We start from the raw sequence: 111,606 nt of genomic DNA on the forward strand, positions 1-111,606 counted from the left end.
CCTCAACCTCGCCGCCGTCCGCCTATGGCTGAAGTCTTTTGTCAACGCGGCCTAGCTTTCGGCGAGCTTCGGTATATGCGTTTCGAAAATCAACTAAACTCATGTCGGGCCTCCATACGGAAGAGTCCTCCACGCTTTGAATTTCGAGGGCGTGATAACCGTAAGAAACGACGTTGATTAGGCCGCGAGCTTTTCCCGACGACAAATCCTTGAACAGTTCAGGCCAATGCCGATCGACACGCGATTCCTGCCCAGGGGCAACTCGAAGCTCCCCTGGAATGTCACCTGACAGGGGCACAATCTCCGTCCAAAGAGACTCTTCATAAGCGCCATAGGCGCTGTCAGGTGCGGCCCCTGCGATAATCCTCGCTGCGGTGCTCTTGCCAACACCTCCGCTACCAAAAATAGGAATCCTCACGTAACCCTTAGTCATGCGGTGATAGCTTCGTTTCACGAGGCGCATTATACTTGGCGAGGATTTTGCAATCGCTCCCAAAGCGCCAAGAGCCTTTCCCCCGACGATAACCGTCTCGCTTATAGTCACTAAGCCCCCCTCAGACTGTGAAATCACGACATAGCGTAGGGAAATGCATCTGTCATGGTGAGGAGGCAGGCCCTGTCAGGAAAATGCTCCCAATGCTGAGTGGCTCAGTCCGCGAAGCTGAAGTTTAAACCTGTGATCGTAAATTTCCAATTGCGGTCCACTTTAGCCGCACAAGTTCATCATCCGGAAATTTCTCTATTAGGACACTGTAGATTGAGCCAGAAGCTTCTAAGAAGATGGCGTCTCTCACACTTATCCCCCTCAAACCGGCACCGCCGTCTTGTAGACGATCGGCCGTAGCGCGAAGCTCGTCGTCACCTGCGCCACCCCCTCGATGCGGGTGAGCCGTCGCAGCACATCCTCGAAATCGGCGAGTGAGGGGACGAGGACGCGGAGCTGGTAGTCGGCTTCGCCGGTCATCAGGTAACATTCCATCACCTCCGGGAAGGCGGCGACGGCGGTTTCGAAGATGTCGAGGTGCTTTTCGTCCTGCTGATTGAGCCGCACGCGCACGAAGGCGCTGATCGTGAGGCCGACCTGATCGGGGCTGACCAGCGCGACATAGCCGGTGATGATGCCCGCCGCCTCCAGCTGGCGCACGCGGCGCAGGCACGGGCTCGGCGACAGGCCGACCTTCTCCGAAAGCTCCTGATTGGTGATGCGCCCGTCTTCCTGAAGGCATTCGAGGATTTTGACATCAAGCGCGTCGAGCGGTTGGATTGGCATGAAATTGCTTCCTGTCGGTTTCCGGCAATCGTTTCTGCCAAAACGCGCCACCTGTCGAGCCCATTTCGCAAGGACCGCGCGCGCCTACGCGTAATATATGGACGGCTGGCACAGTGCGCGGAGCGACAAGATGACAGTGACGGTTTCCAGCCCCGATACGGTGAGCACGCTCGAAGACCTGGAGACGCGGCTGCGCTGGCTGGCGGCGTGGACGATCCACAACGCGAACCACATCCGCGAGAACGTGGACGGCATCAAGGTGGGCGGGCATCAGGCGAGCTGCGCTTCGATGAGCGCGATCATGGCGGCGCTGTATTTCCACGCGCTGGGGCCGAACGACCGCGTGGCGGTGAAGCCGCACGCCGGGCCGCTGCTCCACGCGATCCACTACATGCTGGGGAACGAGAGCCTGGACAGGCTGAAGGCGTTTCGCGGGCTGGGCGGCGTGCAATCCTACCCTTCGCGCACCAAGGACGTGATCCCGGTGGATTTCTCGACCGGATCGGTGGGGCTCGGCGTCGCGATCACGGCGTTCGCGAGCCTTGTGCAGGACTATATGGTCGCGCACGGGCTGATGGCGGAGGCGGACACGGGCCGCATGATCGCGCTGATGGGCGACGCGGAACTCGACGAGGGCAATATCTATGAATGCCTGATCGAGGCGTACAAGCACGACATCCGCAACTGCTGGTGGATCGTGGATTATAACCGGCAGTCGCTGGACGCGACGACGGCCGACCGGATGTTCCGCCGCTTCGACGACATCTTCGAAACCTGCGGCTGGCGCGTGGTGACGCTGAAGCACGGGCGGCACCAGCGCGCGGCATTCAAGGAGCCGGGCGGGCAGGCGCTCGCGGACTGGATCGACAATTGCCCGAACGCCGAATATGCGGCGCTCACCTACCAGGGCGGGGCGGCGTGGCGCGCGCGGCTGGAGGCGGACATCGGCAGCGTGCGCGGCGTGAAGGCGCTGCTCGGCAAGCGCGACGATGCGGCGCTCGCGGAGTTGATGACGAACCTCGGCGGGCATTGCCTTGAAACGCTGAAAGACGCGTTCGACGGGGCGAAGGACGACCGGCCGACGATTTTCATCGCCTATACGATCAAGGGCTATGGCCTGCCGCTCGCCGGGCACAAGGACAATCATTCCGGGCTGATGACGCCGGCGCAGATCGCGGAGCTGCGCGGGCGGCTCGGCATCGCCGAGGGCGAGGAATGGGAGCCTTGGGCGGGGCTTGGCGGCAACGCTGCGGCGGCGGCGAAGGCGATGCTGGAGGCCGCGCCGATCCGCCAGCAGAAGGACGCGCGGCCGATCGATTCCGTGCCCGTGCCGACGCTGGACGCGCCGCGCGAGGCGGAGCAATCGACGCAGGCAGCGTTCGGGAAGATACTCTTCGAGCTGGCCAAATCGGGCCATCCGCTCGCCGCGCGGATCGTGACGACGTCGCCCGACGTGACGGTCTCCACGAACCTCGGCGGCTGGGTGAACCAGCGCGGGCTGTTCCGGCGGCAGGATCTTGCCGACGTGTTCCAGAAGGCGAAGATTCCTTCGGCGCAGAAATGGTCCGGCGCGCCTGCGGGGCAGCACATCGAACTCGGCATCGCGGAGAACAATCTGTTCCTCGTGCTCGGCGCGCTGGGGCTTGCGGGCGACCTGTTCGGTGAGCAATTGATGCCGGTGGGGACGGTGTATGATCCCTTCATCGCGCGCGGGCTCGATGCGCTGAACTACGCCTGCTATCAGGACGCGCGCTTCATGCTGGTGGCGACGCCTTCGGGCGTGACGCTGGGGCCGGAAGGCGGCGCGCACCAATCGATCAACCCGCCGCTGATCGCGATGGGGCAGCCGGGGCTGACGCACTACGAGCCTGCATTTGCCGACGAACTCGCGCTGATGATGGAACACGGTTTCCGCCACATGCAGGCAGCGGACGGCGGATCGATCTATTTCCGCCTGACCACGCGCACCATCCTGCAGGCGCGGCGCGAGGACGATGCGTGGCAGGCGGATGCGCTGAAGGGCGCATACTGGCTGCGGCAATCGGCGGAAGGCAGCGAGGCTGCGGTCGTGGCGATGGGCGCGGTGATGCCCGATGCGATCGCGGCGTGGGAGCTGCTGGAGGCGGACCTGCCGGGGCTTGGGCTGCTCGCGGTCACTTCGCCGACGCTGCTGCACCGCGACTGGAGCGCGGCGCGCGCGGCGCGCTGGCAGGGGCGCGCGAAAGAGACGTCGCACATCGAAACGCTGCTCGGCACGCTGGCGCCGAACGCGGGTCTGGTGACGGTACTCGACGGGTCTCCGGCGGCGCTGTCGTGGATCGGCGGGGTGCAGGGCCACCGCGTCAGCCCGCTCGGCGTCGACCGCTTCGGGCAGACCGGCAACCTTGCGGACACGTATCGCATCCACCGCCTGAACGCGGATGCGATCGTGGAGGCAGCGGCGGAGCTGTTCCTCTAGGCCGGATCGCTGATGCTGTGACGGCCGGTTTCAATGCGGCCCGCGAAGCGCTGCTCGAAGCCGGGGGCGGTGACGGTGAGGTCGTACCAGCCGTGCGAATCCTTCGCGGACCAGACGTGGGCGGCTTTCAGCGGCTGCGAGATGGCGCCGTAATGCTCGCTGCGCAACGTGGCTTCGCCGCGTGATGTGAGTTTCAGCGCCGGGCCTTTGCGGTCGTAGCGTGCCGTCACGATGGGCGGCGCGGCGTTTTGCGCGAGCGAGCCTTTGATTGCGCGCACGAAGCCGTTCGGGCCGATCAGCCAGAGGTCGAACGCGCCGTCCGCTTCCACCGCCCAGTCGTCGGAAAGGCGCTTGCCGGCTTCCACGGTGTAGCGGCGCGGGATGCGGTCGAGGTTCCGCTTGTCGTAGACGTGGAACACCGCGCCCGCCGTGCCGGTGTTCGCGAAATCGACCGTGACGGCGCGGCGCTTCGCATCGACGCGCATGTCGGCGTGGAGCTCGTAGGGCAGCGCGCGCGAGGGGCGGGTGCCCGCCTCCTGCCAGAGCGGCTGCGGGGTTTCCGGCGGCATGATCTTCGGGCGCTGCATGTGCGCAAGGACGACGCTCGAGGCGCCCGTCACCGGCGGCAGCGGCGGGAAGCTTGGGTCCGACGGCGCGGCGAAATCGAACGCGGAGGTGAGATCGCCGCTCACCGCGCGGTGCCACGGGCTGATCGCGGGGATCGTGATGTCGAAACGCTTTTCGAGGAACTGGCCGATCGAGGTGTGGTCCATCACTTCGGACGTGACCCAGCCGCCGCGGCTCCACGGCGAGACGACGTACATCGGCACGCGCGGCCCCATCGCCCACGGGCGGACCTTGCCGCTGATGTCGTCGGTGGGGTCGGTGTATTTGCCGGCGGTGTCGTTGAAATAATGTCCTGCGATCGGCATCGTCGTCTTGCCGCAGAGATTCCCCTCCACATCGTAGGACGGCGGCGCCGCGGGGGGGACGTGATCGAACTGGCCGTCGTTCTCGTCGAAGGTGAGGAAGAAGGCAGTCTTCGCCCAGACTTCGGGATTCGATGTCAGCGCATCGAGGACCATCGCGGTGAATTCAGCGCCCTGCAGCGGCGTCGAGGCGCTCGGGTGCTCGGACCATTCCTTGGGTGGCAGCACCCACGAGACGGCGGGGAGCGTGCCGTTCTTCACATCGTCCGCGAGCTGGAGCAGCGTGTATTCGCTCATGCCGCGCTTGTAGAGTTCGGACCCCGGCTTCGCCTCGCGGAAGCTCTGCGAGCCGAGGCAGCCGTGCATCGCGCCCGTCCAGTTGTCGTTCGGATCCTGATAGATGCGCCAATCGATGCCCGCATCTTGCAATACGTCGGGGATTGTCGGCCAGGTGAGCGCATTGCCCTGATAGGTGTAGCCCGGCGACGGGAGCGCGCCCTTCACCCAGCAGCGGAGATTGTTCGGCTCCGAATTCACATCGGTGCAATTCTCGCCCTTCGCGACCGCTTGCGGATCGAAGCTGGAGCCGGTCCAGAACACGATGCGGTTGGGATCGGTGCCTGATGTCACCGAGCAGTGATAGGCGTCGCAGATCGTGAAATTCTCGGCGAGCGCGAACTGGAAGGGAATGTCCTCGCGCCGGTAATAGCCCATCGAATAGGGGTTCTTGTAGCGCGGCCATTCGCCGAAGCGGCCCTGGCTCCACGCGGCCTGCGCGTCAGAAAAGCTGTGCGGCGTGCCGGGCACCTTCAGCGCATCGGTGGTCTTCGTGTCGAGATGGTAGGGCGGAAGCTCGCGCTTGCCGTCCGATTGCTGCCAGACGGTGCGGTCGCCGCGCATCGGGATCGGGTGACGATCGCCGAAGCCGCGTACGCCGCGCATCGTGCCGAAATAATGATCGAAGGAGCGATTCTCCTGCATCAGGATGACGATGTGCTGCACGTCCTTGATCGTGCCCGTGACGCGCGCGGGGGCGATCGCCATGGCGCGCGCGATGCTGGCCGGAAGCGCGGAGAGCGCGGCGCCGGCTGCGGCGGTGCGGAGGAAATTGCGGCGGCTGGTGTCGGTCATCGTGCGCCTTTCATTTGAGGGGTCAGAGCGCCGCGCGGCGCAGGTGCGCGGCCGCCCGGTCGAGGAGGAAAACCACGAGGAAAATAACGACGAGGATCGTGCCGACATGGCCGTAGTCGTACATGTCGTAGCGGCCTTTCAGTTCCTGCCCGATGCCGCCCGCGCCGACGATGCCGATGACGGTCGCCATGCGCATGTTGCGGTCGAGGACATAAAGCGCGGCGGCGATGAAGCGCGGCATCGCCTGCGGCAACACCGCCCAGCGAAGCTGCGCGAGCATGGTGGCGCCGCCGGCCGCGAGCGCTTCCTGCGGGCGCGGGTCCAGCCCCTCCATGTCTTCGCCGTAGACCTTGCCGAGATAGCCCGCGCCGTAGAAGGCGAGCGCGAGAATGCCCGCGATCGGCCCGAAGCCATAGGCGATGACGAGGAACAGCGCGCTGATCATCTCGGGGATCGAGCGCAGCAGGCTGATCGCCGCGCCCGCGACGCCGCGCAGCGCGGGCGAATGCGTGATGTTACGCGCTGCGCCGAGCGCGAGCGGAAAGCCGACGAGGATCGCGATCACCGTGCCCCACAGTGCGATCTCGAGCGTTTCCAGCATCTTCGCGGCAACGTGGACGAGATAGCCCACAGGCTCGACGAGAACCGTGGTGCGTTCGGTGTGCGGCTCCATCTCAAGCGTATCGGGATTGAGCGCCTGCGTCGTGGTTTCCGCAGTTTCGATGCGTGCGAAGGGGGGCAGATGCCGGGGATCGAAATTCTCGATCCGGCTCACTTCGGTGCGCGTGGAGATTTGCAGTGGAAACAGCTTACCCGCGACCGCGCCGAAACCGTCGGCGACTTCCGATTCCGGCACGATGCCGACCGCGGCAAGCGCGGCCTCGCCGGTCATCGAAATCATGCGTCCCATTTCGACGCGCTGGCCGGTGATCCAGAGCAATGCGAACGCCATGATGACGATGGCGACCGTGCGGGTTCCGAACGGGGCCGGATAATTCCAGGCAGCGGTGTTCATGCCGCGAGCCCTCCGCTGGCGATGGGGACCGGCCCCGCCTCTCCGTAGATTGCGCGGATCGCGTTGCGGTCGAGTTCGGCGGGGGTGCCGTCGAAGACCAGCCGCCCGTGGCGCAGAGCGACGACGCGGTCCGCGAAGGTGCGCGCGAGTTCGATCTGGTGGAGACTGCACAGCACGGTCGCGCCGCGCACACGCGCCTGATCGCGGATGAGCGCGAGAATATCGCTGCTGATACGCGGATCGAGGCTGGCGACGGGTTCGTCCGCAAGCACGATGGCGGGGTCCAGCATGAACGCGCGCGCGATGCCGACGCGTTGCTGCTGCCCGCCCGAAAGACTGTCCGCCCGGCGGCTCATGTGCGCGGGGTCGAGGCCGACGGAAGCCGCGAGCATACACGCCTTCGTCTTCAGCGCGTCCGGGAAGAGACCGGCGAGTACGCGCGCCGTGCCGAGCGCGGGGAGCGCGCCAGTCATGATGTTCGCCGCGACGCTGAGGCGGCCGACGAGATTGAAGCTCTGATGGATCATGCCGATGCGGCGACGGATGGGCTTCATCGTGCGCGGCGTGAGATCGCGGCCTTCGATGATGACGCGGCCCTCGGTCGGCTCGGCGAGGCGGTTCGCCATGCGCAGCAGCGTCGACTTGCCCGCGCCCGATGGGCCGAGCAGCACGCAGAACTGGCCGCGGGGAACATCGAGCGAGACATCATCGAGCGCGCGCGTGCCGTCCGGGTAGCGCTTGCCGATCTTGCGGAAGCTGATCGCGGGCGCGTCCATTCTCAGCGGTTCGCCGATTTGGTGAGGATACGACTTTTGAGATCATCGTTGACGAGCGCCATGCGCGATGCGGCGACGTTGAACTTCGATGCCGGGAATTTCACGTCGTAGCCGTCAATGCGTTTGCCGCCGTAGCCGCGGATCATCTCGGGTGTCATGCCGGGGGCGTGCGCGATGTCGGCGAAGGCGGCGCGGAGTTTCGCCTGCAGCTTCGGCGCCAGGCGGCTGTTCACAGCGATCGGCGGGTAGGGGATGGGGCTGCTCTTCGCGATCACCTTGAACTTCTTCGGATCGACCGCGCCCTGCCGCACCGCCTTCTCGTAGGAATCGAACGAGAGCGCAGCGGCATCGACCCGGCCCTGCACCAGCGCGGCAAGGCTGTTCACGTGGCTGCCCGCCATGCGGATCTCGCCGAGATCGCGAACGGGATCGAGGCCCGCCTCGATGACCATCGCCATCGGGAACACGAAGGACGAGGCGGAATTCACGTCGCCGAATGCGACGCGCTTGCCGCGCAGATCCTTCACGCTTTTGAAGGGGGCATCCTTGCGCGCGAAGAAACCGGCGTAATAGACGGACTGGCCGTTTTCGACACCGACCGCGAGCAGCTTCGCGCAGCCGCGCTTCTGCGCCTGTAGGTAAGTGACCGGCCCCATGAAGGCGACATCGGCGCGGCCGCCGCACATCGCCTCCACAACGGCGCCGTAGCTTTGCGCGACCTTGAGATCGAATTTGATGCCCGTGCTGCGCGATATGGCGTTGAATACCGGCTGATAGTCCGCGATCGTGCCGCTTTCGGTGCCGCCGTCGGCGGGAATGAGCACGACCGTGAGGGGCTTTGCCGCGGTTTGCGCAAGCGCGGGCGATGCGATGCCGACCAGTGTCGCCAATGCTGCCGTCAGCCAGTGTCTCATCCGAGTCTCCATCGGTGTGTTGAAAACGGAGTCCCTAGAATTCGCGTGTGACAGGTGCGTGATGCGGGCTCATCTCGCTGACCCGGGAAATGAGCCCGCATCCTCCCTCAGAACTTCGTGCTGTAGGAGACGTAGACGCTGCGCGGTTTGCCCTCGAACGGGTAGCCGTAGTAGTATTCGGGGCTGCTCGTCGTGATCTCGCCGCGGACGAAGGCTTCGCTGAAGCGCATGTTGCCGAAGCCGTAACGCTCCGCATAATATTTATCGAAGACGTTGACGACGCGGACCGTGAAGCGGTGGTCGCGCTCCTCGCCGAGCCACACGCCGAGCGAGGCGTTCATCACGAAGTAGTTGCCGAAGTTGTGGCGGAGCGAGCCGCCGACGCCGCCGGTCGCGAATTCCGGCCCCTGATAGCGCGGATAGAGCGTGACGTGGAAACGCTGGCCCGGGCTGTGCCAGGCGACGGTGCCCTGGATCATGTATTCGGGCGTTTCGTTGATCTGCAGCTTCGAGCCATCGAGACGCGCCTGCTGCTTTGTGTAGCTGACGTTCGCAGACCAGCTCTCGCCGAGCGCCAGGTTGAGTTCGGCGTTGAGGCCGCGGATCTCGGTGATGCGGTCGTTGTTGAAATAGGTGTTCGGCGTGAGGCCAGAGGTTGTCTGGATGCGGTTGGTGATGTCCGTGGTGAACCAGCCGAGTTCGGCGCTCACCTGAAAATTGCCGAAGGCGTGACTGTAGCCGGCAGCAGCGTTGTAGGTTTCGGTTTCCTCGGTCTTCAGATCCGGGTTGCCGACGAGCGTGGGGCTTTCGTTAAAGAGCTCCGTATTGCGCGGCGTGCTGTAGGACGTGCCGCCGTTCGCACGGATGTAGAAATCGCCGAACGGCTGACGCACGCCGAACTTCCAGATCGTTTTCGAGCTGAAGGCCTTGGCGAAATCGATGCGCGCGGCGAGCGAAATCTTCGTGTCGGGGCTGAACGGGATCGTCGGGCGCAGGTCCGCATAAACGCCGGTGATCGTGGTGGATGCGTCACCGACCGGGAACACCGGATCGGAGTCGTTCTTGTAGGACACGACCTGCACGCCGCCGACGACCTCGACCACGTCCTTCACCGTGAGCGTGTTGCGGAGATTGACGCCGAGTTCTCGGAAGCCGCCGACTTTCGAATTCTTGCCGAAGCCCTTGTTGGGATAAGGGATCGAGCGGCCGGTCGCCTTGCCGAACGCGATCGCTGCGCCCGTTGCCGGATCGATACAGCCCGTGGGCTGGCGGCATATCTCGGCGTAGGTTTCGGTGTTGTTGAGCTTGGGATTGCTCCAGTAGCCCGAAAATTCGGTGTAGAGCGCGTCAGACCACCGGCGATCGAGCGAGAAATCGACGATCGGATAGCGGACACGGTTCGGCGAATAGGTTTCGTTGTCGGGGAACGCATCCTGGAATTCGATCTGCGTGTACTGTGCGCCGACACGGAATTCCGATTTGTCATCGACCTTCCAGAGATACTTGATGCCGATGTTGCTGCGGTTGAGCGGATACTCCTGGATGCCACCCGCTGCCGCGACGTTGTCGACGTAGGAATCGGGATGGAAGATGCGCGGGCCGTCGGTTTGCACGGTGCCGCCGTAGACCATGATGCTGTGGCGGCCTTCGGAGTCGATCGGGAACGAGGCGTTGCCCCAGATTTCGCGCGTGTTGAACGAGCCGTAATTGGCGCCGAGTTCGAATTTCTTGGTGCCGTCCGGGCGCTTGGTGACGAGGCTGATGACGCCGATGCCGCCATTCGAGCCGAAGAACAGGCTGTTGCCGCCGCGGAACACTTCGGCGCGCTCGATCATGTGCGGGTCGATCGTGGTCGATCCCCAAATGTCTTCGAGCGCGGGGCCGCGATCGTAAAGCGGTACGCCGTCGAGAACGACGAGCGTGTCGCGGTCGCCGCCGCCGTCGAGACGGATCGTGTATTCGCCTTCGTCGGGCGAATAGCCGATGTTGGCGCCCTTGATGAGGAACTGCGCGAGTTCGGCGAAGTTGGTGGCGCCGCTCATCGCGATCTGTTCGGAGGTGACGATCTGCACCGAGTTGCCGAATTCGATGACGCCGGCCGCAAGTTCGCTCGGCTGTTCGATCTGACGGCCGGTGACGACGATCATCTCTGCATTGTCGGCGGCGTCGCCCGGATCGGCGGCGGCCATGTCGGCGGCGGCGAGCGCCGGAAGCGCACAGCCGGTGAGGACGAGGCCTAGAAAAGCACGGGTGAGGGTCGGCGTCACGGAAATTTCCCCTTGTTGAAGCGCGTTGACGCGCGCCTGGGCCCGTGATCAGCGAAGGGCTTGCCTTCATCCGATTCGCGAGGCCCCGGCGGCGCTCGCCACGGGCAATAGGGTCCGCTCATGACAGCTTTGTGAAAAATACTCATTTCTGATCTGAATAAAAAATGAGTGACCGTTTTCAGGGGGTTCGCTGCCATGCTTTTCGAAGCGGCTTTGCTTGACCCTGCGCCGCGGCTGAGCTTTCCTCAGTCGCGGGGGCGGAATCGTTGCAGGCGAAGGGTATTCAATGACGCAGGGCGGCACGCGGGATCAGATGCCGGTGGAAAACGCGCTGTCGCGAATCCGGGTGGCGCGGCCGACGATGCCGAAGGGCGCGGCGCGAATCGCCGACTTCGTGCTCGCCGAGCCGGAACGCGTCGTTCGCATGTCGGTGACGGAGCTTTCGGAAGCCACCGCGGCCAGCGAGGGCAGCGTCATCAATTTCTGCCGCAGCCTCGGTCTCACCGGGTTCCAGCACCTGAAGCTGAGCCTTGCGCAGGAGATCGTGCGGCCTGTCCAGTTCATCCATGAGGATCTGGAGAAGGACGACGATCTGGAGACCGTGTGCCGCAAGGTGTTCCATTCGGGCATTCAGGCGCTGCGCGACACGCATTCGGTGCTCGATCCGAAGGCGCTCGGGCAGGCGGTGGCGGCGATGCGCGCGGCGCGGCGGATCGAAATTTACGGCATCGGTTCGTCAGCCCCGATCGCCGAGGACGCGCACTACCGGATGCTGCGAATCGGCCTCGACGCGCGCGCCATGACGGACAGCCACATCCAGGCGATCAGCGCGTCGCGTACCGGACCCGACGTGGCAGTGCTGACGATCTCGCACACGGGCGCGACGCACGAAACGCTCACCGCAACGCGCCTCGCGCACGAGGCGGGCGCCAAGACCGTGGTGATCACCAACTATGCGCGCTCGCCCATCCAGAGCCACGCCGACATCCTGCTCTACACGATGGCGCGCGAGACGCGCTTCCGCACCGAGGCGATGGCGAGCCGAATCGCGCAGCTCTGCGTGATCGACGCGCTGATCGCGGCGCTTGCGCTCGCGGACTACGACCGGGCGACGGATACGCTGCGGAAGACCTTCGACATCTTGTCGATCAAGCGGTTCTGAGGCTTGCCGCCACCGATTCGAGCGTGCGCCCCGCCGCGCCGCCGATGGTGACGCAGGGCATACCCACCGCGCCTGCGCCCGCGACGTCCGTATCGGGATTGTCGCCGATCATCAGGGCGTCTTCGGGCGGGATATCGAGGAGGTCGCAGGCGCGCATGAAGAGGCGCGGCGAGGGCTTGCCGACGAGCTGGTAATCGAGCGGCCGCTTGCCGGTCGCGGCGAGCAGCGCGGCGAGCAGCGCGCCGGTTTCGGGCACGACCTCACCGCCTGGGCCGGGGTGATTGAGATCGGCGTTCGACACGAGCAGCGCCGCGCCGCGCAGGATCGCATTCGCGGCGCGTTCGAGCTGGCGGAAGGTGAAGCGCGTGTCGCGCAGCAGCACCACCACCTCCGGCGCCTCGCGCGCAACGGAAATGCCGAGCGCGCGGGCGGCGGCGCGCAGGCGCGGATCGCCGAGGATCATCGCGCGGCGCCATGAACTTTCAGCGGCGATCCTGATCGTTTCATAGCCCGCGAGCAGGACGCGATCCGTCGGGATCGGGACGCCCGCATCTTCGAGGATGCGGACGATCTGATGCGGCAGATGCGTGCTGTTGTTCGAGACGATGACCACCCGGTCCTGCCAGCAGGACAGCAGCGTCGCTGCGCCGGGCTGGAGGCGATTGCCGATGGCAAGGCAGCCGTCCCAGTCCACGAGCAGGGCGCGCGGGCGTGTTTCGCCGAAAGTGAGGCTGACAGGGGCGCGGCGGACGCCCAGGCTTGCAACTGACACCCGCCGGTCTCCCCGTGGATTCTCGTTTACGCTTACTCAATATAGAGATCGTCAATAAATGAGCAAGTCTCAATCTGAGTCGAGCGGCGCTCCCGACGTCGATACGCGGATGTCGCCCGGTTTCAGCGATTTGACGAGCGGGACGTAGGCGCGGCAGGCGATGGTTTCTAGCCAGCCCATGCGGTGCCGCCATGGCTTGTCATGGCCCGCGAACATCGTGGTGCCCTCGAGCGAGGCGGAAATGAACAGGGCGACCGTTTCGCGCTCGTCTTCGGGCAGTGCCGGATTGAGTTCGGCGATCAGCTCGTTGAGCACGGCGCGGGCGCGGCGATAGACTTCATCGACGCGTTCGGAAACGAATGCGTCGTGATTGGCGAGCGCCCAGATTTCGGGAAAGAAGCGCGTCGTCTTCTTGGTGGTGATGTCCTCCAGGATCAGCCTGATCAGGCTTTCGAAGCGCTCCTCCACGCTGGTGCCTTCGTCGTGGCTGATCGCGTCGAACGCCTCTTCGTAGCTGCTGATGACGGCATCGAAGAGCGCGCGGACGAGCTCGTCGCGCGTCGGGAAATAATAGGTGATGTTGCCGAGCTTCATGTCGCAGGCCTTGGCGATCGCCCGCATCGTCACGGCGCGATAGCCCTGCTCGACAAGGATATTGAGCGCTGCGCGCAGGATCTGCTCCACGCCATCCTGTCCGCGCGCATAACCGCCCTCGCGGGGGACGACCTTCAGATCCGGGACAATGAACTCAGGCAACAGGGGACTCCTTCGACTCTCGCGGGAGCATCTAGCGCGCTGATATTGAACCGACAAATTAGTACGCTTCACAAAAATTGGACAGAAGACCTAAATCATTTTCGCGCTTGAGGGAAGTGCGACTCGTCGAAAGGCGATGCCGAGGGAGGGGAATGATGTCACGACGCGCCGGGCTTCTGGCCGCCACGCTACTGCTTGCCGCGAGCAGTGCACAGGCTCAGCAGGCGTTCCCGCAGCCGCTTCCCGAAGAACCGATTCCGTCGGTCGCGACGCTGCCCGAGCGATATCCCGACAGCTATGTTTTCGTGCACGACCTGCACTTCAAAAGCATCCTCGACGGGCGCGCTGCTGTCGTCGACGTATCGAGCCCGGTTTCGTCGGTGAAAGGGCAGGTTCCGGTCGCCCAGTTCGGCACGTTGCTGCCTTCGACGGCCGGTAGTGAGATTTATACGGGCGAGACTTTCTTCTCGCGTCTGACGCGCGGCGAACGCACCGATGTGATTTCGATCTGGGACAAGGCGACGCTCGCGCACAAGGGCGAGATCGTGCTGCCGGGCGGCAAGCGCGGCCAATTCGTGACGCTGCGGAACGCGATGCAGTTCACGAACGGCGAGAAATGGATGCTCGTCTTCAATTTCACGCCGGGCGCCTCGGTCACGGTCGTCGATCTCGAGGCGCGCAACACCCTGGGCGATATCGAGCTGCCAGGCTGCTCGCTGATGTATCCGACCGGCGCGCGCGGCTTCACGTCGCTCTGCGCGGACGGCACGATGATGACGGTTCTGCTCGACGAGGCGGGCAAGGCGAAATCGACGACGACCTCCAAGGCCGTCAACGACATCGACAATGATCCCTGGTTCATGACGCCCGCGATGGCGGGGCGGACGGCGTGGTTCGTCAGCTTCAAGGGCAAGCTGCGCGGCTTCGATCTTTCGGGCGACAAGCCGCGCGATCTCGGCGGGTTCGCGATGGTGCCGGGCGATGCCGCGAAGGGCTATCGCCCCGGCGGCTGGCAGGTGACGTCCGCCGATGCGGCGGGGCATGTCTACGTGCTGATGGACCCCAGCGGCACGGACGGCAGCCACAAGAACGGCGGCACCGAAGTGTGGGTCGCGGACACGGCGAAGAAGGTCGTGGCGCGCAAGATCGCGATGAAGAACCACACGCTTTCGATCGAGGTGACGGCGGGTGCGAAACCCTACCTCGTCGCCTCGCGGCCCGACGGCAATCTCGACGTCTACGACGCGAACAGCGGCGATTTTCTGCATACGGTCGCAGAGGTCGTGAACGACCCCATGACCATGACGGCGGCGGGCAAATGAGCTTCGCGGGCGACAGCATCGCGCTGTTCCTCGCGCTCGTGCTGCTGTCGGCAGCCGCCCACAAGGCGTTCCAGCCCGAACGCATGGCGGGCGCGGCGGCGCGGCTTGCAGGCACGAACGCGGGCTTCGGCAAGGCACTGGCCGCGACGGCCGGCGCGACGGAATTCCTCGCAGCCATGGCGCTGCTGTTCGCCGCGACGCGGCCAGCAGGCGCTGCCATCGCCGCGGGGCTCTGGCTTGTTTACGCCGTGCTGCTGGTGCGGCGGCGCGGTGAGGCTTTCGATTGTGGTTGCACCTTTGGCGCGCACACCGCTGCTCCCCGGGTCTTTGCTCCGGCGCGCGCCATCCTTTTTGCAGGCCTTGCCGGGGCGGCGGCGCTGCTCCCCGCAGGTGCGGGATCGCCGGAGCCGCTGTTCGCCGCGCTCGCGCTTTTCAGTCTGCAGTCCGCCGCCGGTGAACTGGCGGCCATCCCTAAACCCCATTGGAGGCACGCATGAGCCTGATCGTCGTCTCGCAGGTGCTGCTCTGGATCACGGTTGCCGTGCTCGGCGTGCTCGTCGCGGCGCTCGCGCGGCAGGTGGGCGTGCTTCACGAACGGATCGCGCCTGCGGGCGCGCTGACCCTGCATCAGGGTGTGAAAACGGGCGACGCCGCGCCGGAAATGCACGTGAAGTCCCTAAGCGGTGACGCCGTCGTGATCGGCGGCGCGCGCGGCCGTAGCCAGCTGATCTTCTTCCTGTCGCCCGATTGCCCCATCTGCAAGACGCTGCTGCCGGTGTTCAAATCCGCTGCCGCTGCTGAGCGTGGCTGGCTGGACGCGATCCTCGCCAGCGACGGCGATGAGGCCGCGCACCGGCGCCTGATGATGGCCGAAGGGCTCGCGGGCTTCCCCTATGTCCTCTCCGAAGATCTCGGGCGCCGCTTCGGCGTGTCGAAGCTGCCCTATGCGGTGCTGATCGGCGAAGACGGAAAGATCGCCTCGCTCGGTCTCGTCAATACGCGTGAACATCTCGAAAGCCTGTTCGAAGCCAAGGAGCGCGGCGTCGCCTCGCTCCAGGACTTCCTGGCGAAGCGATAAGGGGAAGCAGCCATGGCCATGGACAAGATCACCGAAGCGCTCACCCGGCGGGTGGCGAAAACGACCTCGCGCCGCAGCCTGCTGACGCTGATCGGCGGCGCGATCACCGGCGCGGCGGCGTTCCCCGTGCTGCCCGTCTCGCGCGCCTATGCCGCGGCGAACCCTGCGCACGGCGGCGCGGGCGGCGGCATCGCCCCTCAGCCGACCGGCAACCCGCAGGACCCCGGCGATCAGGCGAGCTGCGACTACTGGCGCTACTGCGCGATCGACGGGTTCCTGTGTTCATGCTGCGGCGGCACGGCGAGCACCTGCCCGCCAGGCACGGAAATGTCACCGATCACCTGGATCGGCACTTGCCTCAATCCCGCGGACAATCGCTCCTACATCATCAGCTACAACGACTGCTGCGGCAAATCCTCGTGCGGACGGTGCCTTTGCAACCGCAACGAAGGCGACCGGCCGATGGTGCGGCCGCAGGAAAACAACGACATCAACTGGTGCCTCGGCACGTCGAGCGCGATCTACAATTGCTCGACGGCGGTCATCCTCGGCGTGGCGCTGGAGAAATGACGATGCTGCGGATCGCGGCCGCGATGCTGCTGATGGCGCTGCCCGGGGCGGCGCAGGCCGCGGATGGTCCGGCGCTCTACAAGCGCTGCGCGGCGTGCCATCTCGCGACCGGTGCGGGCGTGCCGGGTGCGTTTCCTTCGCTGAAGGTGGAGCCGGCCGCCCTTGCGGCAAAGCCGGACGGGCGGCGGTTCCTGGTGCTGGCAGTGACGCGCGGCCTTTCCGGGCCGCTCGTTGTCGACGGCAAGACCTATCGCGGGGTCATGCCCGCGCAGGCCGCCATGAAGGACGACGAGGTCGCGGCGGTGCTCAACCACGTGCTCGACACGATCGCGGCGGCCGACAAAAAGGTGAAGCGTTTCAGCGCTGACGAAGTGGGCGGCATCCGCAAGGGCGGTGCGGCGCTGACGCCGCGTCAGGTCGCAGAACTGAAAGCCGCGATCAAGTGATGCTGCGCGGCATCCTCGCGCTCGCAGTTCTCGCCGGTGTGACCGGTGCGGGGCTTGCTGCGCAGGGTGATCTCAGCGAAACCGGCGTTTCAAATCCGGCGCTCGCGCGGCAGAACTGGATGCTGAAATGCCAGGGCTGCCACCGCTCTGACGCCACCGGCACGCCCCAGACGACGCCCGCGATGGCGGGGATCGTGGCGAAGTTCCTGCATGTTCCCGGCGGTCGCGAATATCTCGGGCGCGTGCCGGGCGTTGCGACCGCGCCGATCAGCGACGCGGAACTCGCGGACCTTCTGAACTGGACGCTTTACCGCTTCGACGGCGCACACGTTCCGGCGGATTTCAAACCGTATTCGGCAAGCGAGATCGGCAAGCTGCGCAAGGTGCCGCTGCGCACCGATGCGCCTGCGATGCGGGCGGAACTGGTCGAGAAGATCAATGCTCTTGCGGAGGGCGGCGACACATAATTCGGGGAAACAAAAGGGGAAGGTTTGATTATGAAGATTAAAGGACGCGCGGCGTTTTCCGCCGCCATCGTGCCGCTGCTGCTTACGGGTACGGCGGGCATTGCCAACGCGCAGGAAACCGCGGAGGCTGCGGATACCGAAATCGTCATCACCGCCACCAAGCGCGCCGAACGGCTTCAGGACGTGCCGATTTCGGTCTCCGCGATCGGCGGCGATCAGCTTTCAAAATCGCGCGTCACGAATGCCGATGATCTCGTCACCAAGGTGGCCAACCTGCAGCTCACCAGCATCGTCGGCGACAACACACCGATCTTCGCGCTGCGCGGCGTTTCGATGTCCGATTACAGCCTCAACCAGTCGAGCCCGGTCGCGACCTATTACGACGAGGTTTACAAGGGGAACTTCGCGTTCCTCGGGGTTGCCATGTACGATCTTGAGCGCGTCGAAGTGCTGCGCGGGCCGCAGGGGACGCTTTACGGAAAGAACACCACGGGCGGCGCGGTCAATCTCATCAGCCGCGCGCCGGAACTCGGCGAGACGAGCGGATATCTCAATCTCGGCTACGGCAATTACAACCGCATGGACGCGAACGGCGCGATCAACGTGCCGATGGGCGACAAAGCGGCGGCGCGTGTCGCGTTCAGCTTCGCGCGAGCCGACGGCTGGTTCAAGAACCAGTTGCCGGGTGAGCCCGACCTTGCGGGCGTGCGCGAATATGCGGTGCGTGCCTCGGTCCTGCTGGAACCGTCGGACGGCGTGCGCTTCGTGCTGCGCGGCTCGACGAGCTATCAGAACCCGCGCAACTACGGCATCTACGCGCAGCCTGCGGAGGTGCATCGCGTCGGTCTCGGCAAGCGCGAGATCGAGGCGAACGTCACCGAACGCCGCCGCGCGCGCACCTATTCACTGGCGCTCACCGGCAACATCGACGTGTCGGATACGCTCACCGTCACCAGCATCACCTCGTGGGACAAGGGCAAGCTCTCGTTCTATGAAGATACCGACGGTACGGCGACCGAACTGCTGGAGATTCCGTATTACGACAAGGCGAACCAGTTCGCGCAGGATCTGCGTCTGACGAGTGACACGGGCGGTCCGTTCGATTTCATTCTGGGCGCCTATTACAACCGCGAGAAAGTATTCAACAGCACCACCTTCGAAATCGCGAAGGATGTCGATTCGGATGGCCTTCCCGGCGTGACCGATGCCGATTGCGCGATCGGGCTGCCGCTCGGCTGCCTGTTCGCCAACAGCTTCGACCAGGTGAAGAAGAGCATCGCGATCTACACCGACATGAATTACGATATCAGCGATTCAATCACGCTGCGCGGCGGCCTGCGCTACACGCACGATACGGGGCGACAGACCGATTTCGAATCGAACGCGCTCGGCCCGAACGGCGTGCTGGTGGTGAACCTGATCCCGCCGTCGGACCTGAAATACAGCACCGACAATATTTCGGGAAAGATCGGTCTCGACTACAAGCTCGCTGACGGCAATCTTCTCTATGCGCATTTCAGCCGGGGCTACCGGGCGAGCAGCTTCAATGCGCAGGCGTTCTTCGATCCGTCCGAGCTTTCGATCGCGAAGCCGGAGAAGGTGAACGCTTACGAGATTGGTGCCAAGACGCAGTTCGCGGGCCGCTCTGTGACGCTCAATCTCGCCGGTTTCTATTACGACTATCGCAATCAGCAGTTCATCAACGTCGATCCGGTGACCGCGGCGCAGACGCTGCTCAATATCAATAAATCGCGGATCATGGGCGGCGAGGCCGAACTCAGCGTTCGGGCGAGCGACATGCTGTCACTCCGCGCCGGAGTCGGCCTCCTCGATTCCAAGATCAAGAAGGGTACGGTGAGCGGCGTCGACGTCTCGGGCAACGAGCTGTCGAACGCGCCGTCGCTGACCTTCAACGGCGGCGTCGATCTCACGGTGATGGATTCGGATACCGGCAAGCTCAGTCTGCACGGCGACGTGAGCTATTCGTCGAGCCAGTATTTCGAAGTGCTGAACGTGCCGCGGCTGCAGCAGGGCAGCTATGCGATCCTGGGCGCGCATATCGACTACGAAACCGCGGACGGGCGCTGGAACGCGTCGATCTGGGGCAAGAACCTCGGCAACAAGTTCTACTTCACCTCGCGTGTGGATCTGCTCGCGGGCTTCGGGTTCGATTACAACCATATTTCCGCGCCGCGTACGTACGGTGTAACGGTTGGGTACAAGTTCTAAAGACGACACTGGGGAAGGATCGGTTATGGACGACTATCGGCTGCTGATCGGCGGCGCGCTGGTGCCGGGCGATATGACAATGGATGTCATCAACCCGGCGACGGAAGAGGTGCTCGCCGTGTGTCCGCGTGGATCGGAAGCCCAGCTCGATGCTGCGGTTGCCGCCGCGAAGGCTGCCTTCCCCGCATGGTCGCGGCGTTCCATGCAGGACCGCCGCGATCTCCTTTTGAAACTCGCCGACGCCATTGAAGCGAAGACGGACAGCTTCGCCCGGCTGCTGACGCAGGAGCAGGGTAAGCCGCTTTCCGAATCGACGGCGGAGATCGCCTACACGGCAGCGTTCATGCGTTACCTCGCGTCACTGGAACTCAGCGATCGCATCCTTGAGGATAATGACAACCGCCGTGTCGAGATGCGGCGGCGGCCGCTCGGCGTGGTCGGCGCGATCATCCCGTGGAACTTCCCGGTGCTGATCGTGGCGTTCAAGATGCCGGTGGCGCTGCTCGCGGGCAACACGATCATCCTCAAGCCCGCACCGACGACGCCGCTGACGACTTTGAAGCTTGGCGAGCTTTGTGCAGAGATTTTCCCGGCGGGCGTCATCAATATCATCACCGATCAGAATGACCTCGGCGGCAAGCTGACGACGCACCCGGATGTCGCGAAGATCTCGTTCACCGGCTCGACCGAGACGGGCAAGAAGGTGATGGCGAGCGCGGCGTCCACGATCAAGCGCATCACGCTCGAACTCGGCGGCAACGACGCGGCGATCGTGTTGGCCGACGCCGATCCGAAGGCGATCGCGCCCGGCATCTTCGGTGCCGCGATGATGAATGCGGGGCAGGTGTGTCTCGCAGTGAAGCGCGTCTATGCGCATTCTTCAATCTATGAGGAATTGTGCGCGGAACTTGCGCGGCTGGCGGACGAGGCAATCGTTGACGACGGGCTCGCGCAGGGCGCGCAGATCGGGCCGCTGCAGAACAAGATGCAGTACGAGAAGGTGAAGGGCTTCCTGGATGATGCGCGCGCCGCCGGCACGATCATCGCGGGCGGCGATGTCGTCGATCGGCCCGGCTATTTCATCCGGCCGACGATCGTGCGCGACGTGACGGACGGTACGCGCATCGTTGACGAGGAACAGTTCGGACCCGTGCTGCCGGTGATCCGCTACGACGATGCGGAAGATGCGCTCGCGCGCGCAAACGCCTCGCCGTGGGGGCTTGGCGGATCGGTGTGGGGCAAGGACCGCGACACCGCCTACGACATCGCGACGCGCATGGATTCGGGCACGGTGTGGATCAACAAGCATCTCGATTTCGGGCCGAACATTCCCTTCGGCGGCGCCAAGCAATCCGGTATCGGCGTCGAATTTGCCGAAGAAGGCCTGCACGAATTCACGCAGGTGCAGATCATCAACGAAGCGCGATGACGGAGCAGTCTTTCGAATGGAATCCGCCCGCGCGAACCAATTTCGCGCGGGATCGGATGCAGACGCTTGCGCGTGAGCGCGGGCAGGATCGTGCACTGCTGTGGGTCGATGCGGGCGGGCGTGTGGAGGACATCAGCTTCGCCGCGCTCGACGAACGGGCGGCGAAGGCTGCCGCCGTTCTGAAGGACGCAGGCGTGCAGCGCGGCGATACGGTGCTGATCCTGCTGGCGCGCGAACTGGAGTGGTGGGAGCTGATGCTCGGTTGCCTGCGGCTCGGCGCCATCGCCTCGCCCGGCACCGTGCAGCTGATGCCCAAGGACATCGCCTATCGCCGTGCAGCGGCAAAGGCCGTGTGCGTCGTTGCGGGGGCGGATATCGCGGACCGCGTGGATGCCGCGCTTGGTGACGACAAAATCGCGAAGCTGCATATCGGCGGGCCGCGTTCGGGCTGGGGCGATTATTCGGCGCTTGCGGCGAAGGCGGCGCCGCTTGCTGAGATCGCCGACACCGCGTTCGACGATCCGGCGCTCTGCTATTTCACCAGCGGCACCACGGGCAATCCCAAGATGACGATCCACGGCGCGGGCTATCCGCTCGCGCACGAGATCACGGCGCGCACCTGGCTTGATCTCGGCCCCGGCGACCTGATGTGGAACGTCTCCGACACGGGCTGGGCGAAGGCGGCGTGGTCCAGCCTGTTTGCGCCATGGATGATGGGCGCGGGAATCTTCGCCTATCACGCGCCGGGCTTCGATGCGGAGGCGGTGCTTGGCCTCCTCGGCAAAAATCCGGTGACGACGCTGTGCGCGCCGCCCACCGCGTACCGCATGTTCGTGCGCTCCGATCTCGGTACGCGGCGGTTCGAGACGCTGCGGCGCTGTGTGAGCGCGGGCGAGCCGCTCAATCCCGAAGTGATCGACCTGTGGCGCGCGGCCACCGGTCTTTCGATCCACGACGGCTATGGCCAGACCGAGACGGTGATGCTGTGCTGTAACCGCGCGGGCGCGGAGCGGCAGGGCGCGATGGGCAAGCCCGCGCCCGGCATCGACCTTGCCGTGATCGGCGAAACGGGCGAGCGCCTGCCCCCGGGCGAGGAAGGCGACATCGCGCTGCGCGTGGCGGAAGGGCGCCCGCCAGGGCTGTTTTTGGGCTACCGCGACGATGACGAGCGCACGGCGAGCGTGTTCCGGGACGGCTGGTATCTGACCGGCGACCGTGCCTTCGTGGACGAAGACGGTTTCTTCTGGTTCGTCGGCCGCGCCGACGATGTGATCCTTTCGGCCGGATACCGGATCGGGCCCTTTGAGGTGGAAAGCGCACTCTTCGAGCATCCGGCGGTCGCCGAGAGCGCGGTCGTGGCCAGCCCCGACCCAACGCGCGGCGAGGTGGTGAAGGCGTTCGTGGTGCTCGCCGCCGGGCACGCCGCTTCGGATGCGCTCGTCGAGGAATTGCAAAGCCATGTGAAATCCACGACAGCGCCCTATAAGTATCCGCGCAAGATCGAATTCGTCGCGACGCTGCCGAAGACAGTGAGCGGCAAGATTCGGCGCAAGGAATTGAGGGAGCAGGAATGGTCCGGGGAGAATCGCAAGAGCTGAGCCACGTCGTTGGGGCAAGCGAACCGCCGCTGATCGAGAAGACGATCGGCGCGATGCTGGCCGAGGCGGCGGCGCGCGATCCAGACGGCGAGGCGCTCGTCGTTCGCCATCAGGGCGTGCGGCTGACGTGGGCGGAGCTGAAGCGGCGCAGCGACGCGGTGGCGTGTGGGCTGCTGGCGGCTGGCGTGCGGCCCGGCGACCGTGTCGGCATCTGGGCGCCGAACTGTGCGGAATGGACGATCCTGCAATTCGCGACCGCGACGGCGGGCATGATCCTCGTGACGATCAATCCCGCATACCGGACGAGCGAGGTCGAATACGCGCTGAAGAAGGTGGGATGCCGCGCGCTGGTGACGGCGGTGCGGCACAAGACGAGCGACTATGTTTCCATGCTGCGCGAGGTGATGCCGGAGCTTGCAGCGGCGACGCCCGGCACGCTGCGCGCGCGGGCGCTGCCGGATTTGCGCCTCGTCGCCACGATCGGCGAGGAAGCGCACGCGGGCTGCCTGCGCTTCGGCGATCTGGAGGGCGGGGTGGACGCGGCGCAGCTCGCCGCGATCCCCATCGATGCGCACGATGCCGTGAACATCCAGTTCACCAGCGGCACCACGGGCTTCCCCAAGGGCGCGACGCTGACGCACAGGAACATCCTAAACAACGGCTATTTTGTCGGCGCGGGCATCGGGCTTTCGAAGGCCGACAAGGTGTGTATTCCCGTGCCGCTCTATCACTGCTTCGGCATGGTGATGGGGAACCTCGCCTGCCTGACGCACGGCGCCACGATGGTCTATCCGGCGGAGGCCTTCGATCCGCTCGCGGTGCTGGAAACGGTGGCGGCGGAGCGGTGCACGGCGCTGTACGGCGTGCCCACCATGTTCATCGCCGTGCTCGGACGGCCGGAGTTCGACAGCTTCGACGTGTCGTCGCTGCGCACCGGCATCATGGCGGGTTCGCCGTGCCCGATCGCGACGATGCGCGAGGTGATCGACCGGCTGGGGATGCATCAGGTGACGATCGCCTACGGCATGACCGAAACGAGCCCGGTGAGCTTCCAGAGCGCGATGGACGATCCGATCGAGGAGCGCGTCTCCACGGTGGGCCGCGTGCAGCCGCACCTTGCGGTGAAGATCGTCGGGCCGGACGGTGAGACGCTGCCGCGCGGTGAGCCGGGCGAGCTTTGCACGCGCGGCTATTCGGTGATGCAGGGTTACTGGGACGATGCCGCGCGCACCGCCGAAGCGTTGGACGAAGACGGCTGGATGCACACCGGCGACATCGCGACGATCGACGCCAAGGGCTATTGCCGGATTACCGGCCGTATCAAGGACCTGGTGATCCGCGGCGGCGAGAATATCTACCCGCGCGAGGTCGAGGAGTTCCTGCTGACGCACCCGCACATCGCCGACGCGCAGGTGATCGGCGTGCCCGACGAGCGCTACGGCGAGGAGCTTTGCGCGTGGGTGATGACGCGCGGTGGCGCGGCGCTTTCCGAGGAGGAGGTGCGCGATCACTGCCGCGGCCGCATCGCGCACTACAAGGTACCGCGCTATGTGCGGATCGTCGAAACCTTCCCGATGACGGTGACGGGCAAGGTGCAGAAGTTCGTGATGCGCGAGACGATGATCGCCGAACTGAGGGGGTAAGTCTCAGCCGAACAGCTTCCGCGCCTTCGCCATGCGTTCGAGCGCGGCGTCGATCGTCGCGTCGGTTTTGGCGAAGCAGAATCGGACCACCGATGTGACGGGCGCTTCCGCGTAGAACGCCGAGACGGGAATCGCGACGACATCGCCCTCGCGCGCCAGCCGGTCGCAGAACGCCACGTCATCGAGCGCGATGCCCGAGGCGGCGAGATCGACCGACAGGAAATACGTGCCCGCGCTTGGCAGCGTCTTCCAGCCCGCCGCTTCGAGGCCGCTTGCCAGACGGTCGCGCGAGCGGGCGAAATCGCCGCGCATCGTGGTGAAATAATCGTCGGTCTTGCCGAGGCCGTAAGCGATCGCCGCCTGCAGGTTCGGGGGCGTCGTGAAGGTGAGGAACTGGTGCGCGCGGGCGAGCACTTGGCTGAGCCTGGGCGCGGCACACATCCAGCCGACCTTCCAGCCGGTGAGCGAGAAGATCTTGCCGCCAGAGCCGATCTTCACGGTGCGTTCGCGCGTTCCCGGCTGCGCCATGATGGGCGAATGGGCGCGGCCATCGAACACGACGTGCTCCCACACCTCGTCGCTGATGACGACGGCGTCGTGCGCGACCACGAAACGCGCGAGGAGGGCGAGTTCTTCGTCCGAGAACATCGTCGCGGTGGGATTGAGCGGGTTGTTGAGGAGGACGATGCGCGTGCGCGGGGTGAAGGCCTCCGCGAGTGCCGTTTCGGTCAGCCGCCATTGCGGCGGTTCGAGGCGGATCAGCTTCGGGACGCCGCCTGCCTGGCGCACCATCGGCAGATAGGCATCGTACATCGGCTGGATCATCAGCACCTCGTCGCCCGGGCTGACGAGCGCCATGATCGACGCGGCAAGCGCCTCGGTCGCGCCGGAGGTGACGGTGATTTCGGTCTGCCAATCGAGATCGATGGCCTGATGGCGGCGGTAGTGATCGGCAACCGCCTGCCGCAGCTCCGGGATGCCCGGCATCGGCGGATACTGGTTGTAGCCTTCGGTGAGCGCGCGGGCGCCCGCTTCAAGCACGTCGCGCGGCCAGCCTGCGTCAGGGAAGCCCTGCCCGAGGTTGATGGCGCCCGTTTCACGGGCAAGCGCGGACATCTTCTCGAAGATGGTGGTCGGCAGGTTGGCGTAGAGCGGATTCATGGAGATGTTTCATAGGTGAGCGGAAACCGCTTCGCCAGCACCGCCGTGATGGTTAAGAAAACATCATGGTTGCAAGCACATTCGCCGAGGCCGCGGAGGCCATTGTCGCCGTCGGGCGCGCATTCGACGCGCGCGGCTGGGCGCCTGCGACGAGCGGGAACTATTCGGTGCGGCTTGAGGACGGCAGCTTTGCGGTGACCGTTTCCGGGTGGCACAAGGGGCGGCTGACGCTGGACGGCGTGATGCGCGTCGATGCGGAGGGCGCATCGCTCGACGGCAAGCGGCCAAGCGCGGAGACGGCGCTGCATTTGTCGCTCTACCGCCGCTTCGCGGAGGTGGGTGCGGTGCTGCACAGCCATTCGCCGCAAGCGGTCGCGCTGTCGCGGGTGCTCGGCGGGAACTGGACGATCCGGGGCCATGAGTTGGCGAAGGCGTTTCCGGGTGTGACCACGCACGCGGTGGACGTCATGCTCCCGATCGTTGAAAACAGCCAGGACATGCGCGACATCGAGGCTGCGATTGCGCCGTTTCTCGCCGTGGACACGCCGCCGCCCGCTTACCTTATTCGCGGGCACGGGCTCTACGGCTGGGGCCGCGACATCGCAGAGGCGGAGCGGGTGATCGAAGCGGCGGAATGGCTCGCCGCGTGCGAGGTCGCCGAACGCAGCATGAGGAGGGACGCATGAGTCATCTTGCCGTTTATGCGGAGGACGCGCCCGAGCGCCCGCTTCTGGAAACCGCCGATCCCGACGAAATCGCGAAGACACTGGATGCGATCGGCGTGCGCTTCGAGCGCTGGCCGACGCGGGATGCCGGTGACGATACGCTCGCGGCCTATGCCGAGGAGATCGAGAGGCTGAAGGCGATCGGCGGCTATCAGGCCGTGGACGTGGCAAGCATGGTGCCCGACCATCCCGAACGCGCGGTGTTTCGGCAAAAATTCCTTTCGGAGCACCGCCACATGGAGGACGAGGTGCGCTTCTTCGTGGATGGTGAAGGCCTGTTCACGCTCCACGAGGACGGGCGCGTGTTCAACATGCTGTGCACGAAGGGCGATCTCATCGCCGTGCCCGCCGGAATGCGGCACTGGTTCGACATGGGGCCGACCCCGCGCTTCACGGCGATACGGTTGTTCATCGAGCCCGAAGGCTGGGTGGCGCACTTCACCGGCGACGATATCGCCGACCGCTTCCCGCGCCACGAGCCGGCGCTCGCCTGAATGGTGAAAGCGGTCCTCACCGACATCGAAGGCACGACGAGCAGCATCGCTTTCGTGACCGACACGCTGTTCCCCTATGCGCGGGCACGGCTGGCGGGCTGGATCGCGGCGCACGCCGACGAGGCCGCACCGATCCTGAAGGACGTGCCGGGCGACCCCGTGGAGACGCTGACGCGATGGATCGACGAGGATCGCAAGGAGACCGCGCTCAAGACGCTGCAGGGGCTGATCTGGGCGGAAGGCTATGCGGACGGTACGCTGAAGGGGCACGTCTATCCCGACGCCGCCGAGGCGCTGCGGCGCTGGCACGCTGAGGGGATCGGGCTCTATGTCTATTCGTCGGGATCGGTGGCGGCGCAGAAGCTGATCTTCGGGTACAGCAACGCGGGCGACCTGACGCCGCTGTTTTCCGGCTACTTCGACACCACGAGCGGGCCGAAGAAAGAGGCTGCGTCGTACCGGCGCATCGCTGCCGACATCGGGCTTTCAGTGCAGGATATCCTTTTCCTTTCCGACAGCGTGGCGGAAATCGACGCGGCGCGTGAGGCGGGCCTGAAAACCTGCCTCGTCGACCGGGAAACAGGCGCTGGCGATGTGGCTTCGTTCGCGGAGATTGTACTGTGAGGCTGGAGGGCGAACACTGCCGTTCGATCGCGCGCACCGCGGACGGCAAGGGCGCACGCATCCTCGATCAGCGCCGCCTGCCGTGGGAGGTCGTGTGGGTGGAGCTGCGCTCCGCCGCCGATGCGCAGCGCGCCATTCGCGAAATGTGGACGCGTGGGGCACCGCTGATCGGTGCGACGGCTGCCTATGGTTTCGCGATGGCGCTTGCCGAAGACGGGTCTGATGCGGCGCTGGACGCGGCTTACCACTTGCTTGCTGAAGCGCGGCCTACGGCGGTGAATTTGCGCTGGGCGCTCGATGAGGTGGCGAAGGCGGTGCGCCCGCTTCCGTCGGCGATGCGTGGTGAGGCAGCGTTCGCGCGCGCCGACGCGATGTGCGACGAGGATGTGGCGCTCAACCGGGCGATCGGTACGCACGGGCTCCAATTGCTGCGCGATCTCCATGCGCGGAATCCCGGCCGGACGCTCAATATCCTGACGCACTGCAATCCGGGCTGGCTCGCCACCGTGGACTACGGCACCGCGACCGCGCCGATCTATCTGGCGCAGGACGAAGGGCTGCCGGTGCATGTGTGGGTGGATGAGACGCGGCCGCGCAACCAGGGCGCGCTGCTCACCGCGTTCGAACTTGCCGGGCACGGCGTGCCGCACACGGTGATCGCCGACAATACGGGCGGACTTCTGATGCAGCGCGGCGAGGTCGATCTGGTCGTGGTCGGCACCGACCGCGTCACCGCGAACGGCGACGTGTGCAACAAGATCGGTACCTACCTGAAGGCGCTCGCCGCGCACGACAACGGTGTGCCGTTTTACGTGGCGCTGCCATACACAACGTTCGACCCTGCGACGCCCACCGGGGCGGACGTGCCCATCGAGGAGCGCGATCCCGACGAGCTTGCACTGCTGACCGGGCCCGGTGCGACCGGGCAGACGACCGTACGGGTAACGGCTTCGCCGGCCTACAACCCGGCGTTCGACGTGACGCCCGCACGCCTTGTCACAGGCTTTATCACCGAACGGGGGCTGATCGCTCCGAGCGCACTTTCGTCCTGACGCATCTGAGGGAACGCCTTCTGCAGGAGAGCGTTTTCACATTGAGCATCCGCGAATGGAGGACCAGTGCCATGTATGGAACAGCAGTGCGCGAAAACGCGCGAAACAATGCAGGGCTGATCGGGATTGCCGCGGGCCTCGGCGCCGCAGCGGCCTTCGCCGGTTGGAAGTTGCTGCGCGGCAGGAAATCGTCCGAGAGCGCGCCCGCCTTTGCGAAGGGAGAGGCCGAACCGGAAAACACGAATCCGACGCGTTCAGCCGGCCATGAGTCTATGCGCGACAAACCCACTGACAAATGGGACAAGGTCGATCAGGCGGTCGACGAGTCCTTCCCGGCGAGTGACCCGCCCGCTTATTGATTGATCTCGTAACGCTTTACGCGTTGTGTTCGCCATGCTCTATCGGCGGCGGGCGCAACGCGGGAGCGGGGAATGGTTTCAAGTTTCAACCGGCGTGAATTGCTCGCGGTCGGTAGCGCGGGCGCTGCACTCTTCGCGGCCGGCCCGATCTTTGCGGCGGAAAAGGGGGTGCGCTCCAACACCATCGTGGTGAATGCGCTTGGCGGCCTTTACAATCCGAATGTCGAACCAGCGGAGAAAACCGAAGCCTCCGGATGGACATCCACCGATGCCGTGATCGATCGGCGCGTGATCGTTGATGCGCGCGCCTCCGGCCTCACCGCTGTCAATCTCACCCTTGGGCATGTGTTCGGCCCGAAGGAGCCTTTCGAGCAGACGGTGCGCGAGATCGCGCACTGGGACGCGGTGGCGCGCCGCTATCCGAACGATCTCCTGAAGATCGAAAGTGCGGACGACATTCTGCGCGCCAAACGCGAAAACCGCATCGGGCTCATCTACGGTTTCCAGAACACGACGATGCTGGGCAGCGATGCGAGCCGCGCCGACGTGTTTGCCGATCTCGGCGTCAGGATCATTCAGCTTACCTATAATCCGGCAAATGCAGTGGGCGACGGCTCCATGGCGCCGGAAAACCGGGGGCTGACGCCATTCGGGCGCGAGGTCGTGGAGCGGTTGAATGCGAACCGCGTGATGGTCGATCTGTCGCACAGCGGGGAAAGAACCTGCCTCGAAGCCGCGCGTGTTTCGAAGCAGCCGATTTCGATCAACCACACGGGATGCCGTGCGCTCACCGACATGCCGCGCAACAAGACCGATGCGGAGCTTCGTCTGGTCGCGGAACGGGGCGGGTTCGTTGGCATCTATTTCATGCCGTTCCTCAATCCGACGAGCAAGGCGACCGCCGATGATGTGGTGGCGCATATCGAGCACGCTGTGAATGTGTGCGGCGAGGACCATGTCGGCATCGGCACCGATGGCGGCATCACCATGATCGACGATCTGGGTGCCTACAAGGCGAAAATCGCAAAGGAAATCGCAGACCGGCGCGCGGCGGGCATCGGCGCGAAGGGAGAGAACCCCGACACGCTGCCCTTCGTGATCGACCTGCGCGGACCTTCGCAGTTCCACGATCTCGCGGACCGCCTGCGGCGGCGCGGACATTCAGAAGCCCGCATCGAGAAGATCCTCGGCGCGAATTTCGTCGCCTATGCAAAGCGCGTGTGGGGCGCATAGAGAGACGCCGGGGGAAATTCCATGTCTGACGCGATGATCGCTTTCATCAACACGACCTTCGTGCCCGTGGGGTTGATGCTCATCATGTTCAGCATGGGGCTGACCTTGCGGCTCGGCGATTTCGGGCAGGTGTTCCGGGATGGCCGCGCGCCGCTTGCCGGGCTCGCCGGCCAGCTTCTGGCAATGCCGCTGCTCGGCCTTGCCATCGGAATCCTGTTTGGCCTGCCGCCGGAACTGGCGCTCGGCGTCTTCATTCTCGGCATCTGCCCGGCGGGCACGACATCCAACGCGCTGACCTTCATTGCGCGCGGAAACGTGGCGCTGGCGGTCGTGCTGACGGCGTTGTCGAGCATCGTGACCGTATTTTCGATTCCCGTGTTGCTGCAATGGGGGCTGCGCCACTTCGGGCTCGAGGGCACCGTGCCCGCGCTTTCCGTGGTGGACACGATGCTGCAGCTGGCGCGGATCACGGTGCTGCCCGTGGCCGTCGGGATGCTCGTTTGCCGGTTTGCGCCGGCCGCCGCGCGGAAGATGAGCGGCTGGCTGCGGCCCGTTTCGATGATCGTGCTGTTCGGCGTTATTGCCTTTGCCGTCGGTGTCAGCGCCGAGATGGTGCTCGCGAACCTGCTGAGCGCCGGCCCCGCCGTCTGGACGATGAACATCGCCGCGATGGCGGTGGGTCTTGGCATCGGCCGTGCGTGCGGCGTCGGTAGCCGGGATGCCATGACGCTGGCCATCGAGGTCGGCGTGCAAAACGTAACGCTCGCCACCTTCCTCACCCTCACTGTGCTCGGCAGCCTGCCGCTTGCCGTCACCCAGAATATCTACGGAGTCGCCATGATCCTGAACGCTGTGCTTCTCGTCCGCTGGTTTCGCGTGCGTCTCGCCGGAGACGCCGCATGAGCGCGCCGCTGATGATCGTCGGCGCCGCCGACACCGAGCGCCTGCTCGGCTATGAAGACTGCATCCGGCTGGTGCGCGAGGCGATGGCGGCGCTTTCGCGGGGCGAGACGCGGCAGCCGCTCCGCAACATCGTTGACCTCGATGGCGGAAACGCCTTCGGCGTGATGCCGGGCGCAATGCTGGGCGGCACGTTCGGCGCCAAGATCGTGAGCGTCTATCCGGGCAATTTTGCGCTCGGCAAGCACTCGCACCAAGGCATCGTCGTGCTGTTCGAGCCCGATGGCGGCGCGCCGGTCGCGATCATCGACGGCAGTATCGTCACGGCGATCCGCACGGCGGCTGCGTCTGCTGCGGCAACCGATGCGCTTGCGCGGCCGGGCCCGTCGCGGCTCGCGATTCTCGGGTACGGCGAGCAGGCATGGCGGCACGCCGCGGCGGTGCGCTGCGTGCGGCCGATCACCGGTGTCAGCGTGTGGGGGCGCTCCGCGGAGCAGGCGGATCGGTTCGCGCTGCGCGTGCGGGAGACGCTTGGCCTTGATGCGCAGGCGGCGCCCGATGTGGCGAGCGCCGTTCGCGATGCGGACATCATCTGCACGACGACGGCGGCGGCTGAGCCAATCCTTGCGCTTGCCGATGTGAAGCCGGGCACGCACATCAACGTCGTCGGATCGAGCCGCGCCGGGCCGGCCGAGATCGCGAACGACCTCGTCGCGGCGTCGCGCTTCATCGCCGACTACCGGCCGGGCGTGCTCGCGCAGGGCGCCGAGTTCCTGAACGCGAAGGCGGCGGGCGTTGTGGACGATGCGCATGTCGTCGGCGAAATCGGCGAGGTGTTCGGCGGGACGCTCGCGGGACGTACAGGCGGCGATGAAATCACGATCTACAAGTCGCTTGGCCACATCGTGCAGGATCTCGTGGCGGGCTGGCACGTCTTCGAGCAGGCGAAAAAGCTCGGCCTCGGGACCACGGCGGCGCTCTAGCGGGCGTCTGCGCGCTTGGTGCGGAGCGTCGGCGCGGCGGCGGCCGGGTCGTCCGGCCACGGGTGCCGGGGATAGCGTCCGCGCATTTCCTTGGCGACCGCCGCCCAGCTTCCCGACCAGAAACCGGGCAGGTCTTTCGTCGTCTGGATCGGGCGGCCTGCGGGTGAGGTGAGGCGCAGCACGAGCGGTACGGTCCCCGCGATCACGGGGTGCGCGGCGAGGCCGAAGAGCGCCTGCACGCGAAGTTCGACCGCCGGGCCACCTTCCGCCGCATAGTCGATGGCGTGGTGGCTGCCGAGCGGTGAGACGAAGGCTTCGGGGGCGAGGCGGTCGACGGCGGTCTTGCCGGCCCAGCCGAGGCGGGCCTCCAGCATGTGGGTGAGCGCGGACACGCTGACGGCGGCGAGTGCGCGTTTGCCTTCGAGGAGCAGCGGGAGCCAGTCGTCGATGTCCGCGGCAAGCGCGTCGTCGCTGATGTCCGCGATCGAAGGATCGACGCGGCGCGCGAACGTTGTGCGGCGTTGCAGTGCGCGAGCATGCTCCGAAAAGGGCAATGCCGCGACGCCGGCCTTGCGCGCGGCGTCCAGAAGCGCGGCGGTGACGGCGGCGGGATCGGGGCTGTCGTCCTGCCCGGACGACAAAGCGAGGCTGCCGAGGCGGCGGTCGCGCGTCGCGAGGATGCCGCCCGCGCCGTCGGCGCGGACGCGGCGGACGGTTTCGATGCGGTCCGCGAACAGCGATTCGATGAGATCGGGCGCAATGGCGGACGCGGCGAGGATGCGGGCACCCGAGGCCGCGCCCTGCACGTCGGCGATGGCGAGGTAGGTCTGCGCGGCAAGCGGCGAGGCTGGATCGAGCCGGAATCCGCGCCCGCCGGACGAGGCCCAGTCCTCGCCGCTGCTGCCGCGCCGCTTCGCGATGCGGTCGGGGAAGGCGAGCGCGATGCACGCGGCGACGGGGCCTTCACTGTCCTTGGCGCCGTCACCCCCCGCCATGCGCTGCCAGCGTCCGGCAAGGCCGCGTGCAGCGTCGGCGCGGGTGCCGCGCTCGCGGCGCCAGCGGGCAAGGCGGTTTTCGATATCCACATCGTTCCCGCCGAGACCGCGCTCCGACAGAAGTACCGCAACCTCGGCAGCGGTCTTGCCCCAGCCGCGCTGGGCGGCGGCGAGCATCATGTGTGCGAGGCGCGGGGGCAGCGGCAGTTCGGCGATGCGGCGGCCGTGCGGTGTCGGGCGGTTCTCCGTGTCGAGCGCGTCCAGCAGTCGCAGGCGTTCGCGGGCTTCGGCAACGGCTGCTGCGGGCGGAGGGTCGAGCCACCGCAGCGATGCCGGATCGGCGGCGCCCCAGATCGCGCAGTCGAGAACGAGCGCGGAGAGATCGGCTTCGAGGATTTCGGGCGGGTCGAACGCCGGCATTCCCGCCGTCGCAGCCTCTTCCCACAGACGGTAGCACACGCCCGGCGCCTGTCGCGCGGCGCGGCCCGCGCGCTGCGTGACGGCGGCCTGGCTGGCACGTTCGGTGACGAGGCGCGTCATGCCGCCGCCGCGATCGTAGCGGGCGCGGCGGGCGAGCCCCGAATCGACGACGATACGGACGCCGTCGATGGTGAGGCTGGTTTCGGCGATGCTGGTTGCGAGCACCACCTTGCGTGACCCCGCGCCCTTGCGGATCGCGGCGCGCTGCGCGGCGGGATCGAGGCTGCCGTGCAGGCGGTGGAGCGTGATGCCGGGGAGCCCCTCCAGCCGCTCGGCGGTGCGCACGATCTCCGCGACACCGGGCAGGAAGGCGAGGAGGTCGCCGTCCGCCTCCGCGAGCGCGCGGCGAATGGCCGGGGCCATCGCATCCTCGATGCGCTGCTCGGCGCTGCGGCCGAGATAGCGGATATCGAGCGCATGGCTGCGGCCTTCGCTTTCGATGACGGGGGCGCCGTCCAGCAGTTTAGAAAAGCGCGCGCCGTCGAGCGTTGCCGACATGGGCAGGATGCGAAGGTCGGGGCGAAGCGCGCCCTGTGCGTCGAGCGCGAGCGCGAGGCCGAAATCGCTATCGAGGCTGCGCTCGTGGATTTCGTCGAACAGCACGGCGGAGATGCCCGCGAGTTCGGGATCGGCCTGGATGCGGTTGCGGAAGATACCCTCGGTGAGAACGAGGATGCGCGTGTCCTTGCCGTGCTTGCTGTCGAGCCGTGTTGCATAGCCGATCGTCTTGCCGACGGGTTCGCCCGCGACCTCCGCCATGCGTTCGGCGGCGGCGCGCGCGGCGAGACGGCGCGGGGAGAGCAGGAAAATCTGACCCGTGCACCACGGCTCGCCGATAAGCGCGGGCGCCACTGCCGTGGTCTTGCCCGCGCCCGGCGGCGCGACGAGCACAGCGGACGCACGCGCACGCAGTGCCGCGAGCAGTGCGGGGAGAACGGCGTGGATGGGCAGGCTGTCGCTCACGCCTGCCCTTTAAGAGTCAGACGAGCGCCGCGTCGAGCGTGATCTCGGCGTTCATCAGTTTCGAGACCGGGCAGTTCGCCTTGGCCTTGGCGGCAAGCTCCTGAAACGCCGCGTCGTCCGTGCCGGGGATCTTCGCCTCCAGCTTCAGGTGAACGGCGGTGATCGTAAAGCCGCTGTCCAGCTTTTCGAGCGTCACCGTGGCTGTCGTGTCCATGCTCTCAGCCGTCAGCTCCGCCTCTCCGAGGATCAGCGACAGCGCCATTGTGAAGCAGCCCGCGTGCGCCGCGCCAATCAGCTCTTCAGGGTTCGTGCCGGGCACGCCTTCGAAGCGCATCGCGAAGCCGTAGGGGCGCTTGTCGAGTGCGCCGCTCTGTGTGGAGATGCTGCCGCGGCCATCCTTGAGGCCGCCTTCCCAATGCGCGGAACCCTTGCGATCGATCTTCATGGCCTGCTCCTGCTGATGGAAGGCCGGGAGGCTATGGAGTTTCGGGCGGTGAGTCCACCGGGGCTAATCGCGGAAAACCACCGTGGTGGCTCCGTTCAGCAGCACGCGGTCCTGCAGATGGTAGCGGACGGCGCGGGCGAGCACGCGGCGCTCTATGTCGCGGCCCTTGCGAACGAGATCGTCGGGCGTGTCCGTGTGGCTGATGTGCTCGACGTCCTGCGCGATGATCGGGCCTTCGTCGAGATCGGCGGTGACGTAGTGCGCGGTCGCGCCGATGATCTTCACGCCGCGTGCATGCGCCTGATGATAGGGCTTGGCCCCTTTGAAGCCGGGCAGGAAGCTGTGGTGGATGTTGATGCAGCGCCCGGCGAGGAACGCTGCGAGATCGTCCGAGAGGATCTGCATGTAGCGGGCGAGCACGATGAGTTCAGCGCCGCTCTCCTCCACGATCCGCTTGATCGCGGCTTCCTGGCTGGCCTTCGTGTCCTTCGTAATCGGAAGATGATGGAAGGGGATGTCGCCGTTGAGGCTCAGCGATATCGCTTCCTTCGGGTGGTTGGAGACGACGCCGACGACATTCATGTCCAGCTCGCCGATCCGCGTGCGATAGAGAAGATCGCCGAGACAGTGATCGAACTTCGAGACGAGCAGCAGCACGCGCATCTTGTCGGCTGCAGCGCGGACGCGCCAGTTCATGGCGTGCGCCTCGGCGAGTGCGGCGAAGCGCGCCTTGAAGGCATCCTTGCTGGAGACGGCAGGATCGAGATCGAACACCACGCGCATGAAGAAGCGGTCGGTGAGCTGGTCGTTAAACTGCTGCGCATCAAGGATATTGCCGCCGCTGTCGGCGAGCAGCGTGGCGACCGCCGCGACAAGGCCGGGCTTGTCGGCGCACGACAGTGTCAGCGTGCAGATGTTGCTGGAATCCATCGACATATCCCCTGAGACCCGAGCGCTACATGACGCGCAAGAGTGAATCTTCCCTTGCGAGCACGTGAAGCGCGAGGCCGGCCGCTTTCGCACGATCGATCGCGAGCGTTGTCGGCGCCGAGATCGTGGCGAGAGCGCGGCCGCCCGCGACGACGGTTTTCTCGACGAGTTCGTAGCTGCAGCGCGCGGTGAGCAGGAAGAAACCTTCCGCTGCCGGGGTTCCCGCGCGGGCGAGCGCGCCGATCAGCTTGTCGAGCGCATTGTGGCGGCCGACGTCCTCGCGCGATTCCAATATGCGGCCGGCGATGTCGCAGAAGGCGGCGGCGTGGACGGCGGCGGTACGGCGGCCGAGGTGCTGCTGTGCGCGGAGTGCGCCGAGCGCGGCGAAGATCGCCTGCGGGTCGATGTCCAGCGGATTGGCGATGCGCGGTAGGGGCCGGGCGATCTGTTCCAGATTCTCGATGCCGCAGAGACCGCAGCTGCTTTCGGAAACGCGGCGGCGCGCGCGTTCCAGAACCGGCGCGGCGGCGCGCGGCGCGAGCACGGCGCGGACGATCCAGCCCTTGTCGGTCTCGGCGATGTCGATGTCCTCGATCTCGTCGGCGTGCCGCACGAGCTGCTCGGTGATCGCGAAGCCGGTGACGAAATCGGGGAGGTCGGCGGGCGTCGCCATCATCACTGCGTAGGCGATGCCGTTGAATTCGAGCGCGACGGGCACTTCCACCGTAATTTCGCGGGTGATCGCGGCGCTGCTGCCCTTCGCAAAGATTTCGGTGAACGGCGCTCCTCGCGCGCTGTTGTCAGGCATGAGCGGCGGCGCGGACCTTGCCGAGCGCTGCGCGTGCGGCGGGGGAGAGGCCTTCGCCGCCCGCATCGAGATGGCTGAGGATCATGATCTTCATGCGCGGATCCCAGAAGGCGACGATGTGCGCGGCGGCGGTGTCCGCTGCCTTCTCGCCCTCGGTTTCCAGATTCCGCGCGATCTGGTTCGCCATGTAAACGAGCTTTTCGAGACTGTTCATTCGGCGGCGATGCCTTCGATGCGGCGGGCGCGGTCGCTGTGGCGCGAATAATCCTCCTGCCAGTCCGTAGGACCGTTCGAGGCGCTGATCTGCACGGCGGTGACCTTGTATTCGGGGCAGTTGGTGGCCCAGTCCGAATAATCGGTGGTGACGACGTTCGCCTGCGTCGCGGGGTGGTGGAAGGTCGTGTAGACGACGCCCGGCGCGACGCGGTCTGTCACCAGCGCGCGCAGTGCTGTCTCGCCCGAACGGCTGGCGAGCTTCACCCAGTCGCCGTCCTTGAGGCCGCGATTTTCCGCGTCGGAGGGATGGATTTCGAGGAGGTCTTCGGGGTGCCACGCGACGTTCGCGGTGCGCCGCGTTTGCGCGCCGACGTTATAGTGGCTAAGGATGCGGCCCGTGGTGAGCAGCAGCGGGAAGCGCGGGCCTGTCTTCTCGTCGGTCGGTACATAATCGGTGACGACGAACTTGCCGCGCCCGCGCACGAAGCCGTCGATGTGCATCACCGGCGTGCCGTTCGGCGCGGCATCGTTCACCGGCCATTGCATCGAGCCTTCCGCGTCCAGCCGATCGAAGCTGACGCCCGCGAAGCTCGGCGTCAGGCGCGCGATCTCGTCCATGATCTGCGACGGGTGCGTGTAGTTCCAGTCGAGCCCCATCGCCTGCGCGAGACGCTGCGTCACTTCCCAATCCGACAGGCCGTTCAGCGGCGACATCACCTTGCGCACCGGCTGGATGCGGCGCTCGGCGTTGGTGAAGGTGCCGTCCTTCTCAAGGAAGGTGGAGCCGGGGAGGAAGATGTGCGCGTAGTTTGCGGTTTCGTTGAGGAACAGGTCGTGGACGATCACGCATTCCATCGCGGCGAGACCGGCGGCCACGTGTTTCGTGTCCGGGTCCGACTGGAGGATATCCTCGCCCTGCACGTAGAGCGCCTTGAACACGCCGTCGACGGCGGCGTCGAGCATGTTGGGAATACGCAGGCCGGGTTCGGGATCGAGGCTGACGCCCCAGTCATCCTCGAAGAGTTTGCGGGCACTCGCGTCCGAGATGTGACGATAGCCGGAAAGCTCGTGCGGGAAGCTGCCCATGTCGCAGGCGCCCTGCACGTTGTTCTGGCCGCGCAGGGGATTCACGCCGACACCCGGCCGCCCGATGTTGCCGGTCGCCATCGCGAGGTTGGCGATCGCCATGACGGTGGATGAGCCCTGGCTGTGCTCGGTGACGCCGAGGCCATAATAGATCGCAGCGTTGCCGCCGGTCGCATAGAGGCGCGCGGCGGCGCGAAGTTCGGCGGGGTCTACGCCCGTGACGGGCGCGAGCGTTTCGGGCGAATTCTTCGCGTCGGACACGAACGCCGCCCAGTCCTGATACTCATCCCAGTCGCAGCGCTCGCGGATGAACGCCTCGTCGGCGAGGCGTTCGGTGACGATGGTGTGCGCCATCGCGGTCAGCACCGCGACGTTGGTGCCGGGGCGCAGCGGCAGGTGATACTCCGCCTCGATATGCGGCGAGCGGACGAGATCGGTGCGGCGCGGATCGATTACGATCAGCTTCGCGCCCTGCCGCAGCCGCTGCTTCATGCGGCTGGCGAAAACCGGGTGGCCGTCCGTGGGGTTGGCGCCGATGACGAGCATCACGTCGCTCTGTTCGACGCTGTCGAAATCCTGCGTGCCCGCCGAGGTGCCGAAGGTGGTCTTCAGGCCATAGCCGGTGGGCGAGTGGCAGACGCGCGCACACGTATCCACGTTGTTGTTGCCGAAGCCGGCGCGGACCAGCTTCTGGACGAGGAAGGTTTCCTCGTTGGTGCAGCGCGACGAGGTGATACCGCCAAGCGCGTTTCGCCCGTATTTCGCGGCGATACGCTTCAGTTCGGATGCGGCGTAGGCGAAGGCTTCGTCCCATTCCACCTCGCGCCAGGGATCGTTGATCGAGGCGCGGATCATCGGCTTCAGGATGCGGTCGGCGTGCTGGGCATAGCCCCACGCGAAGCGGCCCTTCACGCAGCTGTGGCCGCGATTGGCCTTGCCATCCTTCCACGGCACCATGCGGACGAGTTGCTCGCCGCGCATCTCGGCGCGGAACGTGCAGCCGACGCCGCAATAGGCGCAGGTGGTGACGACGCTGCGGTCGGGAAGGCCGATTTCCTTGACCGATTTTTCCTGCAGTGTCGCGGTCGGGCAGGCTTGCACGCAGGCACCGCACGAGACGCATTCGGAACCGAGGAAATCGTCCGAGCCGAGACCCGCCGAGACCTTCGATTCAAAGCCGCGCCCCTCGATGGTCAGCGCGAACGTGCCCTGCACCTCGTCGCAAGCGCGCACGCAGCGCGAGCAGGCGATGCACTTCGAAGGGTCGAAATCGAAATAGGGGTTCGACGTATCGAGATCGAGCGCGAGATGGTTCTCGCCTCCATAGCCGTAGCGCACGTCGCGCAGGCCCACGGCGGCGGCCTGATCCTGAAGCTCGCAATCGTTGTTCGCAGAGCAGGTGAGGCAGTCGAGCGGGTGATCGGAGATGTAAAGCTCCATCACCCCCCGCCGCAGCTTCTGGAGGCGAGGCGTTTCGGTGTGCACGATCATGCCGCTCGCCACCGGCGTGGTGCACGAGGCGGGCGTGCCGCGCGCGCCGTTGATCTCGACCAGGCAGAGCCGACAGGAGCCGAACGACTTGAGGTTGTCGCTCGCGCAGAGCTTGGGGATCGCGGTGCCGATCTCGGCGGCGGCGCGCATCACGGTCGTACCCTGCGGCACGGTCACGTCGCGCCCGTCGATGGTGAGCGTGACGGTCTCTTCGGCGGACACTGCGGGCGTGCCGAAATCGTTCTGGCGAACGTAGGTCATGATGCGGACTCTACCACAAAATCCTCCGGGAAGTGATTGAGCGCCGAAAGCACGGGGTAGGGTGTGAAGCCACCGAGCGCGCAGAGCGAGCCGAACTTCATGGTTTCGCAGAGGTCGCGGAGCAGCGCGATCTCGTCCTCGGTGCTGCGCGCGCGGCGGGGCGCGTTGTGGATCTGCGGCAGGGTTTCGACCCCGTCCGCGCGGCGACCGCCCGCGAGGATGCGGTCGATTGTCTCCACCCCGCGCACCGCGCCGATCCGGCAGGGCGTGCACTTGCCGCAGCTTTCCACCGCGCAAAACTGCATCGCGAAGCGCGCCTGCCGCGCCATGTCCACGCTGTCGTCGAACACCACGATGCCGCCGTGGCCGATCAGGCCGTCCGCTGCCGCGAAGGCTTCGTAATCGAACGGCAGGTCGAACTGATGGGGCGGGATATAGGCGCCGAGCGGCCCGCCGACCTGCACGGCGCGTACCGGACGGCCGCTCGCAGTGCCGCCGCCGATCTCGTTCACGAGTTGGCCGAGCGTGATGCCGAACGCGGTTTCATAGAGGCCGGCGTGCTTGATGTTTCCGGCAAGCTGCACCGGCATCGTGCCGCGCGATCGGCCCATGCCATAGTCGGCGTAGGCCTTCGCGCCCTCGGCAAGCACAAACGGCACGGCGGCGAGCGTCAGCACGTTGTTGATGACCGTGGGACAGCCGAAAAGGCCTTCGTGCGCGGGCAGTGGCGGCTTGGCGCGGACCTCGCCGCGCTTGCCTTCAAGGCTGTTCAGCAGCGAGGTTTCCTCGCCGCACACGTAGGCGCCCGCGCCGGTGCGGATTTCAACCTCGAACGGGGCGATGATCGGCGCGGCCAGCGTCGCTGCGACCCCCATCTTCGCGATGGCGTGCGGATACTCGCTGCGGATGTAGACGTAGGCCTTGCCCGCGCCCACGGCGAAGCCCGCGATGGCGAGCCCCTCGATGAGCATGAAGGGGTCGCCCTCCATCACCATGCGGTCGGCGAAGGTGCCGCTGTCGCCTTCGTCGGCGTTGCAGACGATGAACTTGCGCCCGCCTGGCGCGTCGGCGACCGTGCGCCACTTGATGCCCGCCGGGAACCCCGCGCCGCCGCGCCCGCGAAGGCCTGAGGCGAGCACTTCGGCGATGGTGTCGTCCGGCCCCAGCGCGCGGGCGCGCTCCAGCCCCTTCCAGCCGCCGGTCGCAGCGTAGTCGTCGAGGCTCAGCGGGCGCGTCTTGCCGAAGCGCCCGAAGGTGAGGCGCTGCTGGCCCTTGATGAACGGATGTTCGGCAACCGCGCCGATGCGGAGGTCGTCGGCTTTCCCGGCAAGGATGTCGTCGACGCGGTCCGGCGTCACCGGGCCGTAGCCGATGCCGTCCACCTCGACGAGCGGTTCCAGCCAGTGCATCCCCCAGCTCGATACGCGCTCCGGCGTCTGGCCTGCCTTCACGAAGGCTTCGGCGACCATATCGGCCCCGCAGGCAAGCGCCGCCGCATCGTCGGAAATGCGAATCTGCATGGCCTAAAGCGCCTCGATCAGGGCGGCGAGGCGATTGCCATCAAGACGGGCATGGACGCTGCCATTCGCCATCGCGGCCGGGCCAACCGAGCAGAGCCCGAGGCAATAGACGGTTTCGACGTGCACGCGCTCTCCTGCGGCCTTTTCAGCGCCCGCGACCAGCGCCTCGACACCGCGCGCCTGGCAGGCTTCGGCGCGGCATAGCTTGAGCACGGGGCGCGGATCGGCCTTCGCCTTGTAGTCGTGATAGAAGCTGACGACGCCGTGCACCTCGGCGCGGCTGAGATTGAGTGCTGCAGCAATGCTGCGCATCGCATCCTCGTCAACGCAGCCGAATGCGGCTTGCACGTCGTTCAATATCGGCAGCAGCGCGCCTTCGCGGTGGCTGTGCGCTGCGATGATCTCGGTCAGTCGGTCTTCCCTCATGCCGGGCGGTGTAGCGCTGCGCGGCTTTATGAACAATTTCAATTCCGCCTTCGCCCACGCCCTGCAACTTCAGCCGCTGCAATTGACCTGCGTCAATGAAGCCTGTTGCAAAAGCCGCGAAACGAGAACCATGTGGAGGTATCATCCCGACCTGCTGAACAGCGCCGTGCCGCGCTATACGAGCTATCCGACCGCGGCGGAGTTTCGCCCGGTGGATGCTGACTTCCATGCGGAAGGGTTTGGAGGAATCGCGGCGGAAACCGCACTCTCGCTCTATCTCCATATCCCCTATTGCGACGCCATTTGCTGGTATTGCGGCTGCAACACGGGCGCGGCGGGGCATCGCCAGCGACTCGGCGCCTACATGCAGGCGCTGGACCGCGAGATCAACACGGTGGCGCGGACACTTCAGGGGCGCGGCCGTGTGCGCAGCATCGCGTTTGGTGGCGGCAGCCCGAATGCGGTGCCGCCGATCGCGTTCGTGCGCCTGCTGGAGCGGCTGACATTGGCCTTCCGCGCGCTCGACGCCGATATGGCGATCGAGCTCGATCCGCGCAGCTACACACACGAATGGGAGCGGATCGTCGCAATGGCGCCGTTTCACCGCGTCAGCCTGGGTGTGCAGACGTTCGCGCCGCACGTGCAGGCGGCGATCGGCCGCGTGCAGCCGCTGGATGAGATAAAGCGTACCGTGGAGTCGCTTCGCGGCGCGGGTGTCCTCTCGCTGAACTTCGATTTGATGTACGGGCTGCCCGAACAGACCGACGATGATCTCGCCGCGACGCTGGAGGATGCGATCCGGCTCGCCCCCGATCGAATCGCGCTGTTCGGCTATGCGCATTTGCCTTCGCGCATCCCGCGCCAGCGGCGCATCGACGGCACGCATCTGCCCGGCGCCGAGGCGCGCTTCCGCATGGCGGAGCGGGGGTATGAAATGCTTGTCGCCGCTGGATACCAGCCGATCGGCTTCGATCATTTCGCGCTGCCGGACGATAGCATGGCGCGCGCAGCGTCGAGCGGTCGGCTGAGGCGGAATTTCCAGGGCTTCACCGATGATGAAAGCGACGTTCTGCTTGGCTTCGGCGCCACCGCGATCAGCAGCTTTCCCGATCGTTTCGTGCAGAACGAGAAGAACGTCGGCCGTTATCGCGGGCTTGCGGGAGACGGGAAGCTCACCGGTGCGCTCGGCGTTTGCCGCAGCGAAGACGACAGGCGGCGCGGCGCGATCATCGAGGCGATCCTGTGCGGCGGCTGGGCGTCCTTCGAAGGACATCCGCCGGATGCCGAGACGTGCCATCGCCTGCAGCCTTTCGTGGACCGGGGGCTTTGCAGCGTGGGCGAAAACGCGATTTCGCTGAAGGACGGTGCGCTGCCCTACGCGCGCGCCATCGCATCATGCTTCGATATTTACCGCCATCCGGACGCGCAGCGGTTCAGTAGCGCAATATAACCACATCGGTTCTGGAAATCACCCGTGTTTGCGGCAGATCAAAGTGATGGATCACAAGGGGCGTATCGCCGAGAGGTCAAACACGTTGAAGGGTATTTCAGATGACCCGTATCAAGGCCGCCATGCTGATGGGCATTGCCGTAGCGGCCACAATTTCGCCGAATTTGGCTCACGCCGCGGCGGGTGACTTTCTAGTGCGCCTGCGCGGGATTGTCGTTGCGCCGAACGAGAAGAGCGGCAGCGTTCTGCCCGCCTTCCCGGGTGAGAAAGTCAGCCTCGATAACGCCATCGCGCCTGAGGTGGATTTCACCTATATGGCGACAAACAATATCGGTTTCGAATTGATCGCCGCCACGACCAAGCACACGGCGAGCGGCAGGACGGGCACGACCGGCACCATCGGCAAGCTCGCCTCCACGTGGGTGCTGCCGCCGACGCTGACGGCGCAGTATCACTTCATGCCCGAAGGCAAGGTGCGGCCGTATGTCGGTGCGGGCGTCAACTACACGATGTTCTACAACGACAAGGCTTCCAGCGCGCTTGAAGCGGCGGTGGGCGACACGAAAGTGCGGCTGAAGGACAGCTTCGGCTGGGCCGTGCAGGCGGGTCTCGACATCGATCTCAATGAAAAGATGTTCCTGAACCTCGATGTCAAATACATCGACATGGATACCACCGCGCGTCTCGACACGACCGCGGCGGGAACCCAGCGCGTGAAGATCAACATCGATCCGATCGTGGTAGGTGCAGGCGTCGGCTTCCGCTTCTGATCCGCCTGACAGGTGCGAAAACCCCTTCCCGGTATCACGCCGGGGAGGGGTTTTGTTTTGCGTTCAGCGCCGGGCGAGCAGTCTATCGACGAAAACCATGATCTGCCCCGCGATAACGAAGGCTGCGCCGATCGCTGCCGCGTTGATCACAGCCTGCATCCAGCCGATCGCACCCACATCGATGAACGGATAGGCAAAGCGTCCCTCTGATAGCCCGCGCGCGAGCGCATAGCCGAGGTAGGCGATCGGGTAGAGCGCCCACAGCAGCGGATCGCGCCACGACAGCGCGCCCTTGCGCGTAAACAGCAGCCAGTAAAGCGGGACTGCCACGGGCGTGAACCTGTGCAGCAGGAAGTCCGACACGGCGACGGAGCCGCCGAGCGGCCGTGTCCCTTCAAGCAGCAAAGCGAATACGACGCCGACGAGCGCAATCGCGGCGGCGATGCCGGCAACGGTTCGTGGTCTTTGCGTCCGGCCCGCCGCGGCGGCGATCGTGCCGAACAGGACGGCCACGATCGCATTGGTCAGGATCGTGAAATAACCCGCGAGGGACCAGGTCGCACCGACAAGCGACCGGCCCTTGCCGAGGAGGTTCTGGAATTCGATGCCGATGCCCACACAGGCGGCGAGGCAGATCACGAGAGCAAGCAGGCGTGCGACCGGCATTCGACCTCGCTGTCATGATGGATGCGAACGGCGGAGGTACGATAGTGTCGTGGGCCGCCGTGTGCCACCGGCAATCAGCGCTGCCCGAAGAGCTTTCGCTGGCAGGCGGCGTGACAGGCCTTGCGGTCGCAATGCGGCGTATCCTGCGGCGCTGAGGGATCGCCTTCGACGACGATGACCTTGCGCTGGCCGTTGCTGCTGCAGATTTCCATCATCCGCTGCGAGCCGAGTGCTGCATCAGGAACGGCCATCGTGAACGCGGCGAGCAGCATGGGAACAAGGCCGCGCATCACTCGGCTTCCTCCTCGTCGTCGTCGTCGAGCAGTACGCGCACAGCGGCACCGTCCAGATCCTCGAACTGGCCCGAGCGCACCGACCAGAAGAAGGCGGCGAGTCCGGCAAGCCCGAGCCCGAGCGCGACTGGAATGAGGACGACGAGGCCGTTCATTCCGCCGCATTCCGAAGCCTGAGTGCATTGGCGATAACGATGACCGACGACCCTGACATGGCGAGCGCGGCGATGAGCGGCGTGACCTGCCCCATCACCGCGAGCGGCACGGCGATGACATTGTAGCCGATCGCGAGCGCGAAATTCTGCCGAACCACTGCCATCGTCCGCCGCGCGGCGCGGATCGCGGCGGCGACGGGTGCGAGGCTGTCGCCCATGAACACGGCATCGGCTGCGCTCTGACCGACGTCGCTGGCCGAGGCCGGTGCCATCGAGACATGACCGGCGGCGAGCGCGGGGCCGTCATTAAGACCGTCGCCGACCATCAGGACCTTGTCGCCTTCCGCCGCCATCGCGCGGACGAGGCCGAGCTTGCCTGCGGGTGTCAGCGCCGCCACGGCGCCGATCCCGATCGCCGCTGCCGTGTTCGCGACCGCCTCGGTACGGTCGCCCGAAAGGATTGAGGACTCGATGCCGAGTGCAGCGAGTTCATGGATCGTGCTGCGTGCATTCGGCCGCAGCGCATCCTCGAAGCGCAGCAGCACATCCGTGCCGGTCCCAATGGCGAAACGGCTCGCCATGCCGGTGTCGCTGGAGGCCGAAGGGCGAACCAGCCGGACGCCATGCCCACGATAGCGGCCGGTGACGCCTTCGCCCGGCGTTTCGGTGACATCGGTGAGAATGGCTGGAACGATGCCGGTTCCCTCGAAGTGCCTGCGGACGGCCTCGGCGAGCGGGTGGCGACTTGCCGAAGCGAGCGCCAGCAGAACGGGCGCGTCGGTTTCGCGCACGACCTCCGGGTTGACCAGCACCGGGCGGCCGAGCGTGAGCGTACCCGTCTTGTCGAAGGCGGCGGCGGTGACTTCGGAGAGGCGTTCGAGCGCGCTGCCGTCCTTCACCAGCACACCGCGGCGCATCAGCGAGCCGGATGCCACGATCTGCGCGGCGGGCACGGCAAGGCCGAGCGCGCAGGGGCAGGTGATGATGAGCACGGCAACGGCGATAACGAGCGAATGATGCCAGCCCGCGCCCGCGAGCATCCAGCCCGCGAAGGAGAGCGCGGCGAGCGTGTGGACGGCGGGCGCATACCAGCGGGCGGCACGGTCCGCGACGCGAACGTAGCGCGATTTGGACTGGCCCGCGCTTTCCATCAGCCGCGCGATGTCTGCGATGGCGGTGTCGGCGCCGACGGCGCTCGCACGCACCACGACCGGCGCGCCGAGATTGAGTGTGCCCGCGAGTACGGTGTCGCCGGGAGCGCGGGGTTGCGGGGCGCTTTCGCCGGTGAGCAGCGAGAGGTCGAACGCGCTGGTGCCATCTTCAATGATGCCGTCGGCGGCGAGGCGTTCGCCGGCGGCGACGTGCATCCGCATTCCGGGCGCGAGCGCGCGTGCCTCGCACCAACGCTCGCGTCCGTCCTCGCCGATCACATAGGCGCCGCGCGCCGTCTGGCGGAGAAGCTGAGTGACGCCGCCGCGCGCGCGGTCGCGCATCACGCTGTCGAGCCAGCGGCCGGTCAGCAGGAAGAACAGCAGCATCACCGCGCCGTCGAAATAGGCGTGCGGGCCGCTGATGGCGGTTTCGAACAGGCTGAGGCCGGTGGCGAGCAGAACGCCGATCGAGATCGGCACGTCCATGTTGGTCCGGCCCCGCCGAAGTGCGCCGAGTGCCGAGCGGAAGAAGGGGCGTCCCGAATAGGCGATCGTGGGGATCGCGATCAACGCCGACAGCCAGTGGAACATGTCGCGCGTCGGCCCTTCGGCGCCCGACCACACCGAAACCGACAGCAGCATGATGTTCATCGCTGCAAAGCCCGCGACCGCCATCGCGCGCAGCAACATGCGGCTTTCGCCATCGGTGTTTTCGACGAGATCGTTGGGCAGCGGCTCGGCATCGAAGCCGACCTTGCCGATCACGGCTTTGAGCGCCGGTTCGTCGAACGCCGGATCGTGCGTGAGCGTGACGCGCTTCGCGCCGAAATTGACCCGCGCCGCGGCAATGCCCTCGACGCCCGAAAGTCCCTTTTCCAGCTTCGAGATGCAGCCCGCGCAGCGCATCCCCGGCACCGCGAAGACCGAGGTCTTCATCTGCATCGCTGCACCGGCGGCCGGAACGGGCATGTCGTGTTTCATGAAAGGCCGGCGATCCGGCGCAGCACGGCGCCATCGCGCGCGGCTTCCATGTGGATGTTCCAGCGCCCGGCGGGGAGCGGTTGCATCGCACGGAATTGCCCGGGTGCCACTTCCATGAAGGTGAGCGCGATATCGGGTGAGCGGCCCACGGGGTGCTTCGCGGTTGCGGTGACGACGGCGCCGGCGAGCGGGGTCTCGCCTGCGGCGGCCGCGATCATCGGACGGCGGTCTTCGCCCAGCGTCAGCCCCAGCGACCAGCCGAGTGCGTCCTGATCGCGCGCTTCCTTGAGCCAGCCGTTGAACTTCTGGCTGGCGACATAGGAGTTATCGACGACCGTGCCACCGAAAGTGCGCGTCGCGAACATCGCCATCGTCACGTTCACCGCGATCACGGTGCCGAAGAAGGCGACCATCACGATCAGCATGTGGCGCCCGGTGAAACGGCGGGTCATTTGGCGCTCTCCCGATCGAAATACACGTTGTCGCGGTCGGTGCCACCCGTTGCGTCGAGGCCGCGCACGGTGAAGAAGATTTCCTGGCGCGGTTCGCCGTCGGCGGGCGTGGCCACGAAGATGCGGGTCTTGGCGACGGCGTCCGCCGGTGTTTCGATCGTCACGGTACGGCCACCGGTATCGCGTGTGCCTTCGGCGGTCCACATGATGGCATCGGGCAGGCCCTCGATGCCGATCTCGACCGCGCGCGGGCGGTTTTCCATGTTGCGGACCTTCACCGTGTAGCTGTTGCGGATGTGGCCGTCGGAGAGGCGGACGAACTGCGGGTTACGGTCCTGCAGCGCGCTGATGTCGATGCGCGTGCGTTGGCCGAGCACGAACAGCATGGCAAGGCCGATGCTGCCCCACAGCATGAAATAGGCGATCGTGCGCGGCCGGAGCAGCGTGCGGATCACGGGCTTCGGAGGCTGCCCCGTCTTTTCAAGTTCGGCGCTTTCCTCGGTCACATAGTCGATGAGGCCGCGCGGCCGGCCGATCTGCGTCATGACCTTGTCGCACGCATCGATGCAGAGCGCGCAGGTGATGCAACCGATCTGCGGCCCTTCGCGGATGTCGATGCCGGTGGGGCACACGGCAACGCACTGGTCGCAATCGATGCAATCACCGACCTTGTCGAAATCGGCAATCTCGGCCTGCGCTTTCTTGATGCCATGCGTGCGCGGCTCGCCGCGCCAGTCCTTGTAGGTGACGGTGAGTGATTTCTCGTCCATCAGCGCGGTCTGGATGCGCGGCCACGGGCACATGTAGATGCACACCTGCTCGCGCATGAAGCCGCCGAAGATGAAGGTGGTGGCTGTAAGGACGCCGACGGTCGCATAGGCGACGAACGGCGCTTCGCCGGTGAAGAGTTCACGCAGCAGCGTCGGGGCGTCAGCGAAATAGAAGATCCACGCGCCGCCGGTCGCCATCGCGATCGCCAGCCAGATCGCGTATTTCGTGGTGCGCTTGCCGAGCTTGGTTGCGCCCATCGGCGCCTTCTTCAGGCGAATCTGCGCGTTGCGGTCGCCGTCGATGAAGCGTTCGACGTGGAGGAAAAGATCGGTCCACACGGTCTGCGGGCAGGCATAGCCGCACCATGCGCGGCCGACCGTCGAGGTGACGAGAAACAGGCCGATGCCGGCCATGATGAGCAGGCCCGCGACGTAGTAGAATTCGTGCGGCCAAATCTCGATCGAGAACATGTAGAAGCGGCGGTGCGCGAGATCGACGAGCACGGCCTGATCGGGGGCGTAGGGCCCCCGGTCCCAGCGGATCCACGGCGTTACGTAATAGATCGTGAGCGTGATCGCCATGATCGCCCATTTGAGGCGCCGGAAGGTGCCGTCTACCGCTTTCGGGTAAACGCCCTTCCGGGCCTCGTAGAGCGAGGGCTTGAGGCCCTTCAGTTCTTCAGGGTGTGACATCGCCGCTTCCGTCCGCTGCCGCGGTGACGACAGGCGCCTCACCGCCGCCCAGTGAATGCACGTAGGTGGCGAGCATCTTCACGGTTGCCGGGTCGAGGCGATTGCCCCAGCGCGGCATCACGCCCTGGCGGCTATTGGTGACGGTCGCGACGAGCGTGTCGCGGTCGCTGCCGTAGAGCCAGATTCCGTCGGTGAGGTCAGGCGCGCCCTGCGTGCGGTCGCCCTTGCCTTCGGTGCCGTGGCAGCTGACGCAGTTCTCGGCATAGATTTGCGCGCCGCGCGCGGTCGCCTTCGATGCCTTGCCCTGCCCGGAGATAAGCTGAACGTAGCTGACGACGTTGTCGATCTGCGCGGGCGTCAGGATGCCGTCGCGTCCGAACGCGGGCATCATCGACAGGCGGGTCTCGTCATGGTCCGGGTTCCGGATGCCGTGCTCAATCGTGTAGTGGATGGCATTGATGTCGCCGCCCCACAGCCAGTCGTCGTCGTTGAGGTTCGGATAGCCTTTCGCGCCTGCCGCGCCGGAACCGTGGCACTGCACGCAGTAGACCTTGAAGGTCGATTGCCCGCCCGCGACGGCCGCCCGCAGCAGCTCGGGGTCATTCGGAATATTCTCCACCGGCGTGCGGCCGATCGCTTCGCGGATCGGCAGCAGCTTCGCGTCGGCGGCGGCGAGCTGCGCGTCGAGCTCGCCGTGGCTCGACCAGCCGAGCACGCCCGCCGTTGCGCGTTCCACCATCGGCCAGGCCGGGAACAGGATCGTGTAGATCAGTGCCCACACGATCGTGATGTAGAAGGTCCACAGCCACCAGCGGGGAAGCGGCGTATCGAGTTCCTCGATGCCGTCCCATTCGTGGCCAACGGTTTCGGTGCCGGTCGGCTCGTCGATGCGCTTGTTTTCAGCCATTGTGGTCGTCCTGATCGAAAATCATGTTGGCGGCGCGCTTGTGATCGTCCCGCGCCTTCGGGCGGAATGTCCAGCCGACAAGGACGAGGAACGTCACGCCCATGAAGACGAGGCCCCAGCTGTCGGCCATATGGCGCAGCGTTTCGTAGCTCATCGCGGCTGCTCCTGCGGTGCAGCGGCCTGGAAGTCGACGAGCGTGCCGAGCATCTGGAGATAGGCGACAAGCGCGTCCATCTCGGTGATCTGCTTGGGATTGCCGTCGAAGTCGCGGACCTGCGCCTTGGGGTAGCGTTTCTGGAAGACCTCGAGATCGCCGAACTCGTCCGTCTGGAGCTTGAGATCGTCGTTCGCCGCCTTGATCGCGGCGGCGTCGTAGGGAACGCCGACGCGGCTGAGCGCGGTGAGGTGCTTCGTCATGTCGCCGGCCTTCAGCGGGCGCTCCTTAAGGAACGCATAGGGCGGCATGATCGATTCCGGCACCACCGAGCGCGGATCGGTGAGGTGCTGGACGTGCCACTCGTCCGAATAGCGGCCGCCGACACGCGCGAGATCCGGCCCCGTGCGCTTGGAGCCCCACTGGAACGGATGATCGTACATGCTTTCCGCCGCGAGGCTGTAGTGGCCGTAGCGTTCCACCTCGTCGCGGAACGGGCGCACCATCTGGCTGTGGCAGTTGTAGCAGCCCTCGCGCATGTAGATGTTGCGGCCTGCGAGCTCGAGCGGCGTGTAGGGACGCACGCCCTCCACCTTCTCGATCGTGGAGTCGATCCAGAAGAGCGGCGCAATCTCGACGATGCCGCCGATGGCGACGACGACGAGCGCGGCGACGCCGAGCAGGGTGACGTTCTTTTCGAGACGTTTGTGATCGAAGAAACGGGATGCCATTGCGCGCGTCCTTACTCTGCGGGCTGCGGGGCGAGCGGACGGTCCGCTGCGGCGTCATGCGGGGTTTCGGTCATCGGCTTCTCCTCGCGGAGCTTGCCGGCGATGGTCAGCCATACGTTCCAGACCATCACGAGGGCACCGGCGAGGTAGAGGACGCCGCCGGCGGCGCGGATCAGGTACATCGGCAGCATCGCCGCGGTGACCTCGGAGAAGGCGTACACGAGGTAGCCGTCCTCCCCGTATTCGCGCCACATCAGGCCCTGCATGATGCCGGCGACCCACATGGACGAGGCGTAGAGCACGATGCCCACCGTCGCGAGCCAGAAGTGCCAGTTCACCATGCGCAGCGAGTAAAGCCGCTGGCGGTTCCACAGGCGCGGCGTCAGGTAGTAGATCGCCGCGAAGGTGATCATGCCGTTCCAGCCCAAAGCGCCCGAGTGAACGTGTCCGATGGTCCAGTCGGTGTAGTGGGAGAGGCTGTTCACCGCCTTGATCGACAGCATGGGCCCTTCGAAGGTGCTCATGCCGTAGAAGGCGAGCGCCATCACCATCATGCGGATAATCGGGTCGGTGCGGATCTTGTCCCAGGCGCCGTTCAGCGTCATCAGGCCGTTGATCATACCGCCCCAGCTCGGCATCCACAGCATGATCGAGAAGACCATGCCCAGCGTCTGCGCCCAGTCGGGCAGCGCCGTGTAGTGCAGGTGGTGTGGACCCGCCCAGATGTAGAGGAAAATCAGCGACCAGAAGTGGATGATGGAAAGCCGGTAGGAATAGACCGGCCGCTCCGCCTGCTTCGGCACGAAGTAATACATCATCGCGAGGAAGCCGGCGGTGAGGAAGAAGCCGACGGCATTGTGGCCGTACCACCACTGGGTCAGCGCATCCTGCACGCCCGCGAAGGCGCTGTAGCTCTTGGAACCGAGCAGGCTGACCGGCATCGACAGGTTGTTGACGATGTGCAGCATCGCGATCGTCAGGATGAACGACAGGTAGAACCAGTTCGCCACGTAGATATGCGGCTCGCGGCGTTTCAGGAGCGTTCCGACGAAGACCGCGAGATAGGCGACCCAGACGATGGTGAGCCACAGGTCGACGTACCATTCGGGCTCGGCATATTCACGCGCCTCGGTGATGCCCAGTACGTAGCCGGTGGCGGCCAGCACGATGAAGAGCTGGTAGCCCCAGAACACGAAGCGGGCGAGACCCGGCAGCGCAAGGCGGGCGCGGCAGGTGCGCTGCACGACGTAGAAGCTCGTCGCGATGAGCGCGTTGCCGCCGAACGCGAAGATTACCGCCGACGTGTGCAGCGGCCGCAGCCGGCCGAACGTGGTGTATTCAAAGCCCAGATTGAGGACCGGGAAGGCCAGCTGGAGCGCGATGAAGAGACCGGCGAGGAAGCCGACCACGCCCCAGAACACCGTCGCGATCACGCCCCAGCGGACGGGATCGTCGTCGTACCGGCCGGTATCGACCGGCGCCTTGAGGATGCCGCGAGCGATGGTGTAGTCCGCGCCCGAGAGCGTCGCCGCAAGCGCCAGCAGCGCAGCCACCGCGACGATCGCCATGTGGATCGCAAATCCCTGATCGGCCGAAAGCGCGATTGCGATGATCGCGATGAGCGCTGCGCCCAGCCAGCCGAAGGCCTTGATTGTAAGTGATTCCATAACCGGTCCCCGCCGTTTTGTCGGCATGAATGCCACAGTTCTGAGGCTGACATGGCCTTGTCGCCGCGGCAAGACCTTGACCTGCGTCAAATAACCGGAGACGCCCCGAAAGATGACGAACGCCGCACAGCGCCTGGGCAAGAACCGATCGGCCTTCGCCGTGCTCGGCTTCCTTGCGGGCGGGCCGCGCTCGGGCTACGACATCAAGAAGGCGATCGGGCGCAGCACCAGCTATTTCTGGAATGAAAGTTTCGGCCAGATATACCCGATCCTGCAGAAGCTGGAGGCCGAGGGGCTGGTGGAATGCGTGGGCGCGGAAGGCCGCGGACGTCGCCAGAGCCGCAAGTACGCGATCACCGAAACCGGTCGGGACGCCTTGAGGGATTGGCTCGCGGCGCCTGTTTCCAGCGCGGGGATCCGCAACGAATATCTGCTGAAGCTGTTCTTCGGCCGCCACGTCGCGCCCGAAGTGAGCATTGCGCACCTTGCGGACTACCGGCGCCAGCTCGCGCACGAGCTGGCCACGTTCGAGGCGTTTCGCGCGGGCTACGACGACGCGATCCGCGCTGGGCGGACGAGCAAGACGCTGATCTACCTGCTTGCGCCCCTCGATTTCGGTATTCGCGGCGCCCGCACGCAGATCGAATGGTGCGACGAGACTATTCGCGCGCTGGAGACTCTGCTGGAAAGCTGAGGCAGGGCTCAGCTCGCCATGCGGCGCAGCGTTTCGATTTGGTCGGCCTCGGCGGCGGGCTTGTCGGTGCGGATGCGGCTGATGCGCGGAAAACGCATCGCGAGGCCGGACTTGTGGCGTTTCGAGGCGTGGACCGAATCGAACGCAACCTCCAGAACCAGCGTCTTTTCCACCTCGCGTACAGGGCCGAAGCGGGCAATGGTGTGGTTCCGCACGAAGCGGTCCAGCATCATCAGTTCCTCGTCGGTGAAGCCGGAATAGGCTTTGCCGACGGGGAGCAGCTCGCCGTTCTCGGTCCAGCACCCGAACGTGTAGTCGGAATAATAGCTCGATCGCTTTCCGTGCCCGCGCTGCGCGTACATCATCACGCAGTCCGCGACGAGCGGATCACGCTTCCATTTGTACCAGAGCCCGACGCGGCGACCGGAGATATAAGGGCTGTCGCGCCGCTTCAGCATCAGGCCTTCGATCGCGACATCACGGGCGCCGAGCCGGAGCTCTTCGAGCGCCGCGAAATCGCGTACGTCGACAAGTGGGGACAGATCGAAACGGTCGCGATCCAGCCGCGACATGAAGGTTTCCAGCCGAATGCGCCGTTCCGTCCATGGCTGCGGGCGCAGGTCTTCGGGGCCGTCGAAGAGGATGTCGTAAAGCCGGACGAAGGCGGGGAAGTCCCTGAGCATCGCTGACGAGACGGTCTTGCGGCCCAGTCTTTGCTGCAGCGCGTTGAAGCTCGCGGCCTCGCCGCCCTGGACGTCTCCACGCACGAGCAGTTCGCCATCGAGAACGCCCGGTGTCTGGTAGATCTCCGCGACATCAGGGAAGCTTCGCGTGATATCGTCGCCGGCCCGGCTGTAGAGCCGCGTTTCGCCGCCGACGTGTACGAGTTGCACGCGGATGCCGTCCCACTTCCATTCGGCGGCATAGTCCAAGAGGTCGATATCCCGGTCTTCGAGCGGGTGGGCGAGCATGAACGGACGGAACACCGGCGCGTCTTCGGGCGTGGGGCGCGGGCCTTTGCCTTCCGCCCAGGCGAACAGTTCTGTGTAGGGCGGCGCAACTGCGTGCCACACCTCTTCGACATCGTCGGCATCGAGCCTGAAGGCTTCAGCAAACGCAGTCTTGGCAAGTCGTGCCGAGACGCCCACGCGCATTCCACCGGTCGCGAGTTTGAGCAGCGCGAAACGGGCGTTCGCATCGAGACGATCAAGCAGCCGCGTCATCACCGCCGGCGCCTGCGCGCGCGTTAGAAGCTGCAGCTCGTTCACAACCTCGGCAAGCCGTGGCGGAGTGGTGCCTAGAATATCCGCACCCGGCCAGATGAGCGCCACGGTTTCCGCAAGGTCACCAACGTAATCGTAGCTGAGCCCGAAGAGCACCGGATCGACGCGCTCGGAGACCAGCGAGCGAATGATGCTCGGCTGGACGGCGGGGAGCGAGAGATCGCCCGTGAGCGCGGCGAGCGCCCAGCCGCGATCCGGGTCCGGTGCCGTCTTGAGATAGGCGCCGATCAGATCGAGCTTGGCGTTTCGCGACCGTGTGTAGATCAGGCTATCGAGGAGTTGCGAGAACGCCTGCATCAGTCGTCTTCATCCTCGCGGCCGACGAGCGCGAGTTCGCGCGCTGTGATTTGGTGTTCGCGGCACCAGTGGACGAGCGCATCCTCGCGGCCGTGAGTCACCCAAACCTCACCGGGCGCGATTTCGCGGATCGTCGCGGTCAGTTCGTCCCAGTCGGCATGGTCGGAAATCACGAGCGGCATTTCGACGCCGCGCTGGCGCGCGCGCTGACGCACGCGCATCCAGCCGCTCGCCATGGCCGTGATGGGATCGGGCAGCCGCCGCGACCAGCGGTCGTTCAGCGCCGAGGGCGGCGCAAGAACGATCTCGCCGGCAAGCGCTGCGGGCTTCAGGTCGGAAATGGGAAGAAGCTCGCCGAGCGCGACGCCAAGTTCCTGGTAGAGGTCGCACAGGCGCTGGAGCGCGCCGTGGATGAAGAGCGGGCGATCATGGCCATGGCGCCTCAGTTCGGCAATCACGCGCTGAGCCTTGCCGAGCGCGTAGGCACCGATCAGGATCGCCCGGTCCGGCTGCGCCTGCTGCGCTGCGAGCAGCCTGCCGATCTCGCCGCTGATCGGCGGATGCCGGAAGACGGGCAAGGCGAAGGTCGCCTCGGTGACGAACACATCGCAAGGCACCGGCTCGAAAGGCGCGCATGTGGGGTCCGGGCGGCGCTTGTAGTCGCCGGAAACAACCACGCGTTCCCCGCGGCGTTCCAGCACCGCCTGCGCGGATCCGAGCACGTGTCCGGCAGGTACGAGCCGCAGGTCGACGTCGCCGATGCGAATGACTTCACCATAGCCGAGCGCCTGGCCCGTTTGCGGGCCATAGCGACATTCCATGATGGCGAGCGTTTCGCGTGTCGCGAGCACCGCGCGGTGACCGCCGCGCGCGTGATCCGAATGGCCGTGGGTTATGATCGCCCGATCGACCGGGACGGCGGGATCGATCCATGCATCAGCCGACGGAAGGTATATCCCCGTCGGACGGGCTTCGATCCATGAAGAGTGGAACGCCATTCCCGCCATATGGGTGAAGGCGTCGGAAAGTTCCCGCCCGCCTCAGAGTTTGTGGATGCCGCCCGGTTCCTCGCCGTGCAGGCTCATCAGCGAATCCATGAGGTCGCCTTCTGCCGCTGAACAGACGCCGATGGTCAGCGCCTCGTCGTAGCCTTCGCCGACGACATAGGCGTGACCCATGCTCGAATCGAGGTAGATCGATTCGCCGGCCTCGATCACGATCGGATCGTAATATTCGGTGTGGACGACCATGCGGCCTTCGATGACGTAGACGAACTCCTCGCCGGGGTGCCGTACCAGCTCGCCGAACTCCTTGACGGACTTCGCGCGGATACGCGTCACCAGCGGGATCATCCGTTTCCGCCTGAGCTCAGTGCACAGGTAGAAATAGTCGTAGTTGTCCGTCTTGACGCGGATCGCGCGGTCCTGGCTGCCGATGCTGCGCCGCCCGGTGACAGCGGCCGCCTCCTGCGGGTCTTCCTCGGCAAACAGTTCCGACATGCGGATGTTGAGGCGTTGGCTGAGCTGCAGCAGCTTGTCGTAGGTGAGCGTCAGGCGGTCGTGCTCGACCTTGGAGAGCGTGGAGACAGGGATGCCGCTCCGTTCGCTCATCTCCTTCAGCGTCCAGTCGTTGCGGGTGCGAAGGCCGCGCAGCAGCGTTCCGAGGGTTGGTTTATCCGATTTCACGCCTGTCCCCCGGGGCTCTGCAGTGGTTCCTCTGACATCATGCTGTTTGACAATTCTCTAAATAGGATCATTATTGCCTGCATGGGACAAAACAATGTATTCACGCGCACGGTATCTCGTCCGCGTTGAACACGCAATCCAACATGCTGCCCTGCGGCAAGATGAGTTTTGGAGGGGGAATATGCGAGGTTCACTGAAATCTCTGTTTATGGGCGCGGTCGCCCTGATCGCTCAGCCTGCGCTGGCGCAACCCGCGCCTGCACCCGTACCTGTCAATCCCGTGCCGGTGACGGCTGCAGCGCCCGCCGTGCCGATCCCGGTGCCCGGCGCGCCGACGCTGACCAAGGCCGATGTCGATGCGTGGCTCGACGGCTACTTGCCCTATGCGCTCGCGCGCGGTGCGGTGGCGGGTGCCGTCGTCGTCGTCGTGAAGGACGGCCAGGTGCTGACGCAGCGCGGCTACGGCTATTCGGACGTCGAGAAGCTTACCCCGGTCGATCCAGAAAAAACGCTGTTCCGTCCGGGCTCGGTATCGAAGCTGTTCACGTGGACGGCGGTGATGCAGCTTGTCCAGGAGGGCAAGCTCGACCTCGACACCGACGTCAACACCTACCTCGATTTCAAGATCCCGCCGCGCGATGGCAAACCGGTCACGCTGCGCAACATCATGACGCACACCGCCGGCTTCGAGGAGCAGATTCGCGGTCTCATCTCCAAGGGTAAGCCGGAGGCGCCGCTCGGCGACCTCCTGAAGCGCTGGGTGCCGCACCGAATCTTCGCGCCGGGCACGACGCCCGCCTATTCGAACTACGCCACTGCGCTTGCGGGCCACATCGTCGAGCGGGTGTCGGGTAAGTCGTTCGAAGATTATATCGACCAGCATATTTTTGCTCCGCTCGGCATGAACCATTCGAGCTTCCGCCAGCCGCTGCCTGAGCGGCTGCAGCCGCTGATGTCGAAGGGCTATGCGACCGCGTCCGGCGAGCCGAAGCCTTATGAGGTTATCGGCCTCGCGCCCGCAGGCAGCCTTGCCTCGACCGGTGCGGACATGGGCAAGTTCATGATCGCGCACCTCGCGAACGGCGGACCGCTGCTCTCGCCCGAAACCGCGAATATGATGCACACGACGACGCTCTCCATCCTGCCGCCGCTCAACCGTATGGCCCTCGGCTTCTATGAACAGCGGATCAACGGCCAAACGGCGATCGGTCACGGCGGCGATACGCAGTGGTTCCATTCCGATCTGATGCTGTTCCCCAAGGAGAACGTCGGCATCTACATTTCGATGAACAGCTCGGGCAAGGAAGGCGTGACGGGCGCAATCCGCAGCACGCTGGTCGAAAGTTTCGCCGATCGGTATTTCCCGATGGAGCGCACGATCAAGGCTGGCGTCGACGAAAAGACCACGGCCGAGCACGCCAAGATGCTGGCAGGTACTTACATCAGCTCGCGGCGGCCGGAATCGAGCTTCATGAAGGCGCTCGACCTCGCGGGTGGCATGAAGATCGCGGTCGACGACAAGGGTAATCTCGTCCTGCCGTTCAAGAACACCGGCGGCGAAGATTCCAAGTGGGTGGAAACCGCACCCTTCGTCTGGGAAGAGGTCGGTGGCCACGGCCGCCTCGCCGCCAAGCTCAAGGACGGCAAGGTCGACTGGGTCAGCATCGATGCCATCTCGCCGATCATGATGCTTCAGCGTCCGGCGTGGTACGCCTCCCCCGGCTGGCTGTCGCCCGGCGTGATCGCGGGTCTCGCGATCCTCGGCCTTACCGCGCTGTCATGGCCGATCGGCGCCATCGCCCGCCGCCGTTATGGTGCGAAGCTGGCTCTTGCCGGCAAGGAGCTCAAAGCCTTCCGTCTCGTTCGCGGCTTCGCGGCGGTGGTGACGCTGGTGCTCATCGGCTGGGTCGCGACGCTCGCCTCGATGATGTCGGACTTCCACCTGCTCGGCGGCGCTATGGACTGGGCCATCTATCTGCTCCAGATCGTCGGCACGATCGCCTTCATCGGCATGGTTGCCGTCGCGGCATGGAACCTGCTCCTCGTCTGGACGGGTCGTCGCGGTTGGTTCTCCAAGCTGTGGAGTATTCTCGTGCTTCTCGCCGCGGTCGTGATCCTGTGGGCCGCGTTCGCCTTCCATCTCATCAGCTTTGGAGTTCAGTTCTAATGTCGGTTGCCGGAAAGCTCTCTCTTGAAGTTACTGTCGAGTCCCTGCCCCTGGCGAAGCCGTTCAGGATCTCGGGGCACGTCTTCACCCACTCCGATCTGGTCGTCGTCACGCTTTCCGACGGCGTCCATTCGGGGCGGGGAGAGGCTTCCGGCGTCTACTATCTGGATGACAATGTGCCTGAGATGCTGCAGGCCATCGAAGCCGTCCGTCCGGAGATCGAGCGCGGCATCGACCGCGCCGGTCTCCAGACGCTCATGCCCGCAGGCGGCGCGCGCAATGCGCTCGATTGCGCGTTCTGGGAACTCGAAGCCAAGCAGACCGGGCGCAGCGTGTGGGACATCGCGGGGTTCGAAACCTCGCGTCCGCTGCTCACCACCATGACGCTGGGCGCGGATTCGCCCGAAGTGATGGCGGAGGGTGCCAAGGTCGGATACGCGCAGGCCCGCGCGCTGAAACTGAAGCTCACCGGCGATCTTGAAGACGATATCGCTCGCGTTCGCGCCGTGCGTGCGGCGCGGCCCGATTGCTGGATCGGCGTCGATGCCAATCAGGGCTACGGCATTGCCGATCTTCCGGCGCTCGTCGAGGTGCTCGTCGAGGCTGATGTGAAGCTGCTCGAGCAGCCGCTGCGCCGCGGCGCGGAGGCCGATCTCGACGGTTTCTCGTGCCCGATCCCGATCGCTGCGGACGAAAGCGTGCTGACGCTCGCCGACGTTCCCGGCCTCGTCGGCCGCTTCAACGTCGTCAACATCAAGCTCGACAAGTGCGGCGGGCTTACCGAAGGGCTGGCGATGGCGCGCAAGGCCCGCGAACTCGGGCTCGGCGTCATGGTCGGCAACATGGTGAGCACCAGCCTCGCGATGGCGCCTGCCTACGTCGTCGGCCAGCTTTGCGATGTGGTCGATCTCGACGGGCCGATCTTCCTTGCGAAGGATCGCGAACCCAGCATCGTTTACGAGGACGGATATGTGCGCTGTCCCGACAACGTCTGGGGCCGGGACGCCTGAACGAAGCCGATTTGAGGGGGAAGATCATGAAGTCTGTTCTTTGCGGGCTGCTGCTTGCAGCCGCGACGGCGCCGGCGTTGGCCGCGGCCGATAGCCCAGCCACCTACATTCAGGCAGGGCGTCTGCTTGCCGATCCCGGCACCGGCCGGGTCGAGACGGCGAAAACCATCGTCGTCAAGGACGGCCGCATCGCCGAAATTCGCGACGGCTATGTGGGCGAGGGCAAGGTCGTTGATCTGCGCGACGCCTTCGTGATGCCGGGCTTCATTGACAGCCATGTCCACATCACGGGCGAATCCAATCCTAACGAGCGTAGCGAAGCGCTCAGCAAATCCGCGACGGATTCGGCATTCGACGGCGTCGTCTTCGCCGGGCGCACGCTGCGCGCCGGGTTCACCACCGTGATCGATCTCGGCGGCGAGCCGCAGGCGATATACGGTCTCCGCGACGCCATCGCGGCGGGCAAGGTCGAAGGGCCGCGCATCATCGCGGCGGGCGGCGTGGCGGCACACGGCGGCCACGGCGACATTCACGGCTACCGTCAGGAAATCCTCGATCTCTACCGCTCGCCGACCTTGTGCTCGGGTGCCGATGACTGCGCGCGCGCGGTGCGTCAGGCGATCCAGAGCGGCGCCGATGTCATCAAGACGGCCTCCACGGGCGGCGTGATGTCGAACACCGCAGCCGGTCTCGGCCAGCAGATGAGCGATGCTGAACTCACCTCGCTCGTGGAAACCGCGCACAGGCTCGGCCGCAAGGTGGCGGCGCACGCGCACGGTACGGACGGTGTCAACGCCGCACTCCGCGCCGGTGTCGATTCGATCGAGCACGGCACCTACCTCGACGCGGAATCGATCAAGCTCTTCAAGGCGAAGGGCAGCTATCTCGTGCCGACGCTGCTTGCCGGCGACACGGTGAAGAAGCGCGCCGAAACGGCGGAATGGATGCCCGCGCCCGTGCGCGCGAAGGCGCGTAAGGTCGGTCCGCTGATGGTCGATGCGCTGCGGCGCGCGCACAAGGCGGGCGTGAAGATCGCGTTCGGCACCGATTCCGGCGTCTCCGCCCACGGCGACAACGCGCAGGAGTTCGCGCTGATGGTTGAAGCGGGAATGACCCCGCTGGAAACGATCCGTGCGGCGACGGTCTCGGCGGCGGACCATGCCGGTCTCACCAGCGAGATCGGCACGCTGGCGCCGGGCAAGGCGGCGGATATTGTCGCTGTGAAAGGTGACCCGCTCACCAATATTCGGGCGCTGGAAACCACAGCGTTTGTGATGAAGGGCGGGGCCGTCGCCAAGCCCGTCCAGTGATGGCCGTGTGATCCCTAATTGACAATTTTCTGATCAGGATTGATAATCCTGATCAGGATATTTCATAAGGCAGGGGGAGAGAGGCGATGGCGTCATTGCCCGGAGTTTCGCGGCGTCAAATAATCGGTGGCGCGGTTGCAGCAGCTGCTGTGACCGGTTTTCCGATGATCAACACGGGCATGTTCCGCGCCCACGCCGCAGCGACGAAGGCCTATTCGAAGCGCGCTGTCGACCTCGTCAAGCAATCGCTCGTCATCGATATGCTTGCACCGCTGAAGATCGATTTCCGGTCCGAATATTACGCCAATCCGCTCAGCGAGAAGGATGCTGCCGATTTCCGCGCGAGCGGCATCACCGGCTTCCACAATGCCGTCGGCATAGGCGGCCCGGATGCCTATGCGGATACGCTGGGCTGGTTCGCTGCGTGGCAAGGCTTCGCCGGCCGCAATGCGCACGTGTTCTCGCTCGTCGGCAAGGCCGAGGATCTTGATCGCGCCAAGCGTGAGGGGAAGTGCGCCGTGATCATGGGCGTCCAGAACTCCGAGCACTTCCGCAAGGTGGAAGACGTGAAGGCGTTCTACGAGATCGGCCAGCGCTGCTCGCAGCTCACCTACAACAGCCAGAACCTCCTCGGATCGGGCAGCACCGAGCGCGTGGATGGCGGCGTCACCGATTTCGGCGCGGCGATCATCGAAGCGATGAACAAGGTCGGGATGCTCGTCGACGTTTCGCACTGTGGCGATCGCACGACGCTCGACGCCATCGCCATTTCACCGAAGCCGATCGCGATCACGCACAGCAATTGCCGCGCGCTCGTCAACCACCCGCGCGTCAAGACCGATGAAGCGATCAAGGCGCTCGGCGCGAAGGGCGGCGTGATGGGTATCACCGGCGTGCGCATGTTCGTCAGCGAGAAGGAGCCGACGACAATCGCAAATGTCGTCGATCACATCGATCATGCCGTGAAGCTGATCGGCGTCGATCACGTCGGCATCGGTTCGGATGCCGATCTCAACGGTTACGACGACATGCCCGCCGATCAGTACAAGATGCTGAAGGCCGGCTACAAATCGAGCTACGCATTCCGAGACAAGATCGATACGGATGGTTTCGATCATCCGATGAAGACTTACGACCTCGTTGAGGAACTTATTCGCCGCAAATATTCGAACGAAAACATCACCGCCATTCTGGGGGGGAACTTCAGGCGGTTGTTGGGAGCGACCTGGGCATAAAGCCTAGGCGACAAACCGGGGGGGGCAGGTTCGAAATGGTAGCAACTCATATTCACGGCGCGCTGTTGGCGGCCGCATTCAATCTTTCATTCTAGCTAAGAGAACAGACTGGTCCCCATGCACATGTCGTCTTTCCCCGGTAATGCCCAGCTTCGGCTTCCGACCCCGTATTTGCTGTTTCTGGGGGACATTGTAGAAAGTGGTTACGCGAAAACCGCCTTTGGTCTTCGTGACTGGGCGGGCGACAAGTGCGTGGGGGAGTACCGGCTTGCGGCGGGAACGGTAACGGCGGGTCTGGCTGAGCTGAGGCCTGCAGACGCTTATGCGCGGGGCGCGCGGTCGATGGTGATCGGCGTTGCGCCCGGCGGCGGCGGCATTTCGCCGTCGTGGGTGCCGGCACTTGTCGAAGCGCTTGAGGCTGGCCTCGATCTCGTCAGCGGTATGCACGTTCGGCTCGGCGATGTCCCCGAGCTTGCGGAAGCGGCGGCGAAGCACGGCCGGCGCCTTATCGATGTGCGCATACCGCCGGAGGGCCTGCCGGTGGGCACCGGCCGCAAGCGGACCGGCAAGCGCCTGCTGACGGTGGGAACGGACTGCGCGCTCGGGAAGAAATATACGGCGCTTTCTCTGGCAAATGCCTTTGCGGAGCGCGGCGTTGACGCCGATTTCCGCGCCACCGGGCAGACCGGTATCATGATCGCGGGCGGCGGCATCCCGATGGATGCGGTGGTGTCGGACTTCGAGGCCGGCGCTGCCGAGGTGCTGAGCCCGGACGCGGCGCCCGACCATTGGGACGTGATCGAGGGGCAGGGCTCGCTGTTTCACCCAGCGTATGCAGCCGTATCTCTCGGTCTTCTGCACGGCAGCCAGCCCGACGTGATCGTCGTGTGCCACCAGCCGGGCCGCGCAGAGATCATCGGTGCGCCGGGCTATGCGATCCCGAGCCTTGAAGAGACCATCGAGCTCAACCTTCTGCTGGGCCGCCGTACCAATCCGGCGATCCGCTGCGCGGGTATCGCGTTCAACACCAGCGGCATGGACGCAGCCGCAGCCGAAGCCCTCATGGAAGCGGAAAGCAAGCGCCTTGGCCTCCCGGTTGCGGACCCGATCCGCGGCGGCGCGGCTTTCCAGAAACTCGTCGACAACTGCCTGGGATAATATTGATGACAGCCACGACAACCACACGATCGTCGTGGTTCCAGCGTTTCCTGTTACCGGGTCTCATCTTCAAAGGCGTCGTGATCGGCGGCGGCTATGCAACGGGCCGCGAGCTTGCCGAATTCTTTCTCGGCAGCGGGCCGTTCGGTGGGCTCATGGGCATTCTGCTTGCCATGCTCGTCTGGAGTGCCGTCTGCGCGGTGACGTTCCTGTTTTCGTATCGATTTTCGCTCTACAACTACCGCGACTTCTTCAAGGGCTTGCTTGGGCCGGGCTGGGTGGTGTTCGAAATCGCCTACCTGGCATTGCTGGTGCTCATTCTGGCGGTCGTTGCGGCGGCCGCGGGCACGATTGGCGCGGAGGTGTTCGGCCTGCCGCAGATTGTCGGCACGCTCTTCCTCGTCTTCGCGATCGCCGCGACGGCAAGTTTCGGCAATGCGGGCGTGGAGCACGTCTTCAAATATGCCTCGAGCTTCATTTATTTGACCTATGCGGTGTTCCTCGTGCTCGCGCTGTCGACGTTCGGAGACAGGATCGCGCCGTCTCTGGCGCTCGATGTTCCCACGACAGGCTGGGTTATGGGCGGCCTGACGTACGCCAGCTACAACGTGGTCGGCGCGATTGCCGTGCTTTCGTTCGTGACGAACTTCACACGGCCGCGTGATGCGGTGATCGCGGGGGTCGTCGCCGGTCCGCTCGCGATGATTCCGGCGATCGTCTTCTTCCTCTGCATGGTCGCGTTCTATCCGGAAATCGCGAATGTCGCGTTGCCGTCCGATTTCCTGCTGCGCCGGATGGAAGCGCCATGGCTTCAGATCGTTTTTCAGCTGATGATCTTCTGCGCGCTGCTTGAAACGGGCGTGGGCATCATCACCTCGCTCAACGAGCGCATTGCCGGTGTCGCGGAAACGCGCGGCAAGCACTTTACGCCGCTTGCCCGTCTTGGGGTTTCGGCGGTGGTTCTGCTCGTCTGCGGCTTCGTCGCCGCACGGGTCGGCCTCATCGATCTCATCGCATCGGGCTACGGCGCATTCGGTTACATCATGCTCGCGGTGTTCGTCGTGCCGCTGCTTACACTCGGCGTTGCGAAGATCGTCAGGAGCCGAGCAGCGGTCGCATAAGTGCTATATTCATCGCGATCGCCGAGAGCGATACCCTTGGCTGTCCCAGGGCCTCGGGCTTCGAAGCTCGGCGAGCGTGCGCCGGTCGATCCGGGACGATGGTATCGGATCAGATCGACCGGCAAGCCTTTCGCGGTGATGAAAAAAGGAGATTTGAAATGAAGCGTGTTCTTGCCTCCGTCCTCCTTGCTGCCGCCTTTCCGGCTTCCGCAGAAACGCTGCACCAGCGCACGCTGACGCTCGATACGCACCTCGATACGCCGATGCATTTCGCGCGCCAGGGCTGGAGCTTCGGCGACAAGCACAGCTACGATACCGATCTCGTGCAGGTCGACATGGGCCGCATGGACGAAGGCGATCTCGATGGCGGCTTCTTCGTCATTTACACCGAACAGGGCCCGGTGACGGCGGAGGGTTTTGCGAAGGCGAAAGCGTTCGCGCTCGGCCGCGCCGATCTCATCCGCACGACGCTGGCGAAGTTCCCGGATCGCATCGCGCTCATCTCGACCGCAGCCGATGCGAAGCGCATGGACGTCGCCGGCAAACGCTTCGGCTGGCTCAGCATCGAAAACTCCTACCCGCTCGGCGAAGACCTTTCGCTGCTGAAGACGTTCTACGATCTCGGCGTGCGTCTGGCGGGGCCGGTGCACGGCAAGAACAACCAGTTCGCCGATTCTTCGACCGACACGCCGCAGTGGAACGGTCTCAGTCCGCTCGGACGCCAGTGGGTCGCGGAGATGAACCGACTCGGCATCGTGATCGACGGCAGCCATTCGTCTGACGCCGCGTTCGATCAGATGCTGGCGCTGTCGAAGACGCCGCTGATCCTGTCGCATTCGGGTTCGAAGACGATCTCGGACCAGCCCCGCAATCTCGACGACGCGCGCATCCGCAAGCTTGCCGAGGCGGGCGGCGTGATTTGCGTCACCACGGTGTTTCTCGCGCCGATGAACTTCACGCCTGAACGCAACGCGCTCTTCGGGCAGCTCGAAAACATCGGCACGATGACGCCGGAGGAGCAGGCCAAGCTGACGCGCGAAACGCGTGCGCTCGATGCCGTGATGCCAATCCAGAACACCGATTTCGAAGCCTTCATGAAAAGCCTGCTGCACATCATCAAGGTCGCGGGCGTCGACCATGTCGGCATTGGCGCGGACTGGGACGGCGGCGGCGGCGTCAAGGGCCTCGAGGATATCGGCGGCCTCCCCAAGGTGACCGAGCGCCTGCGCGCCGAGGGCTTCTCGGACGCGGACATCGAGAAGATCTGGAGCGGCAATGTGCTGCGCGTCCTGCGCCTCGCCGAGGAAAACGCCGCGCAGCATTGATCCGCTTTTCTGTTATGAGCGAGCGATGTCGAATATGTCGCCACGCCGCTTCGCCCCTGCAACCGCCCGCAATCGGGATCCGATTCTAGGCGTACTGGGGCCGCTGTTACCCGAATCGGGGTTGGTGCTCGAAGTTGCGAGCGGAACCGGCGAGCACGTCGTGCACTTCGCGCGGGCGCGGCCGGATCTCGTCTGGCAACCGAGCGACCCGTCGCCCGAGGCGCGCGAATCAATCGCAGCGTGGGTGGCGGCAGAGGGCTTGTCGAATGTGCGTACCCCGCTTGCGCTCGACGCGGCGGCGGCAGACTGGCCGGTGGCGCATGTCGATGCCGCGGTCTGCATCAACATGCTGCATATCAGCCCGTGGGCAGCCACAGAGGGCCTGATGAAGGGTGTCGGCAAGCGCCTCCCCGTCGGCGGGCTTCTCTACATCTACGGCCCGTTCTGCCGCGCAGACACGCCGACTGCACCCAGCAACGAAGCCTTCGATGCCGATCTTAAAGGCCGCGACGCGCGCTGGGGTCTCAGAAGGCTGGAGGACGTGCGGGCCGAGGCCGAAGTGAATGGCCTTGGTTTCGAAGGGTTCGTGGAAATGCCCGCGAACAACCTGTCGCTGATCTTCCGCAAGCGTTGATCACAAAGAAAGAGCGGCGCGGGTTGCCCCGCGCCGCTCCTTTTTTCGTCACGAAGCCTGTTGTCAGGCGTTCGCTTCGCCTTCGGCTTCCGCTTCGGCCTCAACCTCGGCTTCAGCAGCGAATTCGCCCGGCTCAAGGTTCGGGTCGCGCTCTTCGGTGAAGCCGCTCACGTCCTTTTCGAACATGTCGGCGAGCACGTCGACGCCCTGCGCCTGCAGATCGGCCTCGTCGCTCGAGCGGGCGACGTTCGCCTCGATCTCGATGCTGACTTCCGGGTGCAGCGCCACGCGGACCTTGTGAATGCCGAGCGCCTTGATCGGCGTGTTCAGCACCACCTGGTTCTTGTGGACGGCGATGCCGTTCGCTTCGGTCAACGCCTCGGCGATATCGCGCGCGGCGACGGAGCCGTAGAGGTGGCCGGCGTCGGAAGCCGCGCGGATCAGCACGACCTTCGCGCCATTCAGCTTCTTGGAGTCGACTTCAGCGCCGGAGCGCTTCTCGGCATTTTCCTTTTCGATGCGCTCACGGTTTGCCTCGAACTTCGCCTTGTTGGCGTCGTTGGCGCGAAGCGCCTTGCCGCGTGGCAGCAGGAAGTTGCGGGCGTAGCCGGGTTTCACCGAAACCACGTCGCCGATGCCGCCGAGGTTCTCGACGCGTTCAAGCAGGATGATGTCCATAGCCATGGGTCTTATCCTTCCTTAGCGAACGAGGAACGGCAGCAGGCCGAGGTGGCGGGCGCGCTTGATCGCCTTGGCCAGCTCACGCTGCTTCTTGGCCGAAACCGCGGTGATGCGGCTCGGCACGATCTTGCCGCGCTCGGAGACGAAGCCCTGAAGCAGGCGCACGTCCTTGTAATCGATCTTCGGCGCATCGGCCCGGCTGAACGGGCAGGTCTTGCGGCGGCGGAAAAACGGGCGTGCCATCGTTATTCTCCTTCACGCTCGCGGCGCGGGCCGCGGTCACGATCGCCACCGCGATCTCCACGGTCGCCGCGCGGTCCGCGCGAATCGCGGTCGCCGCGATCGCTCTTGCGCATCATCGCCGAGGGCTCTTTTTCAAGCTCGTCGACGCGAATCGTCTGATAGCGAATCACATCTTCGTTGATCGCAATGTTGCGTTCCATCTCGTGGACCGCCGGGGCCGGAGCCTCGATGTTGAGCAGCACGTAGTGCGCTTTGCGATTCTTCTTGATGCGGTAGGCGAGGCTCTTGAGGCCCCAATATTCGGTCTTTGCAACCTTGCCTGCACCGTCCTCGATGATCTTCGTGAACGTTTCGGCAAGGCTATCCACCTGCGCGGTGGACAGATCCTGGCGCGCCAGGAAAACATGCTCGTAAGAGGGCATGGTCCTATCTTCTCCTCAAATACCGATCGCTGACGACGGGCAATCCGCCGCCCCTCCGGCTGGCTACGGGATACAAAAACAAGCGGCGGGAAGGCTGGCTCCCCGCCGCTGATGACGGCCCTATGGCGCAAAAGCGCCGGAAAGGCAAGCGCGGTTAGGCGGCGCTCGTCGAGGTGTAGAGCGACCAGAGGCCGGCGACGCCGCTATAGGCGCTTGCCTCCGGAATGCTCTTGAACGTTGCCGTGGCAGCCGTGCGGTTGCCCGCACGCAGCTGGCTGATGCCGGCAAGGATCTTGGCCTGGTCCGCCGTGGCGCCGCCCGCCTTTGCAGCGGCGCTGTAAAGCGCGGCGGCCTTGGCATAATCGCCCGCGCCGAACGCGACATGCGCGGCCTGCAACTGGCCCGCGCCCGTCTTCGGCAGCTTGCCGACGCCAGCCGAGGCGGCGGCGGCGCGCTTCGCGGCGGCTTCGAGAAGCCGCGCGTTCATCGCGTCGCTTGCGGGGATCACGCCCGACTTCATGCCGTTTTCCAGCGAGCGCTTGGCGATCGCGGGCTGGTTCGCGACGATCGCGAGCTTAGCGTATTCCTGGTAATCCTCGGGCTTCGTGATGTTGCCCGTCTGCTCCATCAGCTCGAAGAGCGCGAGCTTCGCTTCACGCGGCATCTGCCCGTTCTTCATGTCGATGAGCAGCGCGCGCCAGCGCGCCGGCGACGGATCGATCTTGATGAGCCGCTCGGTCGTGGCGAGGTAGCCCTTCTTGTCGTCCATCTTGTACTGGGCGTTGGCGAGGCTCTGCAGCCAGCCCTCGCGCGCGCCATGCTGCTTGATGAGGTTCTCGTAGACGCCCGCGGCGCCCTTGAAATTGCCCTGACGGAAGTAGGACTGGGCGACGATCGTCTGGCCCTGCACGCCGCCGGTCTTCTTGCCGAGCGCGATCGCCTTGTCGAGCTGACCGGCGCGGTAATACAGCGGTGCGAGCTGCGAGGCGGGTGCCCCGATGCTTTCGAGCTCCTGCGCGGCAGCGGCCCAGCGGCCACCCTTGGTGTGCACGAAGGCGGCCATTTCGGCGACCTTGCGGCGTTCGATCGCAGTGCTCGCGGCGCTACGGGCGGCGTTTACGCGCGCCGTGGCAGCGGCATTATTGCCCGCGTTCGCGAGCTTGGAGGCTTCCTGCAGCGGTTTGCCGACGCCCGGCGAGAGCGCCTGTGCCACGGCCGGGGCCGAAAGGGCTGCGGGAACCGCGAGCGCCAACGCGGCAGCCATCGTCAAGCGGGAAACAAACGTCATCGTAATCCTTCCACTCCCAGTTTTGGGTCCAGCGTGCCGAACCTCGGCACATTAACGCTTGAAGAGGCCCTCCGCTCCAAGCCTTTGACCATGCTTTATTACACGGCAATGATGGCCCGCTGCTGAACGGGCCGTTCATCACGGCGAATGAAAACCGCGCGAACCTTAACGATTCGGAGCCGAATCGCAACATTCCTCTGTCGCTTGCGCGCGCGCGCGGACATCACTAAGCGCCTGCCCAAGGCATCGTAACCAACGAAGAAGGGGCGGCCCCTATGGCACGCGCATTCATTTTTCCGGGGCAGGGCAGCCAGGCGGTCGGCATGGGGCAGGCGCTCAGCCTCGCGAGTGCGGCAGCGCGCGAGGTGTTTCAGGAGGTCGACGAGGCGCTCGGGCAGAACCTCTCGAAGCTGATGTTCGAAGGCCCGGAGGCCGATCTGACCCTCACCGAGAACGCTCAGCCCGCGATCATGGCGAACGCGATCGCGGCGCTCCGCGTGCTCGAAAAGGAAGGCGGATTGCTGCTCGCCGACAAGGCCGCTTACGTGGGGGGCCACAGTCTCGGCGAATACACGGCGCTCTGCGCCGCCGGAAGCATCGGTCTTGCTGAAACGGCGCGGCTCCTCAAGCTGCGCGGGCAGGCGATGCAGGCGGCGGTACCGGTGGGCGAGGGCGCGATGGCCGCTCTGCTTGGTCTCGACTTCGAAGCTGCCGTGAAGGCCGCGGCGGAAGGCGCTCAGGGCGAAGTCTGCCAGGCCGCGAACGACAACGCGCCGGGGCAGGTCGTCATCTCCGGCCACAAGGCCGCAGTCGAGCGCGCCATCGAGATCGCCAAGGGGCTCGGCGCGAAGCGTGGTATGTTGCTACCGGTTTCCGCGCCCTTCCACTGTTCGCTGATGGCGCCTGCCGCCGAAAAGATGGCTGAAGCGCTGGCGGGCGCCAACATCGCCGCGCCGTTTGTTCCCGTGGTCGCCAACGTCACCGCCGCGCCCGTCGCCGATCCGGCGGACATTCGCCGGCTTCTGGTCGAGCAGGTCACCGGCACCGTGCGCTGGCGCGAAAGCGTTCTTGCAATGGCCGATCTTGGGGTCGACAGCTTCGTTGAGTTCGGCGGCAAGGTGCTCGGTCCGATGATCAAGCGCATCGCCCCCGATGCGGCAACGCTCAGCCTGGTTTCGATGGACGACATCGAAGCGGCGGCGAAGACACTTTAAGGGAAGGCAAGGCATGTTCGATCTCACCGGGATGAAGGCGCTCGTCACGGGCGCCAGCGGCGGCATCGGCTCGGCGATCGCGAAAGCGCTCGCGGCGCAGGGCGCGACCGTCGCGCTGTCCGGCACCCGCGAGGACGCTCTGAAGGCGGTCGCGGCCGAAATCGGCGGCACCACGCACATCCTCCCCTGCAACCTTTCGGACAGCGCGGCGGTTGACGCGCTCGTCGGGCAGGCGGTCGAGGCGATGGGCGGCATCGACATCCTCGTCAACAATGCGGGCGTCACCCGCGACAACCTCGCGATGCGCATGAAGGACGAGGAGTGGACGGACGTGATCCGCATCAACCTCGAAGCCGCCTTCCGCCTGTCGCGCGCGGCGCTCAAGCCCATGATGAAGGCGCGTTTCGGGCGCATCATTTCGATCACATCCGTGGTGGGCGCCACCGGAAACCCCGGCCAGATGAACTACGCGGCCTCGAAGGCCGGCCTCGTCGGCATGTCGAAGGCGCTCGCGCAGGAAGTGGCCAGCCGGAACATCACCGTGAACTGCGTCGCGCCCGGCTTCATCGTCTCGGCGATGACCGATGCGCTCCCCGATGCCCAGAAAGAGGCGCTTACGGGCCGGATTCCTGCGGGCCGTCTCGGCGAAGGGAGCGACGTGGCGGGTGCGGTCGTCTATCTCGCCAGCCGTGAAGCAGCCTACGTTACCGGCCAGACGCTTCATGTGAATGGCGGAATGGCGATGATCTAAGCGACACGGGGACTTGCAAGGCCACGGCCACCCGGTTACTGCCAATTTCAAACACAGTCTGTTCTTCTAGGGGACCATTTATATGAGCGATGTCGCAGAACGCGTGAAGAAGATCGTCGTCGAGCACCTCGGCGTCGAGCCGGACAAGGTGACCGAGGACGCGAGCTTCATCGACGATCTCGGCGCGGACAGCCTCGACACCGTCGAGCTGGTGATGGCGTTCGAGGAAGAGTTCGGGGTCGAGATTCCCGATGATGCCGCCGAGAAGATCCTCACCGTGAAGGACGCGATCGGCTACATCGAGGAAAACAGCGCCGCCTGACACGGGGACGCTTGCCGGATCAAACGGCACGGAATCACGAGCGGCTCCCCGGAAAAGGCCGGAGGGCCGCTCGCTTGTTATCAGGACACGGGAGAACCGAATGCGCCGCGTCGTCGTCACCGGACTGGGTCTTGTCACACCGCTCGGCGGGGACGTTGAATCCAGCTGGCGCAATATCCTTGCCTCGAAGTCGGGCGCCGCGCGCATCACCCGGTTCGATCCGTCCGATCAGGCCTGCACGATTGCCTGCGAAGTGAAGATGGATGGCCGCGAAGATGGCTGGGACGTCTCGAAGCGCGTCGATCACAAGATCCAGCGCCAGGTCGACCTGTTCATCCAGTTCGGTATCGACGCCGCCGGTCAGGCGATCGAGGACGCAGGCCTCGCCCACCTCACCGACGAGCAGAAGCTCCGCGCGGGCTGCTCGATCGGCTCAGGCATCGGCGGTCTGCCGGGCATCGAATCCGAATCGATCGTGCTCCACGAAAAGGGCCCGCGCCGCGTCAGCCCGCACTTTGTGCACGGCCGCCTCATCAACCTCGTGTCGGGCCAGGTCTCGATCAAGTACGGCCTGATGGGCCCGAATCACGCCGTCGTCACCGCCTGCTCCACGGGCGCGCACTCGATCGGCGATGCGGCGCGCATGATCGCGCTTGATGATGCCGACATCATGCTCGCGGGCGGCGCAGAAAGCGCGATCTGCCCGCTCGGCATCGCCGGTTTCGCGCAGGCCCGCGCGCTTTCCACGGCGTTCAACGACGAGCCGGAACGCGCCAGCCGCCCCTACGACAAGGACCGCGATGGTTTCGTGATGGGTGAAGGCGCGGGTGTCGTCGTGCTCGAGGAGTATGAGCACGCGAAGGCCCGCGGCGCGAAGATCTACGGCGAAGTCGTCGGCTACGGTCTCACCGGCGACGCCTACCACGTCACCGCGCCGCACCCGGAAGGCTTCGGCGGCTTCCGCGCGATGCAGATGGCGCTGAAGAAGGCGGGCATGAACCCCTCCGACATCGACTACATCAACGCCCACGGCACCTCGACGCCGCTCGGCGACGAGATCGAGCTTGGCGCCGTCCGTCGCCTGTTCGGCAGCGCGATGGACACGGTGTCGATGTCGTCGACGAAGAGTGCGATCGGGCATCTTCTGGGCGGTGCGGGTGCGGTGGAGACGATCTTCTGCCTGCTCGCCATCCGCGACCAGATCGCACCGCCAACGATCAACCTCGAAAACCCGAGCGACGGCTGCGTGGGGGTCGATCTCGTGCCGCTCGTCGCGCGCGAGCGGAAGATCAAGGCGGCGCTCAACAACAGCTTCGGCTTCGGCGGCACCAACGCCTCGCTGATCGTCAAGGCGCTCTGACTTTATGAAAAAGCTGCTGGTCGCCATCGTCGTCGCGGCGCTGGCGGCTGCTGCCGTGCTTGCTTTCCAGTGGACCACCACCGGCCCGCTCGCGAAGGACACGGACATCATCGTGCCGCGCGGCGCGTCGCTCGCCGCTACCGCTGTTCAGCTCGAAAAGGCAGGCGCGATCCGCTCGTCGGACGCGTTCCGGTTGATGTCGCGCGTGCTGGGCACCGGCGCGCCGATCAAGGCCGGCGAATTCCGCATCCCGGCAGGGAGCAGCGCGGCGGCGATCCTGCGCATCCTCCAGTACGGCGAGCCGCTCCAGCGGCTCATCGTCGTGCCCGAAGGCCTGCCGTCGATCCTTGTGCATGAAAGGCTGATGGCGGAAGACCTGCTCACGGGTGAGGTCGATGTGCCAGCGGAAGGGTCGGTGCTGCCCGGGGGCTACAGCTTCGAACGCGGTGAGCCGCGCGCCGCCGTGCTCAAGCGGATGCAGGATGCGATGGCGAAGACGCTCGCCGAACTCTGGCCCGCGCGCAAATCCTCGTCGGTCGTCAAGACGCCCGAGGAGGCCGTGAACCTCGCCGCAATCGTCGAGAAGGAAACCGCGAAGGCGGAGGAGCGCCGCACGATCGCGGGCGTGTATTCAAACCGGCTGCGCATCGGCATGATGCTGCAGGCCGATCCCACGGTCATTTACCCAATCACCAAGGGCAAGCCGCTCGGCCGCCGCATCCGCCAGTCGGAACTGCGTGCTGACAACGGCTATAACACCTACGCGAAGGCGGGCTTGCCCACGGGGCCGATCGCCAATCCGGGGCGCGCTTCGATCGAAGCCGTGCTCGATCCGGAAACCACCGACGCGCTGTATTTCGTGGCGGACGGCACCGGCGGCCACGTGTTCGCGCGCACGCTCGATGAGCACAACGCCAATGTCGTGAAGTGGCGGGCGATCCGCCGGGAACGCGGCGAGCTATAGGCGGCGAACTGCCGTCACAGGCGCGTCGTACTGCGGCAGCAGGCGGCCCACGACATCGTCGAGTGGCTCGATCACCGTCGACATGAAGAAGGCGTTGGCGTGGAGCAGCCGCGTCTCGTCGAACATGAAGCCGACATGGCCGGGGAAGAACACGAGGTCACCGCGCCGGTAGCGCCGATCCTCGACCTCCTGCCCGAGCGCGGCCTGCATGTCGCTGTCGCGGGGACAATCGATGCCGCAGGCGCCGAGCGCAATCTGGACGAGGCCCGAGCAGTCGATCCCACCGCGCGTGCGGCCGCCCCACTTGTAAGGCGTGCCGAGGAACAGTTCGGCCGTTGCGACAGGGTCGGCGGCATATTCATCGATCACGGCGATGTGACGCCGGTGAACATAGCCTCCAGCGGCCGACACGAACTTCTCGTCATGTGCCGCAGCGGCAGTCAGCGCCCCCATCGGCAGCGCGCCGATTACGGTGGACTTGATGTCGGGCTTCGTAAAGACGAGCGCGGTCGGCGCGGCGATCCGGTGCGTTAGCGCCCCGGCGCCTTCGGAAAGCAGTGCAGCGTCGACATAGCCGACATAATGGTCGTGAGCGCTGTATCCCCAAGCGACACCGCCGGACACATCGAGCACGTCGAAGGCTTCACCTGAGAGAAGCTCGCTCACGGCGACGGCATCCGCTTCCGGCGCCTTGCGGATAGGCGCCTGCTGTACCGCCAGCCGATGGCGAATCGGCGCGGCAAAGCACGGTACCTCGACGAGCCCCTCGAGGGCCACATCGGCAAGATCATTCCGCCACGCGTTTATGCGTGGGTCCGGGCGTTCGGCGCTAGAGGTAAGCGCGCTCCTCGCGTGCGTTGCTGCGTTCGGCATGGCCCTGTGTCGCCTCGATCATTCCTGCGAAGGTTTCGAGGAATTCGTGGCCCTGCGCCGTCCGCTCGACGAAGATGTTGCGCAGGTCACTCTCGTCCTTCTGGCGGCGGATATAGCCGAAGGCGCCGAGCGTGTTGAGTGCCCGCGTGATGACCGGCTTCGAAACCCTCAGCTTGGCGGCAAGGCCGCGCACAGTGTGTGGTCCTTGCGTCAGGTAGACGACCAGCAGCAGTGCCATCTGCCGGTTGGTAAGATCCGGACGGTTCGATTGCACATAGGCAATGACCGTCTGCATCCAGGGGCTGAGGAGCGCATCGATCCGGTCGTCTAGGCCTGAGAGGGACATGGTTTTTTCACCCGTTATCTCGTTTCGGGTCACCATATTTTAACGGGAGTTAATGATGTGTTGATATTTTAGGTTAACCCGTTGAACCGTTCATTCGCCGCGATGGTTGCCGTAACGTCTCTCGATATACGCCCAAAACGCCCTGAGACCTAGCGCTTCGCCGCCTTTCGGGCGCCCCGGCTTCGCTGCCGGCATCCATGCGAACGTATCAAGATGCGCCCAAGGTGTTTTCGGATCGACGAATTTTTCGAGATAGAGTGCGGCGGTGATCGCCCCGGCGAATGCGCCCGAAGCGCTGTTGTTGATGTCCGCCACGTCGGACTTCAGCATCTCCGCATAGGGCTTCCACAGCGGCATCCGCCACAGCGGGTCGCCGCTTGCCCCCGCGCCTTCGAGCAGCCCTTCGGCAAGGGTCTCGTCGTTGGCGAAAAGTGCGGGGAGGTCAGGGCCGAGCGCCACGCGCGCCGCACCGGTCAACGTCGCGAAGTCGAGGATCATCTCGGGGCTGTCCTCGTCCGCGAGCGCGAGCGCGTCGCAGAGCACGAGCCGCCCTTCTGCATCGGTGTTGCCGATCTCCACGGTCGTGCCCTTGCGCGTCTTGATGATGTCGCCGGGGCGGAATGCGCCGCCGTCTATGGCGTTCTCGAGCGCCGGGATCAGCAGGCGCAGCCGCACGCGCAACTTCGCACCCATCACGAGACCCGCGAGCGCAAGCGCGTGCGCCGCGCCGCCCATGTCCTTCTTCATCAGCAGCATGTTGCCCGCTGTTTTGATGTCGAGCCCGCCCGAATCGAAGCACACGCCCTTGCCGATGATCGTCAGTTTCGGATCGCCCTTGCGGCCCCAGCCCATGTCGATCAGCCGGGGTTCGCGGCCGGCGGCGGCGGCGCGGCCCACGGCGTGGATCGTGGGGAAGTTTGCTGCCAGCAGCTCGTCACCGACGGTGACCTTCACCTCGGCGCCGTGGTGGCGTGCAACGTCGCGCACGGCGGCCTCCAGCGCTTCCGGCCCCATGTCCTCAGCGGGCGTGTTCACGAGATCGCGCACCAGCACCTGCGCGTCCGCAAGCCGGCGGAGCGCCGCGATATCGACCGATTTCGGCACCAGCAGCGTGCGCGGCTCAACAGGCTTGGATTCGGAGAGGTAACGCGTGAACGTGTAGTGCGCGAGCATCCAGCCGAGCGCTGCGGCGCCCGGTTCACGGCCCGCCAGCTTGTAACGCCCGGCAGGCAGGGCTTTCACCACCCCGGCAAGATCCCAGGGTCCGAGCGCGGCGGGCGCGCCGAAGGCGGCGCTCCAGTTTTCCGCTTCGCTCCCCGGAAGGATCACCCGCGTGCCCGCCGCGCCCTTGAACTGCGCGGCGTCCACGGCGGCGCGCGCCCGCGCCGGCAGCGCGTCCCGCCACGCTTCGAAGCCGGCGGGGTCGACCAGCGCGATCTCGCGGGCGTCCTGCCCCGTGTCATGTTCGATAAGGCTCGCAGATTCCATCGTGTTCGCGCTTTTCCGTTCCCGCTCTTCGCTTGCCGCGAAGCGGCAGACCGCCTAAACGATCCGCCAATTTTAAACTCCGTATCCGCGCCTGAAGGAACACAATGGCCACCAATCCGCAAGCCGCCCAGTTGCCGCCGCTCTACAACGCGCTCGCGCCGCTCTCCTCGTCGGTACATCAGACGCTCGGGCTGAAATCCCGGACGGGAGCGCCGTTCGCACGCACCTTGCACGCGATCCCGATCACGGTCGACGAGTTCCACCTCGTGCAGCGCCACTACCCGATCGTTTTCGCGGCGGGCCAGACGCCGGTGCCGCTCGCGCTCACCTCGCTCAGCGAAGGCCAGAACCTGTTCGTCGACGAAGCGGGCAACTGGCGCGCCGGCACCTATGTGCCCGCCTATGTACGCCGCTATCCGTTCCTCCTCGCGCGGATCAATCCGCAGTCCGAGGAGCTGACGCTCTGTTTCGACGAGACCTCCGAGGATCTCGGCGCCGACGAAGGCGAGCCGCTGTTCAAGGATGGCGAGGCGACCGATGTCGTGAAGAACGTTCTCGAGTTCTGCGAGCAGTTCGAAAACTCGATGCGCAAGACGCAGGCGTTCGTGCAGGAGCTCGAAAAGGGTGAGTTCCTGATGGACGGCGAGGTTTCCATCCAGATGGACGGCATGGCGCAGCCCGCGATCTACCGCGGCTTCAAGATGATCTCGCAGGACAAGATCCGTGATCTGCGCGGTGATCAGGCGCGCAAGCTCATTCAGAACGGCATGTTGCCGCTGATGTATGCGCACCTCTTCTCGCTGTCCTACGTCACCGACCTGTTCTCGCAGGGCGCGGCGAAGGCCACGCCAGAAAAAACGGACGCCTGACACCCCGTCCCGGCTCGTCTTGCCTTGCGGAGGATTCCGCATAGACTTCGCGACCTTGCGGAGCGTGGGCAGGAGGAGCTCTTATGGCGGTGGGACACAGCAGCTATTCGAAAACGGCGATCACGCTTCACTGGCTGATCGCCGTTCTCGTTCTCGGCAATATCGTCGGCGCGGTCTATGCCGAAGGGCTCCCGGATGCCGAGCGTGGGGCCATCATGGGCATCCATAAGTCGGTCGGCATCACTGTCCTTGCGCTCACGCTGTGGCGGCTCGTGCTGCGTCTGAAGGCGGGCTTCCTCGTGCTGCCCGCGCACATGAAGGGGTGGGAGATCGTGCTCGCACGCGCCACCCACATCGGCTTCTACGTGTTGCTACTCGCGATACCGCTGAGCGGTTGGGCGTTCGCCGCCAGTCCCGAGCGGCCGCTGATCTGGTTCGATCTCGTCCCGCTTCCCGATTCGCCGTTGGGGAAGGCGGGTCGCGGCGTCTTCCATGCGGTGCATGGTCCTGCGGCATTTCTGGCACTTGTACTTGTAATTCTGCACATTCTGGGCGCTTTGAAGCATCATTTTCTCGATCGCGACGATGTTCTGGCGAGAATGTTGCCTTTTTTGCGAAAAAATCGGGCAGACGCTTGAAAACTTAACAATTCCGGCCCATCTTGATTTCAGGCGGCGCTGCGTTCCCCCCCTTTTGCGCGGCACGCCCGCGTAGCATCATCTGACGAGGATGATGCCACGTCCTCCCTGAACCCTGGTCACTTCGACATTGTCGAAGTGACCTTTTTTCTTTCAGGCTGCTTTATTCGGCCGCGATGGCCTGCGGTTTTCCGAACGTTTGCGGAAGCCAGCCCAGAAGCTCCGCCACCAGGTTTTTCAACGTTTCCGCGACCTCATTGAAGCCGGCGTGCCGTTCCAGCGTATCCGGGTCCATGTAGAGCGTGCGGTCGATCTCGATCTGGATCGCGAATCGCCCGCGTGCGGGCGCGGCGTGGAAGCGCGTCGTATACCCGCCCGCGTAGGGCGTGTTGCGCGCGACGCGCAGGCCTGCCCGGCGGAAGTGGGCCTCCACATAACGCACGACTGATTCGGGGGCCGACGTGCCGCCCGCATCGCCGATCACGATCTCCGGCCGCTGGCGCGCCGGCAGCGAAAGCGGCGGCATCGAGTGGCCATCGATCAGCAGCGCATAGCCGTGACACGCGGCGGCGTCTTCGATCAGCGAGGCAAGCCGCTGATGATAGGGGGCGTGAACCGCCGCGATTCGCTGCAGCACCGCTGCGCTGGTGATCCGGTCGCGATAGATGTGAAGCCCCGGCCCGGTGAGGCGCGGCAACACGCCGAGCCCGGACCGGACGCGTTCGGTGGTTTTCACCGGCCCCAGCGCCGCCGGGTCGCTCAGCATCGAAAGGTCGATCTCCAGCGGATCCCGATTGAGATCGACGTAGGCGCGCGCCCAGCGCGCGGTAATCAGGGGCGCTCCCGATGCAGCCGCGGGCGCCAACAGCTCATCGACATAGGCATCCTCGGCGCGGCGCAACCCATCCATGTCGAGCGCGGCGGCAGAGAGGAATCCCGGCGGCAGCGCACGGCCGCTGTGCGGCGACGCGAGCACCAACGGCGCGGGGGTGCCACGCGGGCCGGAAACGAAGTGGCCGGGCGTCAATGCGGAGACGGAGGTCTCGGCGCTCAACGGCGGGGATTATCCGAGTGTGGCATGGGAATAGCCTAGCGCGGGCGGAACGAAAGCAAAAGAGCGCCTTGTCCGGTTTCGGGCTGGCAAGCCCACGACAGGAAATGTTAAGTCCTCCGCCGTAAGAAGCGGCGGATAAGACCATGACGACACAACCCGAAGGCCGCATCACGGGCCGCATCCTGCTCGCCGAAGACGACGACTCGATGCGCCTCTTCCTGGAACGCGCGATTACGCGCGCGGGCTATGAAGTCGTCGCCGTTGATCGCGGCACGGCGGCGCTGCCGCACATCGCGACGGGAAGCTTCGGGCTGCTGCTCACCGACATCGTCATGCCGGAAATGGACGGCATCGAGCTTGCCCAGCGCGCCGCGCAGCTTGCGCCCACGATGCGCGTCATGTTCATCACCGGCTTCGCCGCTGTGGCGCTCAGCCGCGGCTCGGGCGCGCCGAGCGACGCGAAGGTGCTCTCCAAGCCGTTCCACCTGCGCGATCTGGTCGCTGAAATCGACCGGATCTTCGAAGGCGAATAAGCGGCTTGCGCCGCGCCCGGCGCTCGCCTAGAAGGCACGCCGCGTGGGCGCGTAGCTCAGTGGTAGAGCACTGTGTTGACATCGCAGGGGTCGCAAGTTCAATCCTTGCCGCGCCCACCATCTTCCCCGCTATTTTCCCTGCGTCTTCAGCAGAAATGCGCCCATCTCAGGCTGCGTGAGATAACGGCCGTAGCCGAATTTGCGGCCCTGCTTGTCGGTATATTCGTCGATCTGGTCGGCTTCGGCCTTCAGCAGCTCCGCGCCCTTGCCGCGCGCGAAGAAGGGGACGAGCTGGTTGGAGTGCGAGTTCCACGCCCATGAATAGCCGGGCAGCTTGCCCGCGCCCTTGTTGGTCACGCGCTGAAACGGCACGTCGAGGTTCGGGCCATAGAGCAGATGGTCGTGGTCGGCGGTGACGATGAGCAGCGTGTCGTCCCAGCTCGCGGCGCTTTCGGGGCTGTCGACCCACGCGACCACCGCGCGCACGGCATCGTCGAAGGCCATATATTCTTCGATCATGCGCGGGAAATCATTGGCGTGCATCGCCCAGTCGACCGCGCCGCCCTCGATCATCATGAAGAAGCCGTCGGGGTCGGTGCCGACATGCTTCAGCGCTGCGATCGCCATCTCGTCGAGCTTCACCATGCCGGGTGTGAGCGGCACCGCGCCGGGGTCTGCCGTGCCGCGCGCGACGTTCGTCGGATAGCTGCGCTGCGCCTGCAAGGTCGGGTTCACCGCCGCGATCATGGCGAGAGGCTTCGTCGACGTCGTCTTGCCCTCCGCGAGGTCGCGGATGTCGCCGGCCGTCTCGACAAGGTTCCAGCGTGAATTCGCGCCTTTCAGTTCGGCCCAAAGCTCGGGCGGCAAAAACTTGAAACGGATTTCGGCGTGCTCGTCGGTGATCGGCTTGCCGTCCTGGTCATAGTCCGGGTTGCCGCCGCCGCCGAGAACATCGAGCGATCCTGAAAACATTTCGCGCGCGAGGCCGTGATAATCGTCGCGGTCGGGATTGTGGGCGCCGCCGCCGGCTGCGGGCGTCGCGTGGTTGAACGGCACGCTCGACAGGCTGCCGGTCATCTTGCCTGCCGCCTTCGCGGCCTCGGCGACCGACTGCACGGGCTTTTCCGCGCCGTCCACGTCGATCGCGCCGTCGAAGGTGCGCACGCCGGTCATCATTGCGGACATGGTGTTGGCGCTGTCGGGCGCGATGCGGCGGTGCCACTGGTAGCCGGCGAACAGCGCCGGATAGGTGCTGCCTTTTTCCGCCATGCCCTTCACGGGGCGCGTGTCCCACGCCTTCGCGGGGTCGTAGACGGCGTCAGGATCCTGCGCGTAGGGGTCGCCGCCTTCGGGCACCTTGCGCTGCATCCGAAGCCCGTAAGTTGCCATCGAGGCGCGCACCCAAGGGCCCGTGTCCATGGTGAGCGGCCGCCCGGTCCAGAAACGCGTTGCCGCGAGCGTATTGTGGCCGGAGCCGTCGGCGATCATCACGATCACGTTTTTCGGCATGTCCGCGGCGATCGCGGGCGTGGCGGTGGCAAGCAGCAAAGCGGTGATGAACGCGCGCATGGTATCCCCTCAAGAAGTCGCGGGCACCATTGTCCCGCATATGTGACAGCGGGAAGTCAAGGCGCGCGATTTGTCAGAACTGGCGGCGCGCGCGAAGCATCCACACACGCGGCGTGTTCAGCCACGAAACGTTGCCGAGCGAGGCATCGACCGTCGTCTCATTCAGGCAATTCTCGCACTCAAGGCTCACGCGCCAGAAATTGTCGTCGGTGCGCAGCGCGATTCCCGCATTCACCAGAAGCTGCGATTTGGACTGCGATCCGGTGAGGAAGCCGCCGCCATAAGGGTTGGCGGGGTAGACGGTGGTGCTGACGCCGGTCACGCTGCCGGTGTAGAGCGAGGCATTCGCGCCGCCCGTCTCCATCGCCGAACGGTATGTCACGTCCACCGACGGCGTGACGATCGAACCTGAAACCGGCGGCAGCCAAATGTCCCACGCCGCGCCCGCCGAGAAGGTCCATTTGGGCGCGCGGACAGGATCGGCGATATCTCCGGCGGCGGTGACGATGCCGGTGCCGCACGAGGGCGCGTTGTCCAGGCCCGCTGCGCCGGCGATCAACCCTGCGGCGAGTTCCGCACCGCAAGCCGCCTGCTGCGCACGAACCGCACTGCCCGCTTTGTATTTCGCGTCCTGCCAGCCGGCGGCGGCGCGAACCGTGACATTGGTGAGCGGCACGGCCGCGATTTCCAGCTCGATGCCCTTGTTGCGGAAGCCTGCGGTGCCGACATAATCGAAACCGCCATCCACGATCTGCGCGTCGCTGCCGTCCGCGTAAAAGCCGGTGAGGTCGATGGCGAGGCGGCGTTCGAACCACGTGGATTTCAGGCCTGCCTCATAGCTCCAGATCGTTTCCGCAGCGTAGGGACGGATCGTAGCTGCGGTCGTCGCGCGATCGTTCCAGCCTGCCGAGCGGTAGCCGCGCGTCGCGGACACGAAGAGCGTGGCGTTTTCGTTCGGCTTGAAGCTGGCGGCGAAGCGCGGCGACCAGAAGCTGTCGCTCATCTTCGCGGGCACACCCGCCGTGACGAGCGCGTCATCCAGACAGCCGCCCGGAAGCACGGCGCAGCCCGCGCGATTGTCGGTCAGGCCGAAACGCAAGTCCTCGTCGCTGTAGCGCACCCCGCCGGTCAGCGTCAGCGCATCGGTGACGTTCACGTCCACCTGCGCATAGGTGGACTTCGATTTCGTCTCGGTCGTCACGCGGCGGTCGGCGACAAGGCTCGCGATGCCGGTGCTCGGCGTCAGGATGTCGGCAAGGTCGCTATCGCCGTCTTCCTCGGCATACGAAAGTCCCGCGACATAATTCACGAAGCCGCCCGCCAGCGCGCCGCTCAGGCGTAGTTCCTGCGAGAACTGCTTGTGGTGCGTATCGCCGAGGATCGTGTAGCCACCGTAAACATCGCCGCGCGCGGCGGGTACGGGGTCCGCGATTGTCGGCGCGTCACGCCCGTCACGAAGGTCGATGCCGTATTGCCGCTTGGTATCGACATAGCCGGTGATCGCCTCGAAGGTGACCGCTTCGCTCGGCGTCCACGCGATGCGCGAGGTCGCGAGATAGGTCTTGGCCGAATTGCCAAAGCCGAAGCTCGCCTTGCGTCCGTTCACGCCAAGCGGTCCGAAATGGTTCGGGCCGACCGTCTCGGCATAGCCGGTCGAAGCGAAGCGGCCCTTGCAGTCGGCGGGGGCGGCGGGATCGCATTCGAAATCGGGCGCGTAGAGCGCTGTGCTTTCCATGCGCGCGATCGATCCCGTCCACGTCAGCGTGTCGGAGAGTTTCGCGTGCGCGGCGGCGCGCAGGCCCCAGCCGTCGTCTTCGTTCAGCCGGTCGCCGGTGGTCGTATTCCGCACATAGCCGTTCGATTTGCGCCAATAGCCGGAGAGGCCGAGCGAGAAACGCTCGCCGATCGGCACGTCGAGCCCGGCGCGGAACTGGTAGGTGCCGAACCGCCCGTAGGCGCCGTCGAGGTAGCCGCTCGTTCGGTCGCCGGGCGTGCGGTTCACGATGTGGAGCACGCCGCCGCTCGTGTCGCGGCCGTAAAGCGGCCCCTGCGGTCCGCGCAGCAGCTCGATGCGGTCGATATCGAAGAACCCGTAGTTGGTCGCCGCGCCGCGCCCGACGTAAACGCCGTCGATCACCGTGGCGACGCCGCTGCGTCCACGGATCACATAGTCGTTGTCGCTGCCGAAGCCGGGTACATGCGCCGCGACCGTGTTGGGAACGCCGCGAAGGGCATCCAGCGGCTCGTCGATACCGCGCGCCTCGATCTCGCCGGAAAGCAGCGCGGTGAGGGCGATGGGCACCGTTTCAATGGGCTGAGGGCGAAGCTGCGCGCTGACGACGATTTCGGGGAGCGCGGGCCTCGCCGCGCCGTCCTCTGCCATCGCAGGCATGGCTGCCACGGCGATTGCGGCGACGGCACAGCTTCCGTGCAACAGCGAACGTCCGGACATACGCGACCTTTCCTGAAAACAAGCGCTTGCCTCTTGCCTTCCCGCGCGGCGGTTCGCAAGCGATGTGCGATGGGGTTTCGACGCTAGTCGATGATATTGACTGCACGCAGCACTGTCTTCGCGGTGCCGACAAGGTCGATGCCCTTGGTGCAGCCGGTGAAGCCACCCGGCCCCACGGCAGAGCAGCTCATGATGCCGCCAGCATCAACCGCACGTCCGCGCAGTTTTTCCCGCTCCGCTGGAACATTCGCGGCGCGCGCGGCGCGGCTGCCGGGATCGGCATCACGAAACGGCACGCGATAGACGCTGCCGCGCCGCGCACACACGACGATCTCGCCGCGCGCGGCCGCTTCGCGGCACGGGCGTTCGGCGCGCGTGGCGTCGCGGTAGGTCGCCATCGGGTCGGGCGTTTCGGCGGCGGCCGCGAGAAGGAGCAGGGAGGCCAGCATCACGCGTCGGTCCGGCCATCGGTCAGAAGTTCGGTCGTGCGCTTGCGGAAGACGCCGGCGATCTTCTCGCCGAACATGCCGAGCAGGCCGGGGAGGGCAAGCTCGATGCTTACCCGGTCTTCGGCCACGTCGAGGTTCGCGGTCGTCACCTGCCCCAGCGCCGTCACCTCGATCACCAGCCGGTCGCCCTGCCATGTCTTGCCGATGCGTGAGGCGAACGGCATCGCGCGGTCAAGATCGCCGAGCCCCTTGTCCATGCGGCGGCGGGCCTCGTCCCGGCCGAGGCGGTGCGGAATGTCGAAGCGGACCGGCTGTGCCATGCGCCAAGTCTAGCGCACTGTCTTGATCGTGCAAGACAGTCAGGTGGTGCGGCGAATTCTGTAGACGCTCGCGGGCGGCAGATTGCGCCACACGCGGCCCGCAGGCTCGGCGATAAGGCCGAGCGCGGCGAGGCTGCCACGGCCCAGCGGCGCCCGGGGGCCGTAGGTGAACTGATAGAGCGCGCCGTCCTCCGCGAGCCGGGCGAAGATCGCCTCAAGGATGCGCCGCCTCAGCGCGGGCGGGAAGTTGAGCAGCGGCAGGCCGCTGACGGCGTCGGCATAGCGCCGGTCGGCAAGCGGGCCGCCGTCGCCAAGCACATCCTCCGCGCGGCCCTCCACGATTTCGACGTTCGGAAACCGCGCCCGCAGCAGCGCCGCGAACACCGGATCGGCCTCCACGGCGGTCAGCGCCTCGGCCGGCACCCCGCGTGCGATGAGCGCGGCGGTGAACACGCCGGTCCCTGCGCCGACCTCCAGCACTGCGCCGCGCGCCGGATCGATGCCCGAAACGATGCGCCGCGCGAGTGCGGGTCCGCTCGGCGCGACCGCGCCCACCATGCGGGCGTTGCGCAGGCGGCCCAGGAAGCGCAGCGCGTCTTCGGATTCGCTCTGTATCCGGCGCCGGGACCGGCGGATGCGTTCGACGACCGAAGGCTCGGAATCCATCAGAAGCCGCCGCCGACTTCGATCAGTTCGATCAATTCGCCCGCAGCGCCGCGTGTGCAGGCGGTGCGGCGCCCGGCATAGAGCGCTCCGTCCAGCGTCTCCGGGGGTGCGATCAGCGGCGCGCGGATTGCGTCGAGCGAACGCACGGCGAAGCTCACCATGGCGTTGCCCGGCGGCAGGTAGCCGAGCAGCTGCTTGCGCTCCGTCGTTCCGGGCGGGAACTGGTCGATCTCGCACACCGGCATCCGTCCCACGCTGATCACGGTCGCCTCGCTCTCCGTCTCGGGCGGAAGCCCGAAGGCGGTGTTGATGATGGGATAGGGTAGCCGGAATGTGCCGCCTTCCGAAAACCCCAATGCGTCGACATGAAAGCGCACGGCGGCGGCGCGGTCGGCGGCTGCGAGCATGGCGACCATGATGCGGTCGACATCGGCGACCGCGCGCGGGAACTCGAGGTCGCGGAGCGTGTCGGTCACGGCGTTGAAGAACAACACCTCGCCGGCACGTCCGGTCGCTTCGATCGGCGTCCACCCGTTGCCGTCCGGTGCGCGCTCGGGCGGGGTCAGGATGCGGATGCTGCTGCCGCGCAGCCGGTCGTGGAGCGAGGGCACGTCGCGGACGGTGAGTTCATAGCCGACCCAGCCGTAAGTTCGCATCGGCAGGTAAGCGAGCACGGCAGGCTGCTCGACGAGCCGGATGAAGGCGGTGTCCCCACCGCCGGGCGGGGCGAGCAGCGCCGTGCGCGCGCCGAGCGTCTTAATGGCGCCCCAGCCGTTCGCCAGCTCAATCGGCACCTTGCCCGTTTCGATACATTGATAGCCGAGAAGGTTCGTCCAGTCCGCAAGCGAACCCTGGAAATCGGGCACGGAAAGCGTGCCGCACTTGATGCGGCCGTGCGTATCGAACATGTCACCCCGACGTTTGCCGACCTGCTGCCGGCTTTTTTCTGCTTTTGACCCCTGCACGTTCCCGTGCAAGCTTTGTTTTTACAATCATCTGGCTTGATTCGCGCGCGGCATGAACGCTTGCCCCCAATATGGATTTTTTCGCGATTCGGTCCGCGCGCCGCTGGTCGCCGGTTTCGCTGTGTGGTGGGGCTGGCTTGCCGTCGCGCCGAGCTACCGGGAAGACTGGCTGCTCGAAAACCTGCTGGTCTTCGCGGGCGTGCCGATCTTCGTGTGGCTCGACCGCCGCGTCGGCTTCTCGCGCCTCTCGACGCTGGCGGTGTTCCTGTTCCTGGCCGCGCATGTTTACGGCGCGCACTACACCTATTCCGAAGCGCCCTTCGGCTTCTGGCTGAAAGAGGTCGGCGGCACCGTCCGCAATCCTTATGACCGGCTCGTGCATTTCCTGTTCGGGCTCTTGCTCGCTTTGCCGATGCGCGAAACGCTGGCGCGCTATGGTTCGGCGGGCCGGGGTTGGACGCACGTCTCGGCGTGGATCTGGATCGCGGCGCTTTCGACGTTCTACGAACTTCTGGAATGGGGAGCGATGCTCGTCGTCGCGCCTGATCTCGGCATCGCCTATCTCGGCACGCAGGGCGATGTCTTCGATGCGCACAAGGACAGCGCGCTCGCCATCGCGGGCGCCGCCGTCACGCTCGCCGCGCACTTTCTTTTCGGGAGACGGACATGAGAAGGCTTGCAGCCCTGCTGCTTCTAGCTGCCACGCCGGCGTTTGCAGGTGTGGAGGGCGTCTATCGGCTCGAAGGCGTTCGCGAGGCCGCATCGGGCCTTGAACTCACCGCGGACGGGCATTTCCGCTACGGCCTCACCTATGGCGCGCTTGATGAGGTGGGCGAGGGGCGCTGGGTCCGAGACGGCAACCGCATCCTGCTCACCACCGAGCCAGCATGGACCGCGCCGGTGTTCGAGGCGGTTTCGGCGGAGCGCAGCGCTGAGTTTCCGCTGCGCGTGCAGGTGACGGGCCCCGACGGTTCGCCGATGAGCTGGCCCGTGGACGTCATCCTGACGCTCGCGGAAGGCCACGAGGTTCAAGGCCACACGCAGTCTTACGGCTATATGCCGAGCCTCGGCGAAGGGATTCGCGTCACGTCGCTCCGGCTCGGGCTCGGCGTTTTCGATTTCCTGTCAGCGCCGTTTCCGGTCGATCTCGCGCGCGCCAACGATCTCACCTTCCGCCTCGTCCCGAACAGCCTCGGCCAGCCGCCGTTCAAGGGCCAGCCGCTCCTCATTGAAGGCGATGATCTCGTGATGCTGCGCGGCGGCGACCGCCTCACGTACCGCAAACAGTCCGAATAGCGGCCTATTCGCTGTCCATGATGGCCTTGAGCGCGGCCGGCTTCAGGATGCGGAGGCCGCGGCGGCCTTCGGTGGCGATAACGCCTGCGTCCTTCAGCTTGCCGAGTTCGCGGCTCACCGTCTCGATGGTGAGGCCGAGCACATCCGCCATCTCGGTACGGGTCAACGGCAGCTGGATCAGCTGGCCGACGCCGAGGTCCGCGCCGCAGCCCGTTTGCGCCATGCGCCGGTCGATATCGATGAGCAGCCCCGCGAGCCGCGCGCTCGCGCTCTTGCGGCCCAGGAACAGCAGCCAGCGGCGGCTGCGTTCCAGCTCGCTCAGCGTGCGTTCGAGCAGCTGACGCTCAAGCTGTATGTTCTCAGCCATCATGCGCTCGAACGGCGCGCGCGCGAAAATGCACACCTCGGCTTCGGTCAGCGCGGTGATGTCGTGGTCCACCGTGTCGGCATAAGGCCGTCCGATGAAGTCTGCCGGATAGAGCAGCCCCACGGTCTGCGCGTCGCCCGAAGGGGTGAGGGAGCTGAGCTTCAGCACGCCGCCCAGCACGTTCGCGCAGAGGATATTGTCGTCCCCCTCGAACTGCAGCGACTCGCCGGCGGCGAGCTTGCGCCTGCGCCCCAGGCGCGACATTTCGGTCAGGGCGTCATCGTCTAGCGTGCCGCAAAGCGACCTGTCGCGAACAACGCAATCCTCGCAAACTTTGGTCAACCGCCGCTCCATTTGACGGACTTGATTCTGGTCAATGTCCGCTTCCGATTACATCTTTAGCATTATTTGCTCGCAGACTTCCACCATTGCGGATCGCCTGCGACCGATTGACCGAACGGACATGTTATTCTCGTAGGGCTGGCTCAGGGCCGGGCGCGTGCCCGCTGCGGGACGCGCACATTGCAGATATCGATGAATCCCGCCTCGTGCACGAACCAGCCGTCGCGCGTGCGGTGCGCGCGGGCGTCCACATAGTCGCGGAACGATGCGCTGTCGGTGCGCATGATCTCGATGGGCAGGCGCTGGTCCGCAGGCACGTCGCTGCCCAGCCGGATGCGCGTGATCGGTACACGCTCGGCCGCCGTTTCATAAAAGCCGAGCGCCCCGGTGCCGCGTTTCAGGCTTGAAAGCGTCTCGGTGCCCGAAATCACACGGCCCGCGATCGTGACGTTGCGGTCGAGGTGGCGCGGTGCGTGGCCGATCACCACGTAAAGCTCGCTGCCGTTGCCGCTGTCCGCAGCCTCCGCGCGCCCGACGCCGAGCGCGCCGTAGCAGTGCGTCGCCCAGACCGCGCCGTCCTTCCGCGTCGCTGCGAAGCCGTTCACGAATCCGGGCTCTCCGAACCCGTCCGGGCCGGGAATCGGCGTGAAGGCTGTGCCCGCCGCCGGGATGCCGAATTCAGGTGCAAGCGTGGCAGGGATACCTTGTTTGCGCATCTTCGCGGGGTCTTCCGCATCTGGGTCACCCCACTGCACGACGTAGTTGTCCTGCACGCGGTTGATGCTGAGCCCGTCGAAGAAGCCCTCGCGTACCAGCGTGCGGATGTTGCGGACGGTGTTAGGCGCCAGCTCGGGCGCCAGCTCGAACACCACCGTGCTCTCGCCCACGTCCATATAGAGCGTGTTTTCAGGGACAAGCGGCCGCCATGCCTCCGGCGGCGCCGCATCGATCACCCCCTGCGACGAGAGCGGCGCGAAGCCCGCAAGCAGGCAGGCGAGGGGAATGAAAGCCTTCATGTTCGTCCTTCCGGGTGCAGGGCGAGCAGCGCGAAGCTGCACAGCCAGTGGGATCCCATATAGTCGTCCTCGATGTGCGGCAGGCTCACGGCGAGGTGCCGCGCAGCGGCATCGGCATCGCCGAGTTCGCGCCAGCCCCACGCGCGCGCGAAGTTGAAGCCGTCGAGGTGGACGAGCTTTCCGTCGCTGCGGTCGAGCACGGCGGCGGGGCGGCGCAGCGTCGCCGGTTCGCCCTTGCCAAGGCGCGGCAGGAAAGCCACGAGCCAGCGTTCAAACGCGTCGCCGGGGAGCACGCGCTTCATGCACATCACCTCCACCATCGTCGAAGAGAGGAATTCGTCTCCGCCCGGCTCCCACGCCGGGCAATCGCGATCCGCCCCGAAATAGGTCTCCGCCCGCTCACGGATCAGCGCCGCCATCGCCGCGTCGTGCGTGTTCGCCCAGTCCAGCGAAAGGATGAAGGCAAACGCCGTGTTCGCGTGCGCGCCGCTGCGGATGGGATAGAGCTGCTTCGGGAAATAGCTCTTGAAACGCGATGCGAATGCCTCGGCGAGCGGCGCCAGCGCCGCGCCCCAGCGCCTGTCCGCATGGCGCGCGGCCTCGCCGTGCAGCGCGAACAGCCACGCCCAGCCGTACGGCCGCTCGAAGCCCGCCGACGAAGGCCGCGCAAGATACGCGATCTCACCCGCGACGTTCGCCGCTGTCAGCACCGTGTCCGCCAGCGCGGCGATCTCGCGGCTCTCCGGCAGATCGGGGAACAGCCGCCGGATCGTCATCAGCAGCCACCAGCTGTGCACGCAGCTATGCCAGTCGTAGCTGCCGTAGAAGATCGGGTGCAGCGCGCGCGGCCCCAGCGCGTCGGCGGGGCCGTCCAGCACATGGTCCATCTTGTTCGGATACTCTTGCCCCACGTGGCCAAGCGCGATGCGCGCGAAGCGGGCGGCGAGAGGAGGGTCAAGTTTCATCGGAACGCGAACACATAGATGATGACGAGGTTCACTGCGAGCAGCGGCAGCGCCGTCGCGATCTGCGCGCGGATCACGCCGTTCCGGTTTTTGAGTTCCAGAAGCGCGGCAGGCACGATGTTGAAGTTCGCCGCCATCGGCGTCATCAGCGTGCCGCAGAACCCCGCGAGCATCCCCACCGCGCCGATCACCGCGGGGTTGCCGCCCATGCCGTGGATCAGCACCGGCACGCCGATCGCCGCCGCCATCACGGGGAAGGCGGCGAAGGCATTGCCCATGATCATCGTGAACCCCGCCATGCCGAGCGTGAACACCACGATCGCTGCAAACCGGCTGCCGTCCGGGATCAGCGCGCCCGCGATATCGCCCACCACCTCGCCGACGCCCGACAGCGCGAACACGGCGCCGAGCGCCGCAAGCATCTGCGGCAGCACCGCCGCCCAGCCCACCGAATCGATCAGGCGCCGTCCTTCCTCCAGCGGCGCGCGCAGCGGCGGCCTCAGCCAGAGTATCGACACGGCAAGCGCGAGCACGACGCCGATGCCGAGCGACAGCAGCGTCACCTGCTTCGGGTCGAACAGCGGTTCGCCGCCCACGCTGATCGCCTTGAACGCCGCGGTGCCGACGAGCGCCGTGACCGGAATGACGAGCGCAGGAAGGAACAGCCGGTTGCCGAGCCGTGCCGAAAGCGCTGTCCGCTCTTCCGGGCTCGTCGTCTTCGCCGAACCGATGCCGAGCGCGCCCGCACCCGCGAGCGCGACGAGGCCGAGCACCAGGACGCCGTTGCCGAGATCGCCGATCCGGTCGCCTGCAAGGAAGCTGAGCGACAGCAGGCCCCAGAACGCCGCGTTCCCCAGCCGCCTGGCATTGCTGCGGTCGCGGAGGCTGCCGAGCGCGAACGCGCCGAACACAAGTCCGGCGAACGTATAGAGTGCAGGAAGTCCGATCATCGTGCGCCCAGCCGCCGGTCGAGCAGCATCAGCCGCGCGCCGTGGATGAGGAGCGCCGCGATCGCGGTCGGGATCGCCCACACCGAAAGTTCGAGCGGCGTGAGGATGATGCCATAGGTTTCGAACGTGCCCTTGATGAGCAGGATCGAGGCGATCGCGATGAAGATGTCCTCGCCGAAGAAGAGCCCGACATTGTCGGTCGCCGCCGCCATCGCCTTTACCTCTTCGCGCGTCTCTTCATCGCCCCCGCCCTGCGCTTCGGCCGCCGCCTCCGCCATCGGCGCGACGAGCGGCCGCACGGTCTGCGCGTGCCCGGCGATCGAGGTGAGGCCGAGCGCGGCGGCGATCTGGCGAATGATCAGATAGATGATCAGCAGGCGGCCCACGGTCGCGCCCTTCAGGCCCGCGATCACTGTCCGCGCGCGCTGCTGCAGTCCGTAGCGCTCAAGCAGCCCGATCACCGGCAGCACGATCCACACGACGCTCACATAGCGATTGTCGTTGAACGCCTTGCCGAACGCGGAAACCACCGCGACCGGATCGAGCCCGGCGGCGATGCCCGTCGCGAGCGCCGCGATCGTCACGACGAGCAGCGGATTGAGCCGGGCCATGAAGCCGAGCACGATGATGGCGATTCCAGACAGAACGAGCACGACGCAAGACCCCCACTCAAAGCGTCTTTACATCGTGCCTTGCGAGTTTAGCATCGGAAAAAACGACCTGTGGGGAAGAGTTTAATGGCGCTTCATCTCGCGATCGTCGGTTCGGGTCCGGCGGGTTACTACACAGCGGAAGCCGCCCAGAAGCTGAACGGCGGCGATGTGCGCATCGACATCATCGACCGGCTGCCCACGCCCTTCGGCCTCATCCGGGCGGGCGTCGCGCCCGATCACCAGTCGATCAAGGCGGTGTCGCGCCGCTACGAGAAGACGGCGCTGTCCGACAATGTCCGCTTCGTCGGCAATGTGCCGGTGGGCGATGGCGGCATCTCCGTCGATGAACTCCTCGGGCTCTACGATGCTGTGGTGCTGGCGACCGGCGCGCCGACCGATCGCCCGCTCGGCATCCCGGGCGAGGATCTGCCGGGCGTGCTCGGCTCTGCCGCATTCGTCGGCTGGTACAACGGGCACCCCGATTTCGTGGATCTCGCGCCGCCGCTCGAAAGCGAGGCGGTCGTCGTCATCGGCAACGGCAATGTCGCGATCGATTGCGCGCGCATTCTTGCGAAGCTGCCGGAGGAATTCGAAGGCGCGGACATCGTCCAGCACGCCGTCGATGCGCTCGGCACGTCGCAGGTTAAGCTGATCCGCATCGTCGGCCGCCGCGGCCCGCATCAGGTGAGCTTCACGCCCAAGGAGATCGGCGAGATGGGCGAGCTTGCCCGTGCCTCCCCGGTCGTCGATCCGGCGGCATTCCCGCCCGTCGAGGAAGACGAAGCGCTGGAACCCGGCCTCCGCAAAGTAGTCGCCACCCTGCGCGCCTTCGCCGCCACCGCCCCGGACCCGGACAAGCCCGTCCGCGTCTACTTCGACTACTTCCTCCGTCCGGTCGAGGTGCTGGGCGAAGGCAGGGTGGAAGCGCTCCGCCTCGAACGCACCCGCCTCGTCGAAGGCCGCGCCGAAGGCACCGGAGAGATGATCGACATCTCCTGCGGCATGGTGGTCAGCTGCATCGGCTACCGCACGCTTCCGATCTCGGGCGTGCCCTATGATGATCGCGGCGGCCGCTTCGTGAACGACGAAGGCCGCATATCGCCCGGCCTCTACTGCGTCGGCTGGGCGCGGCGCGGGCCGACGGGCACGATCGGCACGAACCGGCCCGATGGCTACGCCATCGCCGACCTGATCGCGGCGGAGGTGACGGCCTCGGACAAGATCGGCCGCGCGGGCCTCGATGCGCTCGCTGCCAAAAAGGGCATCGACGTCGTCACGTTCCGGGATTGGCAGAAGATCGACGCCGCCGAGGTGGCGCGGGCGCGCGGCGGCGCCCCGCGTGAGAAATTCGTGGCAGTGGACGATATGATGTCGGCGGCACGAAGCTGAGGCTTGCGGGGGGCAAACCTCGTCGCTATAAGCCGCCGTCCGCTGTCCCGAGGGCTTCCGCCCACAGCGGTCATCGTTTGCGCGTCGGGGAGTAGCTCAGCCTGGTAGAGCACTGTCTTCGGGAGGCAGGGGCCGGAGGTTCGAATCCTCTCTCCCCGACCACGCGCAGTCCATCAGATCAGACGGAATTGTTGCCTGGTTGCAATCCTTGGAGCAGCCGGTAGCGTCCGCGCGCCGCTCGTGGTCCGGCAGGTTGGGAGAGTACGCATGGCCGATATCCGCATCACCGCCGGCGACCTCGTCTTTCTCGCCCGTCTCGAACACGAACGCGCGCCGGAGACATGCCGGTACTTCCTCTCCCTGCTGCCGTACAAAACGCAGTTCGTGCATGTCCGCTGGAGCGGTGAAGGCTGCTGGGTGCCGCTCGGCGAAGCATCCGTTCCCTTCACCTTCGAGAACGCGACCAGCTATCCGGCGCCCGGTCAGATGATCTTCTATCCGGGTGGTTACAGCGAGACGGAGATCCTGCTGGCCTATGGTGCGGTGTGTTTCGCCAGCAAGCTCGGCCAACTTGCGGGCAATCATTTCCTCAGCATCGTCGAAGGGCTCGACCAGTTGCCCACGCTCGGCAAGCGCGCGCTCTGGCAAGGCGCGCAGGATGTTTTGATCGAGAGCCTCGCCTGAACGCTCAGCCGCCGCGCGGCATCCCGTTACGCGCCCGTCCGGCTTATCTCGCCAACGAAAAAGGGCGACCCCTGAAAGGGTCGCCCTGATGTTCGCCCGTCTGGCGCCGAGTATCAGCGGCGGCGGCGCAACGCTCCGATGCCGACGAGGCCGAGGCCGAGCAGGCCGAGCATTCCCGGTTCCGGAACGGCGGTGTCCTCAAGCAGGATCGTCGTGTCGACGCGGAAGTTCGATTCCGACGTGTGGCGTTCCGCAAAGAACAGCTTGAAAGCATAGTCTTCGCCCACCGTCAGGCCGAGCGAGTCGAGGCTGCAGGAGCCCGACGCCGCGCCGTGCACGCCGCCAAGGTCCATGCAGAGCTGGCCATCGATATAGACCCAGAGGTCGTCGTCGCCCGTGAAGTTGAACACTTCGCCGCCTTGGTAGGTGAAGCTCGTCTCAAGCTCGAGCGTGAAGTGGTAGTTGTGGGGACGGCCTTCGGTGTCAGTCGCGACGCCGTCGATCGGGAAGAAGGACGAGTTGGCGTAGCTGAAGATGCCCGAGCCCGGCGCTGTTTCATTGAGCGTCAGGTTGAGCGTGTAGGCCGTGTTCGTACCCGGCACATCCTTGTACCACTGGTCGAACGACGCTGCGCTCGAAATGGCCCCGGCACCGGGCGCGCCGATGAAGTCCGGATTGCCTTCGGCGTTGAGTGTGCTGCTGACGAGTCCGGGAACGAGGCCGCTGATGCCGTCCTCGAAGTCCGGATGCGCGGCCGAGAAGTCGCGCACCGTCGCCGAAAGCGAGATCGAAGCAGCGTCAGCCGGCATACTGGCGAGAAGTGCGACGGCCGTTGCGGCGCTGCCCAGAATGCGAATGTTCATGTCATCCTCCACTGTCCGGGCGCTTTTCATCCTCCGGCGCCCCGTTGAGGCTCCTTAAGCAACGCCTGTGCCAGTCGAGAGGAATCCACGGGAATCCGAGCGAGTCCCCTCGGTGCTTTCGAAAGCAAGTTTTCAGTATGTAAATTATACCGGCACCAGAACGATGCCGGGGCTCAGCCTTGCGGGAACTGCGTTTCCACCATCGACGAGCGCGAAGCCCATTCGTCGTGGAGCTTGGTAAGCTCGGGCCGCGTCCGCTTCCAGTCGAGCACGGGATGCCGGAAATCGATATACTCGAGCGCGATCACCGAGAGCATTTCGGCGTAGCGGCGATAGCTGGGCGCGGCATCCAGCATGGCGGGGAGCGCGTCGAGCGCGCGCTCGATCTTCCCGCGCCAGCGTCCCTGCCAGAAGATGGAGCGCTCGCCCGGCTGCCGCTGTGTTTCCATGCGCCAGGCGACGGCGGCGTCGAGGATGGCGTCGATGTGCGCGGCGAGCGTCATCGCGGCCCAGCGCTTCGGATCGCCCGGCGCCGGGTAAAGGTCGCCCGGATCCTTGAGGCTTGCGAGATAGGCGAGGATGACACGGCTGTCGTGCACTGACGTTCCGTCGTCGGTGATCAGCGCCGGTATCTTCGAAACAGGGTTCACGGAGACCAGCTCGTCCGGATCCTCCAGCGGATTCACCGGCACCTCGTCGACGGCGTCCTCAAGGTCGAGTTCGCGAACGAACACACGCACCTTGCGCGCATAGGGCGAGGTGTAGGACATGTAGAGCTTCATGCATGATTCCCTGAAAAATTTCGCGCACGCTAGCGGTGCGGCGCCGGCAAGGAAAGTCGAACCATTGCGGGGTGCGCCATGAGTCGCGCCGATGATCTCGCCTTCGCGCACCGGCTCGCCGACGCTGCGGGCGAAGCGATCCGGCCGTGGTTCCGTGCGCGTGTCGAGGTGGAGACGAAAGGCGATGCTTCACCCGTCACCGTCGCGGACCGCGCCGCCGAAACCGCGATGCGCGCGCTTATCGAGGCGGAGCGCCCAGCGGAGGGCATCGTCGGCGAGGAATTCGGCATCTCCAATCCCGGCGCCTCCCGCGTATGGGTGCTCGATCCCATCGACGGCACGCGCAGCTTCATCGCCGGGCGCCCGATTTTCGGTACGCTTATCGCGCTCCTCGAAGAGGGCCGCCCCGTGCTCGGCATCATCGATCAGCCGATCGGGCGGGACCGCTGGACGGGTGCCGAGGGCGAGGCGACGACATTGAACGGCGAGAACGTTACCACGCGCCGCTGTCCAGCGCTGTCGATGGCGCTCATCGCATCCACCGGCCCGCAGTATTTTCACGCGCCCGAACGCACGCTGTTCGAAGCGCTCGCCGCCGCGGCGGGCCAGCTCGTCTACGGCGGGGATTGCTACAACTACGGCCTCGTCGCGGCGGGCCATATCGACATCGTCGTCGAGGCGAACCTCAAGCTCCATGATTTCGCCGCGCTCGCCCCCATCGTCATCGGCGCGGGCGGCTCGATGACGGATTGGGAAGGCAAGCCCCTCGACCAGAACAGCAAGGGCAGCGTCATCGCGCTCGGCGACGCCTCGCTGCTCCCTGAAGTCTCGCGTCGCCTCCTGTCCTAGCCGTCGGACTTCTTCTTTTCGGCGGCCTTGTCCGCCGCCCGTACTGCCGCGCCGCTCGCCCCCGCGAGCACCGGCGCGCAGTTCGTGTCCTCCTCGTCGCCGAGATCGATGAAGGCGATCAGCACGGCCAGCGGCGAGATCAGCGCGCCCAGCACGCCGCCCGCCACGGCCCGGCCGGCCAGCTCGCCGGAGATCGGGTCCACCGTCGGCGCCGCGAACCAGCCGCCGACACCGATCGGCGACTGGCCGGAGAACAAGCTTGGGTTCTTCGCGTCGGCCTCCACCGCTAGGTCGAGGCTTTCATCCTTGAAGCTGATGGTGCCCCCGCCCCGGATTACGTTCTTGCGCGTGTCGATAAAGATGGGGTCGGCGCGGCCGATGCCGTCTTTCACTGTGAAGGCGATCAGCCCGCACCGGATGCGTGCCGGCTCCTTCAGCTTGTCGCCGAGCGCGGCCTCCACGAAGTCGCCGATGTCGAGCTCAAGAAGCTCGGCGTTGCGGATCCAGAAATCGCCCTGCGGCAAGATCACGGCGATGCGCCCGTTCGCAGAGCCCAGCGATTCGCGCACGTCGTTGCCGTACCCCGTGAGCTTCAGCCGGCCTTTCAGAACGCCCTTCGTCCCGGTGCCGTCTATATCGAAGCCGCTTAACAGTTCAGAGATGCGCACCGGGCTCAGGTTCACGTCATAGTGCGTCACCACGGGCGTGCGCCGGGCATTCAGATCGATGTTCCCGGTCAGCGTGCCGCCCGCGAAATCGAAGCGCACGGGCTTCAGCGTCAGCAGCCGGTTATCGAGCCCCAGCGTCACCTGCAGGTTCTGAAGCGGGATCGTGCCGGTGCGAACCGCGGCGGCACGATAGGCGATCCGCGCATCGAACCGGCTCAGCCCTTCGGCGTTCAGCGGCGCGTTCGGCAGCACGCGCGGCCGCCCGCCTTCGCTGGTGATCGCGCCTTTGCCGCCCATGCGCTCCAGCCGTTCGGGCGGTATGCCGATCCACGGCCCGGCATCCAAAATGTCGAGCGCGCGGCTGGCGAGGTCCGCCGCGATGAACAGGCGCTCGCCACCGGTGCGCACGGTCATGCTGCCGGAAAGATCGCTGTCGCCGAACGTCCCGGCGATCTTGGTCATGCGCCATTCGTTTCCCACCGGGCGAAGTTCGCCGCCAAGGTCGAAGCGCCGGGTTTCGGGCACGGCGACGCCGAGCAGCAGAAAGGGTGTCGCCAGGTTTCCGCCCTCGGCATGGAGATTCAGCAGCGCGCCGTCGAGTTCGGTAACGCCGGGCAGGGTTCCGGCCACATCGATGCGACTGTCGCCGACTTCGATGCGGGCCGTCATGTCGTTTCTGCCCCCGGCTGCGGTTGCATCTGGGCTTTCCAGGCGGCCGCTCACGCGGAAAGGTTCGCGCATGGAGGTGCCGCGCCCCTGAAAGCCGATCGATTGGCCGAAGCGGTTGGAGCGCGCGGAAATGGGCGCGAAGCTGAGATCGGCGAAAAGCTGGCGCGGTGGATCGCGGTAGGCGAGCGAGGTGCCCGCGATCGCCGCCTCGCGGATTTTCGGCAGCCGGAAGGGCTCGCCGCGTGCCTCGCCGAAGGTCCAGCTGTTGTGAACGCCCGCCTCGTCCCACTCCAAGGCGAAATGCGTATCTTTCAGCGTCGCGCGCCGGAACAGAATATCGCCGAAGATCAGGCGCAGAATGTCGATGCGAAGATCGATCAGGTCCGAATCGATGAACTTCTCGCCTTCGGCCCACGCGGGGTTGGCGACGACGAGCTTTTCGGCGCGAAATTTGATGTGCGGGTTCGAATACAGCTGGAAATCGCCGCCGACGCTCACCTCCCGGCCTACGATATTGGTCGCGATCCGCTCGAAGGGCCGCTCAAGAAAGCGTCCCTTGGTGATAAACAGGATCAGCCACAGCAGGAAAAGCACGCCCACCACCCAAAGCAAGGCTTTGAGCGCAAGCTTCGCTGGGTTCGGCAACCGATCCCAGGTGTCGCGGCCGGATTGGCCCCATTCCCGACCCCATTCGCGGATGGACGGCGTCTGCATGGGGGGATTAACGTGCGGCGATGCTTCAGCGTTCCCCCAAACACACGCTCGCCGCCGCGCGAATCGGTACGCCCACCGGCGACATGCTCTGTGTCTGGGGTGCGGACGACCGCGTTCGGGCGCTCGAATGGGCCGACAAGGACGACCGATTCCATACGCTTCTCGCGCGGTATCAAGGGCCGGATACCGCGCTCGAAATGCAGGAAGCGGCGCCCGCGACTGTTTCCCGTGCGCTTGCAGCTTATTTTGAAGGCGATTTCGCCGCGACGGCGGCGATCGAGGTCGATCCCGGCGGCACTGCGTTCCAGAAAGAGGCGTGGGCGGCGCTGCGGCGCATCCCGCCCGGCGAGACGCGGACCTATGCGGAGCAGGCGGCCATCATCGGTCGCCCCGCCGCCGTTCGCGCCGTGGGCGCGGCGAACGGTGCAAATCCCGTGGCCATCATCGTGCCCTGCCACCGCGTGATCGGTGCGGACGGTTCGCTCACCGGCTTCGGCGGCGGCATCGAACGCAAGCGCTGGCTGCTCGCGCACGAGCGCGCGCCCGTCGCTGCGGTCCAGCCGGGGCTTTTCGGCTAGTTCAGCTTCAGCCCTGCCGGGAAAGTGCGAGTTTGAGGCCGAACGCGATGAAGACGCCGCCGGTCAGCCTGTCCATCGTCTTCACGACGCGCGGCCGCGCAAGGAATCGGCCGAGCGGGATGGTCGCGGCGATCAGCACAGCGAACCACAACGTGCCGAGCACGACATGCACGCCCGCAAGAATGAAGGAAAACCCGGCCGGATCGACCCCGGTGGGGATGAACTGCGGCAGGAACGTGATGTAGAACACCCCAATCTTCGGGTTCAGCAGGTTGGTCACAAGCCCCCGCGTGAAAGCCTCGCGCGCGCTGCCGCCCGTTGCGCCGCTGTCCACGGCAAGCGCGGCGCGCGGTTTCAGGAGCAGACAGACGCCCAAATAAAGCAGATAGGCGGCGCCCGCCCATTTCACGATCGTAAAGGCCATTTCCGAGGCCGCAAGAAGTGCCCCGAGCCCAAGCGAGACGGCCCCGCCCCAGATCAGGCAGCCAAGCCCGATGCCGATCGCCGCGAATGTCGCGCTGCGCGGGCCGGTGGCGGCGCTCCGCAGCACCATTGCCGTATCGACGCCGGGTGTCAGCGTCAGCACCGTCGCGGCGGCGGTGAAGGCGATCAGGGATTGGGTGATGGTCATGTCCGGCTTCTAGAACAGGTGATAAGTCCCGTACAGCACCGCCCGCGTGCGCTGCCGGGCTTGCTCTTCGCGCGTCGCCCCGCTATAGCGCGCGCTTCGAAAACGTGACCGCCCGGCCAGTGTGGGCTGCCGAGGCGGTCTTATAGCGTTTCAAGGAGACGGAAATGCCCAAGCTCAAGACGAAGAGCGGCGTCAAGAAGCGGTTCAAGATCACCGCGACTGGCAAGCTCAAGCATGGTGTCGCCGGAAAGCGCCACCGGCTCATCAGCCACAATTCCAAGTATATCCGCCAAAACCGCGGCACCGAGGTGCTGGCCGACTGCGAGACCAAGAAGGTCTTGAAGCAGTGGGCGCCTTACGGCCTGAAATAGGAGGATAACTTATGGCACGTGTCAAACGCGGCGTAACCACGCACGCCAAGCACAAGAAGATCCTGAAGGCAGCCAAAGGCTATTTCGGCCGCCGGAAGAACACCATCCGCATCGCGCGTCAGGCGGTCGAAAAGGCCGGCCAGTACGCCTATCGCGACCGGAAGGTTAAGAAGCGGAATTTCCGCGCACTCTGGATTCAGCGCATCAACGCCGCTGTCCGCGAAGAAGGCCTCACCTATGGCCGGTTCATGCACGGCCTGAAGCTGGCCGGCGTCGAGCTGGACCGCAAGGTGCTCGCCGATCTCGCCGTCCACGAGGGCGACGCGTTTAAGGTCATCGTCAAGCAGGCAGAAGCTGCGCTCGCGAAGGCCGCGTAACAAACGCGAACCAAAGCAATGGTAAGGCGCGGCGCTGCTTACGGCAGCGGCCGCGCCTTTTTTTTGAAAACCGGGGTTCAATGATGTCCGACCTTTCCGCCGAGCAGGGCGAGTGGCTCGCCAAAATCGCCGCTGCACCCGATGCCGCCGCCGTCGAGGCGCTGCGCGTCGCTGCGCTCGGCAAATCAGGGGCCATCACGCAGAAGCTGAAGGCGCTCGGCGGCATGGATCCGGAAGCCCGCAAAACAGCGGGCGCGGCGCTGAACGTGCTGCGCGAGGCGGTGTCGGATGCGCTTTCCGCGCGGAAGGCCGCGCTTGAGGCAGCCGAGCTTGATGCGAAGCTTGCTGCCGAGGCGGTGGACGTCACGCTTCCCGTCGAGCCCGCACGACTCGGCACCGTGCACCCCGTGTCGCAGGTTATGGACGAGCTTGCCGAAATCTTCGCCGACCTCGGCTTCGCGGTCGCGACCGGCCCGGAGATCGAGGACGATTGGCACAATTTCACCGCGCTCAACATCCCGGAATCGCACCCGGCGCGCGCGATGCACGACACCTTCTATTTCCCCGAGCAGCTCGCGAAGGAAGGCCGCCGTTTCCTGCTGCGTACGCATACCTCGCCCGTGCAGATCCGCACGATGCTGAGCCAGCAGCCGCCGATTCGTATCATTGCGCCGGGCCGCGTTTATCGTTCGGATTCGGACGCGACGCACACGCCGATGTTCCACCAGCTCGAAGGTCTCGTCATCGATCGGGGCATCCACATGGGGCACCTCAAGTGGACGCTGGAAACATTCATCAAGGCCTTCTTCGAGGTCGATGATGTGACGCTGCGCTTCCGCCCCAGCTACTTCCCGTTCACCGAACCCTCGGCGGAGGTCGATGTCGGCTGCTCATGGGAAGGCGGCACACTGAAGATCGGGGGCGAGGCGTCGTGGCTCGAAATCCTCGGCTCGGGCATGGTGCATCCGCGCGTCATCGCGGCGTGCGGTCTCGATCCCGCCGAATGGCAGGGTTTCGCGTTCGGCGCCGGCATCGACCGGCTGGCGATGCTCAAATACGGCATGACCGATCTTCGCGCCTTCTTCGACGGTGATGTGCGCTGGCTGAAGCACTACGGCTTCTCGCCGCTCGCCGTACCCACGCTTTCGGGAGGAGTCGGCGCATGAAGTTCACGCTTTCGTGGCTGAAGGACCACCTCGACACTACAGCTTCGCTTGAAGAGATCGTGCTTGGCCTCACCCGTGTCGGGCTTGAGGTCGAGGGCGTCGATAACCCTGCCGATCGTCTCGCACCGTTCCGCGTGGCGAAGATTCTGGAGGCTGCGCCGCATCCGCAGGCGGACAAGCTCCAGGTCTTGAAGGTGGATACCGGCACCGGTGAGCCCCTGCAGGTAGTCTGCGGCGCCCCCAATGCGCGCACGGGCCTTTACGGCGTGTTCGCTGCGCCCGGAACCTATGTGCCCGGAATCGACGTGACCTTGAAGGTCGCGGCGATCCGCGGTGTCGAATCGCACGGCATGATGTGTTCGGAGCGCGAACTTGAGCTGTCTGACGCGCACACTGGCATCATCGATCTTGCCGGCGAACCCGCCGTTGGCACGCCGTTCGCGGAGGTGCTCGGTCTCGACGATCCCGTCATCGAGGTTGCGGTGACGCCGAACCGCCAGGATTGCATGGGCGTGCGCGGCATCGCGCGCGATCTCGCCGCGCTCGGCCTCGGCACGCTGACGGCGGGCACGATCGAAGCGATCGAAGGTGGCTACGATTGCCCGATCGAAATCCGCACCGACGACCCCGAAGGCTGCCCCGCCTTCTTCGGCCGCGTGGTACGCGGCGTAAAGAACGGTCCGTCTCCCACCTGGCTCCAGCAGCGCCTCACGGCCATAGGCCTGCGTCCGATCTCTGCGCTCGTCGACATCACCAACTTCATCACCTTCGATCGCGGACGGCCCTTGCACGTCTACGATCTTGCGAAGCTCTCCGGCGCCGTCGTCGCCCGCCGCGCGGCCGACGGTGAGAGCGTCGTTGCGCTCAACGGTAAGACCTACGCGCTCGATCCCGAAATGACCGTCATCGCCGACGCTCGCGAGGTTCATGACATCGCCGGCATCATGGGTGGCGAGCATTCGGGCGTCGAGGCCGAGACGACAGATATCCTCATCGAGTGCGCGTACTTCACCCCGCACCGTATCGGTCGTACCGGTCGCGCCCTCGGCCTCACCTCCGACGCCCGCGCCCGCTTCGAACGCGGTGTCGATCCGGCTTTCCTCGAAGGCGGGCTCCAGCTCGCCACCCGCATGGTCCGCGAGTTCTGCGGCGGCGACCCCAGCCGTGAACTCCGCGCCGGCCAGCCCCCCAAGATCGCCCCGCAGGTCGATTACACGCCCGACCTCACCCAGCGTCTCACTGGCGTTACCGTCGATCCGGCGAAGCAGGCCGAAATCCTCGCCGCACTCGGCTTCATGGTCGAGACGGGCGACACGTGGCGCATCACCGCCCCGTCGTGGCGCCGCGACGTCGATGGTGCCGCCGACATCGTCGAGGAGGTCGTCCGCATCTCCGGCTTCGACGCGATCCCCTCCACCCCGCTCGCCCGCGCTGAGGGTGTCGCGAAGCCCACCGCCACGCCCGTCCAGCTCACCGAACGCACCTTGCGCCGCGCCGCAGCGGCACGTGGTCTGGACGAGGCTGTCACATGGAGCTTCATCGCGCCGCAGGATGCCGAGAGCTTCGGAGGCGGGGTGTTCGCGCTCGAAAACCCGATCTCCGCCGACCTCGCCGTCATGCGCCCGTCGCTCCTCCCTGGCCTTGTTGCCGCAGCGCAGCGCAACAGCGACCGCGGCGCGGCCTCGATCCGCCTGTTCGAACTCGGACGCCGCTATCTCGGCGAGGGCGAGCGGCTGACGCTAGGCCTCGTTCTTGCCGGAGCGCGTCAGGAAAAGGACTGGCGCGACGGTGCGGCCAAGGGCTTCGACGTGTTCGACGCGAAGGCAGAAGTGCTGGCGCTGCTCGCAGCTGCCGGTGCTCCCGTGGAGCGCGCCCAGGCCTTCAAGGGGGCGAGCGAATGGTATCATCCGGGTCGTTCAGCGAAGCTCGGCCTTGGCCCCAAGACGATCCTGGCCGAGTTCGGCGAGCTTCACCCCCGCCTCGCGCGCGCATTCGATCTTCAGGGTCGGGTCGCGGTCGCAGAGATTTTCCTCGACGCGATCCCCGCGCCCCGCGGCAAGCGCGGTCGGGCTGTCTATTCGCCTCCGGCGCTACAGGCGGTGACGCGCGATTTCGCCTTCGTTGCCGACAAGGCGCTGGCGGCAGACACGCTGCTCCGCGCGGTGCAGAAAGCAGAGCCGAAGCGCATCACGGCGGTTCGGCTCTTCGACCTGTTCGAGGGCGCGGGCATCGAGCCGGGCAAGCGCTCGCTTGCTATACGCGCGACGCTACAGCCCGACGAGCGCAGCTTCACCGAAGAGGAACTCTCCGCGATTGCCGGAAAGATCGTCGAGGCCGCGCGTGCGGTCGGTGGAGAGCTGCGCGAATAGAGGATTTCGTTTCGTCGCAAGCACGGATTGTTAACCATCGGGGTCTGTTATAGCGTTTCGGCCTCGGCAGTTCCGCCGCCCGGAGTTCAACGTATGCCGCTTCTGCATTTTCTGGAAGGCGGCGGAAAGATGGGCGACGCCATCCGGGCATTCGATTGGTCGATAACACCTCTCGGACCTGCGAAGGACTGGTCTCCCACGCTGAAGTCGGCTGTTGCTCTGGTGCTGAGTTCGCGTTTTCCAAAGTGCCTCGTCTGGGGCGCCGAACTTATCTGTATCTACAACGACGCCTTCGAGCCCATTCTTGGCAGCAAGCCGGCAGCACTGGGGAGGCCGTTCAACGAGGTCTGGTCGGAAGTCTGGAGCGAGATCGGACCAATTGTGAAGCGCGCCTTTGAAGGCGAGGCCACATTCATTGAGGATTTCGCTGTCACGCTAAACCGCCACGGCTATCCTGAGCAGGCGTGGTTTACATTCTGCTACAGCCCAGTGCGAGATGAGTCGGGCAATGTTGTCGGCATGATAGATACGGTCATTGAGACAACGGCCATGATCGAAGCGCAGCGCCACGCCATGCTTCTCAATCAGGAACTCGCGCATCGCATGAAGAATATGTTCGCGGTCGTTTCTGCCGTGATCGATCAGACGTTTCGCACATCCTCCCCTGAAGATTCACGGAAGCTCATTGCACAACGTTTGCAGGCGCTGGGACATGCGCACGACATATTGACCCGGTCCCGCTGGAGCGATGCGCCGCTCAAGGACATCGTGGAGCAAGCGCTCCGACCCCATGGGAACGCTGAGGCTATCCGTCTGAGTGGGCCGTCGATTTATCTCTCCGCCGACCAGTCGCTATCCATGGCGCTTGCTGTGCATGAACTTGCGACAAACGCCACAAAATATGGCGCACTTTCAGTGCCCTCCGGGAAAATTGACATTCGATGGCAAGCAGGCAGAGCCGGTACGGACGATCCATTTGCGTTTGAATGGGTAGAGGTAGATGGCCCTCCCGTCGCTTTGCCGAAACGCCGGGGGTTCGGATCACGCCTTCTAAACCGGGCGCTCGCGCCGCAGTTTGGTGGAGCCGTCGGTGTGATGTACCGCCCCGAAGGCCTGCACTTTACGCTTCAAACGACCATGAAGCGGCTAAGGACGGAGACTTCTGCGGCCGCATAGTGGAAGGCGGATTTGTGGGGTTTTTTCGCACCTCCGCGGGCCGCCTGATAATTTTTCTTAAGGTTCGGTCGGTAACCATGTGACCATGCCTTTGTCCCGCGCTCTCGAGCCGCTCACGGTGCTTGCGCAAAAGCGCAAGCCTTTGCTGTGGTTGATGCTCGTGTCAGGGCTCATGGGGATTGCCGCGTTCATGGAGCCGGTGGACCTTGCGCTTCTCACGCTACGGAACAAGATCCGCGCCCAGCCGGTGAGCGGCGAGGTGGTCGTGGTTGGTGTTGACGATGAGGCGATCGCGACCACTGGCCCTTGGCCCTGGAACCGTGCGCGCCTCGCTGCGCTCACCGATCGGCTTTTTGAGTCCGGTGCCGACCGGGTATTCTTCGATCTCTATCTGCCACCACTCGAACCCCAGGGAGACCGTGCGTTTGCAGAGGTCATAGACCGGCATCCGGGTGCTGTGTTCCTGGCCAGCACGAACGATTACGCCGCCGATGGCAAGGCGCGCGTCCTTGAACCGTCCAGCCTCGGGGACACCGCCGAGGTGGTCTCGACGATGAAGTTCCTGCGTTACTGGAACGGAGTACCGGATCTTGCGTATCGGCAGGTTATCGGAGACCGAGTGCGCAGATCGATGGAGACGGCGATCGCCGGAATTGACGGTCGGCTCGGCGAGAAATTCCCAATCGACTATTCTTATACGCTGGCATCGATTCCCTATGCGAGTGCGGCCGATGTGATCACCGGGCGATCAGAACTCGACGTCAAGGGGCGTACGGTCGTGGTGGGGCTCAACTCGAAAACGCTTTCGACACGACTTGCTGTGCCCGGGCAGGGGCACGCGACGAGCGTTTTTGTTACTGTTCTTGGGGCGGAAACGCTGAAGGCGGGCCGACCTGCCGTGCTTGGCTGGTGGCCGCTTTGGATGTTGGCTGTCGCTGTATCCACGGCGCTGCTATACGGCAGCAATCGGCTTAAATGGATGCTCGGTGTTCCCGGCCTCTCCATGCTTGTGGTGCTGCCGCTGGTCCTTGAACACGCCCATGTGTTCGTGGAAGTGGCACCCGCACTGCTTCTGGCTGTCGGCTCGCTCGTCGTATTTGCATGGCAGCAGGTGCTCGAACGCCGGCGAGAGCTTGGTCTCGTGCATCCCGTTTCGGGTCTCCCAACTGTCAACGCGATGCTTCGCCGCGAAGATCTCATCTCGTCGGAGCTCTTGATCGCCGCGCGTGTGCGCCGCTTTGCGGATATCGTCAGCACGCTGCCCCCTGATTTCGAGCACGAACTCACCAAGCTCATCGCGGCGCGCCTGTCGATCGGTACGACCGGCGCGCAGCTCTGGCACGGCGACGACGGCAATTTCGTCTGGCTGACCAACGCTGCGGAACTTGAACTGGTCGTGGACCAGTTCAAGGCCATGCAACTGATCTTCCGCAGCCCCATCAAGGTTGCCGAGCGCAGCTATGATGTGGACGTTGCCTTTGGGATTGATCGCGAAACCGCCTTGCCGATGTCGCACCGCCTGGCCAGCGCCCTTGCGGCCGCTCACGCAGCGAGCGAGGAAGGCGTCTGCTGGATGGTGCACGACCCAGCGACGGCGAAGGCCAAGGAATGGAAGCTGTCGCTGCTCGGTGAACTCGATGATGCGTTGGAAGCGGGTCACATCTGGGTTGCCTATCAGCCGCAGCTCGATCTCAGAACGGCGGTGATCAGCGGCGCAGAAGCGCTGGTACGCTGGACGCATCCTGTGCGCGGTCCCATCAGCCCGATGGATTTCGTGGAGATCGCCGAGCGCAACGGCCGAATCGGGAAGGTCACCGCCTTCGTTCTCGATCGCGCCGGTGCCGTGACGCGCGATGTTCTTCGTCGCAATCCGGCATTCCGAATGTCGGTCAACCTATCGCCGAGCGAACTCTCGTCCCGCATAATCGTGGATGTCGTGCGGTCCGTACTCGCACGCTATCAAATCCCTGCGGATGCTCTCGTTCTGGAAATTACGGAGACGGCCGCAATCGCCGAGGGGGAAGCTGCGCTTGCGACCCTCAACGAGCTTCGTATGCTCGGCGTCGGCATCGCCATTGATGATTATGGCACAGGCATGTCGACGCTGGAGTATCTGCGCAAGATCCCGGCGACAGAACTCAAGATCGATCGCCGTTTCACCAACGCACTTCTAGATGGGCCTGCAGACCGCGCAGTCATGGTGTCGACCATAGAGCTTGCGCATATCCTGGGGCTGGAGGTCGTCGCGGAAGGGATCGAAACGCCCGAGCAGCTGTTCGCGCTCGCGCAGATTCGCTGCGATCGCGGCCAAGGCTACCACATCGCGAGACCCATGGAGGATTCCGACCTCAAGGAGATGATCGCCTATCCTGCCAAAGTTAAAGCAAATGGTTAACTTTGACGGTTAATGCTTGTAAACCATATTTGTTAAGCATAAATACCAGTATGGCAGCTTGCCATAACTGTGATGCTGGGGAACAAATATGCGTACGAATACGACTCGTAAGCCGGCTCAGCCTGCGAAGGGTTTTTGGGATTGGCTGTTTGGCGGCAGCTACCTCTAGGCGCTGTGGTCGCGGAGTGGCATTGCTGCCGCTCTCAACACAAAAAGCCCCCGACTCGGGGGCTTTTTTATTGCCGGTGATCCGCTTGGCTCTGTCTGAGGGCGTATGCGTTGCAGACAAGCAGGCAGAGGGATAGGTTGCGGACATGACAGACGCAGAACCGCCGCCGGCGCGCCGCCGTGCGATGAAGCCGCAGTCGCTGGAGCTTGGCGGGCGTCGACTTCACCCCTCTACGCTCATGATGGGCTACGGCTATGATCCGACGCTGTCTGAGGGTGCGCTGAAGCCGCCGATCTTCCTCACCTCCACCTATGTTTTCGAAAGCGCAGCGGACGGCAAGCGCTTCTTCGAAGGCATCATCGGGCGGCGTCCCGGTGGTGCAGAGGGCTTGGTCTACGGCCGGTTCAATGGTCCCGATCAGGAGATTCTGGAGGACCGGCTGGCGCTGTGGGAGGGCGCCGAGGACGCGCTCGTTTTCTCGACCGGCATGTCAGCCATTACCACGGCGCTGATGGCCTATGTGCGGCCGGGCGACATCATCGTGCACTCCGCGCCGCTCTATGCCGCGACCGAGAAGTTGATCGATGCCGTGATCGGCAAGTTCTCGGTCGGCTGGATGGACTTTCGTGCGTCGGCCAGCCACGAGGCGATTGAGGAGACGCTGCGCGCGGCGAAGGCCAAGGGGCGCGTCTCGGTGATCTATCTCGAAAGCCCAGCGAACCCGACCAATGATCTCGTCGATATCGAGGCGGTGGCGGCGGCGCGCGATGCGGTGTTCGCGGAGGGCGAGACGCCGGTCATCATGTGTGACAACACCTTCCTCGGTCCTGTCTTTCAGGCACCGACGCGGCATGGGGCGGACATCTCGCTTTATTCTCTCACCAAGTATGTGGGCGGGCATTCCGATCTGGTGGGCGGGGCGTGTATCGGGACCAAGGCTGCGCTCGCGCCGATCCTGGCGCTGCGCAATACCATCGGGACGATCACGGATCCGCACACGTCGTGGATGTTGCTGCGCAGCCTTGAGACGGTGCAGCTTCGGATGGAGCGGGCGGAGGCGAATGCGCGGACGCTTTGCGCCTTCTTGCGCGATCATCCGAAGATCGAGCGGGTGGGGTATCTCGGGTTCCTGGAACCGGGGAGTGCGCAGCGGGACATATACGACCGACACTGTACGGGGTCGGGTTCGACCTTCTCTGTGATCGTGAAGGGCGGGGAGGCGGAGGCGTTTCGGCTGCTCGACAATCTGACGCTGGTGAAGCTGGCCGTCTCGCTCGGCGGGACGGAGAGCCTGGCGAGTCACCCGGCGGCGATGACGCATCTATCGGTGCCGGACGCGCGGAAGGCGGAGCTTGGGATCAGCGACAATCTGGTTCGGGTGTCGATCGGGGTTGAGCATGTAGACGATCTAGTCGCGGACTTCAGGCAAGCGCTGGAGGCTGTTTGAGCGACCTAATACAGTATTCCGTTTTCGACATGGACAGGACGATCACGCGGGGCGGTTCCTATTCGCCTTGGCTGATCTACTGGGCGTGGCACGAAGCGCCGTGGCGGCTGCTTTTGCTGCCGCTGTCGCTGCTGGCGGGCGGGGCCTATGTCGCGGGTTTCGTCAGCCGGGGACGGCTGAAGGAGATCAACCACCGGCTGCTGATGGGCCGGCGCGTGCCGATGGACCGGATCGCGCCGCGCGCCGAAGGCTTCGCGCGCTGGATGGTGCCGGGGCGCACGTTCCGCGGCGCGCAGGCGCGGATCGACGCGGAGAAGGCGGAAGGCCGCACCGTGGTGATCGCGACGGCATCCTACACGTTCTATGTACACGCCATCGCGGCGCGGCTGGGCGTGGAGCACGTGGTGGGCACGAAATCGCACCGCGACGCTTCGGGCGCGGTGCTGGCGAAACTGGACGGCGAGAACTGCTACGACGGCGCGAAACGCGACATGGTGACGGCGGCGCTGCCGCCGCGCGAGACGCTGCACGTGCGCTTCTTTTCAGACCACCACAGCGACGCGCCGATGTTCGAATGGGCCGACGAAGGCTTTGCGATTAACCCGACACCGAAGCTGCGCGCGCTTGCGGAGGCGCGCGGCTGGCAGGTTATCGAATGGGAGTAGGGCGGGCCTGAAACCCGCCCTCTCGTATCCTCAGGCGGCGAGGTTGCGCAGCACGTAGTGCAGGATGCCGCCGCTGCGGAAATATTCCAGCTCGTTGTTCGTATCGATGCGGCAGCGCGCGACGAACGAACCCGTGGTGCCGTCGGCACGCGTGAAGTTCACCGTGACCTCCTGACGCGGCTTCAGGTCCGCGACGCCATCGATGCTGAACAGCTCGTCGCCGGTGAGGCCGAGCGTTTCGGCGCTGTCACTCCCCTGGAACTGGAGCGGCAGCACGCCCATGCCGACGAGGTTCGAGCGGTGAATACGCTCGTAGCTTTCCGCGATGACACAGCGCACGCCAAGCAGCGTGGTGCCCTTCGCGGCCCAATCGCGCGAGGAACCGGTGCCGTATTCCTTGCCCGCAAGGACGACGAGCGGCGTGCCTTCATCCTTGTAGCGCATCGCCGCGTCGTAAATCGCAAGCTGTTCGCCCGACGGCACATGGCGGGTGACACCGCCCTCGATGCCCGGCGTCATCTTGTTGCGGATGCGGATATTCGCGAACGTGCCGCGCATCATGACTTCGTGGTTGCCGCGGCGCGAGCCGTAGGAGTTGAAGTCGGCGCGGCTCACCTGATGCTCGGTGAGGTAGTTGCCGGCCGGGGAATCGGCCTTGATCGAGCCCGCGGGCGAGATGTGATCGGTGGTGATCGAGTCGCCGAACACGGCGAGCGCGCGTGCGCTCACGATGTTCGTGAGCGGCTTCGGCGTCATCGTGAGGCCTTCGAAGTACGGCGGGTTCTGCACGTAGGTCGAGACCGACGAGAAGCTGTAGGTGCGTCCGCCCGTCACATCGATCGCCTGCCACTGCGCATCGCCCTTGAAGACGTGCGCGTAGCGGGCCTTGAACATGTCCGCATCGAGCGAGGCTTCCACCGTGGCGCGGACTTCCTGATTGGTCGGCCAGATGTCCTTCAGGAACACCGGCGCGCCGTCCGAACCCGTGCCGATCGGCTCCACCGCGAGGTTCTTCCGCACCGTGCCCGCGAGCGCATAAGCGACGACGAGCGGCGGCGAGGCGAGATAGTTGGCGCGCACATCCTGCGAGACGCGGCCTTCGAAGTTGCGGTTGCCCGAAAGGACGGACGCGGCGACGATGTCGCCGTCGTTCACCGCCTTCGAGATCGGCGCCGGCAGCGGTCCCGAGTTGCCGATGCAGGTGGTGCAGCCATAGCCGACGAGATCGAAGCCGATGGCATCGAGATCGGCCTGCAGCCCGGCCTTTTCGAGATAATCGGTGACGACCTGCGAGCCGGGCGCAAGCGAGGTCTTCACCCACGGCTTGCGATCGAGGCCCTTCGCGCGCGCCTTCCGCGCCACGAGACCGGCGGCGACGAGCACGTCCGGGTTCGAGGTGTTGGTGCAGCTGGTGATCGCGGCGATCACGACGTCGCCGTGGCCGATATCGTGGTTCGCGCCATCAACCGAAACGCGCTTCTTCGGGTCCGCCACCTTGAAGCTGCCCGTAAGCTCGGCTTCGAAACCGGCGGCGAGGTCTTCCAGCAGCACGCGGTCCTGCGGGCGGCGCGGGCCGGCGAGGCTGGGGCGCACTTCGGAAAGATCGAGGCCGAGCGTGTCGGTGAACACAGGGTCCGGCGTCGATGCATCGCGCCACATGCCCTGCGCCTTCGCATAGGCTTCCACCATTTCGCAGCGCCAGTCTTCACGGCCGGTGAAGCGCATGTAGCGGATGGTTTCGGCGTCGATCGGGAAGAAGCCGCAGGTGGCGCCGTATTCAGGCGCCATGTTGGCGATGGTGGCGCGGTCGGCGAGGCTGAGCGCATCGAGGCCGGGGCCGTAGAATTCGACGAAGCGGCCGACAACGCCCTTCTTGCGGAGCATCTGCGTGACGGTGAGCACGAGATCGGTGGCGGTGATGCCTTCGGCCATGCGGCCGGTGAGCTTGAAGCCGACGACTTCGGGGATGAGCATGGAAACGGGCTGGCCGAGCATCGCGGCTTCCGCCTCGATCCCGCCGACGCCCCAGCCGAGCACGCCGAGGCCGTTCACCATCGTGGTGTGCGAGTCGGTGCCGACGAGCGTATCCGGGTAAGCCACCGTGGCGCCGCTCGCGTCTTCGGAGGTCCACACCGCCTGCGCCAGATATTCCAGGTTCACCTGGTGGCAGATGCCCGTTCCCGGCGGCACGACGCGGAAGTTACGAAACGCCTGCGCGCCCCACTTCAGGAACTTGTAGCGTTCCATGTTGCGCTCGTACTCAAGCGCGACGTTCTGGCCGAAGGCCTTGGGCGTGCCGAACTCGTCCACCATCACCGAGTGATCGATGACGAGATCGACGGGGACGAGCGGATTGATCTTTTCCGCGTCCGCGCCGAGCTTCGCCATCGCATCGCGCATCGCGGCGAGATCGACGACGGCCGGAACGCCGGTGAAATCCTGCAT

General features: G+C 65.5%; 107 protein-coding genes and 2 tRNA genes (1 of these 109 only partly in view). 55 read left to right on the plus strand and 54 right to left on the minus strand.

The features are described from left to right. Positions 1-805: 805 nt before the first annotated feature. The gene (locus AAC014_RS13450; RefSeq protein ID WP_339709298.1) at positions 806-1,270 is read right to left on the minus strand and encodes an Lrp/AsnC family transcriptional regulator; all 465 of its coding nucleotides are present in this window, start codon (positions 1,268-1,270) and stop codon (positions 806-808) included. A gap of 130 nt (positions 1,271-1,400) precedes the next feature. Here AAC014_RS13450 and AAC014_RS13455 point away from each other — a divergent pair, with 130 nt between their 5' ends. Then, entirely contained in the window at positions 1,401-3,728 is a 2,328-nt protein-coding gene (locus tag AAC014_RS13455) for a transketolase (RefSeq protein ID WP_339709779.1), read from the plus strand. Here the strand turns inward: AAC014_RS13455 and AAC014_RS13460 are convergent. The 5 genes from AAC014_RS13460 to AAC014_RS13480 all read right to left on the minus strand — a co-directional run bounded on the left by AAC014_RS13460 (position 3,725) and on the right by AAC014_RS13480 (position 10,760). After that, positions 3,725-5,788, minus strand: coding sequence for a phospholipase C, phosphocholine-specific (locus AAC014_RS13460; protein ID WP_339709300.1), 2,064 nt, complete (start codon positions 5,786-5,788; stop codon positions 3,725-3,727). The genes AAC014_RS13455 and AAC014_RS13460 overlap by 4 nt on opposite strands. A gap of 22 nt (positions 5,789-5,810) precedes the next feature. Beyond that, positions 5,811-6,803: a phosphonate ABC transporter, permease protein PhnE gene (gene phnE, locus AAC014_RS13465; RefSeq protein ID WP_339709302.1), complete on the minus strand. Its 993-nt coding sequence runs from the start codon at positions 6,801-6,803 to the stop codon at positions 5,811-5,813. Further along, positions 6,800-7,579 carry a phosphonate ABC transporter ATP-binding protein gene (locus AAC014_RS13470; protein WP_339709304.1) on the minus strand — a complete coding sequence of 260 codons (780 nt, stop codon included), beginning with the start codon at positions 7,577-7,579 and terminating at the stop codon, positions 6,800-6,802. The genes phnE and AAC014_RS13470 overlap by 4 nt, the downstream gene beginning before the upstream one ends. A 2-nt stretch (positions 7,580-7,581) precedes the next feature. After that, complete coding sequence (locus AAC014_RS13475) at positions 7,582-8,493, minus strand: phosphate/phosphite/phosphonate ABC transporter substrate-binding protein (RefSeq protein ID WP_339709306.1); 912 nt, start codon at positions 8,491-8,493, stop codon at positions 7,582-7,584. Between the two features lie 107 nt (positions 8,494-8,600). Then, complete coding sequence (locus AAC014_RS13480; RefSeq protein WP_339709308.1) at positions 8,601-10,760, minus strand: TonB-dependent receptor; 2,160 nt, start codon at positions 10,758-10,760, stop codon at positions 8,601-8,603. A 286-nt stretch (positions 10,761-11,046) separates the two neighbouring features. Here AAC014_RS13480 and AAC014_RS13485 point away from each other — a divergent pair, with 286 nt between their 5' ends. Next, positions 11,047-11,922 carry a MurR/RpiR family transcriptional regulator gene (locus AAC014_RS13485; protein WP_339709310.1) on the plus strand — a complete coding sequence of 292 codons (876 nt, stop codon included), beginning with the start codon at positions 11,047-11,049 and terminating at the stop codon, positions 11,920-11,922. Here the strand turns inward: AAC014_RS13485 and AAC014_RS13490 are convergent. Both AAC014_RS13490 and AAC014_RS13495 read right to left on the minus strand, forming a co-directional pair. After that, on the minus strand, positions 11,909-12,694 hold the full coding sequence (locus AAC014_RS13490) for an HAD family hydrolase (protein WP_339709312.1): 786 nt from the start codon (positions 12,692-12,694) through the stop codon (positions 11,909-11,911). The two genes, AAC014_RS13485 and AAC014_RS13490, sit on opposite strands and share 14 nt — an antisense overlap. A gap of 69 nt (positions 12,695-12,763) precedes the next feature. Then, on the minus strand, positions 12,764-13,450 hold the full coding sequence (locus tag AAC014_RS13495) for a TetR/AcrR family transcriptional regulator (protein ID WP_339709314.1): 687 nt from the start codon (positions 13,448-13,450) through the stop codon (positions 12,764-12,766). A gap of 155 nt (positions 13,451-13,605) precedes the next feature. Between AAC014_RS13495 and AAC014_RS13500 the strand changes: the two genes are divergently transcribed. Genes AAC014_RS13500 through AAC014_RS13545 form a run of 10 tightly spaced genes read left to right on the plus strand, consistent with a single transcriptional unit; the run spans position 13,606 to position 24,232 of the window. Then, positions 13,606-14,772, plus strand: coding sequence for an amine dehydrogenase large subunit (locus AAC014_RS13500; protein WP_339709316.1), 1,167 nt, complete (start codon positions 13,606-13,608; stop codon positions 14,770-14,772). Then, positions 14,769-15,269 (plus strand): MauE/DoxX family redox-associated membrane protein, encoded by a 501-nt coding sequence (locus AAC014_RS13505; protein ID WP_339709317.1) that lies wholly within the window; start codon positions 14,769-14,771, stop codon positions 15,267-15,269. Before AAC014_RS13500 ends, AAC014_RS13505 begins: the two co-directional genes overlap by 4 nt. Beyond that, positions 15,266-15,850: a redoxin family protein gene (locus AAC014_RS13510; protein ID WP_339709318.1), complete on the plus strand. Its 585-nt coding sequence runs from the start codon at positions 15,266-15,268 to the stop codon at positions 15,848-15,850. The genes AAC014_RS13505 and AAC014_RS13510 overlap by 4 nt, the downstream gene beginning before the upstream one ends. Positions 15,851-15,862: 12 nt before the next feature. Continuing rightward, positions 15,863-16,420 (plus strand): methylamine dehydrogenase light chain, encoded by a 558-nt coding sequence (locus AAC014_RS13515; protein WP_339709319.1) that lies wholly within the window; start codon positions 15,863-15,865, stop codon positions 16,418-16,420. Continuing rightward, a complete protein-coding gene (locus tag AAC014_RS13520) occupies positions 16,417-16,866 on the plus strand; it encodes a cytochrome c (RefSeq protein WP_339709321.1) in 450 nt (149 codons plus the stop codon). Before AAC014_RS13515 ends, AAC014_RS13520 begins: the two co-directional genes overlap by 4 nt. Continuing rightward, positions 16,866-17,333 carry a cytochrome C gene (locus AAC014_RS13525; protein WP_339709323.1) on the plus strand — a complete coding sequence of 156 codons (468 nt, stop codon included), beginning with the start codon at positions 16,866-16,868 and terminating at the stop codon, positions 17,331-17,333. Before AAC014_RS13520 ends, AAC014_RS13525 begins: the two co-directional genes overlap by 1 nt. A 30-nt stretch (positions 17,334-17,363) precedes the next feature. Next, positions 17,364-19,562 (plus strand): TonB-dependent receptor, encoded by a 2,199-nt coding sequence (locus AAC014_RS13530; RefSeq protein ID WP_339709325.1) that lies wholly within the window; start codon positions 17,364-17,366, stop codon positions 19,560-19,562. Between the two features lie 25 nt (positions 19,563-19,587). Further along, the gene (locus tag AAC014_RS13535) at positions 19,588-20,991 is read left to right on the plus strand and encodes an aldehyde dehydrogenase family protein (RefSeq protein WP_339709327.1); all 1,404 of its coding nucleotides are present in this window, start codon (positions 19,588-19,590) and stop codon (positions 20,989-20,991) included. Further along, on the plus strand, positions 20,988-22,589 hold the full coding sequence (locus tag AAC014_RS13540; RefSeq protein ID WP_339709329.1) for an AMP-binding protein: 1,602 nt from the start codon (positions 20,988-20,990) through the stop codon (positions 22,587-22,589). The genes AAC014_RS13535 and AAC014_RS13540 overlap by 4 nt, the downstream gene beginning before the upstream one ends. Beyond that, on the plus strand, positions 22,562-24,232 hold the full coding sequence (locus AAC014_RS13545; RefSeq protein ID WP_339709331.1) for an AMP-binding protein: 1,671 nt from the start codon (positions 22,562-22,564) through the stop codon (positions 24,230-24,232). Before AAC014_RS13540 ends, AAC014_RS13545 begins: the two co-directional genes overlap by 28 nt. Positions 24,233-24,235: 3 nt before the next feature. On the opposite strand, the gene AAC014_RS13550 is transcribed toward AAC014_RS13545, so the two are convergent. Next, a complete protein-coding gene (locus AAC014_RS13550; protein ID WP_339709333.1) occupies positions 24,236-25,393 on the minus strand; it encodes an aminotransferase in 1,158 nt (385 codons plus the stop codon). 65 nt (positions 25,394-25,458) lie between these two features. Here AAC014_RS13550 and mtnB point away from each other — a divergent pair, with 65 nt between their 5' ends. From mtnB to AAC014_RS13590, 8 genes are all read left to right on the plus strand, one after another. After that, positions 25,459-26,079 (plus strand): methylthioribulose 1-phosphate dehydratase, encoded by a 621-nt coding sequence (gene mtnB, locus AAC014_RS13555; protein ID WP_339709334.1) that lies wholly within the window; start codon positions 25,459-25,461, stop codon positions 26,077-26,079. Further along, positions 26,076-26,612 carry a cupin gene (locus AAC014_RS13560; RefSeq protein ID WP_339709335.1) on the plus strand — a complete coding sequence of 179 codons (537 nt, stop codon included), beginning with the start codon at positions 26,076-26,078 and terminating at the stop codon, positions 26,610-26,612. Before mtnB ends, AAC014_RS13560 begins: the two co-directional genes overlap by 4 nt. Continuing rightward, positions 26,613-27,236 (plus strand): acireductone synthase, encoded by a 624-nt coding sequence (mtnC, locus tag AAC014_RS13565; protein WP_339709337.1) that lies wholly within the window; start codon positions 26,613-26,615, stop codon positions 27,234-27,236. It abuts the gene before it with no gap. Next, positions 27,233-28,288, plus strand: a complete 1,056-nt coding sequence (mtnA, locus tag AAC014_RS13570) for an S-methyl-5-thioribose-1-phosphate isomerase (RefSeq protein WP_339709339.1) — start codon at positions 27,233-27,235, stop codon at positions 28,286-28,288. The genes mtnC and mtnA overlap by 4 nt, the downstream gene beginning before the upstream one ends. Before the next feature lie 41 nt (positions 28,289-28,329). Further along, entirely contained in the window at positions 28,330-28,647 is a 318-nt protein-coding gene (locus tag AAC014_RS13575) for a hypothetical protein (RefSeq protein ID WP_339709341.1), read from the plus strand. 72 nt (positions 28,648-28,719) lie between these two features. After that, positions 28,720-29,880 (plus strand): membrane dipeptidase, encoded by a 1,161-nt coding sequence (locus tag AAC014_RS13580; RefSeq protein WP_339709343.1) that lies wholly within the window; start codon positions 28,720-28,722, stop codon positions 29,878-29,880. A 21-nt stretch (positions 29,881-29,901) separates the two neighbouring features. Continuing rightward, entirely contained in the window at positions 29,902-30,783 is an 882-nt protein-coding gene (locus tag AAC014_RS13585) for a bile acid:sodium symporter family protein (RefSeq protein WP_339709345.1), read from the plus strand. Continuing rightward, a complete protein-coding gene (locus AAC014_RS13590) occupies positions 30,780-31,763 on the plus strand; it encodes an ornithine cyclodeaminase family protein (RefSeq protein WP_339709347.1) in 984 nt (327 codons plus the stop codon). The genes AAC014_RS13585 and AAC014_RS13590 overlap by 4 nt, the downstream gene beginning before the upstream one ends. On the opposite strand, the gene hrpB is transcribed toward AAC014_RS13590, so the two are convergent. The 8 genes from hrpB to AAC014_RS13630 all read right to left on the minus strand — a co-directional run bounded on the left by hrpB (position 31,760) and on the right by AAC014_RS13630 (position 41,384). Then, a complete protein-coding gene (gene hrpB, locus AAC014_RS13595) occupies positions 31,760-34,201 on the minus strand; it encodes an ATP-dependent helicase HrpB (protein ID WP_339709349.1) in 2,442 nt (813 codons plus the stop codon). The genes AAC014_RS13590 and hrpB overlap by 4 nt on opposite strands. Positions 34,202-34,217: 16 nt before the next feature. Beyond that, a complete protein-coding gene (locus AAC014_RS13600; protein ID WP_121051548.1) occupies positions 34,218-34,646 on the minus strand; it encodes an OsmC family protein in 429 nt (142 codons plus the stop codon). Positions 34,647-34,709: 63 nt separating this feature from the next. Then, on the minus strand, positions 34,710-35,576 hold the full coding sequence (gene purU / locus AAC014_RS13605; RefSeq protein ID WP_339709351.1) for a formyltetrahydrofolate deformylase: 867 nt from the start codon (positions 35,574-35,576) through the stop codon (positions 34,710-34,712). A gap of 25 nt (positions 35,577-35,601) precedes the next feature. Further along, the gene (gene fdhD, locus AAC014_RS13610; RefSeq protein WP_339709353.1) at positions 35,602-36,384 is read right to left on the minus strand and encodes a formate dehydrogenase accessory sulfurtransferase FdhD; all 783 of its coding nucleotides are present in this window, start codon (positions 36,382-36,384) and stop codon (positions 35,602-35,604) included. After that, a complete protein-coding gene (locus AAC014_RS13615; RefSeq protein ID WP_339709355.1) occupies positions 36,377-36,598 on the minus strand; it encodes a formate dehydrogenase subunit delta in 222 nt (73 codons plus the stop codon). Before AAC014_RS13615 ends, fdhD begins: the two co-directional genes overlap by 8 nt. Further along, entirely contained in the window at positions 36,595-39,438 is a 2,844-nt protein-coding gene (fdhF, locus tag AAC014_RS13620; protein WP_339709357.1) for a formate dehydrogenase subunit alpha, read from the minus strand. The genes AAC014_RS13615 and fdhF overlap by 4 nt, the downstream gene beginning before the upstream one ends. Beyond that, positions 39,435-40,958: an NADH-ubiquinone oxidoreductase-F iron-sulfur binding region domain-containing protein gene (locus tag AAC014_RS13625; RefSeq protein ID WP_339709359.1), complete on the minus strand. Its 1,524-nt coding sequence runs from the start codon at positions 40,956-40,958 to the stop codon at positions 39,435-39,437. The genes fdhF and AAC014_RS13625 overlap by 4 nt, the downstream gene beginning before the upstream one ends. A 3-nt stretch (positions 40,959-40,961) precedes the next feature. Further along, a complete protein-coding gene (locus AAC014_RS13630) occupies positions 40,962-41,384 on the minus strand; it encodes an NAD(P)H-dependent oxidoreductase subunit E (RefSeq protein WP_339709361.1) in 423 nt (140 codons plus the stop codon). Between the two features lie 130 nt (positions 41,385-41,514). On the opposite strand from AAC014_RS13630, the gene AAC014_RS13635 reads away from it, so the two are divergent. Together AAC014_RS13635 and AAC014_RS13640 are read left to right on the plus strand one after the other, a co-directional pair. Further along, positions 41,515-42,834 (plus strand): radical SAM protein, encoded by a 1,320-nt coding sequence (locus AAC014_RS13635; protein ID WP_339709363.1) that lies wholly within the window; start codon positions 41,515-41,517, stop codon positions 42,832-42,834. A gap of 122 nt (positions 42,835-42,956) precedes the next feature. After that, on the plus strand, positions 42,957-43,604 hold the full coding sequence (locus AAC014_RS13640) for an OmpW family outer membrane protein (RefSeq protein ID WP_339709781.1): 648 nt from the start codon (positions 42,957-42,959) through the stop codon (positions 43,602-43,604). Between the two features lie 63 nt (positions 43,605-43,667). On the opposite strand, the gene AAC014_RS13645 is transcribed toward AAC014_RS13640, so the two are convergent. From AAC014_RS13645 to ccoN, 10 genes are all read right to left on the minus strand, one after another. Continuing rightward, positions 43,668-44,270 (minus strand): Pr6Pr family membrane protein, encoded by a 603-nt coding sequence (locus AAC014_RS13645; protein ID WP_339709365.1) that lies wholly within the window; start codon positions 44,268-44,270, stop codon positions 43,668-43,670. A 74-nt stretch (positions 44,271-44,344) separates the two neighbouring features. Next, positions 44,345-44,560 carry a hypothetical protein gene (locus AAC014_RS13650; RefSeq protein ID WP_339709367.1) on the minus strand — a complete coding sequence of 72 codons (216 nt, stop codon included), beginning with the start codon at positions 44,558-44,560 and terminating at the stop codon, positions 44,345-44,347. Then, on the minus strand, positions 44,560-44,718 hold the full coding sequence (ccoS, locus tag AAC014_RS13655) for a cbb3-type cytochrome oxidase assembly protein CcoS (protein WP_339709369.1): 159 nt from the start codon (positions 44,716-44,718) through the stop codon (positions 44,560-44,562). Before ccoS ends, AAC014_RS13650 begins: the two co-directional genes overlap by 1 nt. Further along, positions 44,715-46,850 carry a heavy metal translocating P-type ATPase gene (locus tag AAC014_RS13660; RefSeq protein ID WP_339709371.1) on the minus strand — a complete coding sequence of 712 codons (2,136 nt, stop codon included), beginning with the start codon at positions 46,848-46,850 and terminating at the stop codon, positions 44,715-44,717. Before AAC014_RS13660 ends, ccoS begins: the two co-directional genes overlap by 4 nt. Next, positions 46,847-47,302 carry a FixH family protein gene (locus AAC014_RS13665; RefSeq protein ID WP_339709373.1) on the minus strand — a complete coding sequence of 152 codons (456 nt, stop codon included), beginning with the start codon at positions 47,300-47,302 and terminating at the stop codon, positions 46,847-46,849. Before AAC014_RS13665 ends, AAC014_RS13660 begins: the two co-directional genes overlap by 4 nt. After that, positions 47,299-48,765 carry a cytochrome c oxidase accessory protein CcoG gene (ccoG, locus tag AAC014_RS13670; RefSeq protein ID WP_339709375.1) on the minus strand — a complete coding sequence of 489 codons (1,467 nt, stop codon included), beginning with the start codon at positions 48,763-48,765 and terminating at the stop codon, positions 47,299-47,301. The genes AAC014_RS13665 and ccoG overlap by 4 nt, the downstream gene beginning before the upstream one ends. Then, positions 48,752-49,672: a cytochrome-c oxidase, cbb3-type subunit III gene (gene ccoP, locus AAC014_RS13675; RefSeq protein ID WP_339709377.1), complete on the minus strand. Its 921-nt coding sequence runs from the start codon at positions 49,670-49,672 to the stop codon at positions 48,752-48,754. Before ccoP ends, ccoG begins: the two co-directional genes overlap by 14 nt. Further along, on the minus strand, positions 49,665-49,826 hold the full coding sequence (locus AAC014_RS13680) for a cbb3-type cytochrome c oxidase subunit 3 (RefSeq protein ID WP_339709379.1): 162 nt from the start codon (positions 49,824-49,826) through the stop codon (positions 49,665-49,667). Before AAC014_RS13680 ends, ccoP begins: the two co-directional genes overlap by 8 nt. Then, a complete protein-coding gene (gene ccoO, locus AAC014_RS13685) occupies positions 49,823-50,557 on the minus strand; it encodes a cytochrome-c oxidase, cbb3-type subunit II (RefSeq protein ID WP_339709381.1) in 735 nt (244 codons plus the stop codon). Before ccoO ends, AAC014_RS13680 begins: the two co-directional genes overlap by 4 nt. An 11-nt stretch (positions 50,558-50,568) precedes the next feature. Further along, complete coding sequence (gene ccoN, locus AAC014_RS13690) at positions 50,569-52,224, minus strand: cytochrome-c oxidase, cbb3-type subunit I (protein ID WP_339709383.1); 1,656 nt, start codon at positions 52,222-52,224, stop codon at positions 50,569-50,571. Between the two features lie 112 nt (positions 52,225-52,336). On the opposite strand from ccoN, the gene AAC014_RS13695 reads away from it, so the two are divergent. Beyond that, positions 52,337-52,918, plus strand: a complete 582-nt coding sequence (locus AAC014_RS13695) for a PadR family transcriptional regulator (RefSeq protein WP_339709385.1) — start codon at positions 52,337-52,339, stop codon at positions 52,916-52,918. 8 nt (positions 52,919-52,926) lie between these two features. Here AAC014_RS13695 and AAC014_RS13700 read toward each other — a convergent pair whose 3' ends face one another. The 3 genes from AAC014_RS13700 to AAC014_RS13710 are packed head-to-tail and all read right to left on the minus strand — an operon-like array spanning position 52,927 to position 56,183. Next, entirely contained in the window at positions 52,927-54,498 is a 1,572-nt protein-coding gene (locus AAC014_RS13700; protein ID WP_339709387.1) for a cisplatin damage response ATP-dependent DNA ligase, read from the minus strand. Further along, on the minus strand, positions 54,498-55,496 hold the full coding sequence (locus tag AAC014_RS13705; RefSeq protein WP_339709783.1) for a ligase-associated DNA damage response exonuclease: 999 nt from the start codon (positions 55,494-55,496) through the stop codon (positions 54,498-54,500). Before AAC014_RS13705 ends, AAC014_RS13700 begins: the two co-directional genes overlap by 1 nt. 42 nt (positions 55,497-55,538) lie before the next feature. Continuing rightward, positions 55,539-56,183, minus strand: a complete 645-nt coding sequence (locus AAC014_RS13710) for an XRE family transcriptional regulator (protein ID WP_339709389.1) — start codon at positions 56,181-56,183, stop codon at positions 55,539-55,541. Positions 56,184-56,364: 181 nt separating this feature from the next. Between AAC014_RS13710 and AAC014_RS13715 the strand changes: the two genes are divergently transcribed. The 8 genes from AAC014_RS13715 (at position 56,365) to AAC014_RS13750 (ending at position 66,143) form a co-directional block, all read left to right on the plus strand. Beyond that, positions 56,365-58,350 (plus strand): serine hydrolase domain-containing protein, encoded by a 1,986-nt coding sequence (locus tag AAC014_RS13715; protein ID WP_339709391.1) that lies wholly within the window; start codon positions 56,365-56,367, stop codon positions 58,348-58,350. Beyond that, positions 58,350-59,360, plus strand: a complete 1,011-nt coding sequence (locus tag AAC014_RS13720; RefSeq protein ID WP_339709393.1) for a dipeptide epimerase — start codon at positions 58,350-58,352, stop codon at positions 59,358-59,360. Before AAC014_RS13715 ends, AAC014_RS13720 begins: the two co-directional genes overlap by 1 nt. Before the next feature lie 26 nt (positions 59,361-59,386). After that, positions 59,387-60,670 (plus strand): amidohydrolase family protein, encoded by a 1,284-nt coding sequence (locus AAC014_RS13725; protein WP_339709395.1) that lies wholly within the window; start codon positions 59,387-59,389, stop codon positions 60,668-60,670. A gap of 149 nt (positions 60,671-60,819) precedes the next feature. Further along, positions 60,820-61,905, plus strand: coding sequence for a membrane dipeptidase (locus AAC014_RS13730; RefSeq protein WP_339709397.1), 1,086 nt, complete (start codon positions 60,820-60,822; stop codon positions 61,903-61,905). Positions 61,906-62,022: 117 nt separating this feature from the next. Continuing rightward, positions 62,023-63,063, plus strand: a complete 1,041-nt coding sequence (locus AAC014_RS13735; RefSeq protein WP_339709399.1) for a DUF1611 domain-containing protein — start codon at positions 62,023-62,025, stop codon at positions 63,061-63,063. A 5-nt stretch (positions 63,064-63,068) separates the two neighbouring features. Next, positions 63,069-64,184 carry a hypothetical protein gene (locus AAC014_RS13740; RefSeq protein ID WP_339709401.1) on the plus strand — a complete coding sequence of 372 codons (1,116 nt, stop codon included), beginning with the start codon at positions 63,069-63,071 and terminating at the stop codon, positions 64,182-64,184. A 158-nt stretch (positions 64,185-64,342) separates the two neighbouring features. Then, a complete protein-coding gene (locus tag AAC014_RS13745; RefSeq protein ID WP_339709403.1) occupies positions 64,343-65,509 on the plus strand; it encodes a dipeptidase in 1,167 nt (388 codons plus the stop codon). Positions 65,510-65,534: 25 nt separating this feature from the next. Further along, positions 65,535-66,143, plus strand: a complete 609-nt coding sequence (locus AAC014_RS13750; protein WP_339709405.1) for a DUF938 domain-containing protein — start codon at positions 65,535-65,537, stop codon at positions 66,141-66,143. Between the two features lie 63 nt (positions 66,144-66,206). Here the strand turns inward: AAC014_RS13750 and rplI are convergent, their stop codons facing one another. The 4 genes from rplI to AAC014_RS13770 form a co-directional block, all read right to left on the minus strand. After that, positions 66,207-66,821, minus strand: coding sequence for a 50S ribosomal protein L9 (rplI, locus tag AAC014_RS13755; RefSeq protein ID WP_339709785.1), 615 nt, complete (start codon positions 66,819-66,821; stop codon positions 66,207-66,209). A 21-nt stretch (positions 66,822-66,842) separates the two neighbouring features. Continuing rightward, positions 66,843-67,067, minus strand: a complete 225-nt coding sequence (gene rpsR / locus AAC014_RS13760; RefSeq protein ID WP_121050826.1) for a 30S ribosomal protein S18 — start codon at positions 67,065-67,067, stop codon at positions 66,843-66,845. Between the two features lie 2 nt (positions 67,068-67,069). Next, positions 67,070-67,489: a 30S ribosomal protein S6 gene (gene rpsF, locus AAC014_RS13765; protein WP_339709408.1), complete on the minus strand. Its 420-nt coding sequence runs from the start codon at positions 67,487-67,489 to the stop codon at positions 67,070-67,072. 154 nt (positions 67,490-67,643) lie between these two features. Beyond that, positions 67,644-68,777, minus strand: a complete 1,134-nt coding sequence (locus AAC014_RS13770; RefSeq protein ID WP_339709410.1) for a tetratricopeptide repeat protein — start codon at positions 68,775-68,777, stop codon at positions 67,644-67,646. 275 nt (positions 68,778-69,052) lie between these two features. Here AAC014_RS13770 and fabD point away from each other — a divergent pair, with 275 nt between their 5' ends. The 5 genes from fabD to mltG all read left to right on the plus strand — a co-directional run bounded on the left by fabD (position 69,053) and on the right by mltG (position 73,388). After that, a complete protein-coding gene (gene fabD / locus AAC014_RS13775; protein WP_339709412.1) occupies positions 69,053-69,991 on the plus strand; it encodes an ACP S-malonyltransferase in 939 nt (312 codons plus the stop codon). Between the two features lie 13 nt (positions 69,992-70,004). After that, positions 70,005-70,742: a 3-oxoacyl-[acyl-carrier-protein] reductase gene (fabG, locus tag AAC014_RS13780; protein ID WP_339709414.1), complete on the plus strand. Its 738-nt coding sequence runs from the start codon at positions 70,005-70,007 to the stop codon at positions 70,740-70,742. Between the two features lie 82 nt (positions 70,743-70,824). Then, the gene (locus tag AAC014_RS13785) at positions 70,825-71,064 is read left to right on the plus strand and encodes an acyl carrier protein (protein WP_121050812.1); all 240 of its coding nucleotides are present in this window, start codon (positions 70,825-70,827) and stop codon (positions 71,062-71,064) included. A gap of 100 nt (positions 71,065-71,164) precedes the next feature. Beyond that, entirely contained in the window at positions 71,165-72,424 is a 1,260-nt protein-coding gene (fabF, locus tag AAC014_RS13790) for a beta-ketoacyl-ACP synthase II (protein ID WP_339709417.1), read from the plus strand. 4 nt (positions 72,425-72,428) lie between these two features. After that, positions 72,429-73,388 (plus strand): endolytic transglycosylase MltG, encoded by a 960-nt coding sequence (mltG, locus tag AAC014_RS13795; protein WP_339709419.1) that lies wholly within the window; start codon positions 72,429-72,431, stop codon positions 73,386-73,388. Here the strand turns inward: mltG and AAC014_RS13800 are convergent. From AAC014_RS13800 to AAC014_RS13810, 3 genes are all read right to left on the minus strand, one after another. Further along, positions 73,383-74,165 carry a C40 family peptidase gene (locus AAC014_RS13800; RefSeq protein WP_339709421.1) on the minus strand — a complete coding sequence of 261 codons (783 nt, stop codon included), beginning with the start codon at positions 74,163-74,165 and terminating at the stop codon, positions 73,383-73,385. The genes mltG and AAC014_RS13800 overlap by 6 nt on opposite strands. A gap of 52 nt (positions 74,166-74,217) precedes the next feature. Then, entirely contained in the window at positions 74,218-74,607 is a 390-nt protein-coding gene (locus AAC014_RS13805; RefSeq protein ID WP_339709423.1) for a MarR family transcriptional regulator, read from the minus strand. A 90-nt stretch (positions 74,608-74,697) separates the two neighbouring features. Then, entirely contained in the window at positions 74,698-76,095 is a 1,398-nt protein-coding gene (locus AAC014_RS13810) for a leucyl aminopeptidase family protein (RefSeq protein WP_339709425.1), read from the minus strand. Positions 76,096-76,199: 104 nt separating this feature from the next. On the opposite strand from AAC014_RS13810, the gene AAC014_RS13815 reads away from it, so the two are divergent. After that, complete coding sequence (locus AAC014_RS13815) at positions 76,200-76,964, plus strand: SapC family protein (RefSeq protein ID WP_339709427.1); 765 nt, start codon at positions 76,200-76,202, stop codon at positions 76,962-76,964. Positions 76,965-77,047: 83 nt separating this feature from the next. Beyond that, positions 77,048-77,602 carry a cytochrome b gene (locus AAC014_RS13820; RefSeq protein WP_339709429.1) on the plus strand — a complete coding sequence of 185 codons (555 nt, stop codon included), beginning with the start codon at positions 77,048-77,050 and terminating at the stop codon, positions 77,600-77,602. Positions 77,603-77,765: 163 nt separating this feature from the next. Here AAC014_RS13820 and AAC014_RS13825 read toward each other — a convergent pair whose 3' ends face one another. Next, positions 77,766-78,656, minus strand: a complete 891-nt coding sequence (locus AAC014_RS13825; protein WP_339709431.1) for an N-formylglutamate amidohydrolase — start codon at positions 78,654-78,656, stop codon at positions 77,766-77,768. A gap of 143 nt (positions 78,657-78,799) precedes the next feature. Between AAC014_RS13825 and AAC014_RS13830 the strand changes: the two genes are divergently transcribed. Next, complete coding sequence (locus AAC014_RS13830; protein ID WP_121050786.1) at positions 78,800-79,189, plus strand: response regulator; 390 nt, start codon at positions 78,800-78,802, stop codon at positions 79,187-79,189. Between the two features lie 45 nt (positions 79,190-79,234). Beyond that, a tRNA-Val gene (locus AAC014_RS13835) sits at positions 79,235-79,309 on the plus strand. A 9-nt stretch (positions 79,310-79,318) separates the two neighbouring features. Here the strand turns inward: AAC014_RS13835 and AAC014_RS13840 are convergent. From AAC014_RS13840 to AAC014_RS13865, 6 genes are all read right to left on the minus strand, one after another. After that, positions 79,319-80,758, minus strand: coding sequence for an alkaline phosphatase (locus tag AAC014_RS13840; protein ID WP_339709434.1), 1,440 nt, complete (start codon positions 80,756-80,758; stop codon positions 79,319-79,321). A 73-nt stretch (positions 80,759-80,831) separates the two neighbouring features. Next, positions 80,832-83,210, minus strand: a complete 2,379-nt coding sequence (locus AAC014_RS13845) for a TonB-dependent receptor (RefSeq protein ID WP_339709436.1) — start codon at positions 83,208-83,210, stop codon at positions 80,832-80,834. An 83-nt stretch (positions 83,211-83,293) separates the two neighbouring features. Then, positions 83,294-83,659, minus strand: coding sequence for a hypothetical protein (locus AAC014_RS13850; RefSeq protein ID WP_339709787.1), 366 nt, complete (start codon positions 83,657-83,659; stop codon positions 83,294-83,296). Continuing rightward, positions 83,659-83,979 (minus strand): polyhydroxyalkanoic acid system family protein, encoded by a 321-nt coding sequence (locus tag AAC014_RS13855; RefSeq protein WP_339709438.1) that lies wholly within the window; start codon positions 83,977-83,979, stop codon positions 83,659-83,661. Before AAC014_RS13855 ends, AAC014_RS13850 begins: the two co-directional genes overlap by 1 nt. Before the next feature lie 39 nt (positions 83,980-84,018). Next, entirely contained in the window at positions 84,019-84,645 is a 627-nt protein-coding gene (locus AAC014_RS13860; RefSeq protein ID WP_339709440.1) for a methyltransferase domain-containing protein, read from the minus strand. Next, positions 84,645-85,553: a hypothetical protein gene (locus tag AAC014_RS13865; protein WP_339709442.1), complete on the minus strand. Its 909-nt coding sequence runs from the start codon at positions 85,551-85,553 to the stop codon at positions 84,645-84,647. Before AAC014_RS13865 ends, AAC014_RS13860 begins: the two co-directional genes overlap by 1 nt. A 109-nt stretch (positions 85,554-85,662) precedes the next feature. On the opposite strand from AAC014_RS13865, the gene AAC014_RS13870 reads away from it, so the two are divergent. Together AAC014_RS13870 and AAC014_RS13875 are read left to right on the plus strand one after the other, a co-directional pair. Continuing rightward, positions 85,663-86,280, plus strand: a complete 618-nt coding sequence (locus tag AAC014_RS13870; RefSeq protein WP_339709444.1) for a DUF2238 domain-containing protein — start codon at positions 85,663-85,665, stop codon at positions 86,278-86,280. Beyond that, complete coding sequence (locus AAC014_RS13875; RefSeq protein ID WP_339709446.1) at positions 86,277-86,906, plus strand: hypothetical protein; 630 nt, start codon at positions 86,277-86,279, stop codon at positions 86,904-86,906. Before AAC014_RS13870 ends, AAC014_RS13875 begins: the two co-directional genes overlap by 4 nt. A 4-nt stretch (positions 86,907-86,910) precedes the next feature. On the opposite strand, the gene AAC014_RS13880 is transcribed toward AAC014_RS13875, so the two are convergent. The 5 genes from AAC014_RS13880 to AAC014_RS13900 all read right to left on the minus strand — a co-directional run bounded on the left by AAC014_RS13880 (position 86,911) and on the right by AAC014_RS13900 (position 91,199). Then, positions 86,911-87,615 carry a Crp/Fnr family transcriptional regulator gene (locus tag AAC014_RS13880; RefSeq protein ID WP_160119045.1) on the minus strand — a complete coding sequence of 235 codons (705 nt, stop codon included), beginning with the start codon at positions 87,613-87,615 and terminating at the stop codon, positions 86,911-86,913. Between the two features lie 143 nt (positions 87,616-87,758). Further along, on the minus strand, positions 87,759-88,631 hold the full coding sequence (locus AAC014_RS13885) for a peptidylprolyl isomerase (protein ID WP_339709448.1): 873 nt from the start codon (positions 88,629-88,631) through the stop codon (positions 87,759-87,761). Then, positions 88,628-89,596 (minus strand): DUF2891 domain-containing protein, encoded by a 969-nt coding sequence (locus AAC014_RS13890; protein WP_339709450.1) that lies wholly within the window; start codon positions 89,594-89,596, stop codon positions 88,628-88,630. Before AAC014_RS13890 ends, AAC014_RS13885 begins: the two co-directional genes overlap by 4 nt. Further along, positions 89,593-90,546, minus strand: a complete 954-nt coding sequence (locus tag AAC014_RS13895; protein ID WP_339709452.1) for a DUF979 domain-containing protein — start codon at positions 90,544-90,546, stop codon at positions 89,593-89,595. The genes AAC014_RS13890 and AAC014_RS13895 overlap by 4 nt, the downstream gene beginning before the upstream one ends. Beyond that, positions 90,543-91,199 (minus strand): DUF969 domain-containing protein, encoded by a 657-nt coding sequence (locus AAC014_RS13900; RefSeq protein ID WP_339709454.1) that lies wholly within the window; start codon positions 91,197-91,199, stop codon positions 90,543-90,545. The genes AAC014_RS13895 and AAC014_RS13900 overlap by 4 nt, the downstream gene beginning before the upstream one ends. Before the next feature lie 84 nt (positions 91,200-91,283). Here AAC014_RS13900 and AAC014_RS13905 point away from each other — a divergent pair, with 84 nt between their 5' ends. From AAC014_RS13905 to AAC014_RS13915, 3 genes are all read left to right on the plus strand, one after another. Continuing rightward, positions 91,284-92,588, plus strand: a complete 1,305-nt coding sequence (locus AAC014_RS13905) for an FAD-dependent oxidoreductase (protein ID WP_339709456.1) — start codon at positions 91,284-91,286, stop codon at positions 92,586-92,588. Positions 92,589-92,673: 85 nt separating this feature from the next. Further along, positions 92,674-92,750 (plus strand) — tRNA-Pro (locus AAC014_RS13910). A gap of 105 nt (positions 92,751-92,855) precedes the next feature. Then, on the plus strand, positions 92,856-93,272 hold the full coding sequence (locus tag AAC014_RS13915; protein ID WP_339709458.1) for a DUF3830 family protein: 417 nt from the start codon (positions 92,856-92,858) through the stop codon (positions 93,270-93,272). Between the two features lie 113 nt (positions 93,273-93,385). Here the strand turns inward: AAC014_RS13915 and AAC014_RS13920 are convergent, their stop codons facing one another. Together AAC014_RS13920 and AAC014_RS13925 are read right to left on the minus strand one after the other, a co-directional pair. Then, entirely contained in the window at positions 93,386-94,135 is a 750-nt protein-coding gene (locus AAC014_RS13920; protein WP_339709460.1) for a fibro-slime domain-containing protein, read from the minus strand. A 173-nt stretch (positions 94,136-94,308) separates the two neighbouring features. Beyond that, the gene (locus tag AAC014_RS13925; RefSeq protein WP_121050736.1) at positions 94,309-94,917 is read right to left on the minus strand and encodes a glutathione S-transferase N-terminal domain-containing protein; all 609 of its coding nucleotides are present in this window, start codon (positions 94,915-94,917) and stop codon (positions 94,309-94,311) included. Positions 94,918-94,995: 78 nt separating this feature from the next. Between AAC014_RS13925 and hisN the strand changes: the two genes are divergently transcribed. After that, positions 94,996-95,766 carry a histidinol-phosphatase gene (hisN, locus tag AAC014_RS13930; protein ID WP_339709463.1) on the plus strand — a complete coding sequence of 257 codons (771 nt, stop codon included), beginning with the start codon at positions 94,996-94,998 and terminating at the stop codon, positions 95,764-95,766. Here the strand turns inward: hisN and AAC014_RS13935 are convergent. Next, the gene (locus AAC014_RS13935; RefSeq protein WP_339709465.1) at positions 95,763-97,817 is read right to left on the minus strand and encodes an AsmA family protein; all 2,055 of its coding nucleotides are present in this window, start codon (positions 97,815-97,817) and stop codon (positions 95,763-95,765) included. The two genes, hisN and AAC014_RS13935, sit on opposite strands and share 4 nt — an antisense overlap. A 20-nt stretch (positions 97,818-97,837) precedes the next feature. On the opposite strand from AAC014_RS13935, the gene AAC014_RS13940 reads away from it, so the two are divergent. Continuing rightward, the gene (locus tag AAC014_RS13940; protein ID WP_339709467.1) at positions 97,838-98,395 is read left to right on the plus strand and encodes a methylated-DNA--[protein]-cysteine S-methyltransferase; all 558 of its coding nucleotides are present in this window, start codon (positions 97,838-97,840) and stop codon (positions 98,393-98,395) included. Positions 98,396-98,402: 7 nt separating this feature from the next. Here the strand turns inward: AAC014_RS13940 and AAC014_RS13945 are convergent, their stop codons facing one another. Continuing rightward, the gene (locus tag AAC014_RS13945) at positions 98,403-99,026 is read right to left on the minus strand and encodes a LysE family translocator (protein WP_339709469.1); all 624 of its coding nucleotides are present in this window, start codon (positions 99,024-99,026) and stop codon (positions 98,403-98,405) included. A gap of 164 nt (positions 99,027-99,190) precedes the next feature. On the opposite strand from AAC014_RS13945, the gene rpmI reads away from it, so the two are divergent. From rpmI to AAC014_RS13985, 8 genes are all read left to right on the plus strand, one after another. Then, a complete protein-coding gene (gene rpmI, locus AAC014_RS13950; RefSeq protein WP_184069050.1) occupies positions 99,191-99,397 on the plus strand; it encodes a 50S ribosomal protein L35 in 207 nt (68 codons plus the stop codon). A gap of 11 nt (positions 99,398-99,408) precedes the next feature. Further along, positions 99,409-99,774: a 50S ribosomal protein L20 gene (rplT, locus tag AAC014_RS13955; protein ID WP_293780343.1), complete on the plus strand. Its 366-nt coding sequence runs from the start codon at positions 99,409-99,411 to the stop codon at positions 99,772-99,774. A gap of 83 nt (positions 99,775-99,857) precedes the next feature. Further along, on the plus strand, positions 99,858-100,940 hold the full coding sequence (pheS, locus tag AAC014_RS13960) for a phenylalanine--tRNA ligase subunit alpha (RefSeq protein ID WP_339709475.1): 1,083 nt from the start codon (positions 99,858-99,860) through the stop codon (positions 100,938-100,940). After that, complete coding sequence (pheT, locus tag AAC014_RS13965; RefSeq protein ID WP_339709476.1) at positions 100,937-103,309, plus strand: phenylalanine--tRNA ligase subunit beta; 2,373 nt, start codon at positions 100,937-100,939, stop codon at positions 103,307-103,309. Before pheS ends, pheT begins: the two co-directional genes overlap by 4 nt. Positions 103,310-103,402: 93 nt before the next feature. Beyond that, positions 103,403-104,485: an HWE histidine kinase domain-containing protein gene (locus AAC014_RS13970; RefSeq protein ID WP_339709477.1), complete on the plus strand. Its 1,083-nt coding sequence runs from the start codon at positions 103,403-103,405 to the stop codon at positions 104,483-104,485. 85 nt (positions 104,486-104,570) lie between these two features. After that, positions 104,571-106,880, plus strand: a complete 2,310-nt coding sequence (locus AAC014_RS13975) for an EAL domain-containing protein (RefSeq protein ID WP_339709478.1) — start codon at positions 104,571-104,573, stop codon at positions 106,878-106,880. Positions 106,881-107,194: 314 nt separating this feature from the next. Beyond that, entirely contained in the window at positions 107,195-108,496 is a 1,302-nt protein-coding gene (locus tag AAC014_RS13980) for a cystathionine gamma-synthase family protein (RefSeq protein WP_339709479.1), read from the plus strand. Further along, entirely contained in the window at positions 108,493-109,161 is a 669-nt protein-coding gene (locus AAC014_RS13985; protein ID WP_339709480.1) for an HAD-IB family phosphatase, read from the plus strand. The genes AAC014_RS13980 and AAC014_RS13985 overlap by 4 nt, the downstream gene beginning before the upstream one ends. A gap of 30 nt (positions 109,162-109,191) precedes the next feature. On the opposite strand, the gene acnA is transcribed toward AAC014_RS13985, so the two are convergent. Next, on the minus strand, positions 109,192-111,606 hold the 3' portion of the coding sequence (gene acnA, locus AAC014_RS13990; RefSeq protein ID WP_339709481.1) for an aconitate hydratase AcnA. It continues 267 nt past the right edge of the window; 2,415 of the gene's 2,682 nt are visible here — the last part of the coding sequence; its start codon lies beyond the right edge, outside the window — the gene reads right to left on this strand; the stop codon is at positions 109,192-109,194.

The sequence above is a fragment of the uncultured Sphingosinicella sp. genome (genome assembly GCF_963974575.1).
In the GTDB taxonomy this organism is placed as follows: domain Bacteria; phylum Pseudomonadota; class Alphaproteobacteria; order Sphingomonadales; family Sphingomonadaceae; genus Sphingosinicella.

What these genes read in the sequence shown, in the direction of transcription:
- AAC014_RS13935 (WP_339709465.1), bottom strand. Translation starts at nt 97,817, where the DNA reads ATGCAGACGCCGTCCATCCGCGAATGGGGTCGGGAATGGGGCCAATCC.
- AAC014_RS13705 (WP_339709783.1), bottom strand. Translation starts at nt 55,496, where the DNA reads ATGGCGTTCCACTCTTCATGGATCGAAGCCCGTCCGACGGGGATATAC.
- AAC014_RS13470 (WP_339709304.1), bottom strand. Translation starts at nt 7,579, where the DNA reads ATGGACGCGCCCGCGATCAGCTTCCGCAAGATCGGCAAGCGCTACCCG.
- mtnC (WP_339709337.1), top strand. Translation starts at nt 26,613, where the DNA reads ATGGTGAAAGCGGTCCTCACCGACATCGAAGGCACGACGAGCAGCATC.
- AAC014_RS13975 (WP_339709478.1), top strand. Translation starts at nt 104,571, where the DNA reads ATGCCTTTGTCCCGCGCTCTCGAGCCGCTCACGGTGCTTGCGCAAAAG.
- rpsF (WP_339709408.1), bottom strand. Translation starts at nt 67,489, where the DNA reads ATGCCCTCTTACGAGCATGTTTTCCTGGCGCGCCAGGATCTGTCCACC.
- AAC014_RS13820 (WP_339709429.1), top strand. Translation starts at nt 77,048, where the DNA reads ATGGCGGTGGGACACAGCAGCTATTCGAAAACGGCGATCACGCTTCAC.
- AAC014_RS13890 (WP_339709450.1), bottom strand. Translation starts at nt 89,596, where the DNA reads ATGAAACTTGACCCTCCTCTCGCCGCCCGCTTCGCGCGCATCGCGCTT.
- AAC014_RS13850 (WP_339709787.1), bottom strand. Translation starts at nt 83,659, where the DNA reads ATGCTGGCCTCCCTGCTCCTTCTCGCGGCCGCCGCCGAAACGCCCGAC.
- AAC014_RS13810 (WP_339709425.1), bottom strand. Translation starts at nt 76,095, where the DNA reads ATGGAATCTGCGAGCCTTATCGAACATGACACGGGGCAGGACGCCCGC.
- AAC014_RS13750 (WP_339709405.1), top strand. Translation starts at nt 65,535, where the DNA reads ATGTCGAATATGTCGCCACGCCGCTTCGCCCCTGCAACCGCCCGCAAT.
- AAC014_RS13455 (WP_339709779.1), top strand. Translation starts at nt 1,401, where the DNA reads ATGACAGTGACGGTTTCCAGCCCCGATACGGTGAGCACGCTCGAAGAC.
- AAC014_RS13735 (WP_339709399.1), top strand. Translation starts at nt 62,023, where the DNA reads ATGCACATGTCGTCTTTCCCCGGTAATGCCCAGCTTCGGCTTCCGACC.
- AAC014_RS13915 (WP_339709458.1), top strand. Translation starts at nt 92,856, where the DNA reads ATGGCCGATATCCGCATCACCGCCGGCGACCTCGTCTTTCTCGCCCGT.
- AAC014_RS13580 (WP_339709343.1), top strand. Translation starts at nt 28,720, where the DNA reads ATGGTTTCAAGTTTCAACCGGCGTGAATTGCTCGCGGTCGGTAGCGCG.
- AAC014_RS13925 (WP_121050736.1), bottom strand. Translation starts at nt 94,917, where the DNA reads ATGAAGCTCTACATGTCCTACACCTCGCCCTATGCGCGCAAGGTGCGT.
- AAC014_RS13485 (WP_339709310.1), top strand. Translation starts at nt 11,047, where the DNA reads ATGACGCAGGGCGGCACGCGGGATCAGATGCCGGTGGAAAACGCGCTG.
- AAC014_RS13875 (WP_339709446.1), top strand. Translation starts at nt 86,277, where the DNA reads ATGAGAAGGCTTGCAGCCCTGCTGCTTCTAGCTGCCACGCCGGCGTTT.
- mtnB (WP_339709334.1), top strand. Translation starts at nt 25,459, where the DNA reads ATGGTTGCAAGCACATTCGCCGAGGCCGCGGAGGCCATTGTCGCCGTC.
- fdhD (WP_339709353.1), bottom strand. Translation starts at nt 36,384, where the DNA reads ATGCCTGACAACAGCGCGCGAGGAGCGCCGTTCACCGAAATCTTTGCG.
- AAC014_RS13830 (WP_121050786.1), top strand. Translation starts at nt 78,800, where the DNA reads ATGACGACACAACCCGAAGGCCGCATCACGGGCCGCATCCTGCTCGCC.
- AAC014_RS13510 (WP_339709318.1), top strand. Translation starts at nt 15,266, where the DNA reads ATGAGCCTGATCGTCGTCTCGCAGGTGCTGCTCTGGATCACGGTTGCC.
- pheS (WP_339709475.1), top strand. Translation starts at nt 99,858, where the DNA reads ATGTCCGACCTTTCCGCCGAGCAGGGCGAGTGGCTCGCCAAAATCGCC.
- AAC014_RS13860 (WP_339709440.1), bottom strand. Translation starts at nt 84,645, where the DNA reads ATGGATTCCGAGCCTTCGGTCGTCGAACGCATCCGCCGGTCCCGGCGC.
- AAC014_RS13535 (WP_339709327.1), top strand. Translation starts at nt 19,588, where the DNA reads ATGGACGACTATCGGCTGCTGATCGGCGGCGCGCTGGTGCCGGGCGAT.
- AAC014_RS13545 (WP_339709331.1), top strand. Translation starts at nt 22,562, where the DNA reads ATGGTCCGGGGAGAATCGCAAGAGCTGAGCCACGTCGTTGGGGCAAGC.
- AAC014_RS13885 (WP_339709448.1), bottom strand. Translation starts at nt 88,631, where the DNA reads ATGAAGGCTTTCATTCCCCTCGCCTGCCTGCTTGCGGGCTTCGCGCCG.
- rpmI (WP_184069050.1), top strand. Translation starts at nt 99,191, where the DNA reads ATGCCCAAGCTCAAGACGAAGAGCGGCGTCAAGAAGCGGTTCAAGATC.
- AAC014_RS13770 (WP_339709410.1), bottom strand. Translation starts at nt 68,777, where the DNA reads ATGACGTTTGTTTCCCGCTTGACGATGGCTGCCGCGTTGGCGCTCGCG.
- AAC014_RS13450 (WP_339709298.1), bottom strand. Translation starts at nt 1,270, where the DNA reads ATGCCAATCCAACCGCTCGACGCGCTTGATGTCAAAATCCTCGAATGC.
- AAC014_RS13720 (WP_339709393.1), top strand. Translation starts at nt 58,350, where the DNA reads ATGTCGGTTGCCGGAAAGCTCTCTCTTGAAGTTACTGTCGAGTCCCTG.
- AAC014_RS13745 (WP_339709403.1), top strand. Translation starts at nt 64,343, where the DNA reads ATGAAGCGTGTTCTTGCCTCCGTCCTCCTTGCTGCCGCCTTTCCGGCT.
- AAC014_RS13740 (WP_339709401.1), top strand. Translation starts at nt 63,069, where the DNA reads ATGACAGCCACGACAACCACACGATCGTCGTGGTTCCAGCGTTTCCTG.
- AAC014_RS13920 (WP_339709460.1), bottom strand. Translation starts at nt 94,135, where the DNA reads ATGAACATTCGCATTCTGGGCAGCGCCGCAACGGCCGTCGCACTTCTC.
- AAC014_RS13640 (WP_339709781.1), top strand. Translation starts at nt 42,957, where the DNA reads ATGCTGATGGGCATTGCCGTAGCGGCCACAATTTCGCCGAATTTGGCT.
- AAC014_RS13590 (WP_339709347.1), top strand. Translation starts at nt 30,780, where the DNA reads ATGAGCGCGCCGCTGATGATCGTCGGCGCCGCCGACACCGAGCGCCTG.
- AAC014_RS13475 (WP_339709306.1), bottom strand. Translation starts at nt 8,493, where the DNA reads ATGAGACACTGGCTGACGGCAGCATTGGCGACACTGGTCGGCATCGCA.
- AAC014_RS13615 (WP_339709355.1), bottom strand. Translation starts at nt 36,598, where the DNA reads ATGAACAGTCTCGAAAAGCTCGTTTACATGGCGAACCAGATCGCGCGG.
- AAC014_RS13870 (WP_339709444.1), top strand. Translation starts at nt 85,663, where the DNA reads ATGAACGCTTGCCCCCAATATGGATTTTTTCGCGATTCGGTCCGCGCG.
- AAC014_RS13635 (WP_339709363.1), top strand. Translation starts at nt 41,515, where the DNA reads ATGTGGAGGTATCATCCCGACCTGCTGAACAGCGCCGTGCCGCGCTAT.
- AAC014_RS13540 (WP_339709329.1), top strand. Translation starts at nt 20,988, where the DNA reads ATGACGGAGCAGTCTTTCGAATGGAATCCGCCCGCGCGAACCAATTTC.
- rpsR (WP_121050826.1), bottom strand. Translation starts at nt 67,067, where the DNA reads ATGGCACGCCCGTTTTTCCGCCGCCGCAAGACCTGCCCGTTCAGCCGG.
- AAC014_RS13645 (WP_339709365.1), bottom strand. Translation starts at nt 44,270, where the DNA reads ATGCCGGTCGCACGCCTGCTTGCTCTCGTGATCTGCCTCGCCGCCTGT.
- AAC014_RS13855 (WP_339709438.1), bottom strand. Translation starts at nt 83,979, where the DNA reads ATGGCACAGCCGGTCCGCTTCGACATTCCGCACCGCCTCGGCCGGGAC.
- AAC014_RS13600 (WP_121051548.1), bottom strand. Translation starts at nt 34,646, where the DNA reads ATGAAGATCGATCGCAAGGGTTCCGCGCATTGGGAAGGCGGCCTCAAG.
- purU (WP_339709351.1), bottom strand. Translation starts at nt 35,576, where the DNA reads ATGGATTCCAGCAACATCTGCACGCTGACACTGTCGTGCGCCGACAAG.
- AAC014_RS13515 (WP_339709319.1), top strand. Translation starts at nt 15,863, where the DNA reads ATGGCCATGGACAAGATCACCGAAGCGCTCACCCGGCGGGTGGCGAAA.
- phnE (WP_339709302.1), bottom strand. Translation starts at nt 6,803, where the DNA reads ATGAACACCGCTGCCTGGAATTATCCGGCCCCGTTCGGAACCCGCACG.
- fabF (WP_339709417.1), top strand. Translation starts at nt 71,165, where the DNA reads ATGCGCCGCGTCGTCGTCACCGGACTGGGTCTTGTCACACCGCTCGGC.
- mltG (WP_339709419.1), top strand. Translation starts at nt 72,429, where the DNA reads ATGAAAAAGCTGCTGGTCGCCATCGTCGTCGCGGCGCTGGCGGCTGCT.
- rplI (WP_339709785.1), bottom strand. Translation starts at nt 66,821, where the DNA reads ATGGACATCATCCTGCTTGAACGCGTCGAGAACCTCGGCGGCATCGGC.
- AAC014_RS13980 (WP_339709479.1), top strand. Translation starts at nt 107,195, where the DNA reads ATGACAGACGCAGAACCGCCGCCGGCGCGCCGCCGTGCGATGAAGCCG.
- AAC014_RS13715 (WP_339709391.1), top strand. Translation starts at nt 56,365, where the DNA reads ATGCGAGGTTCACTGAAATCTCTGTTTATGGGCGCGGTCGCCCTGATC.
- fabG (WP_339709414.1), top strand. Translation starts at nt 70,005, where the DNA reads ATGTTCGATCTCACCGGGATGAAGGCGCTCGTCACGGGCGCCAGCGGC.
- AAC014_RS13695 (WP_339709385.1), top strand. Translation starts at nt 52,337, where the DNA reads ATGACGAACGCCGCACAGCGCCTGGGCAAGAACCGATCGGCCTTCGCC.
- AAC014_RS13785 (WP_121050812.1), top strand. Translation starts at nt 70,825, where the DNA reads ATGAGCGATGTCGCAGAACGCGTGAAGAAGATCGTCGTCGAGCACCTC.
- AAC014_RS13530 (WP_339709325.1), top strand. Translation starts at nt 17,364, where the DNA reads ATGAAGATTAAAGGACGCGCGGCGTTTTCCGCCGCCATCGTGCCGCTG.
- ccoO (WP_339709381.1), bottom strand. Translation starts at nt 50,557, where the DNA reads ATGGCATCCCGTTTCTTCGATCACAAACGTCTCGAAAAGAACGTCACC.
- AAC014_RS13865 (WP_339709442.1), bottom strand. Translation starts at nt 85,553, where the DNA reads ATGTTCGATACGCACGGCCGCATCAAGTGCGGCACGCTTTCCGTGCCC.
- pheT (WP_339709476.1), top strand. Translation starts at nt 100,937, where the DNA reads ATGAAGTTCACGCTTTCGTGGCTGAAGGACCACCTCGACACTACAGCT.
- AAC014_RS13625 (WP_339709359.1), bottom strand. Translation starts at nt 40,958, where the DNA reads ATGCAGATTCGCATTTCCGACGATGCGGCGGCGCTTGCCTGCGGGGCC.
- AAC014_RS13945 (WP_339709469.1), bottom strand. Translation starts at nt 99,026, where the DNA reads ATGACCATCACCCAATCCCTGATCGCCTTCACCGCCGCCGCGACGGTG.
- AAC014_RS13805 (WP_339709423.1), bottom strand. Translation starts at nt 74,607, where the DNA reads ATGTCCCTCTCAGGCCTAGACGACCGGATCGATGCGCTCCTCAGCCCC.
- AAC014_RS13895 (WP_339709452.1), bottom strand. Translation starts at nt 90,546, where the DNA reads ATGATCGGACTTCCTGCACTCTATACGTTCGCCGGACTTGTGTTCGGC.
- AAC014_RS13905 (WP_339709456.1), top strand. Translation starts at nt 91,284, where the DNA reads ATGGCGCTTCATCTCGCGATCGTCGGTTCGGGTCCGGCGGGTTACTAC.
- hisN (WP_339709463.1), top strand. Translation starts at nt 94,996, where the DNA reads ATGAGTCGCGCCGATGATCTCGCCTTCGCGCACCGGCTCGCCGACGCT.
- fabD (WP_339709412.1), top strand. Translation starts at nt 69,053, where the DNA reads ATGGCACGCGCATTCATTTTTCCGGGGCAGGGCAGCCAGGCGGTCGGC.
- fdhF (WP_339709357.1), bottom strand. Translation starts at nt 39,438, where the DNA reads ATGACCTACGTTCGCCAGAACGATTTCGGCACGCCCGCAGTGTCCGCC.
- AAC014_RS13940 (WP_339709467.1), top strand. Translation starts at nt 97,838, where the DNA reads ATGCTTCAGCGTTCCCCCAAACACACGCTCGCCGCCGCGCGAATCGGT.
- AAC014_RS13660 (WP_339709371.1), bottom strand. Translation starts at nt 46,850, where the DNA reads ATGAAACACGACATGCCCGTTCCGGCCGCCGGTGCAGCGATGCAGATG.
- ccoG (WP_339709375.1), bottom strand. Translation starts at nt 48,765, where the DNA reads ATGTCACACCCTGAAGAACTGAAGGGCCTCAAGCCCTCGCTCTACGAG.
- AAC014_RS13840 (WP_339709434.1), bottom strand. Translation starts at nt 80,758, where the DNA reads ATGCGCGCGTTCATCACCGCTTTGCTGCTTGCCACCGCCACGCCCGCG.
- ccoN (WP_339709383.1), bottom strand. Translation starts at nt 52,224, where the DNA reads ATGGAATCACTTACAATCAAGGCCTTCGGCTGGCTGGGCGCAGCGCTC.
- ccoP (WP_339709377.1), bottom strand. Translation starts at nt 49,672, where the DNA reads ATGGCTGAAAACAAGCGCATCGACGAGCCGACCGGCACCGAAACCGTT.
- AAC014_RS13970 (WP_339709477.1), top strand. Translation starts at nt 103,403, where the DNA reads ATGCCGCTTCTGCATTTTCTGGAAGGCGGCGGAAAGATGGGCGACGCC.
- AAC014_RS13845 (WP_339709436.1), bottom strand. Translation starts at nt 83,210, where the DNA reads ATGTCCGGACGTTCGCTGTTGCACGGAAGCTGTGCCGTCGCCGCAATC.
- AAC014_RS13525 (WP_339709323.1), top strand. Translation starts at nt 16,866, where the DNA reads ATGCTGCGCGGCATCCTCGCGCTCGCAGTTCTCGCCGGTGTGACCGGT.
- AAC014_RS13520 (WP_339709321.1), top strand. Translation starts at nt 16,417, where the DNA reads ATGACGATGCTGCGGATCGCGGCCGCGATGCTGCTGATGGCGCTGCCC.
- AAC014_RS13700 (WP_339709387.1), bottom strand. Translation starts at nt 54,498, where the DNA reads ATGCAGGCGTTCTCGCAACTCCTCGATAGCCTGATCTACACACGGTCG.
- ccoS (WP_339709369.1), bottom strand. Translation starts at nt 44,718, where the DNA reads ATGAACGGCCTCGTCGTCCTCATTCCAGTCGCGCTCGGGCTCGGGCTT.
- AAC014_RS13815 (WP_339709427.1), top strand. Translation starts at nt 76,200, where the DNA reads ATGGCCACCAATCCGCAAGCCGCCCAGTTGCCGCCGCTCTACAACGCG.
- AAC014_RS13725 (WP_339709395.1), top strand. Translation starts at nt 59,387, where the DNA reads ATGAAGTCTGTTCTTTGCGGGCTGCTGCTTGCAGCCGCGACGGCGCCG.
- rplT (WP_293780343.1), top strand. Translation starts at nt 99,409, where the DNA reads ATGGCACGTGTCAAACGCGGCGTAACCACGCACGCCAAGCACAAGAAG.
- AAC014_RS13460 (WP_339709300.1), bottom strand. Translation starts at nt 5,788, where the DNA reads ATGACCGACACCAGCCGCCGCAATTTCCTCCGCACCGCCGCAGCCGGC.
- AAC014_RS13550 (WP_339709333.1), bottom strand. Translation starts at nt 25,393, where the DNA reads ATGAATCCGCTCTACGCCAACCTGCCGACCACCATCTTCGAGAAGATG.
- AAC014_RS13585 (WP_339709345.1), top strand. Translation starts at nt 29,902, where the DNA reads ATGTCTGACGCGATGATCGCTTTCATCAACACGACCTTCGTGCCCGTG.
- AAC014_RS13650 (WP_339709367.1), bottom strand. Translation starts at nt 44,560, where the DNA reads ATGCGCGGCCTTGTTCCCATGCTGCTCGCCGCGTTCACGATGGCCGTT.
- AAC014_RS13505 (WP_339709317.1), top strand. Translation starts at nt 14,769, where the DNA reads ATGAGCTTCGCGGGCGACAGCATCGCGCTGTTCCTCGCGCTCGTGCTG.
- AAC014_RS13500 (WP_339709316.1), top strand. Translation starts at nt 13,606, where the DNA reads ATGTCACGACGCGCCGGGCTTCTGGCCGCCACGCTACTGCTTGCCGCG.
- AAC014_RS13680 (WP_339709379.1), bottom strand. Translation starts at nt 49,826, where the DNA reads ATGAGCTACGAAACGCTGCGCCATATGGCCGACAGCTGGGGCCTCGTC.
- AAC014_RS13630 (WP_339709361.1), bottom strand. Translation starts at nt 41,384, where the DNA reads ATGAGGGAAGACCGACTGACCGAGATCATCGCAGCGCACAGCCACCGC.
- AAC014_RS13560 (WP_339709335.1), top strand. Translation starts at nt 26,076, where the DNA reads ATGAGTCATCTTGCCGTTTATGCGGAGGACGCGCCCGAGCGCCCGCTT.
- AAC014_RS13665 (WP_339709373.1), bottom strand. Translation starts at nt 47,302, where the DNA reads ATGACCCGCCGTTTCACCGGGCGCCACATGCTGATCGTGATGGTCGCC.